At 68.0% G+C, this 115,343-nt stretch carries 93 protein-coding genes (2 of these 93 cut by a window edge); 56 read left to right on the top strand and 37 right to left on the bottom strand.

The genetic code is table 11. The features are described 5' to 3' along the window. The 5 genes from ugpB to ACRARE_RS11960 form a co-directional block, all read left to right on the top strand. Positions 1-106: the end of a sn-glycerol-3-phosphate ABC transporter substrate-binding protein UgpB gene (gene ugpB / locus ACRARE_RS11940; RefSeq protein WP_432656667.1), read on the top strand. The gene continues 1,217 nt to the left of window position 1, outside the view; only the last 106 of its 1,323 coding nucleotides appear in the window; its start codon lies off the left edge, out of view; the stop codon is at positions 104-106. A 72-nt stretch (positions 107-178) separates the two neighbouring features. Further along, positions 179-1,063 carry a sn-glycerol-3-phosphate ABC transporter permease UgpA gene (ugpA, locus tag ACRARE_RS11945; RefSeq protein WP_432656668.1) on the top strand — a complete coding sequence of 295 codons (885 nt, stop codon included), beginning with the start codon at positions 179-181 and terminating at the stop codon, positions 1,061-1,063. Between the two features lie 12 nt (positions 1,064-1,075). Then, positions 1,076-1,924 carry a sn-glycerol-3-phosphate ABC transporter permease UgpE gene (ugpE, locus tag ACRARE_RS11950; protein WP_432656669.1) on the top strand — a complete coding sequence of 283 codons (849 nt, stop codon included), beginning with the start codon at positions 1,076-1,078 and terminating at the stop codon, positions 1,922-1,924. 2 nt (positions 1,925-1,926) lie between these two features. Further along, positions 1,927-3,000 carry a sn-glycerol-3-phosphate ABC transporter ATP-binding protein UgpC gene (gene ugpC / locus ACRARE_RS11955; RefSeq protein WP_432656670.1) on the top strand — a complete coding sequence of 358 codons (1,074 nt, stop codon included), beginning with the start codon at positions 1,927-1,929 and terminating at the stop codon, positions 2,998-3,000. Between the two features lie 354 nt (positions 3,001-3,354). Next, complete coding sequence (locus ACRARE_RS11960) at positions 3,355-4,950, top strand: hypothetical protein (RefSeq protein ID WP_432656671.1); 1,596 nt, start codon at positions 3,355-3,357, stop codon at positions 4,948-4,950. A gap of 91 nt (positions 4,951-5,041) precedes the next feature. Here the strand turns inward: ACRARE_RS11960 and ACRARE_RS11965 are convergent, their stop codons facing one another. From ACRARE_RS11965 to ACRARE_RS11975, 3 genes are read right to left on the bottom strand one after another with little or no spacing between them, the layout of a single operon-like run. Further along, entirely contained in the window at positions 5,042-5,404 is a 363-nt protein-coding gene (locus ACRARE_RS11965) for a hypothetical protein (RefSeq protein WP_432656672.1), read from the bottom strand. A 38-nt stretch (positions 5,405-5,442) separates the two neighbouring features. Then, positions 5,443-7,677 carry a xanthine dehydrogenase family protein molybdopterin-binding subunit gene (locus ACRARE_RS11970; RefSeq protein ID WP_432656673.1) on the bottom strand — a complete coding sequence of 745 codons (2,235 nt, stop codon included), beginning with the start codon at positions 7,675-7,677 and terminating at the stop codon, positions 5,443-5,445. A 3-nt stretch (positions 7,678-7,680) separates the two neighbouring features. Further along, positions 7,681-8,145 (bottom strand): (2Fe-2S)-binding protein, encoded by a 465-nt coding sequence (locus ACRARE_RS11975; RefSeq protein ID WP_432656674.1) that lies wholly within the window; start codon positions 8,143-8,145, stop codon positions 7,681-7,683. A 253-nt stretch (positions 8,146-8,398) separates the two neighbouring features. On the opposite strand from ACRARE_RS11975, the gene ACRARE_RS11980 reads away from it, so the two are divergent. The 7 genes from ACRARE_RS11980 (at position 8,399) to ACRARE_RS12010 (ending at position 16,330) form a co-directional block, all read left to right on the top strand. Further along, on the top strand, positions 8,399-9,409 hold the full coding sequence (locus tag ACRARE_RS11980) for a helix-turn-helix domain-containing protein (protein WP_432656675.1): 1,011 nt from the start codon (positions 8,399-8,401) through the stop codon (positions 9,407-9,409). A gap of 170 nt (positions 9,410-9,579) precedes the next feature. Continuing rightward, positions 9,580-10,293 (top strand): Crp/Fnr family transcriptional regulator, encoded by a 714-nt coding sequence (locus tag ACRARE_RS11985; RefSeq protein WP_432656676.1) that lies wholly within the window; start codon positions 9,580-9,582, stop codon positions 10,291-10,293. A 326-nt stretch (positions 10,294-10,619) separates the two neighbouring features. Beyond that, on the top strand, positions 10,620-11,051 hold the full coding sequence (locus tag ACRARE_RS11990) for a YeeE/YedE family protein (RefSeq protein WP_432656677.1): 432 nt from the start codon (positions 10,620-10,622) through the stop codon (positions 11,049-11,051). A gap of 4 nt (positions 11,052-11,055) precedes the next feature. Next, positions 11,056-11,499: a DUF6691 family protein gene (locus tag ACRARE_RS11995; RefSeq protein ID WP_432656678.1), complete on the top strand. Its 444-nt coding sequence runs from the start codon at positions 11,056-11,058 to the stop codon at positions 11,497-11,499. 82 nt (positions 11,500-11,581) lie between these two features. Continuing rightward, a complete protein-coding gene (locus ACRARE_RS12000) occupies positions 11,582-12,466 on the top strand; it encodes an MBL fold metallo-hydrolase (RefSeq protein ID WP_432656679.1) in 885 nt (294 codons plus the stop codon). A 212-nt stretch (positions 12,467-12,678) separates the two neighbouring features. Continuing rightward, positions 12,679-14,364: a bifunctional protein tyrosine phosphatase family protein/NAD(P)/FAD-dependent oxidoreductase gene (locus ACRARE_RS12005; protein ID WP_432656680.1), complete on the top strand. Its 1,686-nt coding sequence runs from the start codon at positions 12,679-12,681 to the stop codon at positions 14,362-14,364. A gap of 217 nt (positions 14,365-14,581) precedes the next feature. Then, positions 14,582-16,330, top strand: coding sequence for a SulP family inorganic anion transporter (locus ACRARE_RS12010; RefSeq protein ID WP_432656681.1), 1,749 nt, complete (start codon positions 14,582-14,584; stop codon positions 16,328-16,330). A gap of 75 nt (positions 16,331-16,405) precedes the next feature. Here ACRARE_RS12010 and ACRARE_RS12015 read toward each other — a convergent pair whose 3' ends face one another. The 5 genes from ACRARE_RS12015 to ACRARE_RS12035 form a co-directional block, all read right to left on the bottom strand. After that, on the bottom strand, positions 16,406-18,619 hold the full coding sequence (locus ACRARE_RS12015) for a hybrid sensor histidine kinase/response regulator (RefSeq protein ID WP_432656682.1): 2,214 nt from the start codon (positions 18,617-18,619) through the stop codon (positions 16,406-16,408). A gap of 123 nt (positions 18,620-18,742) precedes the next feature. Then, positions 18,743-19,552, bottom strand: a complete 810-nt coding sequence (locus tag ACRARE_RS12020; RefSeq protein WP_432656770.1) for a heme ABC transporter ATP-binding protein — start codon at positions 19,550-19,552, stop codon at positions 18,743-18,745. Between the two features lie 62 nt (positions 19,553-19,614). Then, entirely contained in the window at positions 19,615-20,733 is a 1,119-nt protein-coding gene (locus ACRARE_RS12025; RefSeq protein ID WP_432656683.1) for a FecCD family ABC transporter permease, read from the bottom strand. 4 nt (positions 20,734-20,737) lie between these two features. Then, on the bottom strand, positions 20,738-21,649 hold the full coding sequence (locus ACRARE_RS12030) for a heme/hemin ABC transporter substrate-binding protein (RefSeq protein ID WP_432656684.1): 912 nt from the start codon (positions 21,647-21,649) through the stop codon (positions 20,738-20,740). Next, positions 21,646-22,743, bottom strand: coding sequence for a hemin-degrading factor (locus ACRARE_RS12035; protein WP_432656685.1), 1,098 nt, complete (start codon positions 22,741-22,743; stop codon positions 21,646-21,648). Before ACRARE_RS12035 ends, ACRARE_RS12030 begins: the two co-directional genes overlap by 4 nt. A gap of 218 nt (positions 22,744-22,961) precedes the next feature. On the opposite strand from ACRARE_RS12035, the gene ACRARE_RS12040 reads away from it, so the two are divergent. The 10 genes from ACRARE_RS12040 to ACRARE_RS12085 all read left to right on the top strand — a co-directional run bounded on the left by ACRARE_RS12040 (position 22,962) and on the right by ACRARE_RS12085 (position 38,030). Further along, positions 22,962-24,965, top strand: coding sequence for a TonB-dependent receptor plug domain-containing protein (locus ACRARE_RS12040; protein WP_432656686.1), 2,004 nt, complete (start codon positions 22,962-22,964; stop codon positions 24,963-24,965). A gap of 335 nt (positions 24,966-25,300) precedes the next feature. Beyond that, positions 25,301-26,398: an efflux RND transporter periplasmic adaptor subunit gene (locus ACRARE_RS12045; RefSeq protein WP_432656687.1), complete on the top strand. Its 1,098-nt coding sequence runs from the start codon at positions 25,301-25,303 to the stop codon at positions 26,396-26,398. A gap of 2 nt (positions 26,399-26,400) precedes the next feature. After that, positions 26,401-27,540 (top strand): efflux RND transporter periplasmic adaptor subunit, encoded by a 1,140-nt coding sequence (locus ACRARE_RS12050; RefSeq protein WP_432656688.1) that lies wholly within the window; start codon positions 26,401-26,403, stop codon positions 27,538-27,540. Beyond that, complete coding sequence (locus tag ACRARE_RS12055) at positions 27,537-30,608, top strand: efflux RND transporter permease subunit (RefSeq protein ID WP_432656689.1); 3,072 nt, start codon at positions 27,537-27,539, stop codon at positions 30,606-30,608. Before ACRARE_RS12050 ends, ACRARE_RS12055 begins: the two co-directional genes overlap by 4 nt. Then, positions 30,605-31,288, top strand: a complete 684-nt coding sequence (locus ACRARE_RS12060) for a TetR/AcrR family transcriptional regulator (protein ID WP_432656690.1) — start codon at positions 30,605-30,607, stop codon at positions 31,286-31,288. The genes ACRARE_RS12055 and ACRARE_RS12060 overlap by 4 nt, the downstream gene beginning before the upstream one ends. Positions 31,289-31,398: 110 nt before the next feature. Further along, positions 31,399-31,887: a GbsR/MarR family transcriptional regulator gene (locus ACRARE_RS12065; protein WP_432656691.1), complete on the top strand. Its 489-nt coding sequence runs from the start codon at positions 31,399-31,401 to the stop codon at positions 31,885-31,887. Then, entirely contained in the window at positions 31,877-33,169 is a 1,293-nt protein-coding gene (locus ACRARE_RS12070; RefSeq protein ID WP_432656692.1) for an efflux RND transporter periplasmic adaptor subunit, read from the top strand. The genes ACRARE_RS12065 and ACRARE_RS12070 overlap by 11 nt, the downstream gene beginning before the upstream one ends. Next, positions 33,166-36,267 carry an efflux RND transporter permease subunit gene (locus ACRARE_RS12075; protein ID WP_432656693.1) on the top strand — a complete coding sequence of 1,034 codons (3,102 nt, stop codon included), beginning with the start codon at positions 33,166-33,168 and terminating at the stop codon, positions 36,265-36,267. Before ACRARE_RS12070 ends, ACRARE_RS12075 begins: the two co-directional genes overlap by 4 nt. Before the next feature lie 68 nt (positions 36,268-36,335). Next, positions 36,336-36,599: a hypothetical protein gene (locus ACRARE_RS12080; RefSeq protein WP_432656694.1), complete on the top strand. Its 264-nt coding sequence runs from the start codon at positions 36,336-36,338 to the stop codon at positions 36,597-36,599. 156 nt (positions 36,600-36,755) lie between these two features. Continuing rightward, complete coding sequence (locus ACRARE_RS12085; RefSeq protein ID WP_432656695.1) at positions 36,756-38,030, top strand: TetR/AcrR family transcriptional regulator; 1,275 nt, start codon at positions 36,756-36,758, stop codon at positions 38,028-38,030. On the opposite strand, the gene ACRARE_RS12090 is transcribed toward ACRARE_RS12085, so the two are convergent. Next, positions 38,031-40,409: a Tex family protein gene (locus tag ACRARE_RS12090; protein ID WP_432656696.1), complete on the bottom strand. Its 2,379-nt coding sequence runs from the start codon at positions 40,407-40,409 to the stop codon at positions 38,031-38,033. It abuts the gene before it with no gap. Between the two features lie 227 nt (positions 40,410-40,636). Between ACRARE_RS12090 and ACRARE_RS12095 the strand changes: the two genes are divergently transcribed. The 3 genes from ACRARE_RS12095 (at position 40,637) to ACRARE_RS12105 (ending at position 47,662) form a co-directional block, all read left to right on the top strand. Beyond that, the gene (locus ACRARE_RS12095; RefSeq protein WP_432656697.1) at positions 40,637-44,101 is read left to right on the top strand and encodes a transglutaminase family protein; all 3,465 of its coding nucleotides are present in this window, start codon (positions 40,637-40,639) and stop codon (positions 44,099-44,101) included. Between the two features lie 226 nt (positions 44,102-44,327). Further along, positions 44,328-46,784, top strand: a complete 2,457-nt coding sequence (locus tag ACRARE_RS12100; RefSeq protein WP_432656698.1) for a circularly permuted type 2 ATP-grasp protein — start codon at positions 44,328-44,330, stop codon at positions 46,782-46,784. Between the two features lie 2 nt (positions 46,785-46,786). Beyond that, the gene (locus ACRARE_RS12105) at positions 46,787-47,662 is read left to right on the top strand and encodes a transglutaminase family protein (protein WP_432656699.1); all 876 of its coding nucleotides are present in this window, start codon (positions 46,787-46,789) and stop codon (positions 47,660-47,662) included. Between the two features lie 10 nt (positions 47,663-47,672). Here the strand turns inward: ACRARE_RS12105 and ACRARE_RS12110 are convergent, their stop codons facing one another. Next, positions 47,673-48,245, bottom strand: a complete 573-nt coding sequence (locus ACRARE_RS12110) for a TlpA disulfide reductase family protein (RefSeq protein WP_432656700.1) — start codon at positions 48,243-48,245, stop codon at positions 47,673-47,675. 19 nt (positions 48,246-48,264) lie between these two features. On the opposite strand from ACRARE_RS12110, the gene argH reads away from it, so the two are divergent. The 5 genes from argH to ACRARE_RS12135 all read left to right on the top strand — a co-directional run bounded on the left by argH (position 48,265) and on the right by ACRARE_RS12135 (position 54,180). Next, the gene (argH, locus tag ACRARE_RS12115) at positions 48,265-49,656 is read left to right on the top strand and encodes an argininosuccinate lyase (protein ID WP_432656701.1); all 1,392 of its coding nucleotides are present in this window, start codon (positions 48,265-48,267) and stop codon (positions 49,654-49,656) included. Further along, positions 49,635-49,832 (top strand): argininosuccinate lyase, encoded by a 198-nt coding sequence (locus tag ACRARE_RS12120; protein WP_432656702.1) that lies wholly within the window; start codon positions 49,635-49,637, stop codon positions 49,830-49,832. The genes argH and ACRARE_RS12120 overlap by 22 nt, the downstream gene beginning before the upstream one ends. A 5-nt stretch (positions 49,833-49,837) precedes the next feature. Next, positions 49,838-50,152 carry a DUF2834 domain-containing protein gene (locus tag ACRARE_RS12125; protein ID WP_432656703.1) on the top strand — a complete coding sequence of 105 codons (315 nt, stop codon included), beginning with the start codon at positions 49,838-49,840 and terminating at the stop codon, positions 50,150-50,152. 98 nt (positions 50,153-50,250) lie between these two features. Further along, on the top strand, positions 50,251-51,516 hold the full coding sequence (gene lysA / locus ACRARE_RS12130; protein WP_432656704.1) for a diaminopimelate decarboxylase: 1,266 nt from the start codon (positions 50,251-50,253) through the stop codon (positions 51,514-51,516). Positions 51,517-51,549: 33 nt separating this feature from the next. Further along, entirely contained in the window at positions 51,550-54,180 is a 2,631-nt protein-coding gene (locus ACRARE_RS12135; protein ID WP_432656705.1) for a TIGR02302 family protein, read from the top strand. A 390-nt stretch (positions 54,181-54,570) separates the two neighbouring features. On the opposite strand, the gene ACRARE_RS12140 is transcribed toward ACRARE_RS12135, so the two are convergent. Then, positions 54,571-55,713, bottom strand: coding sequence for a zinc-ribbon domain-containing protein (locus tag ACRARE_RS12140; RefSeq protein WP_432656706.1), 1,143 nt, complete (start codon positions 55,711-55,713; stop codon positions 54,571-54,573). Positions 55,714-55,883: 170 nt separating this feature from the next. Here ACRARE_RS12140 and ACRARE_RS12145 point away from each other — a divergent pair, with 170 nt between their 5' ends. Genes ACRARE_RS12145 through ACRARE_RS12160 form a run of 4 tightly spaced genes read left to right on the top strand, consistent with a single transcriptional unit; the run spans position 55,884 to position 58,816 of the window. Next, entirely contained in the window at positions 55,884-56,561 is a 678-nt protein-coding gene (locus ACRARE_RS12145; RefSeq protein ID WP_432656707.1) for a cell division ATP-binding protein FtsE, read from the top strand. Next, on the top strand, positions 56,558-57,484 hold the full coding sequence (locus tag ACRARE_RS12150) for a cell division protein FtsX (protein ID WP_432656708.1): 927 nt from the start codon (positions 56,558-56,560) through the stop codon (positions 57,482-57,484). The genes ACRARE_RS12145 and ACRARE_RS12150 overlap by 4 nt, the downstream gene beginning before the upstream one ends. Next, positions 57,481-58,230, top strand: a complete 750-nt coding sequence (locus ACRARE_RS12155) for a lysophospholipid acyltransferase family protein (RefSeq protein ID WP_432656709.1) — start codon at positions 57,481-57,483, stop codon at positions 58,228-58,230. The genes ACRARE_RS12150 and ACRARE_RS12155 overlap by 4 nt, the downstream gene beginning before the upstream one ends. Continuing rightward, on the top strand, positions 58,208-58,816 hold the full coding sequence (locus tag ACRARE_RS12160; protein WP_432656710.1) for a pyridoxamine 5'-phosphate oxidase family protein: 609 nt from the start codon (positions 58,208-58,210) through the stop codon (positions 58,814-58,816). The genes ACRARE_RS12155 and ACRARE_RS12160 overlap by 23 nt, the downstream gene beginning before the upstream one ends. A gap of 19 nt (positions 58,817-58,835) precedes the next feature. Here ACRARE_RS12160 and ACRARE_RS12165 read toward each other — a convergent pair whose 3' ends face one another. The 13 genes from ACRARE_RS12165 to ACRARE_RS12225 form a co-directional block, all read right to left on the bottom strand. Continuing rightward, on the bottom strand, positions 58,836-59,666 hold the full coding sequence (locus ACRARE_RS12165) for a glycosyltransferase family 2 protein (protein ID WP_432656711.1): 831 nt from the start codon (positions 59,664-59,666) through the stop codon (positions 58,836-58,838). Between the two features lie 217 nt (positions 59,667-59,883). Next, positions 59,884-61,278, bottom strand: coding sequence for a dihydrolipoyl dehydrogenase (gene lpdA, locus ACRARE_RS12170; protein WP_432656712.1), 1,395 nt, complete (start codon positions 61,276-61,278; stop codon positions 59,884-59,886). Between the two features lie 126 nt (positions 61,279-61,404). Continuing rightward, on the bottom strand, positions 61,405-61,827 hold the full coding sequence (locus ACRARE_RS12175) for an MAPEG family protein (protein WP_432656713.1): 423 nt from the start codon (positions 61,825-61,827) through the stop codon (positions 61,405-61,407). Positions 61,828-61,837: 10 nt separating this feature from the next. Beyond that, positions 61,838-62,227 carry an MAPEG family protein gene (locus tag ACRARE_RS12180; RefSeq protein ID WP_432656714.1) on the bottom strand — a complete coding sequence of 130 codons (390 nt, stop codon included), beginning with the start codon at positions 62,225-62,227 and terminating at the stop codon, positions 61,838-61,840. Further along, positions 62,224-62,577: a hypothetical protein gene (locus ACRARE_RS12185; protein ID WP_432656715.1), complete on the bottom strand. Its 354-nt coding sequence runs from the start codon at positions 62,575-62,577 to the stop codon at positions 62,224-62,226. The genes ACRARE_RS12180 and ACRARE_RS12185 overlap by 4 nt, the downstream gene beginning before the upstream one ends. 85 nt (positions 62,578-62,662) lie before the next feature. After that, complete coding sequence (gene odhB, locus ACRARE_RS12190; protein ID WP_432656716.1) at positions 62,663-64,186, bottom strand: 2-oxoglutarate dehydrogenase complex dihydrolipoyllysine-residue succinyltransferase; 1,524 nt, start codon at positions 64,184-64,186, stop codon at positions 62,663-62,665. A gap of 5 nt (positions 64,187-64,191) precedes the next feature. Beyond that, the gene (locus ACRARE_RS12195) at positions 64,192-67,152 is read right to left on the bottom strand and encodes a 2-oxoglutarate dehydrogenase E1 component (RefSeq protein WP_432656717.1); all 2,961 of its coding nucleotides are present in this window, start codon (positions 67,150-67,152) and stop codon (positions 64,192-64,194) included. A gap of 104 nt (positions 67,153-67,256) precedes the next feature. Further along, positions 67,257-67,829 (bottom strand): DUF805 domain-containing protein, encoded by a 573-nt coding sequence (locus ACRARE_RS12200; protein WP_432656718.1) that lies wholly within the window; start codon positions 67,827-67,829, stop codon positions 67,257-67,259. Positions 67,830-68,007: 178 nt separating this feature from the next. After that, positions 68,008-68,892, bottom strand: a complete 885-nt coding sequence (gene sucD, locus ACRARE_RS12205) for a succinate--CoA ligase subunit alpha (RefSeq protein WP_432656719.1) — start codon at positions 68,890-68,892, stop codon at positions 68,008-68,010. A gap of 60 nt (positions 68,893-68,952) precedes the next feature. Then, entirely contained in the window at positions 68,953-69,633 is a 681-nt protein-coding gene (locus tag ACRARE_RS12210; protein WP_432656720.1) for a sulfotransferase family 2 domain-containing protein, read from the bottom strand. Between the two features lie 39 nt (positions 69,634-69,672). Continuing rightward, on the bottom strand, positions 69,673-70,866 hold the full coding sequence (sucC, locus tag ACRARE_RS12215; RefSeq protein WP_432656721.1) for an ADP-forming succinate--CoA ligase subunit beta: 1,194 nt from the start codon (positions 70,864-70,866) through the stop codon (positions 69,673-69,675). 354 nt (positions 70,867-71,220) lie between these two features. Beyond that, positions 71,221-72,183: a malate dehydrogenase gene (gene mdh, locus ACRARE_RS12220; RefSeq protein WP_432656722.1), complete on the bottom strand. Its 963-nt coding sequence runs from the start codon at positions 72,181-72,183 to the stop codon at positions 71,221-71,223. Between the two features lie 360 nt (positions 72,184-72,543). Next, the gene (locus tag ACRARE_RS12225; protein ID WP_432656723.1) at positions 72,544-72,969 is read right to left on the bottom strand and encodes a hypothetical protein; all 426 of its coding nucleotides are present in this window, start codon (positions 72,967-72,969) and stop codon (positions 72,544-72,546) included. 330 nt (positions 72,970-73,299) lie between these two features. Here ACRARE_RS12225 and ACRARE_RS12230 point away from each other — a divergent pair, with 330 nt between their 5' ends. The 15 genes from ACRARE_RS12230 (at position 73,300) to ACRARE_RS12300 (ending at position 86,736) form a co-directional block, all read left to right on the top strand. Further along, complete coding sequence (locus ACRARE_RS12230; protein WP_432656724.1) at positions 73,300-74,148, top strand: HpcH/HpaI aldolase/citrate lyase family protein; 849 nt, start codon at positions 73,300-73,302, stop codon at positions 74,146-74,148. Positions 74,149-74,193: 45 nt separating this feature from the next. Continuing rightward, on the top strand, positions 74,194-74,742 hold the full coding sequence (locus ACRARE_RS12235) for an NnrU family protein (protein WP_432656725.1): 549 nt from the start codon (positions 74,194-74,196) through the stop codon (positions 74,740-74,742). Between the two features lie 8 nt (positions 74,743-74,750). Further along, the gene (locus ACRARE_RS12240; RefSeq protein WP_222479793.1) at positions 74,751-74,954 is read left to right on the top strand and encodes a DUF1737 domain-containing protein; all 204 of its coding nucleotides are present in this window, start codon (positions 74,751-74,753) and stop codon (positions 74,952-74,954) included. A 1-nt stretch (position 74,955) separates the two neighbouring features. Beyond that, complete coding sequence (locus tag ACRARE_RS12245) at positions 74,956-75,984, top strand: MaoC family dehydratase (RefSeq protein WP_432656726.1); 1,029 nt, start codon at positions 74,956-74,958, stop codon at positions 75,982-75,984. A 425-nt stretch (positions 75,985-76,409) separates the two neighbouring features. Continuing rightward, the gene (sdhC, locus tag ACRARE_RS12250; RefSeq protein ID WP_432656727.1) at positions 76,410-76,799 is read left to right on the top strand and encodes a succinate dehydrogenase, cytochrome b556 subunit; all 390 of its coding nucleotides are present in this window, start codon (positions 76,410-76,412) and stop codon (positions 76,797-76,799) included. Between the two features lie 14 nt (positions 76,800-76,813). Then, entirely contained in the window at positions 76,814-77,218 is a 405-nt protein-coding gene (gene sdhD / locus ACRARE_RS12255; RefSeq protein WP_432656728.1) for a succinate dehydrogenase, hydrophobic membrane anchor protein, read from the top strand. 15 nt (positions 77,219-77,233) lie between these two features. Further along, positions 77,234-79,039 (top strand): succinate dehydrogenase flavoprotein subunit, encoded by a 1,806-nt coding sequence (sdhA, locus tag ACRARE_RS12260; RefSeq protein WP_432656729.1) that lies wholly within the window; start codon positions 77,234-77,236, stop codon positions 79,037-79,039. Positions 79,040-79,224: 185 nt separating this feature from the next. Continuing rightward, a complete protein-coding gene (locus ACRARE_RS12265) occupies positions 79,225-80,262 on the top strand; it encodes a polysaccharide pyruvyl transferase family protein (RefSeq protein ID WP_432656730.1) in 1,038 nt (345 codons plus the stop codon). Positions 80,263-80,344: 82 nt separating this feature from the next. Further along, complete coding sequence (locus tag ACRARE_RS12270; RefSeq protein WP_432656731.1) at positions 80,345-81,124, top strand: succinate dehydrogenase iron-sulfur subunit; 780 nt, start codon at positions 80,345-80,347, stop codon at positions 81,122-81,124. Between the two features lie 298 nt (positions 81,125-81,422). Next, complete coding sequence (locus ACRARE_RS12275) at positions 81,423-82,535, top strand: hypothetical protein (protein ID WP_432656732.1); 1,113 nt, start codon at positions 81,423-81,425, stop codon at positions 82,533-82,535. 118 nt (positions 82,536-82,653) lie between these two features. Continuing rightward, positions 82,654-83,457 (top strand): lysozyme family protein, encoded by an 804-nt coding sequence (locus tag ACRARE_RS12280; RefSeq protein ID WP_432656733.1) that lies wholly within the window; start codon positions 82,654-82,656, stop codon positions 83,455-83,457. 155 nt (positions 83,458-83,612) lie between these two features. Next, positions 83,613-83,771: a hypothetical protein gene (locus ACRARE_RS12285; RefSeq protein WP_432656734.1), complete on the top strand. Its 159-nt coding sequence runs from the start codon at positions 83,613-83,615 to the stop codon at positions 83,769-83,771. Between the two features lie 94 nt (positions 83,772-83,865). Continuing rightward, positions 83,866-84,084, top strand: coding sequence for a hypothetical protein (locus tag ACRARE_RS12290; RefSeq protein WP_432656735.1), 219 nt, complete (start codon positions 83,866-83,868; stop codon positions 84,082-84,084). Between the two features lie 302 nt (positions 84,085-84,386). Next, the gene (locus tag ACRARE_RS12295) at positions 84,387-85,565 is read left to right on the top strand and encodes a type III PLP-dependent enzyme (RefSeq protein ID WP_432656736.1); all 1,179 of its coding nucleotides are present in this window, start codon (positions 84,387-84,389) and stop codon (positions 85,563-85,565) included. 328 nt (positions 85,566-85,893) lie between these two features. Then, positions 85,894-86,736, top strand: a complete 843-nt coding sequence (locus ACRARE_RS12300; RefSeq protein WP_432656737.1) for an urea carboxylase-associated family protein — start codon at positions 85,894-85,896, stop codon at positions 86,734-86,736. A gap of 44 nt (positions 86,737-86,780) precedes the next feature. Here ACRARE_RS12300 and ACRARE_RS12305 read toward each other — a convergent pair whose 3' ends face one another. The 3 genes from ACRARE_RS12305 to ACRARE_RS12315 form a co-directional block, all read right to left on the bottom strand. Further along, positions 86,781-87,773 carry an aldo/keto reductase gene (locus ACRARE_RS12305; protein ID WP_432656738.1) on the bottom strand — a complete coding sequence of 331 codons (993 nt, stop codon included), beginning with the start codon at positions 87,771-87,773 and terminating at the stop codon, positions 86,781-86,783. Next, complete coding sequence (deoD, locus tag ACRARE_RS12310; protein WP_432656739.1) at positions 87,770-88,474, bottom strand: purine-nucleoside phosphorylase; 705 nt, start codon at positions 88,472-88,474, stop codon at positions 87,770-87,772. The genes ACRARE_RS12305 and deoD overlap by 4 nt, the downstream gene beginning before the upstream one ends. Positions 88,475-88,636: 162 nt before the next feature. Next, entirely contained in the window at positions 88,637-90,622 is a 1,986-nt protein-coding gene (locus ACRARE_RS12315) for a methylmalonyl-CoA mutase family protein (protein WP_432656740.1), read from the bottom strand. A 398-nt stretch (positions 90,623-91,020) separates the two neighbouring features. Here ACRARE_RS12315 and ccrA point away from each other — a divergent pair, with 398 nt between their 5' ends. The 4 genes from ccrA to ACRARE_RS12335 all read left to right on the top strand — a co-directional run bounded on the left by ccrA (position 91,021) and on the right by ACRARE_RS12335 (position 95,757). Next, positions 91,021-92,310: a crotonyl-CoA carboxylase/reductase gene (gene ccrA, locus ACRARE_RS12320; RefSeq protein ID WP_432656741.1), complete on the top strand. Its 1,290-nt coding sequence runs from the start codon at positions 91,021-91,023 to the stop codon at positions 92,308-92,310. Positions 92,311-92,458: 148 nt separating this feature from the next. Next, positions 92,459-92,743: a hypothetical protein gene (locus tag ACRARE_RS12325; protein ID WP_432656742.1), complete on the top strand. Its 285-nt coding sequence runs from the start codon at positions 92,459-92,461 to the stop codon at positions 92,741-92,743. A gap of 539 nt (positions 92,744-93,282) precedes the next feature. Beyond that, positions 93,283-94,830, top strand: a complete 1,548-nt coding sequence (locus ACRARE_RS12330) for an ATP-dependent DNA helicase (RefSeq protein WP_432656743.1) — start codon at positions 93,283-93,285, stop codon at positions 94,828-94,830. A gap of 87 nt (positions 94,831-94,917) precedes the next feature. Beyond that, positions 94,918-95,757 (top strand): C2 domain-containing protein, encoded by an 840-nt coding sequence (locus ACRARE_RS12335; RefSeq protein WP_432656744.1) that lies wholly within the window; start codon positions 94,918-94,920, stop codon positions 95,755-95,757. A gap of 98 nt (positions 95,758-95,855) precedes the next feature. Here ACRARE_RS12335 and ACRARE_RS12340 read toward each other — a convergent pair whose 3' ends face one another. Continuing rightward, on the bottom strand, positions 95,856-96,734 hold the full coding sequence (locus ACRARE_RS12340) for a 3-hydroxybutyryl-CoA dehydrogenase (protein WP_432656745.1): 879 nt from the start codon (positions 96,732-96,734) through the stop codon (positions 95,856-95,858). Positions 96,735-96,865: 131 nt separating this feature from the next. Here ACRARE_RS12340 and ACRARE_RS12345 point away from each other — a divergent pair, with 131 nt between their 5' ends. Beyond that, on the top strand, positions 96,866-97,705 hold the full coding sequence (locus ACRARE_RS12345; RefSeq protein ID WP_432656746.1) for a DUF6473 family protein: 840 nt from the start codon (positions 96,866-96,868) through the stop codon (positions 97,703-97,705). Positions 97,706-98,136: 431 nt separating this feature from the next. Here the strand turns inward: ACRARE_RS12345 and ACRARE_RS12350 are convergent, their stop codons facing one another. Further along, positions 98,137-99,063, bottom strand: a complete 927-nt coding sequence (locus ACRARE_RS12350) for an electron transfer flavoprotein subunit alpha/FixB family protein (RefSeq protein WP_432656747.1) — start codon at positions 99,061-99,063, stop codon at positions 98,137-98,139. Then, on the bottom strand, positions 99,063-99,821 hold the full coding sequence (locus ACRARE_RS12355; protein ID WP_432656748.1) for an electron transfer flavoprotein subunit beta/FixA family protein: 759 nt from the start codon (positions 99,819-99,821) through the stop codon (positions 99,063-99,065). Before ACRARE_RS12355 ends, ACRARE_RS12350 begins: the two co-directional genes overlap by 1 nt. A 392-nt stretch (positions 99,822-100,213) precedes the next feature. Between ACRARE_RS12355 and ACRARE_RS12360 the strand changes: the two genes are divergently transcribed. Further along, on the top strand, positions 100,214-102,709 hold the full coding sequence (locus ACRARE_RS12360) for a GcvT family protein (protein ID WP_432656749.1): 2,496 nt from the start codon (positions 100,214-100,216) through the stop codon (positions 102,707-102,709). 191 nt (positions 102,710-102,900) lie between these two features. Here ACRARE_RS12360 and ACRARE_RS12365 read toward each other — a convergent pair whose 3' ends face one another. The 7 genes from ACRARE_RS12365 to xdhA all read right to left on the bottom strand — a co-directional run bounded on the left by ACRARE_RS12365 (position 102,901) and on the right by xdhA (position 112,316). Next, positions 102,901-103,944: a BMP family ABC transporter substrate-binding protein gene (locus ACRARE_RS12365; protein ID WP_432656771.1), complete on the bottom strand. Its 1,044-nt coding sequence runs from the start codon at positions 103,942-103,944 to the stop codon at positions 102,901-102,903. A gap of 109 nt (positions 103,945-104,053) precedes the next feature. Continuing rightward, positions 104,054-104,974 (bottom strand): ABC transporter permease, encoded by a 921-nt coding sequence (locus ACRARE_RS12370; RefSeq protein WP_432656750.1) that lies wholly within the window; start codon positions 104,972-104,974, stop codon positions 104,054-104,056. Further along, complete coding sequence (locus tag ACRARE_RS12375; RefSeq protein WP_432656751.1) at positions 104,974-106,056, bottom strand: ABC transporter permease; 1,083 nt, start codon at positions 106,054-106,056, stop codon at positions 104,974-104,976. The genes ACRARE_RS12370 and ACRARE_RS12375 overlap by 1 nt, the downstream gene beginning before the upstream one ends. A 105-nt stretch (positions 106,057-106,161) precedes the next feature. Next, positions 106,162-107,679 carry an ABC transporter ATP-binding protein gene (locus ACRARE_RS12380; RefSeq protein WP_432656752.1) on the bottom strand — a complete coding sequence of 506 codons (1,518 nt, stop codon included), beginning with the start codon at positions 107,677-107,679 and terminating at the stop codon, positions 106,162-106,164. After that, positions 107,676-108,632 carry a xanthine dehydrogenase accessory protein XdhC gene (gene xdhC, locus ACRARE_RS12385; RefSeq protein WP_432656753.1) on the bottom strand — a complete coding sequence of 319 codons (957 nt, stop codon included), beginning with the start codon at positions 108,630-108,632 and terminating at the stop codon, positions 107,676-107,678. The genes ACRARE_RS12380 and xdhC overlap by 4 nt, the downstream gene beginning before the upstream one ends. Then, complete coding sequence (xdhB, locus tag ACRARE_RS12390) at positions 108,625-110,952, bottom strand: xanthine dehydrogenase molybdopterin binding subunit (RefSeq protein ID WP_432656754.1); 2,328 nt, start codon at positions 110,950-110,952, stop codon at positions 108,625-108,627. Before xdhB ends, xdhC begins: the two co-directional genes overlap by 8 nt. Further along, on the bottom strand, positions 110,949-112,316 hold the full coding sequence (gene xdhA, locus ACRARE_RS12395; protein ID WP_432656772.1) for a xanthine dehydrogenase small subunit: 1,368 nt from the start codon (positions 112,314-112,316) through the stop codon (positions 110,949-110,951). The genes xdhB and xdhA overlap by 4 nt, the downstream gene beginning before the upstream one ends. A gap of 272 nt (positions 112,317-112,588) precedes the next feature. On the opposite strand from xdhA, the gene dnaE reads away from it, so the two are divergent. Continuing rightward, positions 112,589-115,343, top strand: the 5' portion of a protein-coding gene (gene dnaE / locus ACRARE_RS12400) for a DNA polymerase III subunit alpha (protein ID WP_432656755.1). It continues 755 nt past the right edge of the window; 2,755 of the gene's 3,510 nt are visible here — the first part of the coding sequence; the start codon lies at positions 112,589-112,591; the stop codon falls past the right edge of the window.

A 115,343-nucleotide genomic window follows, 5' to 3' on the forward strand; every position in this document is an offset into this window, starting at 1 on the left:
GTTCGAAAACCTGCTGGCCGGCAACAAGACCGCCGAAGAAGCCCTGAACGATCTGGTCGAGCGCGGCAACGCCCTGATCCAGGACTTCGTCGAAGCCAACGGCTAAGACCGATCCGATCCCGACAGGCCCGTGCATCCGCGCGGGCCTGTTCCCTTTTTCCGGCACCCCGGGTTCCCCATGCAGACCAAACGCACAACCTTCCGCAGCTGGTGGCTGCCCTACCTTCTGGTAGCGCCACAGCTGGTGATCACCCTTGTCTTCTTCATCTGGCCCGCGGGCCAGGCCGTCTATCAAAGCTTCCTGCGCGAAGATCCCTTCGGCCTGTCGACCACCTGGGTCGGTCTGCGCAACTATGTCCGCCTGTTCGACAGTGCCGAATACCTTGCGTCCTTCGAGACCACGGTGATCTTCACCGTCTGCACCGCCACCCTGTCGATGGGCCTGTCGCTGCTGCTGGCCGTGGCCGTCGACCGGATGATCCGCACCGCCAACCTCTATACCACCCTGGTGGTCTGGCCCTATGCGGTGGCCCCTGCCATCGCCGGTATCCTGTGGTGGTTCATGTTCAACCCCTCCTTCGGCATCCTGACCTATGTGCTGGAGATGCTGGGCTATGACTGGAACCACCGCCTGAGCGGCACCGACGCCATGACCCTGGTGGTGCTCGCCTCGGCCTGGAAGCAGATCAGCTACAACTTCCTGTTCTTCGTCGCCGGGCTGCAATCCATCCCGATGTCGCTGCGCGAGGCGGCAGCGATCGACGGGGCGGGGCCGGTGAAACGCTTCTTCACCGTGGTCTTCCCGCTGCTGTCGCCCACCACGTTCTTCCTGCTGGTCGTCAACATCAACTACACGATGTTCGACACCTTCTCGACCATCGACGCCTCGACCGCGGGCGGCCCGGGTCAGGCCACCACGATCCTGGTCTACAAGGTCTTCGAGGACGGGGTGAAAGGCCTCAACCTCGGCTCTTCCGCGGCGCAATCGGTGGTGCTGATGTCCATCGTGATTGCCCTGACCTTCATCCAGTTCCGCTTCATCGAGCGGCGCGTGCAGTATTGAGGAGGCCGAGCCATGGTTGAAAACCGTCCCTTCCTGACCTTCCTGGCGCATCTGGTGCTGATCCTCGGGGTGGCCTTCGTGGCGCTGCCCGTGTGGATCGCCTTTGTCGCCTCGACCCATGAACAGTCGACCTTCCTGTCGGGCTCTATGCCCATGTGGCCGGGGGGCAATCTGTGGGAAACCTACAGCACCATCCTGGGCGGGGAGACGCCGGTGCCCGGCGCGCCGCCCATGGGTCTGATGCTGAAGAACTCGCTGCTGATGGCGCTGATCATCACCGTGGGCAAGATCGCCATCTCGATCCTGTCGGCCTTCGCCATCGTCTATTTCCGCTTCCCCTTCCGGGTGCCGATCTTCGCGCTGATCTTCGTCACCCTGATGCTGCCGGTCGAGGTGCGCATCATGCCCACCTTCAAGGTGGTCGCGGATCTGGGGATGCTGAACAGCTACGCGGGCCTGTCGATCCCGCTGATCGCCAGCGCCACCGCCACCTTCCTGTTCCGCCAGTTCTTCCTGACCATCCCCGAGGAGCTGGTCGAGGCGGCGCGGATCGACGGGGCGGGGCCGATGAAGTTCTTCCGCGACATGGTCCTGCCGCTAAGCCAGACCAATATCGCCGCGCTTTTCGTCATCCTCTTCATCTACGGCTGGAACCAGTACCTCTGGCCGATGCTGATCACCACCGACGAGAAATTCTACACCGTCGTCATGGGGATCAAGCGGATGTCGGACGTGGCCGACAGCGACCCCCAATGGAACTTCGTCATGGGTTCGGCCATGCTGGCCATGCTGCCGCCCGTGCTCGTCGTCATCTTCATGCAAAGGCTCTTCGTGAAGGGCCTCGTGGAACAGGAGAAGTAATCATGGCCGGTATCACACTTTCCGCCGTGAAGAAGATCTACCCCGGCAGCGCCGAACCGGCGGTCAAGGGCGTGGATCTGGAGATCCAGGACGGCGAGTTCGTCGTCCTGGTCGGCCCCTCGGGCTGCGGCAAGTCGACCCTGCTGCGGATGATCGCGGGGCTGGAGACCGTCTCGGAGGGCGAGATCGCGATCGGTGACAAGGTCGTCAACCAGATGGAACCGGCCGAGCGCGACATCGCCATGGTGTTCCAGAACTATGCGCTCTACCCGCATATGTCGGTGCGCCAGAACATGGCCTACGGGCTGAAGAACCGGAAGATGCCCAAGGCCGAGATCGCCCGGCGCATCGAAGAGACGGCGGCGATCCTTCAGATCACCGACTACCTGGACCGCAAGCCGCGCGCCCTGTCGGGCGGCCAGCGCCAGCGGGTGGCCATGGGCCGCGCCATCGTGCGCGACCCCGCCGCCTTCCTCTTTGACGAGCCGCTGTCGAACCTGGATGCGAAACTGCGCCTGCACATGCGCGGCGAGATCAAGCAGCTGCACCAGCGGCTGAAGACCACCAGCGTCTACGTGACCCATGACCAGCTGGAGGCCATGACCCTGGCCGACCGTCTGGTGGTGCTGAACCATGGGCGCATCGAACAGGTGGGCCGCCCGCTGGATCTGTATCGTCAGCCTGCCTCGACCTTCGTCGCGGGCTTCCTGGGCGCACCTGCGATGAACCTGATGCAGGCCGAGATCACGGGCGGCGCCCTGATGCTGGCGGGCGCGGCACTGGCCCGGGGTCTGGCCGCGCCCGCGGGCCAGGTCACCGCCGGGATCCGCCCCGAGGCGCTGCGCCTGCGGCCTGCGGCGGGGGGCAACTTCCGCCTCGACTATGTCGAGGAACTGGGCGGCTCGCGCATCCTGCACGGCCATATCGCGGGCACCCGGATCATCGCCCAGACCGACCTGACGCAAGAGCTGTCGGACGAGATGGCGGCCGAATTGCCGCTGGAAGACCTGCACCTCTTCCACCCCAGCGAAGGGCACCGGCTGCCCTCTGCCCTGGGCCATTCTTCGGCCGCGTGACTTTCGCCCGGCCCGCCACGCGCGGGCCGGGCAAACTCAATCTAAAAGCGAATCGCTTTTTTCGAAAATTTTGTTGGTGGACAAGTTAATCAGGCCCCCCGAAGGGGCAGTTCGCCTCAAAATTGTGTGCACCCGGCATTTTTGCATAGCCGGTCTTGCCCGGCAAAACCCCCCAAATCACGCTGAATCAGCGATCTGTCCCGGCACGTATGCTTTGCAGCTCGGGATCCGCTTGCTACGCTTTACGTGACGAAAGTCAGTGTGTGTCGAAAACTTTTTTAAGTGGGGTGCTCCATGGAGCTGGTGTGTATTCTTGCCGTGTGTGTGTGTCTGTCTCTTGCCGCGATGGGACAGATGTCTGGAAATGGGTGGGCCCTGGCAGGCCTGGGTCGCGGTGTTCAGGACAGACGAAATGCGGCGCGCAAGCGGGCCTGGGAGGCGGCAACGGCCCGCCCCGATGCCCCGGCGCAATCGCTGGCCCGCCTGGCCGGTGACGAGGGGCTGCGCGCCTGTGTGGCCGAGACCGGGCAAGAGGGCGTCGTGATGAAAGCGACGGCCAAACCCTCTGGTCCCGAGATGAAGCTGATCGTCGACGGCCTGTGCCTCGATACGCTGCGCTTCCCCGCCCATCTGGGCGATGGCGCGTCCGAGGACGAGAGCCGGTCCTGGCTCGACATCACCCGACTGCGTCGCGCCGATGACGGGGTCCCGCGCCTGCGAGATGCGCTTCTCGTGGCGCTTGACTGGGCGCGCGACCCCGAAGGCAACGGCCGCCCCGAGGCGCGCCAGCGGCTGACCCTGGTCATCCCGACCCTGCATTTGCCGCTGGAACACTACCGCGCCTATGCCCGCGAGCTGGAGCTGTTCACCGCCCTGGTGCTGCGCCGCTACCGCGATGTGGTGGCCGCCTTCGAGATCGGCAACGAAGAGTTCGATCTGATCGAGCCCGAGGAATATGCCGCCAAGGCGCGGATGGCGATCCGGGCGCTGGAAACCGGGATGGAGGCGCTGAACCTGCGTGCGGGCGAACGCCCCGACATCCTGTTGCAGATGCCCCTGCCGCCGAAGCCGCCGGCAGGCCGCGATGATCGTCTGGGCAGCCCGCGCGCCGCCGAGCGCGCCATGCAGGCCGCCCTGGCCGCGCGCATGGGCGGCAACCTGGCTGGCACCCGCGCCGTGGCCACCCGCTTTACCGCCGAAGAGGGCGCGGTCGAGATCTCGGCCCATGAGGAGGCCGGGCGCCTGGTGGCCTATGTCCGCTCTCGCCTGGATCACCCGGTGCAGATCGACGTCGATTTCGCGGCCCTCCTGCCCGGCGCGCCGCTGTCGGTCGAAGCCCTGCGCATCGGCGCCGCCACCGAGGCGGCCCGTCCCGCCGCGCCGCGCGCCCAGCGGGTCGGCAATACCCTGCGTCTGGCGCGGCCCCAGGCCGAGGCCCAGCCCTGGGCGCTGGAGACGGTCGAGATGGACGGCACCCTGCTGGATGTGGAACTGGCCCCTTACGAGGCGGTCGAGGTCACCTTCCTGCTGGGCGACGGTAGCACCGCCGCCGCCGGTCGCCCGCCCATGCGCCTGCTGGCCGGCGGCCAGTCCGGCCAGGGGCCGCGCGCGCCTCGCAACAGCGATCAGACCAGCACCGCCCGCGCCGCGTCGCAGGGTCTGGTGGGGGCGCCGCAGCCCGACGAGATGATCGGCTGGGTCGGCGCGGACAAGTTCGTTTTCGGCAAAGCCGCAGCCGGGGCCCAGGCGTCCGGGCCGGTGGTCCGGAACTTCCATCCGGGCAAGGACGTGATCGAACTCGTCCTGCCTGGTCTCTCCGTGGGTGACATCGCCCTGACCGACCATGCAGACGGGGTCATGGTCCAGGCGGGTGATCACGCACGGTTCCTGCTGGATGGTGTCCCTTCCGTTCGGCAGATCGACGTGCAGCGGGATTTTCGGGTTCTCTGACCCCGTTCCGCTTGCCAGTGCAGTGGGCCCCGTGGCGACACGGGGCCCTTTTCCGTTTCGGGCGCGGCTGGCGGCCCTCCGGGGCTACGCTTCAGACTTGGCGGATCGCGCCGCGATAGCGCCACAGATGCGCCGCCAGGGCCAGCGCCCCCAGCCACAGCACGCCTGCGATCATCACAAAGACCGCCGCATCCAGGCTGCGCGTCGGTACGCCGTGGCCCAGGGCCGCCAGCCCGGCGCCCAGGGCGGCGAAGAAGCCGATCCAGGCCAGCGTCCGCAGGTGCCGCAGCAGCGCCGTGGCCAGCACGCCCCAGAACAGCGCGGCCAGCAGCATGGACCACAGGTAGTCGGCCAGGCTCAGCCCGATCACCGCCAGATGCAGCAGGGCGGCGACGTAGAAACACATGGCGGCCAGGAAATAGCCGTCGCTGGCATTGCTTGCGCGTGTCGTCATGGGCGGTCTCCTTGCAGCGGGGACGGCGGCAGGCGCCGTCAGGCGAAGTCGATGAAATTGGCGAAGGGCATCTCGCGCAGGCGCTGGCCGGTAGCGGCGAAGATCGCATTGGCAAGCGCGGGCGCGGCGGGGGGCACCGGTGGCTCGCCAATGCCGCGCACCTCTGGCCCGGTCTCCAATCCGCGCACCATGATCTCGGGCGCCTGGGGCATCCGCAGCCCGGCATGGGCGTAGTAATTCGTCGGCTCGGCGATGCCATCGGCATAGGTCACCTCGCAGTTCACCGCATGGCCCAGCCCCCAGATCACGCCGCCCTGCACCAGGTTCTCGAAGTTCACCGGATCCAGCACCCGGCCCACATCGGCGGCCACCCAGACCTTGGCGATGCGCAGCCCGGCCTCGGTCTGGCGCACCTCGACCACCTCGGCCACCGGCGTGCCGAAGGACATCACCATGGCCACCCCGCGCCCCGTGCCCTCGGGCAGGGGGGCGCCCCAGTCCGACATCTCGCCCACGGCCTCCAGGCAGGCGCGGGCGGGGGCGTAGTTGCACAGGCGCAGACGTTCTTCCAGCGGGTCGGCGCCCGCCTCATGGATCAGCTCGTCCAGGGCGCTTTCGGCGAAGAACCCCGCGTGCGAGGCCCCCACAGACCGCCAGGAGCTGACCGGCGCCAGCCCCGTTGCGGTATGGCCCGCGACCCGCAGCGCGGGCAGGGCATAGGGCATCGACCAGGCCCCGGCCACGGTCTGGCTGTCGGGGCCGACGGCGGCCAGGCCGATCCGGCCCATCTGCGAGGCGGTGACCGAAGGCGCGGCGATCGCCAGGTTCAGCGCCGTGACCTGGCCGTTCTCGACCTGACCGCTGGCCCGGGCCATGGCGATCTGGCGGGGGAAGTCCTGGGCCATGTCCTCTTCGCGGGAATAGGTCAGCTTGACCGGCGTGCCGCGCAAGGCGGCCCCGATCTCGGCGGCGCGAATGATGTTCTCGAATTCCAGCCGGTGGCCGAAGGATCCGCCGCTGTACTGGTTGTGCAGATGTACCGCCCGGCGCGGCAGGCCGGTGATCGCGGCGACCTTCTGTTCTGCCAGGCCGGGGAACTGGCTGGCCACCCAGATGTCGCAGCGCGTCTCGGTCACATGGATCAGCGCCGACAGGGGCTCCAGCGGCGCATGGGCCAGGTAGGGCGCGCGATACTCGCGCGGCGCCTCGGCCGGGCGCGCGGGCTGGGGGCCCTCGTCGCGCCAGACCTTCTCGGGCGGGCCCTCCAGCGCGGTGGCCAGGGCGGCCCAGTGATCGGCCTGTTCGGGCGCGAAGGGGGCTGGCCCCCAGTCGCAGTCCAGCGCCGCGGCGCCCTGGAAGGCGGCCCAGGTGCTGTCGGCCACCACCGCCAGCCCGTTGGAGACCGGCAGCACCCGTGACACCCCCGGCACCGTCCGCGCGGCGCTGTCGTCATAAGACAGCAGATCGCCCCCGGGGCGCGGGTTCAGCGCCACGGTGGCATGGACCATGCCCTCGACCGCCAGGTCGATGCCGTAGTCGAGCGTGCCGGTGGATTTCGCCGCGATGTCGATCCGCTGCATCGGGCGGCCCAGCAGGCGCCATTGCGCGGGATCGCGCAACGCGATGTCACGTGGCGCCAGTTCCTTTGCCGCGTCCGTGGCCAGATCGGCGTAGGGCAGGGCGCGGCCATCGGGCAGGATCACCGCGCCAGCTTCGGTGCGCAGCGCTTGCAACGGCACCCGCTCGCGATAGGCGGCGGCGGCCTTCAGCATCTCGCGCGCCATGGCCCCGGCCTCGCGCAGCTTCACATAGCTGTCGGGGGTCGAGCTGGAGCCGCCAGTGCCCTGAAGGCCAAGCGCCCCCATCAGTTTCTCCGAGGCGGCCCGGGCGATGGTGGCCACGGTGCCCCGGTCCTGGCTCATGAAGGGCAGCCCCTCGGCCGCCAGGGCGCGGTTGGCATAGGCGGGCGCGGCGGGGCCGGTTGCCACGGTGACCTCGGGCTGATCCAGATCCACGTCCAGCTCTTCGGCGATCAGCGCCGCCTGTAGGTGGCGGATGCCCTGGCCCAGATCCGTATGGGGCGCCATCAGGGTTATCCCCCGGGGCCCGATCAGGATCCAGGGGTTGAAGGTCACCGCCCCCTCGGGCAGCCCCTCTTCCAGCGGGTTGGGCCAGTCGCGGTTCAGCGCGTAGATCCCCACGGCCAGGCCGCCGGTCACGGCGAGAGAGCCGACGATCACCGCGCGGCGGGTCAGGCGGGTGGCTTTCGACATGGCTCAGCCCCCCAGCTTGGCGGCGGCCGCGTGGATCGCGGCGCGGATGCGGGGATAGGTGCCGCAGCGGCACAGGTTGCCCTCCATCGCGGCGTCGATGTCGGCATCGCTGGGGGCGGGGGTCTGGGCCAGCAGGGCGGCGGCCTGCATGATCTGGCCCGACTGGCAGTAGCCGCATTGCGCCACCTGCTGTTCGATCCAGGCCTCTTGCACCGCGTGCAGGGCCTCGGGGCGGCCCAGCCCCTCGATCGTGCGCACGGCGCGGCCCGCCACATCCTCGGCCCAGACCTGGCAGGCACGCACCGCCTCGCCGTCCAGATGCACGGTGCAGGCGCCGCAAAGCGAGGCGCCGCAGCCGTATTTCGTGCCGGTCAGCCCCAGCACGTCACGCAGCACCCACAACAGCGGCATGTCCGGCGCCACGTCGACCTGTCGCGGGCTGTCGTTCACCGTGAATTCGATCTTCATCCTCGCCCCTCGCTGATCTCTCTGGCGGGTCTGGCCGCATCTGCTCTGGCGCAGCCTAGCCGGTTTCGGGCCGCCTTTGTGGGTTTTTTGACCCGCAGATCGCGCCAAAGCGCTATCCGGTCGCGCCAGGGGGCACGCGGCCTCTGGCCGGGGGCGCGCGGGCAGGGCAGGATGGCCAGGCTGCGGTACCGCATGGTGCCGCCGGATCGCGACAACATGCCCGGAAAGGGCAGGAGAAGGGGGGAGCCAGTCCATGAGTTACGGCCGCAAATATCCGATGCGCGCAACCCTGCGGCAGGCCGCCGCCATGCTGAACCTGTCGCTGCCGCGCATCCTGGCCCGGGCCGGGCTGGAGCCGGAATTCTTCGACGGCCCCGAAGAGCGGCTGGTCGATGCCGCCACCTTCTTCCGCCTGTGGCGCGCGCTGGAGGCCGAGGTGCCCAGCACCGAGATCCTGCTGATCGCCGCGCGCGAGGCGGCCAAGGGGCCGTTCACCCCCTCGCTTTTCGCCTTTTCCTGCTCGCCCGACATCGCGACGGGGGTCGAACGGGTGGCGGTGTTCAAACCCCTGATGGGCCCCTTCCGGCTGGAGGCGCGCCGTGCCTCGGGGCGCTATGTCATCACCTGCGAGGCTGCCGATGCCCGCGTGCCCATGCCGCCCGTCCTGGCAGCGGTCGAGGCGGTCTTCCTGCTGGCCTGCGCGCGCAGCTTCTCGGGCCATCCGGTGCGGCCGCTGGACCTGCGCCTGCCCGATCCCGATCTGATCACCCCGACGCTGGCCGCCGATCTGGGCTGCGTGCCGCGCCCCGGCCCGGTGATGACCCTGGTGCTCTCGGACGAGGACGCAAGGCGCCCGCTGATCTCCGAGGACACGGCCTTTGCCGCCGTGGTCGAGCAAGAGTTGCACAGCCGCCTGGCCGCCAGCGACGCGGCGGCGCGCGGCGCCACGGCCAGCGAACGCCTGGCCCGGGTGCTGGAAGACCTGCTGCCCGCCGGTCAGGTCTCTGTCGCCGCGGCGGCGGCGCGCATGGGCCTGTCGGACCGGTCGTTGCAGCGCCGTCTGCAAGGCGAGGGCACCTCTTTCCAGGCCGAGCTGGACCGGGTGCGCGCCCGGCTGGCGCGCCTCTACCTGGCGCGCGGCGACCTGAGCACCGAGGAAATCTCGCATCTGCTGGCCTATCGCGATCCGAATTCCTTTTATCGCGCCTTCCACGCCTGGACCGGCATGACCCCCTCTCAGGCCCGGGTGGCGCAGGGCGCCTGATCGCGGCGCCCGGGCCGCTGCCGCCCTCTGCGGCAGATCCGGCCCCGCAGCGGCATTATCGCGCAGGGACCTCTGGCGGACGGGGGTATAGGCGCTGGAAAAATCGGCCCGCAAATGTCACTTTGCGGACAAGCCCGATTGGAAGGCCGATTGTCACGGGAATTGCGCGCATGTCCTCTGCCACCGCCAGCACCGCCGCCGCCACGCCCGGCGCCACGACGAACTGGATCGAGAATTTCGAAGGTCTGAACCGCCTGCCGCCCGAGCTGAAGGCCGAGCTGGTCGGCGGCAGCAAGATCGTCGAGATGCCCGCCGGGGCCCAGGTCTTTGCGCCCGGGCAATCGGCGGACAACCTGCTGCTGCTGCTCAAGGGCACGGTGCGGGTGCAGCAGAAATCGGAAACCGGGCGCGAGGTCTTCCTCTACCGGGTTCACGCGGGCGACAGCTGCGTGCTGACCACGGCCTGTATGCTGGCCTTCGAGGATTACGCCGCCGATGGCATCGCCGAGACCGACATCCGCGCCGTGGCCATTCCGCGCCGCACCTTCGACGACCTGGTGGCGCGTTCGCCCATCTTCCGGTCCTTCGTGTTCAAGGCCTATTCGCGGCGGCTGACCGATCTCTTCACCTTGATCGACGACATCGTCTTCCAGCGGATGGATGTGCGCCTGGCCGCCCGCCTGCTGGAACTGGCCGATGCCGAGGGCGTGGTCCATGCCACCCACCAGATGCTGGGCAACGAGCTGGGCACGGCACGCGAGGTGATCTCGCGCACCCTGGCCGAGTTCCAGCGCCGCGGCTGGGTGGAACTGGCGCGCGGCGAGGTGCGCCTGACGGGCCGCGCGGGTCTGGAACGCCTGGCGCGCTCTTCCGCGCTGAGCTGACCCCCCTGCCTTTCGGCCCCCGCCTGGGGCGACTCAGATCCCCCTCTGCGGCGGGCGATCGGCCCTGCCGTGCCCTGCATCAGGCCCCCCGGCCGCCCTGCCTGGCGCGGCGGGCGGGAAAATTTGCGCGGAAAAAATGATTTATATCAAAGTCCTGTATGCCTTTGTGTGCGGTTCTGGCCCGGTCTGTGACCTAGTCACGGAAGCGGCGGCCCCGGGTGTGACATAAACTGTCAGGTCCACCCCGGACGCCCTCATCGACTTCTTCCCCAGGAGGCACACATGACCCGTACTTCCGCTTCTCTCCCTGCCCGGGAGATCCGCGCATGATTACCGAATTTACCCCGCTCACCTCGCTTTTCGGCGGCATGATGGTTGGCCTGGCGGCGGTGCTGCTGATGGCCCTGCATGGCCGTATCCTGGGCGCCACCGGTATTGTCGGCGGCCTGCTGCGGTTCGACAACGCCTCTGACTGGGTGTTCCGCGCTGCGCTGCTGCTGGGGATGCTGGCCGCACCCTCGGCCCTGCTGCTGCTGACGGGCAGCGTGCCTGCCATCGACATCCCCGTCTCGACCCCGATGATCGTCCTCAGCGGCGTGGTGGTGGGCCTGGGCACCTTCTTTGGCGGTGGCTGCACCTCGGGCCACGGGATCTGCGGCAACGCCCGCTTCTCGCGCCGCTCGATCACCGCCACGATCACCTTCATGATCGGCGCCTTCGTCAGCGTCTTTGTCATTCGCCACCTGATCGGAGCCTGAGACCATGAAACTGCTGACCGCCTTCCTCATCGGCCTGCTCTTCGGTGTGGGCATCCTGATCGCCGGCATGGGCAACCCTGCCAAGGTGCTGAACTTCTTCGATATCGCGGGCACCTGGGATCCCTCGCTGATCTTCGTCATGGGCGGTGCCCTGGCGGTGACCATCCCCGGTTACCTGCTGGTGCTGGGCCGTCCGAAGCCGCTGTTCGACAAGGGCTTCCAACTGCCCGCGACGAAACTGATCGACAAGCGCCTGGTGCTGGGCTCGCTGGTCTTCGGCCTGGGCTGGGGCATCGCGGGCTTCTGCCCCGGCGGTGCGCTGCCCGCCCTGGGCACCGGCAAGACCGAGGTGCTGATCTTCGGCGCCGCCTTCGTCGCCGGGCTGCTGCTGGCGCGGCTGCTGAACCGGGTGCTGACCCGTCCCGCAGGCGCGGCCCGCACCGCCTGACGCCTACCTGACCCCTGGCCGGGGCGCGATCCCCGATCCGCCCCGGCCCGCCGACCCTTCGACCGGAAGAAAGGAGACTTCCATGTCCTATACGACCCATCCCGACGTCATCCCCCAGGTCACTGGGTTCTTCGACGAAGACACCAACACCATTTCCTACGTGGTGAAGGACCCGGCCTCCAACGCCTGCGCCATCGTCGATTCCGTGATGGACATCGACTATGCCGCCGGGCGGATTTCCTACCATGCCGCGGACGAGCTGATCGGCTTCGTCAAGGGCAACGGTCTGAAGCTGGAATGGCTGATCGAAACCCATGTCCACGCCGACCACCTGTCGGCGGCCCCCTACATCCAGTCGAAACTGGGCGGCAAGCTGGGCATCGGGCGCAATATCACCGTGGTGCAGGACACCTTCGGCAAGATCTTCAACGAAGGCACCGAGTTCCAGCGCGACGGCAGCCAGTTCGACCGGCTGTTCGATGACGGCGACACCTACATGGTGGGCGAGATGGAATGCCTGGCAATTCACACCCCCGGCCACACCCCCGCCTGCATGACCCATGTGATGGGCGACGCGGGCTTCGTCGGCGACACGCTCTTCATGCCCGACGGCGGCTCGGCCCGGGCCGACTTCCCCGGCGGCGACGCGGGCGTGCTCTACGACAGCATCCAGAAGGTGCTGGCCCTGCCCGATGAGACCCGTCTCTTCATGTGCCACGACTACGGCCCCAATGGTCGCGACATCAAGTGGGAGACCACGGTGGCCGAAGAGAAGGCGCACAACATCCACGTCGGCGCGGGCAAGACGAAAGAGGAATTCGTCAAGTTCCGCACCGAGCGCGATGCCCAGCTCGACATGCCGCGGCTGATCATCCCCTCGCTGCAGGTCAACATGCGCGCGGGCGAACTGCCGCCGAAGGACGAGGACGGCAAGACCTTCCTCAAGGTGCCGATCAACGCCCTTTGACCAGGCCCGGGCGCGCGGCCACCCCGCCGCGCGCCGCCCGTTTCATCCGTCGGACGCCTCCGGCGGGAGTATTTCTAGCCGTCGAATAGACAGGGGCACCCATGCTCCATTCGATGGCCGGAAATACTCCGGGGGAGTCGCGGCCTGCCGCGACGGGGGCAGCGCCCCCCCGATCACTTCACCAGTCTGCCCAGCCCTCAGGAGGAGACAAAATGGACATTCGCAAGATCAATGACGGGCTCTCCGTCAGCCCGCAGATCCAGCCAGACGAGCTTGCCGCAGCCAAGGCCGCCGGGTTCAAGTCCATCATCTGCAACCGCCCCGACGGCGAGGCCGCCGACCAGCCCAGCCAGGAGGAGATGGCCCGGGTTGCCGCCGAGCAGGGGCTGGCCTTCCGCTATCTGCCCGTCACCCCGGGCGTGGTCACCGAAGAGACCGCCCAGGGCTTTGGCGCCGCGCTGACCGAATTGCCCGGCCCGGTGCTGGCCTATTGCCGCTCGGGCACCCGCAGCTCGACCCTCTGGGCCCTGGCCGAGGCCAAGCGGCGCCCGGTCTCCGAGATCCTCGGCATGGCCAAGGCGGCGGGCTATGACCTGAACGGTGTCGCCCGGCGCATCGCCAATGGCGGCAAGACCCCCACCGATCAGGCCGACGCCAGCTATCAGGTGGTGATCGTGGGCGCGGGCGCAGGGGGCATCTCTGTCGCCGCCTCGCTGAAGTCGCGCGAGCCGGATCTGGAGATCGCGATCATCGACCCGGCCGATATCCATTACTACCAGCCCGGCTGGACCATGGTCGGCGGCGGCATCTTCGAGCCGCAGAAGACCGCCCGCACCATGGGCAGCGTGATCCCGCGCGGGGTCACCTGGATCAAGGCCGCTGTCGCGGCGTTTGAACCGGACGCGAATGCCGTCATTCTGGATGGCTGCCGGGTGGTGAAATACGACCGCCTGGTGGTCTGCCCGGGGCTGAAGCTGGACTGGGAGGCGATCCCGGGCCTGGAAGAGACCCTGGGCCGCAACGGCGTCACCTCGAACTACCGCTACGACCTGGCGCCCTATACCTGGGAGTTGGTGCAGGGGCTGAAGGCGGGCCGGGCCCTCTTTACCCAGCCGCCGATGCCGATCAAATGCGCCGGGGCCCCGCAAAAGGCGATGTATCTGTCGGGCGACCACTGGTTCCGCAATGGCGCGCTGCAAGACGTCGATATTCAGTTCATGAATGCGGGCGGCGTCCTTTTCGGGGTGAAGGACTACGTCCCCGCGCTGGAGCAATACGTGAAGAAATACGGCGCCACGCTGAACTTCTTCCACAACCTGGTTGCGATCGACGGCCCGGCCAAGACAGCCACCTTCAAGGTGGCCAAGCCCGACAGCGACCCCGAGACCGTCACCGTCGATTTCGACATGATCCACGTCGTGCCGCCCCAGGTGGCGCCCGATTTCATCCGCGTCTCGCCCCTGGCCGATGCGGCGGGCTGGGTCGATGTCGACCCCGCCACCCTGCGCCACAAGAGCTATGACAACATCTGGTCGCTGGGCGACGTGATGAACGCCCCCAATGCCAAGACGGCGGCGGCGGCGCGGATGCAGGCCCCCGTGGTGGCCGAGAACATCGCCGCCGACCTGCGCGGGCGCGGGCCCAAGGCCGCCTACGACGGCTACGGCTCCTGCCCGCTGACGGTGGAGCGGGGCAAGATCGTGCTGGCCGAGTTCGGCTACGGCGGGGTGCTGAAACCCTCTTTCCCGAAGATCCTTCTGGACGGCACCAAGCCCACGCGCGCCGCCTGGTGGCTGAAGGAACGGATGCTGCCGCCGATCTACTGGAAAGGGATGCTGCGCGGCCATGAATGGCTGGCCAAGCCCGCCGATGTCACCGTCAAGGCCGACCAGGCCTGACGTATCCGGGGCAGGCGCCCACCCCCGCGCCAGCGCCTGCCCCGGGGCCCGGACCCGATTGTCCCTTTTGACGGTCCGGGCCAGACCTCCCCGTTCCGGCCCGCGTTCCGGCCGGAGCCACCTTGCGGGTCGGGCCCCCTGACGGGCCTGCCCGCCTTTTCGATTTCGCGCGTCCGGGGGGAAGCGGCCCCGCGACGCATAGCCAGGACCAAGAGCCATGTTGCAAGCCCTCCGCCACTACCTGCCCATTCTCGACTGGGGTCGCAGCTACACGCGCAGCGCGCTGTCCAACGACCTTGTCGCGGCGGTGATCGTGACGATCATGCTGATCCCGCAGTCGCTGGCCTATGCGCTGCTGGCGGGGTTGCCGGCCGAGGCGGGGATCTATGCCTCGATCGTGCCGATCCTGCTCTACACGGTCTTCGGCACCTCGCGCGCCCTGGCTGTGGGGCCGGTGGCGGTGGTCTCTCTGCTGACCGCGGCGGCGATCTCGGAAGTGGCGGAACAGGGCACCATGGGCTATGCCACCGCCGCGCTGACCCTGGCGTTTCTGTCAGGGGCCATGCTGTTCCTGATGGGCATCCTGCGCCTTGGTTTCCTCGCCAACTTCCTGTCGCATCCGGTGATCGCGGGCTTCATCACCGCCTCGGGCATCCTGATTGCCGCCTCGCAGCTGCGCCATATCTTCGGCATCTCGGCGGGCGGGGATACGCTGGTGGAACTGATCGAGTCGCTGCTGGCCACTCTGTCGCAGACCAACCTGGCGACCCTGGTCATCGGTGTGGCCGCCACCGCCTTCCTCTTCTGGGTCCGCAAGGGGCTGAAGCCGCTGCTGCGCCGCTTGGGCCTCTCGCCCATGGCCGCCGATTTCGCCGCCAAGGCTGGCCCCGTCGCCGCAGTGGTCGTGACCACCGTCGCCACCTGGGGCCTGGGCCTGGCGGAGCGCGGCGTGAAGATCGTCGGCGAGGTGCCGCAATCCCTGCCGCCCTTCACCCTGCCGGATTTCTCGCCCGCGCTGATCGGCCAGCTGGCGGTGCCCGCCCTGCTGATCTCGATCATCGGTTTCGTCGAATCCATCTCCGTGGCGCAGACCCTTGCCGCCAAGAAGGGCCAGCGCATCGACCCCGACCAGGAACTGATCGGCCTGGGCGCCGCCAACCTGGGCGCCGCCTTTACCGGCGGCTATCCGGTCACCGGGGGCTTCTCGCGTTCGGTCGTGAACTATGACGCGGGCGCCGAGACCCCGGCGGCGGGCGCCTTCACCGCCCTGGGCCTGGCCATCGCCGCGGCCTTCCTGACGCCGCTGGTGCATTTCCTGCCCAAGGCCACGCTGGCCGCGACGATCATCGTCGCCGTGCTGGGCCTGGTCGATTTCAAGATCCTGAAAAAGACCTGGGCCTATTCGCGCGCCGACTTCTGGGCCGTGGCCGCCACCATCCTGCTGACCCTCGCCTTCGGGGTGGAAACCGGCGTCTCGGCCGGGGTGCTGATCTCGATCGTGCTGCACCTGCTGAAGACCTCGCGCCCGCATGTGGCCGAGGTGGGGCTGGTCCCCGGCACGCATCACTTCCGCAACGTGAACCGCCACCAGGTGGCCACCGATCCGGCGCTTCTGTCGCTGCGCGTCGATGAAAGCCTCTACTTCGTCAACGCCCGCTTCCTGGAGGATTGCGTGCAGGACCGCATCGCCGAGGACAGCCCGGTGAAGAACGTCGTGCTGATGTGCTCGGCGGTCAACGAGATCGACTTCTCGGCGCTGGAAAGCCTGGAGGCGCTGAACGAGGTGCTGACCTCGCGCGGGATCGGCCTGCATCTGTCCGAGGTGAAGGGGCCGGTGATGGACCGGCTGAAGACCTCTCATTTCCTGGATGAGATGAACGGCGAGGTCTTCCTGTCGCAATATGACGCCTGGCGGAAGCTGGCGCCTTGCGCGGTGGCCGAGGCCGAGGCCCGCGCCGCCGAGTAAGCACCGCCCCGGCCCGGGGTACACCGGGTCGGGTTTCGCGCCACCCGCAGCGCGGGCGTCGTGGCGCCGGCAGGGTCAGTGGGGAAGGCGCGGGGCGTTCATCGTCTCGCTCAGCGTCTGCAACAGCCGGTCGGGCGGGCAGGGCTTGCGCAGCACCGGGCCGGCCACCGGCGGGCGCGGGGCGGTTTCCGGGTCGTCGCCGACAAAGCCGGTCAGATAGACCACCGGCAGGTCGGGGAAAAGATCCCGCGCCGCCCGGGCCAGGCCGAAGCCGTCCAGTTCCGGCATCATCACATCGGTCAGCAGCAGATCCACCGAGGCCGCGTCGCCTTCGCGCAGCCGGTTCAGCGCCACGGCGCCGTTTTCCGCCGCCATCACCTCGAACCCGGCGGCGCGCAAGGTTTCGCACAACAGCAGGCGCAGGCCGGTCTCATCCTCGGCCAGCAGGACCCGGGGGGCGCCCGCCCTGGGCCGGGGCGTGGCCTTTTCGGCGGCGGCGGGGCTTTCCGAGGCCTTCGGGGCTGCCGCGCCTTGGGGGCTGGCCTCGGGCAGGGTGATCGGGCGGGGCACCTGCGGCAGGACGCGGGTCTGGCTCGAGGCCATGACCGGCGGCGCCTTGGCGCCCGACAGGTTGTCGGCAGCCGCGCCGCTGCGTGGCGGTTTCATCGCTCCGCCCGAGATCCGCGCCGTCCCCACCGGGGCCCTGCGCAGTGCAGCGGTCGTTGCGGGGGCCGTCGGGGCAGGGGCGGCGGGCGCCGCCTGCGCCTGCGCCTGGGCGTCGGGCCCGGCGGCCTCGGCCGGGGAACCCTGGTCAGTGGCCGTTTCGGCCTCGGCGGCGGGGTCGCGGGGCAGAAGGATCTGCACCACCGTCCCGGCCCCGGCAGAGGAATCCAGCCGCAGATCGCCCTCGGCGCCGCGGGCAAAGGAAAAGGCCGTGGACAGGCCCAGCCCGACGCCGGTCCCGTCCTGGCTGGTGGTGTAGAAGGGTTCAAGCGCGCGGGCGCGGACCTCTTCGGTCATTCCGGGGCCGTCGTCACTGACCGAGATTTGCAGATAGCGCCGCGCCGGGTCCAGCGGCACCCCGCTGTCCGAGTTGGCCGCCAGGGTCATCTCCGGCGCTCGCTGGGCGCTGCGGCGCACTGTCTGGGCGGCGGCGCTTTGCGCCTCGACATGGATCATGCCGCCCCGACCCGAGTGCTGGATCGCATTGCGGGCGTTCAGGATCAGGTTCAGCAGGCTGTCGATCAGCAGGCCCGGGTCGCAATGGACCATCAACCCCGGCTCGGCGGCGGTGAACCGCAGCGTGATGCCGCTGTTTTCCAGCTGCGGCAGGGCCAGGGCCTCGACCTCCATGAACAGGCCGGCGACGGCGCGGGTTTCGGGATGGCCCTTGACCGGCCGGGCGATGGTCAGCAGGCGCCCGGTCAGTTCCTTGCCGCGGGCCACGGCGCGCGAGGCGCTTTGCATGTAGCGGCGCGCGGCGGGGGGCAGATCCTCGTCCTGGCTCAGCTCCAGCGCATAGTAGATCGTGGCCAGCAGGTTGTTGACGTCATGGGCCAGCCCCGAGGTCACCTGCCCCAGGGCCGCCAGCCGGTCGTTCAGCTCTTGCGCGCGGCGTTCGCGGTCGCGCTGCGCGGCAGAGCCGGTCAGCAGCATCGCCCCGGCGCTGAGCGCCAGCAGCAACAGCAGCCCGCTGAGGACCAGCCGTTCCTGGCGCGCGGTCAGACGTTCGCGGTTTGACCAGGTGGCGATGGCCTCGGCGATGCTGTTTTCTAGCGCCAGCAGGTCCAGCGTTGCATCGGTGTCCGAGATCCGCACCAGCGCGTCGACCTCGGAGATGCTGCGGCCCTCGGCGGCGGCGGCGCGGGCCTGGCTCATGCGGCTGTGGTATTCCGCCAGCGTGGCGTGCAGGGCGGACATGGGCAGGTCGGTGCCGATGGCGATCCCCAACTGATGGATCTCGCGCAGCGCGGCGGTGGCAGCCTGGTAGCTCTCTTCGGCCATTTCGTAATACCCCGTCTCTTCGGGGCGCAGCACGGCATTCTTGAAATGGTGGATGAACCCGGCATAGCCGATGGCGCGTTCCAGCTGGTGCAGCGCCACGGGCAGGGCCAGGGCGGCGCGCCGTTCGGCGTTGTCCCGTTCCAGGGTCAGCACGTAAAGGGCGGGCACCGCCAGCAGAGAGATCCCCATCACCCCCGCCAGGCCGACGCGCAGGGCCGGGCGCCGCAGGGCGGCCACCAGCCGTCCGCGCCATCCGCCTGCGCCTCGCAGTTCACGTGTCGGCATCGGGTTCCCTCTTCACCCGGGGATCGTCGTCACAGGATCGACCCGTGGGTCGACTGTCTTTCTGTCGATACCATGTGTGGCGCGAAAGGGAAGCCGAAACGCACAACCTGAAGGCAAGTTGATCTAACTGCGTATGTCTAGGGCACTGGGAACATGGGTAATTTGTGCGGACTGGGGCAAGAGGAACAGCCCCGTGCCCGGCGCGACCCCCATGCGCAGGGGGCAGCCGTAGGCGCGGCTGAGCAGATCGTCGGTCAGCACCGCCTCGGCCGGACCGGCCCCCAGGCAGCGGCCCTGCTGCAACAGAACCACCTTCTGGGCATACATCGCCGTCAGGTTCAGATCGTGCATCACCGCGATCACCCCGCCGCCCGCGCGGGCGAAATCGGCGGCGATCTGCATCACCTGCAACTGGTGCGCGATGTCCAGCGCCGAGACCGGCTCGTCCAGGAAAAGCCAGCGCGGACCATGGGCGCCCACGGGCTCTTCCAGCTGGGCCAGCACCCGGGCCAGCTGCACCCGCTGCTGTTCGCCGCCCGACAGTTCCTGATAGTAGCGCCCGCCATAGTGGGCCAGGTCGACGCGCGCCAGCGCATCCAGGGCGCGGGCCTCGCCGCCCGGACCCTCGGCGCCCAGGCGGACGACCTCCAGCACGGTGAAGGGAAAGCTCAGCGCGGTCTGCTGGGCCAGCACGGCGCGGCGCCGGGCCAGCACGGCGGGATGGGCGCGGGTGACGTCGACGCCGCCCATGGTGACGCTGCCGCCGGGGTCGATCTGGCCCGCGATCTCGCCGGTCAGGACGCGCAGCAGGGTGGTCTTGCCCGACCCGTTGGGCCCGACGATGGCGGTCACCTGGCCCGCGCGGGCGCTGAAGTCGACCTGATCCAGGATCACCTTGCGACGCATACGCAGGGTGAGGTCGCGGGCGGCCAGGGTGGCGGTGTCGGCCCCCGGGGCGGGCGCATGGGCGGGGGCGTGCAGGGGGTCATGACGGCTCACAGGTCCAGAACTCCTCTCTGGCGCAGCAGGATCCACAGGAAGAACGGGCCGCCCAGAACGGCGGTGACAATCCCGATGGGCAGTTCCGAGGGGGCGATGATGACCCGGCTGATGATATCGGCCAGCAGCAGCAGCGAGGCCCCCAGCAGGGCGGCATTGGGCAGCAGTTCGCGGTGATCGGGGCCCGAGGCCAGGCGCAGCAGATGCGGCACCACGATGCCAATGAAGCCGATGCCGCCCGACATGGCCACGGCGGCGCCGGTGGCGGCAGCCACGGCCAGGATCGCCAGGTTCTTCACCCGCTGGATACGGATGCCCAGATGATAGGCCGCAGCCTCGCCCAGGGCCAGGGCGTTGAGGCCGCGCGCCAGGGCGGGGGCGGCCAGCAGGGCCGGTACGATCACCGCCAGCCCGGTGGCCACCTTGGTCCAGGTGGCCCCGGCCAGCGAGCCCATGCCCCAGAAGGTCAGGTCGCGCAGCTGGTTGTCATCGGCCATGTAGATCAGCACGCCCGAGACCGCCCCGGTCAGCGCGCCCAGGGCGATCCCCGCCAGCAGCATCACCGCGACCGAGGTGCGCCCGGCGCGGGTGGCCACGCGGTAAAGCAGCATGGTGTTGATCCAGCTGCCGACAAAGGCGGCGATCGGCACGGTGTAGATCCCCATGGCGGCGGCCAGCCCGGCGGGCAGCAGGCCCGACAGCAGGATGGCGGCGATGGCGCCCAGGCTGGCGCCCGCGCCCACGCCGACGATGCCCGGATCGGCCAGCGGGTTGCGGAACAGCCCCTGCATCAGCGCCCCCGACACCGCCAGCGCGGCGCCCACGCCCATGCCCATCAGGGTGCGCGGCAGGCGGATCTGCCAGAGCACGATCCGGTCGGCCAGGGCCACCTCCTGCCCGCGCAGCCCGTCCCAGAGGGCGGCCCAGAGGCTGGTGCCCGCGGCGCCGATGGCCAGGCTGGCGGCGACGCAGACCGCCAGCACCGCGATCAGCACCAGCCGCAGTCGCCGCGCCCGCTGGCGGCGGTCGCCCTGGTGCAGCACCGCGCCGATCTCGGAGCGATCAGGGGCGCCGGGACGCTGGCCCGCCGTGTCGGTTGCCGTCATCGCCGCCATGGCCTCAGCCCTCCTCGGCGGGGGTCTGGGCGGGGGCCGACGTCTTCGACGCGGCCTCGCGCAGGGCGGTGGCCAGGTCGTGCATCGCCTCGGGGGTGCGGATCGAGAATCCCAGCATGTACATGCCGTCCATGGTGACGAAGGCATCGGCCTGCCCGGCCGGTGTGGCCGCCACGGCGGGGTTGTCCAACAGGGTGTTCGGCCCGGTGGTGTGATCGGCGCCGCCGCCCGACATGCGCAGGATCACGTCCGGCGCGGCGCGGGTGATCGCCTCGTCGGTCAGGGGCTTGTAGCCCTCAAACCCACTGACGGCATTCTCGGCGCCGACCAGGCCGATCATCGCATCCGCCGCCGTGCCCTGGCCCGAGGCCATGACGCGCCCACCCTGGGCCGACAGCACGAAGAGAACGCGGATCCCCTCGGCGCCCGCCTCGGCCTGGGCTTCAGCCATGCGGCGGCCCAGATCGGCGGCCAGTACCTCGGCCTCGGCCTCGACCCCCAAGGCGGCGCCCACGGTGCGCACCTTGGTCTGAAGCGCCTCGGTGTCGAAGCCGTTCGGCACCACGGCGAAGGGCAGGCCCGCGTGTTCCAGCAGGGCCACCGCCTCGGGCGGGCCCGCGCCCTCCTCGGTCAGGATCATGTCGGGGCCGACCGACAGCACGCCCTCGGGGCTGAGCTGACGGATATAGCCCACGTCGGGCAGCAGCTCCGTCTCGGCCGGGTAGACCGAGGTGGTGTCGCGGGCCACCAGACGGTGTTCCTGGCCCAGGGCAAAGACGATCTCGGTCACCGCGCCGCCGATCGAGACGATGCGCTGCGCGGGCTGGGCCTGGGCGGCCAGGGGCAGGGCTGCGGCCAGCGCGGTGGCCAGCAGGGTGCGGCGGGTCAGGCCGGGAAGGCTCCGGGGCGCGCTCATGCCGGTTCCTCCGTCCGGGTCTCGGCCAGGCGCGCCACTTCTTCCTCGACCAGGGCGATCCAGGCGGCGTTGTGGTCGATCTCCGCGGTGCGGTGGCCGAAGATCTGCGCGATCAGCCCGCCGCGGGCGTCGAAGAAGTCGACCGACACGGCGGGGCCGCGGCGCGTCGGTTTCTCGGCCACCCAGACCTCGGCGATGTGATCGCCGCGCAGGTGCAGGTTGAAATCGTCATCCAGCACGTTCAGCCAGGGGCCCATTTCCTTGATCGGCCCGATGGGGCCAGAGACGATCTGGATGAAACCCGCGTTGCCGACGAAGATCATCGAGGGCGTGCCGGTGTCGGCCAGCCGGTGCAGCAGCCGCCCGACCGAGGCCGGTTCCAGCTTGCGCGCCATGGGGGCGCCGGCGGTGCGATAGGCGCCCAGGCGGTTGACGCCGAAGGTCTTGCACATGGCGCCGAACTTGTGGGTGTCGCCCAGCTCGGCCCAGGCGGCGCGCAGCGCTTCGGCCTGCTCGGGGGCCTCGCGGGCAGGCTCGACCGCCTCGCGCGGGGCCAGCTCCAGCACCTGGCCCTGATCGGCCAGCCGCAGCCGGTCGCGCAGCGCCGCCCAGGGGGCGGGATCGGCGCCCTTGGCCAGATAGACCTTGTGCACCGCGTCACCGGCGGCATCGAAGACCTGGAAACTGTGGCGCGGCCCGGCCTTGGTCTGGGCGATCACCGCGAAGGCATGGATCCAGCGGGAAGGGAAGAAGCGCATGTCGATGCGCCCGTTCAGCACCAGACCGGCGTGTTCGGACCGGCGGTAGCCGCCGTAGATGCCGTTGATCTCGCTGACGACCGATTCGTTGCGCGTCAGGCCCATGACCTCGCCCAGCTCGGGGATCGCGGCCAGCAGCTGATCGGGGTCGGCCTCGATCCGGGTGACGGTCTCGCCGTCGACCTGGGCGGCCAGCAAGCTGGCCTCGCCCACGCCCAGGCTTTCGGCCAGATCGCGCGGGCGTTGCGTGCTGTCGGCCAGGGCCTGGCGGATGGTTTCGGGGCTGGGCGCGGGCCCGGTTACGGCGCGCGCGGGCGCGGCGGCGATCTCTGTCATGCGGTATCCTCTCAGGTCCCGGATGGGGGGAAGCGGAGGGCTGGCGCATTGGCAACAGGGCCGGCTGGCGTCTCTCGGGTTAGTTGACAGGATTAGTAAAGTATCCTAGGCGGCGCAAGAGCCCGTCGGTGGGGAGACCGGCACAGGGCCCAAAATTTCGTGATTAGCCAGCCTCTTGGCCAGCCTCCCTATCCACTCGCTCAACCAAGGGGACCCCCATGTCCGCACGACCCTCCGTGCGTGCGCTGCTGATGTGCAGTGCCGCGACCACCCTTATTGCCACCCCGCTTGCCGCCCAGGACAGCGCCGATGCCGCCGCCATCGAGCTGGCGCCGATCACCGTGCAGTCCAAGCGCGAGGTGCAGACCGATACCGCCAATTCCGTCACCGTCGTCGACCTGGAAGAGATCCGCGACCGCCAGGCCTCGACCGTGGCCGAACTGGTGGAATCGGCGCCGGGCGTCAGCGTCTACGGCGCGCGCACCCCGCTCAGCTCGGGGATCAACATCCGGGGCTACGGGCCCAACGGATCCTACGGCGGTTCCAGCCACATCGGCGTCACCATCGGCGGTGCGACCAAGGGCGCGGATGAACTGTACCGGATGAGCACCCAGATGTTCACCGATCCCGCCCTCTTCCGCGAAGTGGCGGTGACCCGTGGCCTGGCCGGCACGCTAAGCTTCGGGTCCGGCCTCTTCGGTGGTCTGCTGGAGATGGAGCCTATCCAGGCCTCTGACATGACCGGCGGCGAACCGGGCTTCAAGGTGCGTCAGCTGCTGGAGTTCTCGGACAACGACTATTGGGCCTCTTCCACCACCCTGGCCTGGCAGCCGACCGAGAATATCGAGATCCTGGGCAACTACACTTACCGCGAGGTCGACATCATCGAGGATGGTGCGGGCAATCCGATCAACGAGGAAGGCTATGACGAGCCGTCCTGGCTGATCAACGGCCGCCTGACCTTCGGCGACAGCAACGAACACAAGGTCGGCGTGCTGTTGCAGCATACCGAGGCCGCCGAGCGGAACGTGCCCTTCAACCAGGTCGGCAATGCCATGTTCGACTTCATCTTCGGCTATGTCGACCGCGACACCGAAGACGACACCTTCGTCCTGTCCTACGAATACGACAGCCCGACCTCGGATCTGATCCATATCGAGGCCGACCTGTCCTATTCCGAGCTTTACGTCGACAACTACGCCCTGGCGCGTCCGGTGCCCGCCAACCTGGCCTTCACCGACACGGGCTATCGCACCCGCACCACCAAGCTGGTGGTGAAGAACACCGCCGATTTCGTCACCGGTCGGGTGGGCCACAGCCTGCAAGCCGGGGTGGAATTCGCCCGCTCGCACCGGACCACCGATGACGTGGTGGAATCGGCCCCCGAGGGCAAGGAAACCACTGCGGCGCTGTTCCTGTCGGACGAGATGGAGATCGGCCGCCTGACCCTGACGCCCGAGTTCCGGGTCGAGACCCAGACCATCGACGGCAGCGAGGATCGCTTTAGCGCCGGGGGGTACGGCGAATACGACAACGTCGCCTATAGTGCCGGGATCGGCGCGCTCTACCGCTTCGACAACGGCGTGTCCCTCTTCGGGTCGGCCTATTACGGCGAGGCCCTGCCGATCATCGACGACCTGGATGATGCCGACTACGTCGTGCAGGAAGAGAAGGCGACCGAGATCCAGATGGGCATCAGCTATGACGGCTTCGACGTCTTCGCCTCGGGCGATGCGCTGGCGCTGAAGGCCACCGCCTACAACCAGCACTTCTGGGACATGACCTCTTTCCTGGCCAACAAGATTGGTGGCGATACCTGGGGTCTGGAGCTGGAGGCGGCCTATTCGATGGCCAGCGGCTTCTACATCGACGCCAACGCCAACGTGATGCGCTCGCGCACGCAGTTCGACAACGGCACGCGCGCCTGGTCGGACATGGCTCCGGCGGACGAGCTGCGCCTGACCCTGGGCCAGAAGTTCGGCGAGACGCTGGACCTGTCGCTGGAAACCGTCTTTGTCGACGAGATCGACCGGGGCACCCAGGCGGATGGCTATACGCTCTATAACCTGCGGGCCACCTACAAGCCGCAGATGGGCGCCTTCGACGGCACCGAGGTGCGCTTCGGCGTCGAGAACCTGTCCGATGAGACCTACCAGCCGCGTCTGTCGGCCCGCACCGCGCCGGGCCGGACCTTCAAGGTGTCTCTGGCCAAGACCTTCTGATCCGAGGATCGCAAGGGCGCCCGAGCTGTTCGGGCCTCGGGGGCTCCGCCAGTGGCGGGGCCCTTTGCGTTTCGCAGGCTGCGGGCGGGGCAGGGGGCGCTGCCCCCCTTGCGTCTGCGCCGCAATTCCCCCCGGAGTATTTTCAGCCTTCAGGATGGGAAAGGGGCGCATGACCCCGGCGGCGCGCCCGGTCGGGCGGGGGCGGTGCCTCTGGCTTGGGCACCTGCGCGCGGGACGGGGGTGCTCTCTCGAAATGACAGAACCGTCATCTTGACATTTGTGTCACTTTGGGCGATCTGGCCGAAGTGACCCGGCGTGTCCTTGGAGCCTCCCCCATGACCCGAATACTGACCCGACGTTTGGCCCTGCTGGCCCTGCCCGCCGTCCTGGCCCTGAGCCCCGTGGCAAGTCCCGTGGCGCGCGCGGCCGAGGGTGACCCCGGCGCTGCCGCCCTGCCGGTGACCGTGGTCACCGCCCGGATGACCGCGCCCGAGCGCAGTATCCGCCTGACCGGCACGATCGAGGCGCTGGACAGCTATCCGGCGGGGTTCCGCGATGGCGGGCGGGTGATCTCTGTCGCCGTGGACGTGGGCGATGTGGTCGCCAAGGGCGATGAGATCGCCCGGGTCGATCCCACGCGCACCGAGGCCGCGTTGCGCGCCGCGCGGGCCTCTGTCGATGCCACCCAGGCGGCGCTGGACCAGGCCGAACAGGCGCGCGCCCGGGCCGCCAGCCTGCTGGAGCGCGGTTCCGGCACCCAGGCGGATCTGGACAGCGCGACCGAGGCCTATCTGACCGCCCGCGCTGCCCGCGATCAGGCCGAGGCGCAGCTGGCCACGGCGCGCCGCGCCTTCGAGGATACCGTGCTGACCGCCGTCGACGATGCCATCGTCACCGACCGCTCTGCCGAGCCGGGCCAGGTGGTGGGGCAGGGCCAGCCCATCGTCACCCTGGCCGCCCGCGAAGGCCGCGAGGCGGTCTTCCTGACCCCCGACGACCCGCGCCTGGCCGACATGCTGGGCCAGGAGGTGGCGATCCGTCCGCTGGAGGGCGAGGTGCATCTGCGGGTGCCGGTGACCGAGGTGTCGCCCGTGGTGGCGCAGACCGGCACGGTGACTGCCAAGGCGCGGATCACCGGCGACGCGGCGGGCGATTTCACCATCGGCCAGGCGGTGATCGGCGAATTGCGCCTGACCGACCGCCCGGTGATCGCCATCCCCTGGACGGCGCTGACCGCCGGGCAGGGTGGGCCCGCCGTGTGGCGTCTGCCCGAGGGCAGCGACCGGGTGGAACTGACCCGGATCGAGATCGACGGGTTCACCCGCGATCATGTCGAGGTGGCCTCGGGGCTGACCGGGGGCGACCGGGTGGTGGCCGAGGGCTCGCACGCGCTGTTTCCCGGGCGCCAGGTGATCGTGCTGGAGGAGAAATGACCATGGTTTCGCATCTTTTCCCGCGCCGCCGGACCCTTGGGGCCGGGGTGGTGCTGTGCCTGGCTCTGGTGCTGGGCGCCGCCCTGCCCGGGGGCGTCCTGGCCTCTGACGGTGCCGGTGCCGAGGACAGCGCGGCCCCCGCCGCGCCGCGCCCTGTGGTGACCGAGATCGTCTCGGCCGACCCGACGCGGCAACGCGCCTTCCCGGGCACGATCGAGGCCAAGCACGAGGCCGACCTGGCCTTCCAGACCATCGGGCGGATTGCCCGGCTGGACGTGGCCCCGGGCGATGTGGTGGCCGCGGGCGACGTGCTGGCGGTGCTGGACCGGGTCAGCCTTCAGGAAGACGTGAGCGCCGCCGAGGCGGCCCTGTCCTCGGCCCGGGCCGAGGCGGACTTCGCGGAACAAAGCTATGCCCGGGTGCGCACCCTGGCCGATCGCGACATCGCTGCCCAGGCGCAGGTGGAACAGGCCCTGGCACGGCGCGACGCCACCGCCGCCCAGGTGGCCGCCGCCGAGGCCGACCTGGCCTCGGCGCGCGAGGCGCTGACCTATGGCAGCCTGACCGCGCCGATGGACGGGGTGGTGCTGGCCGCGCCGGTCGAGGCGGGCACCGTGGTCTCGGCGGGGACCACCGTGGTGACCCTGGCCGGGCTCAGCGACCGCGAGGCGGTGATCGACGTGCCCGGCGACTTTCTGGCCCTGCTGCCCGAGGAGGCGCAGTTCGAACTGCGCCGTCACGAGGGGGGTGAACGGGCCGTGGCGGCGCGTCTGCGCCTGGTCGAGCCGGTGGCCGACGAGGCGCTGCGCGCCCGCCGCCTGCGCCTGTCGATCACCGGCGACGAAAGCCTGTTCCGCATCGGCAGCCTGATCTCGGCCACCTATCTGGCCGAGGCCCAGGCGGTGACCACGCTGCCCTTGTCGGCCCTGACCGGCAGCGAAGAGGCCCCGGCGGTCTGGCGCGTGGGCCCCGGCGCCCGGCGCGTGCACCTGGTGCCGGTGACCCTGGGCGCCGTCCTGGACGGGCGCGTCGAGGTGCGCAGCGGCATTGCCGTGGGCGACGAAATCATCGTGCGGGGCGCCCGGTCCCTGCAAGACGGCCAGACGGTCGGCCAACGTGAACTCAGCGAGCGTGCGCAATGAAAAAAGGCTTCAACCTCTCCGACTGGGCGCTGAACCACCGCTCTTTCGTCTGGTTCCTGATGATCATCAGCCTGGCTGCGGGCGCCTTCGCCTATACCTCGATGGGCCGCGAAGAGGATCCGACCTTCGCCATCAAGACCATGGTGGTCTCGGCGGCGCTGCCCGGCGCCACCGCCGAAGAGACGGTGACCCAGGTCACCGACCGGATCGAGAAGAAATTGCAGGAGCTGGACAATCTCGACACCACCCGCTCGGTCACCTACCCGGGCCAGACCATGGTCTATGTCGACCTGCTGGCCGAGGTGCGCGGCGACGCCGTGGATGACACCTGGCTGAAGGTGCGCAACATGATGTCCGACATTCGCGGCCAGATGCCCGACGAATTCGGCGGCTTCTACTTCAACGACGATTTCGGCGATGTCTACGGCTCGATCTACGCCTTCACCGCCGACGGGTTCAGCCCGCGCGAGCTGGAACAGCGGGTCGAAGAGGTACGTTCGGCGGTGCTGCAACTGGATGCGGCGGGGAAGGTCGAACTGCTGGGGGTGCGCGAGCCGGTGGTGCATGTGGAGTTTTCCACCGCCCGGCTGGCGGCGCTTGGCCTCGACAAGCAGACGGTGATCAACACCCTGGCCGCCCAGAACGCCATCGTGCCCTCGGGCTTCATCCATACCGGGGCGGAAACCATCCTGGTGCGGGTCTCGGGCCAGTTCGAGACCGCCCAGGACCTGGCCTATGCGCCGCTGCGCGCGGGCGAGACCTTCTTCACCCTGGCCGATGTGGCCGAGGTCACCTCGGGCTATGAGGATCCGCCGTCGGAGCTGTACCGGTTCAACGGCGAAGAGGGGATCGCGCTGATCATCGGGATGCGCGAGGGCGAGAACATCCTGGAATTTGGCGAAGAGCTGCACGCGCTGATGGACCGGATCGCGGCCGAGCTGCCGATCGGCATCGAGATGCACAAGGTGGCCGACCAGCCCGAGGTGGTGGAACATTCGATCAACCACTTCGTCCAGGCCCTGGTCGAGGCGGTGGTGATCGTTCTTGCGGTGTCCTTCGTGTCGCTGGGCCTGCGCGCGGGCCTGGTGGTGTCGCTGTCGATCCCGCTGGTGCTGGCAATCACCTTTGTCATCCTGGATGCCATGGGGATCACCCTGCAACGGATCTCTCTGGGGGCGCTGATCATCGCCCTGGGCCTGCTGGTCGATGACGCGATGATCGCCATCGAGACGATGATTTCCCGTCTGGAACTGGGCGAAAGCCTGGGCAAGGCGGCCAGCTATGCCTGGACCTCGATCGCCTTCCCGATGCTGTCGGGCACGCTGGTCACCGTGGCGGGGTTCATCCCCATCGGGTTGAACGCCAGCCAGGCGGGGGAATATACCCGCTCGCTGTTCTACGTGATCGCCATTTCGCTGGTCATCTCCTGGGTGGTGGCGGTGCTGTTTGCCCCGGTGCTGGGGGCCACCTTCCTGCCCAAGAAGATGAAGCATCACGCGCAGAAGGCCGGGCGGATCCGGCGCATCTTCCACGTGGTGTTGCGCGGCGCGATGCGGTTCAAATGGCTGACCATCGTGCTGACCATCGCGGTCTTCGGCGTCTCTATCGTCGGGCTGCAAAAGGTCGAGCAGCAGTTCTTCCCGACCTCGGACCGCAACGAGATCATGGTCGACGTGACCCTGCGCCAGAACGCCGATTTCGCCGCCACCGATGCCGAGATCAAGGTCTTCGAGGCCTGGCTGGCCGAGCAACCCGAGGCGCAATACTGGTCCACCTATGTGGGTCGCGGCGCGCCGCGCTTCCTGCTGACGCTGGATGCGCTGACCGCCACGCCGAACATCGGCCAGGTGGTGCTGATGACCGCCTCGAACGAGGAACGCGACAGCCTGCGCGACAAGATCGCGGCCTTCGACAAGACGCGCCCGGCGGCAGAGTATTTCCCCAAGTTCGTCGAAATGGGCCCGCCCGTGGGCAAGCCGGTGCAATACCGGGTCGCGGGGCCGGACTACGAGACGCTGCGCGATCACGCCCGGGATCTGGCCGCGACCCTTGCGGAGGAACCGCGCCTGGCGGCGATCTCGCTGGACTGGAACGAACCGGCGCGGGTGGTGCGCGTGGTTCTGGATCAGGCGCGGCTGCGCCAGCTGGGCCTCAGCCAGCAGGATGTGGGCCAGGCCCTCTACTCGCTGTTCGAAGGGGCGCCGGTGACCGATCTGCGCGACGGGACCAAGCTGGTCTCGGTGCTGGCGCGCGGCGTCGAGGCCGACCGCACGACGCTGGACTCGCTGGAGAACCTGCAATTCGGCAATGCCAATGGCACACCCATTCCCCTGTCGGCCTTCGCACGGCTGGAATGGACCACCGAACAGCCTGTCATCCACCAGGAAGACCGGGTGCCGACGATCACCGTCAAGGCGGCGATCACCAATGGCGACCAGCCTGACACGGTGGTCAATGACCTGGCTCCGGCGATCGAGGCCTTCGCCGCCCAATTGCCCGCCGCCTACAGCGTCGAGGTGGGCGGGTCCGTCGAAAGCTCGGCCGAAAGCCAGGCGCCGATTGCCGCCGTTGTGCCGATCATGGTGCTGATCATGCTGACCCTGGTGATGGTGCAGATGCAAAGCTTCCGCCTGATGTTCGTGGTGCTGGCCGTGGCGCCCCTGGGAATGATCGGTGTGGTGGCGGCCCTGCTGCCCGCAGGCGCGCCCCTAGGTTTTGTCGCCATCCTGGGCGTGCTGGCCCTGATCGGCATCCTGATCCGTAACTCGATCATCCTGTTCCAGGAGGTGAAGGACCTGCTGGATCGCGGCCGCACCCGCTGGGAAGCGGTGTTCGAGGCCTCGGACAGCCGCGCCCGGCCGATCCTGCTGACGGCGGCGGCGGCCTCGCTGGCGCTGATCCCGATCTCGCGCCAGGTGTTCTGGGGGCCCATGGCCTTTGCCATGATGGGCGGCATCATCGCGGGCACGCTGATCACGCTGCTGTTCGCCCCGGCCCTTTACTGCGCGGTCTTCGGGGTGAAACGCCCCAAGCCGGGCGATGACACGACGAAGGCGCGCGCGACGTGACCGAGGACCACCGCAAGATCGTCGCCGCCGCGCGCCGCGAGAAGATGCGCCACCGCCTGATCGAGGCGGCGGTGCTGGTCTTCGCCGCCAAGCCCCATGGTGACGTGGTGATCGAGGACATCGTGGCCGAGGCGGGCGTGGCGCGCGGCACCTTCTACAAGTATTTCGATACGCTGGAGGCCCTCTTCGAGGCCGCGAAGGTCACCATGGGCCATGAAATCCTCGAGATGGTGCTGCAAGAGCCGCGCGTCTCGGAAGATCCGGCGCGGGCCCTGGCCCATGACATCAAACGCTTCATCCAGACCTGCCGTCGCTACCGGATCATCGGCTGTTTCTCCACCCGCACGGGCCTTGGCCCGGTGGACCTGCTGGAAGAGCCGCTGCCCGCCTATCTGGCGGAGGGTGCGGTCTCGGGCCGGTTCTGCGCGCTGCCCGACTGGCTGGTGAAGAACGTCCTGAAGACTGCCGTGCTGTCGGTGCTGATCCGCGAGGAAAACGGGGTCGCCCAACCGGGGGACGCTTGCCTGTCCGTCGCCGCCGTGCTGCGGAGTTTCGGCGTGCCGCGCGACGAGGCAGAGGCGCTGTCGCAGGTGGACGGGGCGGCGCTGGCCGCCGCGCCCGACACCCTGATCGCCCGGGCCGAGATGATCCGCGCCGCCAGCGGAGACGCACACCCCTAGGCTCTCGCGCACCGGATCGCCGGGCGGGGCGCCCAGCCCGCAGCTCACGATTTGGCTATTGCGTTCATTCTGTATTGAACGGACTGCACGCTCGTGGCAGGACGGGCGACATGAGCGACGCGGCGATCAATGATTTCATCCAGACCATGGGTCTTTTGTGGCAGTCCGAGGGCGGCCCGCGCATTGCCGGGCAGGTCCTGGCCTATCTGATCGTTGCGGGCGAACCGCGCAGCCTGCAACAGATGTGCGAGGCCTTGCACATCTCCAAGGCCTCGGCCTCGACCAATGCGCGGCTTCTGGAGGGCAAGGGCTGTCTGCGCCGGGTGCGCCCCCTGGGCGCGCGCCAGGATGCCTGGCTGGCGGTGCCCAACCCCAGCCTGTCGCTGCTGCGCAGTGTCGCGCAGCGCTTCCGCAACAATGCCGAAACGGTGGGCCATCTGGCGGCGGGCTTCCCGCCCGAGATGGCGGCGGCCCGGGGCCGGGTCGAGGACTTCGCCGATTTCTACCGCAAATCCGCAGATTTCATGGACGAATGGACGGCGCGCCTGGGCCAGGACGGCCCGCCCGTGCCGGGAGGAGCCGACCGAGATGAGCACTGAGACCACTCCCGCCGAAAAGGGCAATCCGGCGAAGCCCGACTGGGCGCTGACCCGGCGCGAGAAGCGCGCGAAAGAGCGCGCCGACGCGGGTCTGCCGCCCCGGCAGCGGCGCGGCTGGATCCTCTGGCTGGTGCTGGCGCTGGCCGTGGCGGGCGCGGTGGTCTGGTATCAGCAGGGCGGCGCGGCGCAGCTGGCCGCCCTGCGCGGTGCCCCCGAAGAGGCCCCGGCAGGGGCCGGGGAGGGCGCCCCCGAGGCCCAGACCGAAGAAACCGTCGAGCAGGTGATGCAACTGCTGCCCTCGGAACTGACCGAGGTGCAGCCCGCCCGCCTGCGCGAGACGGTGAAGGCCACCGGCGCCCTGTCGCCGGTGCGCCAGCTGGCGATCCCGGCCGAGGTCTCGGCCCGGGTGACCGAGGTACTGGTGCGCGAAGGCGAGGCGGTCGAGGCGGGCCAGCTTCTGGTGCAACTGGACGTCGAAACCCTGCGCAACCAGCTGGACCAGCAACGCGCCACCGCCGCCGCCACCCGCGCGCAGCTGCGCCTGGCACGCACCCAGCTCGAGCGCACCCAGTCGCTGGTCGCCCGGGGCCTGGCCCCCGAAAGCCAGCTGGAGGCGGGCCGGGCCGAGGTCGACCAGATCGCCGCCTCGCTGGCCGCGCAGGAAAAATCCGTCGCCAATGCCGAGGAGAACCTGAAACACGCCCATGTCACCGCGCCCTTCTCGGGCGTGATCTCGGACCGCACGGTCGATCCCGGCGCCTATGTCTCCACCGGCAGTCCGCTGGTCTCGCTGGTCGATCTGTCCAGCCTGGAATTCGAGGCCGCCGTGCCGGTGCGCTACACCCCGCTCTTGGCGCCCGGTCAGCGTGTGGAACTCTCGGTCGAAGGGGTCACCGCCCGCGACTTCAGCGGCACCGTCGACCGTATCAGCCCGGTGGCGATCGAAGGCACCCGGATGCTGCCGGTCTACGTGACCCTGGCCAACCCCGAGGGCCTGTTGCGCGGCGGCATGTTCGCCGCCGGGCGCATCGTGCTGGAGCAGCTCGAGGGCGCCCTGGGCATCCCCGCCGACGCCCTGCGCGAAGACAGCGAGGGGACCTTCGTGCTGAAGCGCGAGGGTGATCGGGTGATCCGCCAGCCCGTCACCCTGGCCCGCACCTGGGAGGCCGGGGCTCTGGCCGAGATCACCCAGGGCCTGGCGCCCGGCGACGTGATCGTGGCGCAACCGCTGGACCAGCTGCGCCCGGGCAGCCGCATCCTGGTGGTGGGAGAGGATCAATGATCCTCACCCGCATTTCCGTCAGCCAGCCGGTCTTTGCCACCATGGTGATGGTGGCCATGCTGGTGATCGGCCTCTTTTCCTACCAGCGCCTGCCGGTGGAACAGCTGCCCGATGTGGATTTCCCGGTGGTCGCCGTGGTCACCGCCTATCCCGGCGCCACGCCCGAGGCGGTCGAGGCCGACATCATCGAGCCGATCGAGGATGCGGTGTCCACCATCTCGGGCCTCGACAGCATCCAGTCGACCGCCCAGACCAGCGCCTCTTTCGTGCTGATGATGTTCGACCTGGAGGTCGACAGCGCCAGCGCCGCGCAAGAGGTGCGCGACAAGCTGGCCCAGATCGAGGCCGAGCTGCCCGATGCCGCAGAGGAGCCGCAGATCCTGCGCTTCGACCCGAACGAACTGCCGGTACTCTCCATCGGCATCTCGTCCGAGGGGATGGACCAGGGGGCCATGACCCGCCTGGCCGAGGATGTCATCGCCACCCGCCTGGCCAATATCTCGGGCGTGGGGCGCGCCTCGGTCGTCGGTGGCCTGCCGCGCGAGGTGCAGGTTCAGATCGACCCCGACCGCCAGGCCTCGCTGGGGCTGGGCGTGTCCGAGGTGATCGCCGCCCTGCGCGCCGACAACACCGACCTGCCCGCGGGCGAGGTGACCGGCGGCGCCAGCGCGCAATCGGTGCAGGTGCAGGGCCGTCTGCCCGACCTGCGCGATTTCCGCGACGTGATCATCGCCCGGCGCGGCGGCCAGCCGGTGCGCCTGGGCGATGTGGCCGAGATCGGCCTGGACCTGGCGGATGAGGAAAGCCTGGCCATGCTGGACGGCCGCCGCGCCCTGGCCGTGGACGTGGTGAAGACCCAAGGGGCCAATACCGTGGCCGTGGCCGAGGACGTGCGCGCCGAACTGGCGAAGATGGCCCGCGAAAGCCAGTTCGAGGGGGTCACGCTGGAGGTGATCCGCGACAATGCCAAGCCGGTCGAGGAAAGCTTCCACTCGGTGCAGTCGATGCTGATCGAGGGGGCGTTGCTGGCCACCGCCATTGTGTTCCTCTTCCTGAACTCCTGGCGGTCTACCGTGATCACCGGGCTGACCCTGCCGATCTCGATCATCGGCACCATGGCGGTGATCTATTTCCTGGGCTTCACCCTGAACATGATGTCGATGATGGCCCTGTCGCTGGCCGTGGGGATCCTGATCGACGACGCCATCGTGGTGCGGGAAAACATCATGCGCCACCTGCACATGGGCAAGACCCACCATGACGCGGCGCTGGACGGCACCAACGAGATCGGCCTGGCGGTGCTGGCCACCACCCTGTCGATCGTCGCCGTCTTCTTGCCCGTGGCCTTCATGGAAGGCATCCTGGGCCGGTTCTTCCTGCAATTCGGGGTCACGGTCTCGGTCGCCGTGCTGATCTCGCTTTTCGTGTCCTTCACGCTCGACCCGATGCTGTCCTCGGTCTGGTACGATCCCTCGGCGGCGCCGGATGCCAAGCGCGGGATCATCGGCCGCGCGGTGGCGCAGTTCGACCGGCTGTTCGAATGGATCGGGCGGCGCTATGTGGCGCTGCTGCGGATCTGCCTGCGCTGGCGCAAGATGACCCTGCTGGCGGCGGTGCTGGCCTTTGTCGCCGGTCTGGCAACCTTCCCGCTGGTCGGCGCCGAGTTCGTGCCGCCCGCCGACAATTCCGAGATCCAGGTCGAGCTGACCACCCCCGTGGGATCCACCATCGAGCGCACCGCCGAGAAGATCGCCCAGGTCGACGCGGTGCTGCGCGCGGGCTTCCCCGAGATCACCGGCACCTATGCCACGGTCAATTCCGGCACCTCCTCGGGCAGCAACGTGGCCACGCTCTACGCCCAGATGTCGCCACCGCAAGAGCGAGAGCGGACGCCGTCGGACCTGGCCGGGCTGGTGCGCGAGGCGCTGCATTCCGTGCCCGGCGCCGAATACATCGTGTCCGCCGACAGCGGGCTGGGCGGGGTCGAGGCGCCGATCCAGGTGAAGATCTTCGGCGACAACCTGGATGTGCTGGAACGGCTGGCCGCCCAGCTGGCCCGCGATATGCGCCAGGTCGAGGGGCTGGTGGATGTGCGCACCTCGCTGGACGACCCGCAGCCCACCGTGGGCATCCGCATCGACCGCGACGCGGCGTCGGACCTCGGCGTGTCGCTGCGCCAGGTGGGGGATGCGCTGAACCCGATGCTCAGCGGCTCGACCGTGTCCGACTGGACCGACCCGCAGGGCAATTCGCTGGACGTGACGATCCGCCTGCCGCAGGCCTTCCGCGATGACGTCTCGGCCCTGGGCGCCCTGCCGATCGCCGCCGCGCCCGATGGCAGCGGGGTGATCCGCCTGGACCAGCTGGCCCGGGTCGAACGCACCGAAGGCCCGGGCGAGATCAACCGCGAGGGCCGCCAACGCTCGGTCCAGGTCACCGCCAACCTCGACGGGCTGACCACCGGCGAGGTGACCCCCGCCGTTCAGGCAAAGATCGACGCCCTGGCCACCCCGCCGGGCTACCGCGCCACCATGGGCGGCGATGCCGAGGATATCGCCGAAACCACCGCCTCGGCGGGGGCGGCGCTCCTCTTGGCGGTGATCTTCATCTACCTGGTGCTGGCCTCGCAGTTCGGGTCCTTCCTGCAACCCTTCGCCATCATGTCGTCGCTGCCGCTGGCGCTGGTCGGGGTGATGCTGGGGCTTCTGGTGGGGGGCTCGACCCTGAACATGTTCTCGGCCATCGGGTTCATCATGCTGATGGGTCTGGTGGTGAAGAACGCCATCCTGCTGGTGGACAACGCCAACCAGCACGTGCGCGAGGGCTGGCACCTCTTCGATGCGCTGGTCGAGGCGGGCGCCACGCGGTTCCGGCCCATCGTGATGACCACCCTGGCGATGATCTTCGGCATGATGCCCCTGGCGCTGAACCTGCATGGCGGCTCGGGGCAGAACGCGCCGATGGCTCATGCGGTGATCGGCGGGCTGATCTCCTCCTCGGTGCTGACCCTGGTGGTGGTGCCGGTGATCCTGACCTACATGGACGCCCTGGGCCGCCGGGTTTCGGGCCTGTTTCCCCAGGCCCCCGATCACGCCTGAGGGCGGGTTACCGGGCCTTAAGACCTTTGCCCCATCCTGCGCCCCGTGTGGCAGAAGATGAGGGTGTGATGAGTGACGCGTGTGACGCCGACAAGGGCGGTTTGCCCGACGGCGCGGGGCTTGTGCTGACATTTCTGGGCGGCGGTGCCGCCCTGGGCCTGGCCGGAGGGGCGCTGACGCTGGGCCTGCCGGTCGGGCTGGCGGTGCTGCTGTGGCTGATCGGGGCGCCGGTGCTGGCGCTTGGCGGCGCGGCGGGCTGGCTGCGCTGGCGCGGCCGCCGCAGCCGGGAGGCGGATCCCGCGGGGGCCGAGATCGCCTCGGACCGGGCCTAGGGACCGGCCCCGGGGCAGAGGGGCGGCGGGGCCGCCCGCGCGCCCGAGGACGGGCGCTCGCCCGAAGGAAGGCCCGCCGCCCGGAGGGCACAGGGTGGGGCGAAGGCCACCGGTGCGCCCGGATGACACAAGCACGGGCGGCTGCTATTCAGGGCCATGGATGCCTCAGACCTTTCCGCCGCCACGGCCCCCGACAGCCCCGGCGAAACCGACCGCTACCGGCTGAAACGCGAGGCTATCGTGGCCGCCGCGGCCCGGCAGATCGCCGGGCGCGGGCTGAAGGGGCTGACCCTGGTGGGCGTGGCCGGGATGGTCGGGCTGAACACCAATTCCGTCACCTACTATTTCCGCAAGAAAGAGCTGCTGGCCGAGGCCGCGGTCGAGGATGCGCTAAGCCGTTTCGCCCGTGTCCTCGACCCCGAGGCGGCCCCCGAGCAGGGACCGCGCGCCTATCTGCACGCGGTGCTGGCGCGCAATTTCGCCCAGGCCACGGCGATCCGGCGCGGCGACGAGGCGCCGCTGACCGTGCTGTCGGACATGCGCGCGCTGGAAGAGCCCGCCCGGGGGCGGCTGATCTCGCGCTACTTCGGGCTGGTCGCCCGGGTGGCATCGCGCCTGGGGCCGCGCGAGGGCGCCACAGAGGGCGGCGGTGGGCCGGGCAAGGGCCAGGCCCTGGCCCGGGCGCAGCTGCTCTGCGACGTGCTGCACTGGTCGCGCACCTGGCAGCGGCTTTATGCGCTGGAGGATTTCCCCCGGGTCGAGGCGCGGCTGGCCGATCTGCTGGACCGGGGCTTGGCGCCGCAGGGACAGGGCTGGCAGGGCAGCCCCTTGCCCGCCGAAGGGCAGGCGGCGGCGCCGCCCGGCACCTCGCCCGAGGCCTATCTGCGTGTCGCCACCCGGCTGATCAACGACCGCGGCTATCGCGGCGCCTCGGTGGAACGGATCGCCGGAGAGCTGCAACTGTCGAAGGGCAGTTTCTATCACCACCTCAGCGGCAAGGACGATCTGGTGCGCGCCTGTTTCGACCGTTCTTTCGGGCGGGTCACGGCGACCCAGCACCGCGCCGCCGCCCTGCCCGAAACCCAGTGGCAAAAGCTGGGCGCGGCGGTGGCCACCCTGCTGGAGGCGCAGCTGGCGGGGGAGGAGCCGCTTTTGCGCGACACCGCGCTGCTGGCCCTGCCCGAAGAGATGCGCCCCGAGGCCATCGCCCGCTCGGACCGGCTGGCGCGGCGTTTTGCGGGGATGATCTCGGACGGGATCGCCGAGGGCACGATCCGCGCCGTCGATCCCGCCATCGCCTCGCAATGCGTGATGGGGCTGATCAATTCGGCGGTGGACATGGCGGCGCGCGCCGGGCGTTGGCCCTCGCGCGCGGCCCTGATGCACGACTATGCCGATCCGCTGATGACCGGCTTTTTCCCCGACGGCTGATCAGCGCTTTTTCATCGCATCCAGCAATGCCGCGCCCAGGGCACTGGGCGCCTCGTTCCGGGGGGCGCTCTTCGGCCCTTTCGGCCCGCCTCGCGGGGCGCCGCCGCCACGGGGCCCGCCCTTGCCGCCGCCACCCGCGCCGCCACGGGGGCCCGAGGGGCCCGCGTCACGCTCGCGCTTGGCATCGCGGGCAGAGGCGCCGCCGTCCTTCTTCATCGACAGGCCGATGCGTTTGCGCGGTGCGTCCACCTCGGTGACCGTGACCTTCACCACGTCACCGGCCTTCACCACCTCATGGGGATCCTTGACGAAGCGGTCGGCCAGCTGGCTGACGTGGACCAGCCCGTCCTGGTGCACGCCGATGTCGACGAAGGCGCCGAAGGCCGCGACATTGGTCACCGTCCCTTCCAGCACCATGCCCGGGCGCAGGTCCGAGATTTCCTCGATCCCATCGGCAAAGCTGGCGGTCTTGAAGCTGGGGCGCGGGTCGCGGCCCGGTTTCTCCAGCTCGGCCAGGATGTCGCGCACCGTGGGCAGGCCGAAGCGGTCATCGACGAACTGTTCGGCGCGCAGCCCCTTCAGGGCCTGTTCGTTGCCCATGATCTGGCGCAGGTCGCGACCGCAGGCCGAGACGATCTTGCGCGCCACGTCATAGGCTTCGGGGTGGACGGCCGAGGCATCCAGCGGCTCGGCCCCGTCGCGGATGCGCAGAAAGCCCGCGCATTGCTCAAACGCGCGCGGACCCAGGCGGGCGACCTTCAGCAGATCCTTGCGCGAGCGGAAGGCGCCCTCCATCTCGCGGTGCGCCACGATGGCCTCGGCCAGCCCAGGGCCCAGGCCCGAGACGTGGGACAAAAGCGCCGCCGAGGCGGTGTTCAGATCGACGCCCACGGCGTTCACCGCATCCTCGACCACCGCTTCCAGCGACTTGGCCAGGCGGTGCTGGTCGACATCGTGCTGGTACTGGCCGACGCCGATGCTTTTGGGTTCGATCTTCACCAGTTCGGCCAGCGGATCCTGCAAGCGCCGCGCGATCGAGACCGCGCCGCGCAAGGAGACGTCGAGATCGGGGAATTCCCGCGCCGCCAGTTCCGAGGCCGAGTAGACCGAGGCCCCGGCCTCGCTGACCACCACCTTGGTAGGTTTCGCCACGCTGTCGGGCAGGCGTTTCAGGGTATCGGCCACCAACCGTTCGGTTTCGCGGCTGGCGGTGCCGTTGCCGATGGCGATCAGGCCGACGTTGTGTTTCGCGACCATGGCCAGGATGGCGCGGCTTGCCCCCTCGACATCCTTCTTGGGCTGGAAGGGGTAAAGCGTATCGGTGGCCAGAAGTTTTCCGGTTTCATCCACCACGGCGGCCTTCACCCCCGTCCGGATCCCCGGGTCAAGGCCCAGGGTCGCCTTGGCGCCCGCGGGGGCGGCCAGCAGCAGATCCTTGAGGTTGCGGGCAAAGACGCCGATGGCCTCGTCATGGGCGCGGGTGCGCATGTCCGACAAAAGGTCCAGCGTCATGGACAGCGACAGTTTCACCCGCCAGGTCCAGCCCGCCACCTTGCGCAGCCAGGCATCCCCCGGCCCGGTGCCCGAGGCGCCCAGCTTGGCGGCGATCATGTCGACGGGGCGGTCGGCCTGGTCTTCGGCGGGGGTGATCTCGACCGTCACGACACCCTCGTTCGAGGCGCGCAGCATGGCCAGCGCCCGGTGCGAGGGCACCTTGGCCCAGCTTTCGCTATGGTCGAAATAATCCGAGAACTTTGCACCTTCCTGTTCCTTGCCGGGCACCACGCGGGCGGTGATGACGGCGGCGCGTTGCATGAAATCGCGCAGGGCGCCGACCAGCTCGGCATCCTCGGCCAGCCGCTCGGTCAGGATGTCGCGGGCGCCGTTCAGCGCCGCCTTGGTGTCCTCGACCGCCTCGGTGACGTAACCGGCGGCCAGGGCCTCGGGGTCGGCGGCATGATCGGCCAGGATCGCCTCGGCCAGCGGCTCCAGCCCGTTCTCCTTGGCGATCATCGCCTTGGTGCGGCGCTTGGGCTTGTAGGGCAGGTAGATGTCTTCCAACTGCGCCTTGGTCTCGGCCCGGGCGATGGACAGGGCCAGTTCATCCGTCAGTTTGTCCTGCGAAGAGATGGACTTGAGGATGGCGCCGCGCCGGTCTTCCAGCTCACGCAGATAGGCCAGGCGATCGGCGAGGGTGCGCAGTTGGGTGTCGTCGAGGCCCCCGGTCACTTCCTTCCGGTAGCGCGCGACGAAGGGCACCGTTGCGCCTTCGTCCAGCAGGGTGACCGCGGCGCTGACCTGCTCGGGGCGGGCGCTGATCTCGGTCGCGATCAGGCGGGCGATGCGGGGGGCGGCGTCGGTGGGGGCGGGGGTCGTCACGTCGGGAACCTCGTCTGATGGGACCGTCTTTCTAGCCGCGCGCCCGGGCACCGCCAAGCGGATTTGCCGAAGCGGGCGGTGCCCTGCCACAGCTGCCCGGCACACGGGCAGATCGGCCACGGTTCCCGCCCGTGGCGGCTCTGCCGGGGACTATCCGTTGCAAGCACACGGCAAAGCATGGAACGCTGGGCGGCGACTACGAATGATCATTGCCAGAAGGCGGACCCATGTCGATCAAGGCGGCCATCCATCACCTGACCCATTACAAGTATGACCGACCGGTCACCCTGGGGCCACAGATCATCCGCCTCCGGCCCGCGCCGCATTCGCGCACCCGGGTCATCTCGCATTCGCTGAAGGTCACGCCCGAAAAGCACTTCGTGAACCTGCAACAGGATGTCTACGGCAACTGGATGGCGCGCTATGTCTTCCCCGAGCCGGTGCGCGAGTTCAAGATCGAGGTCGACCTGGTGGCCGACATGTCGGTCTACAACCCCTTCGATTTCTTCGTCGAAGAGGTGGCCGAGGTCTGGCCGTTCGAGTACCCCGACGACATCAAGGGCGACCTGAAGGTCTATCGCAAGCCGCTGCGCCCGGGAAAGCGGATGAAGGCCCTGCTGGCCAGCATCGACCGCAGCGAACAGCGCACCGTCGACATGCTGGTCGGGCTGAATGCCCATCTGTCGAACCTGATCGGCTATGTCATCCGCATGGAGCCGGGGGTGCAGACCCCCGAAGAGACGCTGAAGATCGGCAAGGGGTCGTGTCGCGATACCTCCTGGCTGCTGATCGACATCCTGCGGCACCTCGGCTTCGCCGCGCGCTTCGTCTCGGGCTATCTGATCCAGCTGAAGCCGGATCTTGAGGCGCTGGATGGCCCCTCGGGCACCGATCACGACTTCACCGACCTGCACGCCTGGGCCGAGGTCTATCTGCCCGGCGCGGGCTGGATCGGGCTGGATCCGACCAGCGGCCTCTTGACCGGGGAAAGCCACATCCCGCTCGCCGCCACGCCGCATTATTCCAACGCCGCCCCGATTGCCGGGGGCTTTTCCTCGGACGGCGCGCCCGAGGTCGCGTTCGACTTTGACATGACCGTCACCCGGGTGGCGGAACATCCGCGCATCTCGAAACCCTTCTCGGACGAGGCCTGGGACGCGCTGAACGATCTGGGCGCCAAGGTGGACGAGGCGATCTCGGCCGCCGACATGCGCCTGACCATGGGCGGCGAGCCGACCTTCGTATCCATCGACGATTTCGAAAGCGACGAATGGAACACCGCCGCCGTGGGCCCGATGAAACGTGGGCTGGCCGATGGGTTGATCCGGCGGCTGCGTGACCGTTTCGCGCCCGGCGGCTTTTTGCACTACGGCCAGGGCAAGTGGTATCCGGGCGAGACCCTGCCGCGCTGGACCTTCTCCCTTTACTGGCGCCAGGATGGCAGGCCGGTCTGGAAGAACGCCGATCTGATCGCCAAGGAGAAGGACGCCCAGGAGCTGCCGCCGGAAAAGGGCGCGGCCTTCCTGACCGAGATGGCCAAGGCCCTTGGCGTCGGCGAGGACTGCGTGTTGCCCGCCTATGAGGATCCGGCCCAGTGGATCCTGAAAGAGGCGCAGCTGCCCAACAACGTGACCCCCGAAAACTCGAAGCTGAAGGACGCAGAAGAGCGCAACCGCATCGCCCGGGTGTTCGAGCGCGGGCTGACCAAGCCCTCGGGCCATGTGCTGCCGATCCAGCGCTGGCAGGGGCGGTCGTCCTCGGGGCGCTGGCAGACCGAGCTGTGGCAGTTTCGGCGCGGCCATCTGTTCCTGATCCCCGGCGACAGCCCGGTGGGATACCGGATGCCGCTGGATTCGCTGCCCCATGTGCCGCCGGCGCAATATCCCTATATCAATCCCGCCGATCCCACGGTGGATCGCGGCGACCTGCCCGATTTCGACACGGGCGCCCTGGCCGAGGAAGAGCTGGACGCGCGCGAAGACGGCCATCCCACGGGTGCCGAGGCCCGGGCCGAGGCCCGGGCGGCGATCCAGGCCCGGCTTGAGGGGCGCGAGGGGGCCAAGGATCAGGCCAGAGATCAGGCCAAGGATCAGGCACGGGCCAGCTTCCGCCCCGATGCCGATCACCAGTCGCGCAGCGAGCAGCAGTTCGTGGGTGAGTCGGTGGCCGGTTCGGTGCGTACCGCCCTGGCGGTGGAACCGCGCGACGGGCGGCTGTGCGTCTTCATGCCCCCGGTCACCAATGTCGAGGACTACCTGGAGCTGCTGACCGCCGCCGAGGCCGCCGCCGAGGCGCTGGACCTGCCGGTGCATATCGAGGGCTACGCGCCGCCCCACGATCCGCGCCTGAACGTGATCCGCGTGGCCCCCGACCCGGGCGTGATCGAGGTGAACGTGCACCCGGCGGCCAACTGGGACGAATGCCGCGCGATCACCGAAGCCGTCTATGAAGAGGCCCGCCAGACCCGGCTGGGGGCCGACAAGTTCATGATCGACGGCAAGCATACCGGCACGGGCGGCGGCAACCACGTTGTCGTCGGCGGCGCCACCACCAACGACAGCCCCTTCTTGCGCCGCCCCGACCTCTTGCGCTCGCTCGTGCTGCACTGGCAGCGGCATCCGGCGATGTCCTATCTGTTCTCGGGCCTCTTCATCGGCCCGACCAGCCAGGCGCCGCGTGTCGACGAGGGCCGCGCCGACAACCTCTATGAGCTGGAGATCGCCCTGAGCCAGATCCCGGCCCCGGGGCAGGGGATGCAACCGCTGCCCTGGCTGACCGACCGGCTGCTGCGCAACCTGCTGACCGATGTCACCGGCAACACCCACCGGGCCGAGATCTGCATCGACAAGCTGTTCTCGCCCGATGGGCCCACGGGGCGCCTGGGTCTGGTCGAGTTCCGCGGCTTCGAGATGCCGCCCGATCCGCGCATGTCCCTGGCCCAGCAACTGCTGATCCGCGCCCTTCTGGTGCGCTATTGGAACGCGCCCATGGGGGGCGAGTTCACCCGCTGGGGCACCACGCTGCACGATCGCTTCATGCTGCCGCATTTCGTCTGGGAAGATTTCATGGACGTGCTGGGCGACCTGCGCCGCCACGGCTTCGACTTCCGCCCCGACTGGTATGTGGCCCAGCAGGAATTCCGCTTCCCCTTCTGCGGCGAGGTCGAATACGAGGGCGCCCATCTGGAGCTGCGCCAGGCGCTGGAACCCTGGCATGTGCTGGGCGAGACCGGCGCCATCGGCGGCACGGTGCGCTATACCGACAGCTCGACCGAGCGGTTGCAGGTGAAGCTGTCGGGCGCCGACCCCGATCGCTACGCCGTGACCTGCAACGGCCGCCGCCTGCCGCTGACCAAGACCGGCGAGGCGGGCGTCTCGGTGGCCGGGCTGCGCTACAAGGCCTGGCAGCCGCCCGAGGCGATGCATCCGGTGATCCCGGTCCATGCGCCGCTGACCCTGGACATCTTCGACACCTGGTCGGGCCGCGCCATCGGCGGCTGTACCTATCACGTCGCCCACCCGGGCGGGCGCAACTATGATACCTTCCCGGTGAACGCCAACGAGGCCGAGGCCCGCCGTCTGGCCCGGTTCCAGCCCTTCGGCCACAACCCGGGGGCCTATCTGCCGCCGCAGGAAATTTATCATCGCGAATTCCCGATGACCCTTGATCTGCGGCGCGGTCCGGGCATTTAGAAGGGCCTGACCCGGGCGATGCCCGTTCGGGCAGGCCCGTTTCGGGAGGAAAGCGCATGACCTGCCAGCCGCTGACCGGCGCGGGACGGCCAGAAGAGGCCGCCCGATGACCCCGCCCGCCTCCGGGCCGGGCGGCGGCGGCGCGTCCGGACCTTCGCATGGTCAGAGCCAGAGTCAGGGCCAGGGCCAAAGTCAGACGCAGGGGCCGGGCAATGGACCCGCGCCGATGCAGACCCAGACGCCGACGGGGCCGGGGGCACCCGCGCCCGAAGCTGCCGCCGCAGCGCCCGCCGCCCCTGCCGATCCGCTGGCCGCGCTGCTGGCCGATTACACGCCGCTGAAGGGCGTGCCGGATGAGCTTCTGGACCGAAACGGCGCCGTGCGCCCGGTCTGGAAGGGCTTTCTGGATCAGCTGGCCGCCCTGCCGCGCGAAGAGCTGGACCTGGCCTGCCTGCGCGGCAGCCAATACCTGAGCGACGCGGGCGTCTTCTTTCGCCACTATGGCCCCGACAGCCAGGAAGAGCGCGAATGGCCCCTGGCCCATCTGCCGCTGCTGATCGCGCAGCAGGAATGGGACGGCATCGCCGCCGGGCTGGTGGAGCGGGCCGATCTGCTGGAACGGATCATGGCCGACCTTTACGGCGCCAACCAGCTGGTGGCGGATGGCTTGCTGCCGGCCGAGCTGCTGGCCTCCAGCCCCGAATGGCTGCGCCCGCTGGTCGGCGTGACCCCGCGCGACGGTCATTACCTGCATATGCTGGCCTTCGACATCGGGCGCGGCCCCGAGGGGCAGTGGTGGGTACTGGGCGACCGCGCCCAGGCACCCTCGGGCGCGGGTTTCGCGCTGGAAACCCGCATGGCCACCGCGCGCAGCTTTCCGGGGCTGATGAGCCAGGCCAACGTGGCCCGCCTGGCCGGGTTCTTTCGCGGCTTCCGCGATGCCCTGCTGGCCCTGCGCGCCGAAGAGGACAGCCGGGTGGCGATCCTGACCCCGGGGCCGCTGACCGATACCTATTTCGAACATGCCTATATCGCCCGCTACCTGGGCTTCCTGCTGGTGCAGGGCGAAGACCTGGTGGTGCGCGACGGGCGGCTGATGGTGCATACGGTGGGCGGGCTGCGGCCGATCTCGGTGCTGTGGCGGCGGCTGGACAGCGCCTGGCTGGACCCGTTGGAGCTGAACGAGGACAGCCAGATCGGCACGCCCGGCATCCTGTCGGCCCTGCGCGCGGGCCAGCTGAGCATGGTCAATGCGCCGGGCTCGGGCGTGCTGGAGGCGCGGGCGCTGATGGCCTTTATCCCCGCCATTGCCCGGCGCCTTCTGGGGCGCGAGCTGAAGCTGCCCAATATCGCCACCTGGTGGTGCGGCTCGGCGGCGGCGCGCGACTATGTCACCGCCAATGCGGCGCGGATGACCATCGACCGCGCCCTGTCGACCAGCCTGCCCTTTGACCATTCCCCGGATGTTGTGATCGGCGGCAAGCGCGCCGATGGCCAGCCTTTCGATCCGGCGATGATTCAGCACCAGGCGGGGGCGCTGGCGGCGCAGCAGATCGTGTCGCTGTCCACCGCGCCCGCGCTGGACGAGGGGCGGCTGGTGGCGCGGCCCTTCTCGATGCGGGTGATCCTGGCGCGCACCGCCCAAGGGTGGCAGGTGATGCCCGGTGGCTTCGCCCGCATCGGCCATTCCGATGTCTCGGCCGATATCTCGGTGCAGCGTGGCGGCTCGGTCTGCGATGTCTGGGTGGTGGGCCCAGAGGCGCGCCCCGATGACACCTTGCTGGCGGGTACCACCGGCGCGCGCCCCTCGCTGCCGCAGCTGGCGGCGCTGCCGACGCGGGCGGCTGACAACCTCTTCTGGCTGGGCCGTTATTCGGAACGGGTGGAACAGAAGATCCGCCTGCAACGGGCCTATCACCTGCGCCTGGCCGAAAGCGGCCGCGATGACCTGCCGCTGGTGCAATACCTGGCGCAATACCTGGCCGGGCAGGGGGTGGACGCCAGCCAGCCCTTCCCACCGGGGCTGATGGCGGATCTGGACGCGGCCATGGGCTCGGCCGGGCGGATCCGCGACCGCTTTTCCACCGATGGCTGGAACGCCCTGACCGACCTGCGCCGCACCGCCGGGCGCCTGGCGCCCCGGCTGAAGCCCGGCGATGACGCTGCGCGCGCCCTGTCGGTGCTGCTGCGCAAGATCTCGGGCTTCTCGGGGCTGGTGCACGAGAACATGTATCACGCCACCGGCTGGCGCTTCCTGTCGCTGGGCCGCGCGATCGAACGCGCCTGGTCCACCGCCGCCATGCTGGTGGGATTCGCCCAGCCCGACACGCCGCACGGCACCTATGAGATCGCGATCGAGGCGGGCGACGCGGTGATGACCCACCGGATGCGCTTTTCCGCCGCCTTCACCCGCGAGACGGTGCTGGATCTGCTGCTGCTGGACGAGGCCTATCCGCGCTCGGTCCTGGCACAGCTGGATGACATCCTGGGCCATCTCGACTGGCTGGAAAAGCTGACCCATGACCTGTCGGGCAAGCCCACGCCGATCCGCGCCGAGGTGATGAAGCTGCGCACCGAACTGGCCACCTCTCCGGCCGAGGCGATCACCAGCGCCCGGCTGATCGAGATTTCCAACGCCACGGCGGCCTTCTCGGGTCTGCTGGCCGACACCTACCTGAGGTAGCGATGCTCTATTCGGTCCGCCTGCGCATCCACTATCAATACGACAGCCCCGCCGATGTGGGCCGCCACCTGCTGCGCCTGACGCCGCCCTCGATCCCCGGCGTGCAGCAGGTGCAAGAGGCCCGGCTGACCTGCCGACCGCTGGCGGCCGAACAGCTGACCCGGCGGGATTTCTTCGGCAATATCTGCACCGAGGTCGCCTATCGCGACCCGCTGCCCGAGACCGAGTTCCTGATGGAGGCAAGGGTCGAGCGGCTGGAGGTGGAACCGGGTCTTGATGTCTCGCCCGACCGGGGCCAGTTCCTGCGCGAGATCGCGGCCCAGCCCTCGGTTCTGGGCGAGGCGCCGCAGACCTATCTGCCCGCCTCGCCCCGGGTGCCCGCCAATGCCCAGATCGCCGCCTGGGCCGAGGCCGCCGCGCGCGCCGCCGACACCGCCTTTGGCGCCGCCATGGCGGTGACCCGGGCGCTGCACCGCGACATGACCTTCGACCCCACGGCGACCATGGTCGACACGCCCCTGGATCAGGCCTTCGCGCAGCGGCGCGGGGTCTGTCAGGACTACACCCATATCCAGATCTGCGCCCTGCGGTCGCTGGGCATTCCGGCGGGCTATGTCTCGGGCTTTCTGCGCACCCTGCCGCCCGAGGGCCAACCGCGCCTGGAAGGGGCCGATGCGATGCACGCCTGGGTGCGGGCCTGGTGCGGCCAGGATATGGGCTGGGTCGAGTTCGACCCCACCAACGACATGCTGGCGGGCCGCGATCATATCGTCATCGCGCGTGGACGGGATTACTTCGACGTGGCGCCGGTGAAGGGCTCCATGCGGCTGGCAGGCGGGCAGCGGACCAGCCAGGGCGTGGACGTGGTGGCGATCTAGGCCGGGCGGCCTAGTTGCCGCCTTCGGCCATGAAGGCGTCATAGACCGCCTGGGCTTCGGGGGCGTTCCAGTCGGCGCCGCCCACCAGGCGGGCCACCTCGCGCCCCTCGGGGTCCACCAGCAGCGTCACCGGCAGGCCGAAGACGGCGGCGGCGCGGGCCTGGGCGCTGCGCGGGTCGCGGTACTGGGGCAGGGTGGCGGCCTCGGCCTCGGTCAGGAACTGCGCCACCTTTTCGGGGGCGTTCGGCCCCGAGGCCAGGGTGACCACGGCGAAATCCGCGCCGTCGCGGGCCTGCTGCAAGGCGGCCAGGGTGGGCATCTCTTCGCGGCAGGGGGCGCACCAGACGGCCCAGAAGTTCAGCACCACCCATTTGCCCGCGTAATCCGCCAGGCTGACCGCGCTGCCGTCGACATCGAGCCATTGCAGGCTGCTGTCCAACGCCTTGGGCGCCTCCAGCACCTGAAGCTTGCGCATCTCGCCGGTCAGCAGCTCTTCGATGCCTTCCGGGGCAGCCAGGGCCGGGCGGGCGATTGCGCCCAGCATCAGCGACGTATAAACCAGCGCGGACAGCAGTTTTCTCATTCTTCCTCCGAGGGTCCCGATGACCGATAGCCAAGCGAACCAGATGTGGGGCGGCCGTTTCGCCGAAGGCCCCGATGCGATCATGGAGGCAATCAACGCCTCGATCGGTTTCGACCAACGTCTCGCCCGTCAGGATATCGAGGGCTCGCGCGCCCATGCGGCCATGCTGGCCGCCCAGGGCATCATTACGGATAAAGACGCCGAGGCGATCCGTGAAGGCCTGCTCACGGTCTTGTCAGAGATCGAAGGCGGCACCTTCCAGTTCTCGACCGCGCTGGAAGACATCCACATGAACGTCGAGGCCCGCCTGAAAGAGGTGATCGGCGAGCCTGCGGGCCGTTTGCACACCGGGCGCAGCCGAAATGACCAGGTTGCGACCGATTTCCGTCTCTGGGTCCGGGATCAGGCCGATGCGGCCATCGGTGGCCTTCAGGCGCTGATCCGCGCGCTTCTGACGCAGGCCGAAGAGGGCGCCGATTGGGTCATGCCCGGCTTCACCCACCTGCAAACGGCGCAGCCCGTCACCTGGGGCCACCACATGATGGCCTATGTCGAGATGTTCTCGCGCGACCTGGGCCGCTTCACCGATGCCCGCGCGCGGATGAACGAATCCCCCCTGGGCGCCGCCGCGCTGGCCGGCACCTCCTTCCCGCTGGACCGGCAGATGACGGCAGAGGCCCTGGGCTTTGACCGGCCCTGCGCCAACTCGCTGGACGCCGTCAGCGACCGCGATTTCGCGCTGGAGTTCCTGGGCGCCGCCTCGATCTGCGCCATGCATCTGTCGCGCTTCGCCGAAGAGCTGGTGATCTGGTCCTCGGCCCAGTTCCGCTTCGTCGCGCTGTCCGATCGCTTCTCGACCGGCTCGTCGATCATGCCGCAGAAGAAGAACCCCGATGCGGCGGAGCTGATCCGCGCCAAGATCGGCCGGATCTTCGGTGCCAACGTGGCGCTGATGACGGTGATGAAGGGGCTGCCGCTGGCCTATTCCAAGGACATGCAGGAAGACAAGGAACAGGTCTTCGACGCCGCCGACAACCTGATGCTGGCCCTGGCCGCCATGACCGGCATGGTCGCCGACATGAAGGCCAATGTCCCCGCGCTGGAGGCCGCCGCGGGCGCGGGCTTCTCGACCGCAACCGACCTGGCCGACTGGCTGGTGCGGGTGCTGGGGATGCCCTTCCGCGATGCGCACCATGTGACCGGCTCGCTGGTGGCCATGGCAGAGGGCAAGGGCTGTGACCTGCCCGACCTGACCCTGGCGCAGATGCAAGAGGTCGAGCCGCGCATCACCGAAGAGGTCTTTGGCGTTCTGGGGGTGCACAATTCCGTGGCCTCTCGTATGTCTTACGGGGGCACGGCGCCCCAACGGGTTCGCGAACAGGTGGCGGCATGGAAAGCAAAGCTGGGTTGAAACGGATCGCGGCCGTCGCGCTGGTGGCATTGCTGGCGGGCTGCGGCGTGGATGGCGCGCCGGTGGCCCCCGGCGGGGCCGAGCGCGCGCCCTCTGGGGTCGATCGCAGCGATATGGGCATCAACGGCATCGGCGGCTCTGGCGAGACGCTGTATGGTTCGGAAACCGAGGTCTGAGGCCCGTGTCGCCCCTGCGTCTTGCCTTCCTGGCCCTGGCCGTTTGGGGCACGCTGCACCCGCTGGGGCTGATCTTCGCCTGGTTCGCCGAGAATGGCGTCAGCCTGACCGGGCTGGTCGCCGCCTGGCGGGCCGGATGGGCGCCCGCCGCGCTGTTCTGGGATCTGGTGATCTCTGCCCTGGCGCTGAGCCTGTGGATCGTCACCGACTGCCGGGCCCGCGGCGACCGTCTGGGCCTTGTGGCGATCCCGGCCACCTTCTGCATCGGGGTCAGCTGCGGCCTGCCTCTCTATCTTTTCCTGCGTGCGCGCAACGTGTAAGGCGGGCAACGACGCGCCGCCCGGCGGGCGCTCCTCTGCCCTGACGGGCGTCCTCGCAACCGTGCCCCTTCGGCGGACAGGCTTTCAGGAGACAGGCCATGGATCATTTTCTTTACCGTGACGGCGCCCTCTACGCCGAGGATGTCCCCGTGGCCGAGATCGCGGCCCAGGTGGGCACGCCCTGCTACATCTATTCCACCGCGACGCTGGAACGGCATTTCCGCCTGTTCGACGAGGCCCTGACGGGGATGGACCACCTGGTCTGCTACGCGATGAAGGCCGCCTCGAACCAGGCGATCCTGCGTATCATGGCCGATCTGGGCGCCGGGATGGACGTGGTCTCGGGCGGCGAATACGCCCGTGCCAAGGCGGCGGGCGTGCCGGGCGACAAGATCGTCTTTTCCGGCGTCGGCAAGACCCGGGACGAGATGCGCGCGGCCCTGACCGGCGGGGTGCGGCAGTTCAACCTGGAATCAGAGCCCGAGATGGAGGTGCTGAACGAGGTTGCCCTGTCCCTGGGCGTCGTGGCCCCCGTCACCGTGCGGGTGAACCCCGACGTGGACGCCAAGACCCACGCCAAGATCGCCACCGGCAAATCCGAGAACAAGTTCGGCATCCCGATCACCCGCGCCCGCGAAGTCTATGCGCGCATCGCGCAGCTGCCCGGCCTGAAGGCCGTTGGCATCGACGTGCATATCGGCAGCCAGCTGACTGATCTGGAGCCCTACCGCGCCGCCTTCACCAAGGTGAAGGAACTGACCGAGGCCCTGCGCGCCGATGGCCACGACATCGTCCGCCTCGACCTGGGCGGCGGCCTGGGCATTCCCTACGAGCGCGGCAATACCGCCCCGCCGCTGCCCGTCGAATACGGCGCCCTGGTGCGCGAGGTGCTGGGCGACACCGGCTGCGAGATCGAGATCGAGCCGGGCCGGCTGATCGCGGGCAACGCAGGCATCATGCTGTCCGAAGTGATCTACGTGAAACACGGCGAGGGCCGGGATTTCCTGATCATCGACGGTGCCATGAACGACCTGATCCGCCCCGCCATGTACGAGGCGCATCATGACATCGTGCCGGTGATCGAACCGGCGCCCGGCGCCGAACAGACCCCCTATGACATCGTCGGCCCGGTCTGCGAATCCGGCGACACCTTCGCCAAGGGCCGCAACATGCCCAAGCTGGCGGCGGGCGATCTGGTGGCCTTCCGCTCTGCGGGCGCCTATGGCGCGGTTATGTCGAGCGAGTACAACACCCGTCCCCTGATCCCCGAAGTGCTGGTCAAGGGGGATCAATTCGCCGTCATCCGCAAAAGACCCTCCTTTGAGGAGATCATTAACCGCGATACGCTACCCGAGTGGATGTAGCGCGATCCCCGCGCTGCCCCCTCGGGACGGAGCATGGTTGAGCCGACGCGATACACCCGATTGATGCGCCAATTGCGCTGGCCGCTGGCTCTGACACGGGCGGGCCTGCTGGCAGAGATCGTGGTGCGCGCCCTCTGGCCGCTGTGGACCCTGCTGCTGACCGGGCTGGCGCTGGTCATGGTGGGCCTCGTGGCCGCCCTGCCGGTGGAACTGGCCTGGGCCCTGGGCGGCCTGGCGGCGCTGGCCGCTTTGGCGCTGCTGATCCTGGGCCTGCGCCGGATTCGCATTCCCAGCCGGGACGAGGCCTTTCGCCGCCTGGATGCGACGCTGAAAGGCCAGCCTTTGCAGGCCCTGCGCGATGCCCCCGCCCTGGGCGAGGGTGACCCCGGCACCCGTGCCCTGTGGGAGGCGCATCAGGCCCGCATGGCCGTCCGCGCCCGCGAGGCCCGACCGGTGGAACCCGACCTGCGCCTGTCCTCTCGCGATCCTTTCGGCCTGCGCTACATCGCCCTTCTGGGGCTGGTGGTGGCCCTGGCCTTCGGCTCTGTCTGGCGTCTGGGGGATCTGGGCGACATGGCCCCGGGCAGCGCCCAGGCCGCGGTCGGCCCCTCCTGGGAAGGCTGGGTGGCGCCGCCGCCCTACACCGGGCTGCCGACGCTCTATCTGGGCGACATCACCGGCGAGGTGCTGACGGCGCCGCGCGGATCCGAGGTGACGCTGCGATTCTATGGCCCCGAGGGGCGGCTGGAACTGGCGGAAACCGTCTCGGGCCGGGTGGGGGACCTGCCGCCCGCCTCTGCCGCTGCCCAGGATTTCATCATCGCCCAAGAGGGGCGGCTGGCGGTCGAAGGGCCGGGGGGCCGGGAATGGCGCGTGGCCATGCTGCCCGACCGGGCGCCCGTGGTCACCGTGGATGGCCCCGGCGAGGCGGATGTCGAGGGGCAGATGACCCTGCCGTTCTCGGCCACGGATGACTATGGCGTGGTCTCGGGCGAGGCGGTGATCACCCTGGATCTGGCCGCCGTCGATCGCCGCTATGGCCTGGCCTTGGCGCCCGAGCCGCGCGAGGTGATCCGGGTGCCTCTGCCGATGCCGATCTCGGGCTCGCGCGCCGAATTTTCCGAGGCCCTGGTCGAGAACTTCTCGCAGCACCCCTGGGCCAACATGCCGGTTACGGTGTCCCTGACGGTCGAGGATGCGGCGGCCCAGTCGGGGCACAGTGATGGCTACGCCATGCTGTTGGATGCGCGCCGCTTCTTCGACCCGCTGGCCGCTGCCCTGATCGAGATGCGCCGCGACCTGCTGTGGAACCGCGACAACGCGGCCCGGGTGGCCCAGGTGCTGCGCGCCGTCCGCTGGCAGGGCGACAGCCTGTTCCCCTCGGAAACGCTGGAGCTGCGGCTGATGCGGCTGGTGCGCAAGGTCGAGACCATTGCCCGTTTCCGCCCGATGACAGACGCGCAGCTGGCCGATGTGACGGCGGCGCTTTGGGACATGGCGGTCGAGATCGAAGAGGGCGATCTGGAGGATGCCCGCGCCCGGATGGAGCGCGCCCGCGACCGGCTGGAAGAGGCGATGCGCAACGGTGCCTCGGACGAGGAAATCGCCCGCCTGATGCAGGAACTGCGCGACGCCACCCAGGACTACATGCGCCAGCTGGCGCAGCAGCAGGCGCGCGAACGTGCCAATGACCCGAACCAGCCGCCCATGGACATGGAAAATGCCATGCGGATGACCCAGGACGACATCCAGCGCATGATGGACCGTATCCAGGAGCTGATGGAAGAAGGCCGCATGGCCGAGGCCCAGCAGGCCCTGGAAGAGCTTCAGCAGATGCTGGAGAACATGCAGATGACCCAGGGTGAGAGCGGCGGCGAAGGCCAGCAAAGCCCGGGCGAACAGGCGATGGAAGGGCTGGGCGAGACCCTGCGCGATCAGCAGGAACTGTCGGACGAGGCCTTCCGCGACCTTCAGGACCAGTTCAACCCCGATGGTAACTCGGGCCAGCGCGGCCAGCAGGGCCAGCAGGACGGCCAACAGCAGGGGCAGCAGCAACAGGGCGGCCAGGGGCAACAGCAGGGCCAGCAGCCGGGGCAAAGCCAGGGAGGCGGCGGGGGCCAGACCGAGGGCCAGCAACAGGGCCAGGCGGGCCAGCAGGGCAACCCCGATGCGGGCGAGCTGAGTGAGCGCCAGCGCCAGCTCCGTCAGGAGCTGGAGCGCCAGCGCGGCAACCTGCCCGGCGCGGGCACCGAGGCGGGCCGCGCGGCGCGCGACGCGCTGGATCGGGCGGGCGAGGCGATGCGCGGCGCCGAAGAGGCGCTTGGTGCGGGCGATCTGGCCGAGGCCATCGACCAGCAGTCGCAGGCCATGGACGCGCTGCGCGAGGGGATGCGCAACCTGGGCGAGGCCATGTCACAGCAACAGCGCGAACAGGCGGGCCAGCAGGGCGAGGCCGAGGGCGACAACCCCGGCCAGCGCAACGATCCACTGGGCCGCAACGCGGGCACCAATGGGGCGCTCGGAAATGATCGCGAGATGTTGCAGGACCCCGATGTGCAGCGCCGCGCCCGCGACCTGCTGGACGAGATCCGCCGCCGCCAGGGCGAGGCCGAACGCAGCGACGAGGAACGCGACTACCTGCGCCGGTTGCTCGACCGGTTCTGAGCCGGGGGCTATGGGGCGCCCAGCCAGAAGATCGCGGCGCGGTCAGGCTGCGCGCTCGGCGGTGCTGTGCCGCACCCTGGCCACGCGCCGTGCCCTGTTGCCGATCCTGCCCTGCCTTCTCCGCGTGCGGCACACCGCCAGAAGCCCCCACGCCAAGGTGGGCCGGTCGGGTCGCCGCACGCGGCAGGTGTCATTTCCTGTGAGAGGCGCAGCGCTGCGCGGGTCAATGCCTGGCGCAGCAGCGGCGGGGCCTTTGGGATGCGCCGAGCGGTGCCGGGCGGAGCGCCGCACGAGGAGCAGGTCATTTCCTGAGAGAAAGCCCGGTTCTGCGCGAGGCATCGGCAGGCGCAGCGGCGGCGGGCGGTGCCCGCAGGCCGCGCGTCCCGAGGCTCAGCCTTCGCCGCCGGTCTTGTCTTCGATCCAGGCGATCAGCTCGCGGACATTGGCGTCCAGCCAGACCCGGCCCTGATCCACCGCGCCCACATAGCCGCGCAGCGCCGGGGCGGTCTGGGGCAGCTGTGCCGCGATGCGCGGCGCGTTGATGTAAAGCAGCACACCAAAGGCGGCAAAGAAGATCGGCAGGGTGAAACCGCGGCGGAAATTGCGTCGCACCGCCGGATCCTCGGCCTCGTATTCGGCCTCCATCTCGACCCGCTGGCTGCGGCTGCGCAGGGACGAGTTGATCTCTTCGATATCCGGCAGCAGGTCGCGGCGCGACGCGGCGTGAGGTTCCTCGGCCTGGGCATCGTCGCCGGAGTCCTGGGCGCTGTCGCGAGTGGGCTTGCCGCGCAGACGGGCCATGCGGGCGCGGGCCTCGCGCTCGCGCCGGTCCGTACTGCTTTCGGGGTCGGCCAGGCCCAGCTCGGGCTGGCTTTCCAGCCCGCCGCCTTGCTGGGCGCGCACCTTGGCCTCATGCTCGGCCTCTTCGCGCAACACGTCGCGCACCGCCGGGTCCAGCTCGCGCCGCCGGGCATTGGCGAAAAGCGGGGCAGGGGTGCTTTCTTCGTCCTCCTCCTCCTCCGCGTCGTCCTCGGGGGCAGCCGCGGGGGCGGGTTCGGCTGCCGCCTCGGTCCAGCTTTCGAGCGTCTCTTCGGGGGTGACTTCGGCTTCCGACGCCGCGGCGATCTCCTCGGGCGCGGGCTCGACCTCGGGCTCTGCCTGGGGCTCGACTTCGGGCCAGGTCATCGGCTCCGATCCGGGCTCGCCCTCGGGTTCGGGGGCGGGCGGCGTCTCGGCGCCATAGGGATCCGTGCCTTCGAAGCCCGCGCCATCCCCGGTCAGGCCGGGGGCGGCAGCCTCGTCAGGGCGCGGTGCGCTGTCGGCCTGGCTGCGCGGACGGCGCGGCGAGACGCGCGGGGCAGGGGCGATGCCGGGGGTCAGCGCGGGCGCCTCGACCGGGCCCGAAGCCCCGTCGGGCGGAGCCTGAAACCAGGTGTCGCCGCAGTTGGAACATTGCACATCACGCCCTGCCGCAGGGATCACCGCGTCAGGCACTTCGTACTGCGCACCGCAATTCGGGCAGGTTAACCGCATGAGGCCCCATCTCGACAGTCGGGCCAGAGGGGCGCATGGGCCACGCCTCCGGCTCTGGGGCTACCATATGTGGTTCGGCAATGGCGGAAAAGTGCTATTTCCGCCGGGGGGCACGATTGCAACAGGCCGTGCGATCCTGCAAAAGGAACCGGCACACGCGGGGGCTTTTCGTGATCGAACTGGACAATCTCGCCTATTCCTATGGCGGCGGAGAGTTGCTGAGCGACATCTCCCTCCGGCTGACGCCCGGCTCGTTCCACTTTCTGACCGGCCCCTCTGGAGCGGGCAAGACCACCTTCCTGAAACTGTGTTACGGCGCGCTGATCCCCACGGCGGGGCAGGCGGTGCTGTTCGGCAAGGACGTGCGCGAGATGACCCGCGACGAGGTGGCGACGATCCGCCGCCGGATCGGCGTGGTGCATCAGGATTGCCAGTTCCTGGACCACCTGACCGTGGCCGAAAACATCGCCCTGCCGCTGATGGTCTCGGGGCGCGACGTCACGGCGGAAGAGCAGAACCTGAAGGAGCTGATCGCCTGGTGCGGCCTGACCCAGCGGGCCGGGGCCCGCCCGCCCGAGCTGTCGGGGGGCGAGCGGCAGCGCGCCGCCCTGGCGCGGGCGGTGATCATGAGCCCAGAGGTGATCCTGGCGGACGAGCCCACGGGCAACGTCGACTGGGAAATGTCCGAACGCCTGCTGGCGCTGCTGGTCGAGCTGAACCGCATGGGCAAAACGGTGATGATCGCCACCCACGACCTGGGCCTGATCCGCGCCGCCAAAAGCCGGGTGCAGGCCCGTGTCCTGCGCATCGCCAAGCGGCGGCTGCAACTGGCGGGGGCGGACCTGTGAGCGTCCGGTTGTCGCCCCGGGCCCTGGCCGCGATCTCTCCGCTGGCGCTGCTGAAGGGCGAGCCGCAGGCGGACCGCGTGGTGCCGCCGACCGGCTTCACCGCCCGGCTGACCCTCTTTGCCGCCGCCGCCATGACCTTTCTTGCGGTTTTTGCCCTGGCCCTGTCGCTGGCCACGGGGCGCATGGCCGCCAGCTGGTCGCAGGAACTGGCGCGCAGTTCGACCCTGCGCATTTCGGCCCCCGCCGATCAGATCGCGGCCCAGACCGAGGCCGCGCTTCAGGTACTGGCAACCACGCGCGGCGTGGCCCGGGCGCGGGCCCTGGGCGAGGAGGAACAGCAGGCCCTGCTGGAGCCCTGGTTCGGCCCCGACCTGCCCGTGGGCAGCCTGCCCATTCCGCAGCTGATCGAGATCGTCGAGGCGGGCGAGGGCTATGACCCCGCGGGCCTGCGCCTGCGGCTGGCCGCCGAGGTGCCCGGCGCGGTGCTGGATGACCACGCGCGCTGGCGCCGCCCGCTGGTGCGCGCCGCCGAGCGGATCCGCGCCCTGGGCCTCTTGTCTCTGCTGCTGATCGGCGCGGTGATGGCGGCGATGATCACCCTGGCGGCCAATTCGGCCCTGGCGGCCAATGCCCAGGTGATCGCCGTGCTGCGCCTGGTGGGCGCGCGCGACGACTATATCGCCCGCGCCTTCGTGCGCCGCTTCACCTTCCGCGCCTTCTGGGGCGCGGCCCTGGGCATGGCGCTTGGCCTGGCGGCGCTGATGGCGCTGCCCTCGGCCCAGCCCGAGGGCGGGTTCCTGACCGGGCTTGGCCTGCGTGGCTGGCACTGGGTCTGGCCGCTGGTGCTGCCGCCGGTGGCGGCGGCCGTGTCCTTTGTCGCCACGCGCGCCGCCGCGCGCCGCATCCTGGGGAGGCTCGCATGATCCTGGCCTGGCGCTATCTCCGTTCCCTGATCTTCGTGGTGCAGATGTTCACGGTGATGACCCTGATGGGCATCGCCTTTCTGCCCTGGGCGGCGCTGGACCGCCGAGGCGCCTATACCGGGGCGCGCCTCTTCTGCCACTACGTGCGCTGGTCGGTGCGGCTGATCTGCGGGCTGCGCACCGAGATCCGGGGCCCGGTGCCCCGGGGCCAGGTGCTGATCGCGGCCAAGCATCAAAGCTTTCTCGACGTGATGCTGATCGTCTCGGCGGTGCCGCGGCCGAAATTCATCATGAAGGACATCCTGCGCTTTACACCCATCGTCGGCTTTTACGCCGCGCGGATCGGCTGCGTGGCGGTGAAACGCGGCCGCCGGGCCGAGGCGATCCGCGATATGATGGCCGGGGTGACCTCGGGCGATGCGCCGGCGGGGCAGCTGATCATCTATCCCCAGGGCACCCGCGTGGCGCCGGGGGTGCGGGCCGATTACAAGGTGGGCGTCGCCGCGATCTATGAGCAGACGCAGCAGCCCTGCGTGCCCGCCGCCACCAATGTGGGCCTTTTCTGGCCGCGCTCGGGCCTGCTGCGCAAGCCCGGCCTGGCGGTGGTGGAATTCTTGCCGCCGCTGCCTGCGGGCCTGCCGCGCGAGACCTTCCGCGCGACGCTGGAACAGCAGATCGAAGGCGCCTCGGACGCGCTGATGAGAGAGGGAGGGTTCGACCCCGATGGAGTATCTCGACCGGATTGAGGATCTCGAAGAGATCTACGGCACCAGCCCCGCCGCCGCCGCGCTGCGCAAGGTGGCGACCCGCATGACGCCCGAGTACCGCCGTTGGATCGCCACGTCGCGGTTCTGCGTCGTCTCGACCGTCGGCCCCGAGGGGGTGGACGGCAGCCCGCGCGGCGATGACGGCCCGGTGGTGCGAGAGCTGGACGAGGGCCACCTGGCGCTGCCCGACTGGCACGGCAACAACCGCATCGACACCCTGCGCAACATCCTGCGCGACCCGCGTATGGCGCTGATGTTTATGGTGCCCGGGTCCAACAACGTGGTGCGGGTCAATGGCCGGGGCCGGGTGACGGCGGATGCCGCGCTGCGTGCCAGCTTCGCGCACAAGGGAAAAGAGCCGCGCACGGTGGTGGTGATGCAGATCGACGAGATCTATTTCCAATGCGCCCGGGCGGTGATGCGCGCGGGCCTGTGGTCAGGGCGCGACGACAGCGCCGCCCTGCCGACCCCGGGCGAGATCCTGGCGGCGATGACCGATGGCGAAGTGGGCGGTGCCGACTACGACCGCGCCTGGCCCGAACGCGCCGCGCAGACGCTGTGGTAACCTCGGTGCCCGGGCGCCTCTAAGACCCTTCGTGGGCGGCCAGCCGTGCGGCGATGAAGCGGTAAAAGCTCTGCCCCGGGGCGGCGTCGCGGCTGTAGGCCGCGTTCAGCCGCGCCTTGTCGCGGAACACCTCGATCAACCGGGCACGCAGGGCCGGAGACAGGCCCGCGCTACCGGGGCTGCCCGCCTCGATCTCGGCGATATGGGCGTCATAGGCGCGCCCGACCCGGGCCGAGAAATCCGTCTCGGCGGTGGTCGAGCCGCCCCTGAGATGCAGCCGATAGGCCGCCCGGCCCAGAGGGGCGCTGCCGCCCAGACGGGCCAGCAGCTCGGCCGCGTGGCGCACGTCCTGGCTGAGGTGGGTGGTGAAGGCCCGCGCCAGGCGCCGGGCCAGAACCGGGTGATAAGAGGCGCCGGTGCGCCCCAGATCTTCAAGCCGCAGCACGTCGGCGGGGCCGGGGGGCAGGCGCAGGATCTCGGCCCCGTCCTCGATCACCGCCGTGCGCCCGAAGGCGGCGCCGTGGCGCTGTGCCAGGGGCAACAGGAAGGTCAGGTAGTCGGGTTCCCAGCTGTCATCGGCGTCGAGGAAGGCGATGTACTGGCCGCGCGCCTGGGCCAGGGCGCGGTTGCGCGCCGGCCCCGCGCCGCTTTGCACCGGGCCAAGGGGCGCGAAGGCATAGCGCGGGCCGCGGGGCAGAAGGGGCCGGTAGTCCTGGCCGTCATCCGAGGCCACCACGATCTCGACGGCATCCTCGGGCAGCCCGCAAGCCGCGACCGAGGCTACGGCGCCGGGCAGGCTGGCCTCAGCCCGGTAGGCGGGGATGATGACAGAGACGGTCGGGCGGCGCATCGAGCGGCCTTTTCGCGGTTGGGATGAGGAGGAGTGTAGGGCGCCGGGCGGCGATGAACAGGGGGCTGTGGCAATCTGTCGGATGCGCGCGCGGCCTCCTCCGCCCTGGCGGGCATCCTCGGCCGAGGGGCGCCTGGGCCATGAGAAAGCCCGCCGCGCGGGGGCGCGGCGGGCTCTGTTCGTTCAGCTGAAGGCGCGCGCGGCGCGCCCCGGGCGATCACATGTGGATCGGGCCGTCGCCACAGGCGAGCGCCGCTTCGCGCACCGCTTCCGAGAAGGTCGGGTGGGCATGGCAGGTCAGGGCCAGATCCTCGGCGGAGCCGCCGTATTCCATGGTCACGCAGACCTCGTGGATCAGGTCGCCCGCCGCCGGGCCGATGATCGAGCAGCCCAGGATCCGGTCGGTTTCTTTGTCCGCGATGATCTTGACGAAGCCCTCGGCGGCGAAGACGGCCTTGGCGCGGGCGTTGCCCATGAAGGAGAACTTGCCGACCTTGTAGGCGCGGCCCTCTTTCTTCAGCTCTTCCTCGGTCTTGCCGACGGCGGCGACCTCGGGGTGGGTGTAGATGACGGAGGGGATCACGTCATAGTTCACGTGACCGGCCTTGCCCGCCAGCACCTCGGCCACGGCCATGCCCTCGTCCTCGGCCTTGTGGGCCAGCATCGGGCCTGCCACGGCGTCGCCGATGGCATAGATGCCCTTCACGTTGGTCGCCCAATGGGCATCGGTCTTGACCACGCCGCGCTCGGTCAGCTCGACCCCCAGCTCGGCCAGGCCCAGCCCGTCAGTATAGGCGCGGCGGCCGGTGGCGACCAGCACCACATCGGCGTCCAGCGTGTGCTCGCTGTCGTCGGACTTCAGCTTGTAGCTCAGCTTGGCCTTGGTCTTGGTGGTCTCGGCGCCCTGCACGGCGGCGCCCAGGATGAAGGACATGCCCTGCTTTTTGAGGATCTTTTGCAGGTTCTTCTGCACTTCACCGTCCATGGTCGGGGTGATCGTGTCGAGGTATTCGACCACCGTCACCTCGGCGCCCAGGCGCGCGTAGACCGAGCCCATCTCCAGGCCGATGACACCGGCGCCGACGACGACCATCTTCTTGGGCACCTTGGGCAGGTTCAGCGCGCCGGTGCTGTCGACGATGATCCCCTTGTCGTTGTCGATCTCCAGACCCGGCAGCGAGGCGGGGACGGAACCGGTGGCGACGACGATGTTCTTCGCCTCGTGCACCTCGTCGCCGACCTTGACCTTGCCGACCTCGGGGATCGTGGCCCAGCCTTTCAGCCAGTCGATCTTGTTCTTCTTGAACAGGAACTCGATGCCGCCGGTGTTGGAGTTCACCACGTCCTGCTTGTAGGCCTTCATCTGGTCCCAGTCGACGGACGGCGATTTGCCCTTGAGGCCCATGGTGGCGAAGTTGTGCTCTGCCTCGTGCAGCTGGTGCGTGGCGTGCAGCAGCGCCTTGGAGGGGATGCAGCCCACGTTCAGGCAGGTGCCGCCCAGGGTCTCGCGGCCCTCGACACAGGCGGTCTTCAGACCGAGCTGGGCGCAGCGGATGGCGGACACGTAGCCGCCGGGGCCGGCACCGATGATGATGACGTCATATTGGGCCATGGGGTGGTCTCCTTTGTTCGTGGGGCGCGCGGGGGCGCGCCGGGAGTGCTTCGTTGCGGATCGGGGTGGGGGCGCTGCCCCCGCCGCTGGCGCGGCGCCCCCGGAGTATTTGGGGCCATCGAATGATCAGAAGAGCGCGGCGCAGATCATGATCACGGTGGCAAGGAGGCCAAGCGCCCAGAGATAGGATCTCCAGGGCGCCCAGCCGAAGGCATAGGCCGGAACGTAGAGGACGCGGGCGGCCAGGTAGGTCCAGGCGCAGGCCGCGGTCACGGCTGAAGAGGCCCCGGCCCAGGTCACCAGGGCCACGGCGATGGTGAAGAGGATCAGCGCCTCGAAATGGTTGTTCATTGCCCGGTGCAGCCGTCCGGTGCGGCGCGACATCAGCAGATAGGGGTTGCCCCCCTCGACATCCTGCGGATCCCGCGTGCCCATGGTCAGGCGGGGACCCAGTTCCAGGTTGGCGGGCACGGCCATCAGGGCGATCTGGATCACCTGCAAGAGGGCGGCGAGGCCGAGGATCTTTGCTTCGATGGGCAGGGGGGTCATGGGGCGGCCCTCAGAAGACAGCGGCGATATACATCACCGCGGTTGCCAGGAAGCCGGTCATGTAGAAGACCGAGCGCCAGGGGGTCCAGCCGAAGGCATAGGCCGGGATATAGAGGGCGCGGGCGGCGGCATAGATCAGCGCGCAGGTGGCGGTGACGCCGCTGGCGCTGTCCGACAAGAGCACGACGGCCACGGCGCCGATGAAGAAGGGGAAGTTCTCGGTATGGTTGGCAAGCGCCCGGCGCAGGCGGCCGGTGTCGCGCGAGAACTCGGGCAGGTTGTCGCGGGGCCCTGCGTTGCCTTCGGGGCCCACGTCGCGGGTCAGCAGCATCTGCGACCAGCCGACGAGGATGACGTGTTCCAGGGCCACGAGGGCGAGGGCGATCAGTTCGGGGGTCATGCGGTCACCTTCGGTTGCGAGGTTCGGCGCGGGCCCTTCAGCACGTCCGCTGCGGCAACGCAGGCCAGGGTGCCGATCAGCAGCTGGCCGATATTGGACAGCAGCAGCCCGCCGGAGATGGCATAGAGGTAGAGCGCGGCGCAAAGGATCAAGGTAGCGATCCGGGTGCCGCGACGATCCGGCGCCACATAGAGCGCCTGAAGCAGCCCGCCGCAGAGCGCCATTTCCAAAAGCAGCCGCCCCATGTCGCCGAAATCCGACCGGCCCGAGGCGATGCGGGCGCCGGTCAGCACGAAATGCACGGCGCCGGTGGTCAGGATCAGCCAGAAGGAAGTACGGGCAAGCGTCATCGCGAAAGTCCCAGGGCGGGGAGACCCCGCCCATCGGGGCGGGCGGGGTCGATAGCGTAGGGCGGGGTTTGCCCCGCCTTTCGGATCACAGATCCATCAGCAGGCGGCGGGGATCTTCCAGCGCTTCCTTGACGCGCACCAGGAAGGTCACGGCACCCTTGCCGTCGACGATGCGGTGGTCGTAGCTCAGCGCCAGGTACATCATCGGGCGGATTTCGACCTTGCCGTTGATCGCCATCGGGCGGTCCTGGATTTTGTGCATCCCCAGGATCCCCGACTGCGGGGGGTTCAGGATCGGCGAGGACATCAGCGAGCCGTAGACACCACCGTTCGAGATGGTGAAGGTGCCGCCCTGCATTTCCGCCATCGACAGCTTGCCGTCACGGGCGCGGGCGCCCTTCTCGGCGATGGCCTTTTCGATGTCGGCAAAGGACATGGCATCGGCGTCACGGATGACCGGAACCACCAGGCCCGTGGGCGTGCCGGCAGCAATGCCCATGTGGACGAAGTTCTTGTAGACGATGTCGGTGCCGTCGATCTCGGCGTTGACCTCGGGCACCTCTTTCAGGGCGTGGCAGCAGGCCTTGGTGAAGAAGGACATGAAGCCAAGCTTCACGCCGTGTTTCTTCAGGAACAGGTCCTTGTACTCGTTCCGCAGGGCCATCACCTCGGTCATGTCCACCTCGTTGTAGGTGGTCAGCATGGCGGCGGTGTTCTGGCTGTCCTTCAGGCGGCGCGCGATGGTCTGGCGCAGGCGCGTCATCTTCACGCGCTCTTCGCGGGCCGCGTCATCGGCCGAGCTGGGGGCGCGCGGTGCGGCGGCAGGGGCGGCGGGCGCGGACTTGGCGGCGGCCAGGGCCTTGGCCACGTCGTCCTTCATGATGCGACCGTCCTTGCCGGTGCCGGTGACGGCATCCGCCGACAGACCGGCCTCTGCCATGGCCTTCTTGGCCGAGGGGGCATCCTCGACGTCCTTGCCACCCTTCAGCTCGGAGACATATTCGGCGTCCGAGGCGGTCTTGGCGGCATCCGCCGAGGCGGGCTTGGCCGCGCCACCGGCGCCGGTGGTCATCTCGGCCAGCTGGCCGCCGGCCTCGACGGTTTCGCCTTCCTTGGCCAGGATCTTGGTCAGGGTGCCAGCGGCGGGCGCGGGCACTTCGACCGAGACCTTGTCGGTTTCCAGCTCGCACAGCATCTCGTCCGCGGCAAAGCTTTCGCCCTCTTTCTTGAACCAGGTGGCCACGGTGGCCTCGGTCACGGATTCACCCAGGGTGGGCACCATGATGGGCAGGCTCTCGCCACCGGCGGCGGCGGGTTCCTCGGCGGGGGCATCGGTGTGGCGCGGCGCGGGCTCTTCGGCGCCGGCGTTGCCTTCCTCGGCGATCATGCCCAGCAGGGCGTCGACGCCCACGGTCTCGCCTTCCTTGGCCACGATGTCGGCCAGCACGCCCGCGGCGGGGGCGGGCACTTCGACGGTGACCTTGTCGGTTTCCAGCTCACAGAGCATCTCGTCGACGGCAACGGTATCGCCGGGTTTCTTGAACCAGGTAGCGACGGTGGCTTCGGTAACGGATTCGCCCAAGGTGGGGACGCGGATCTCGGTGCTCATGGTCCTTACTTTCCTTCGATGGACAGCGCTTCGTCGACGATCGACTCCTGCTGCGCTTTATGCTGTTTGGCCAGGCCCGTGGCGGGCGAAGCGGAGGCGAGACGGCCCACGTAGCGCGGGCGCTGATGGGTGGCGCCGATGCGTTGCAGGCACCACTCGATATTGGGTTCGATGAAGGACCAGGCGCCCTGGTTCTTGGGCTCTTCCTGGCACCAGATCATCTCGGCGCCCTTGAAGCGTTCCAGTTCCTTGACCAGCGAGATCGCCGGGAAGGGATAGAACTGTTCGATCCGCATCAGGTAGACGTCGTCGATGCCGCGGGCGTCGCGCTCTTCCAGCAGGTCGTAATAGACCTTGCCCGAGCACATCACCACGCGCTTGATCTTGTCGTCCGCCGCCAGCTTGGTGTCGGAATGGCCGCGCTCGGCGTCATCCCACAGCACCCGGTGGAAGCTGGAGCCGGTGGTGAAATCCTCGGCCTTGCTGACCGCCAGCTTGTGGCGCAGCAGCGACTTCGGCGTCATCAGCACCAGCGGCTTGCGGAAGCTGCGGTGCAGCTGACGGCGCAGGATGTGGAAGTAGTTGGCGGGCGTCGAGCAGTTGGCCACGATCCAGTTGTCGCCACCGCACATTTGCAGGAAGCGCTCCAGACGGGCGGAAGAGTGCTCGGGGCCCTGGCCCTCGTAGCCATGGGGCAGCAGCATCACCAGGCCCGACATCCGCAGCCATTTGGATTCGCCCGAGCTGATGAACTGGTCGAACATGATCTGCGCGCCGTTGGCGAAGTCGCCGAACTGGGCTTCCCACATCACCAGGGCGTTCGGCTCGGCGAGGCTGTAGCCGTATTCGAAGCCCAGAACCGCGTATTCCGACAGCATCGAGTCGATGACCTCGTAACGGGCCTGACCGGGCTTGATGTTGTTCAGCGGATAGTAACGCTCTTCGGTCTCCTGGTTGATCAGGGCCGAGTGACGCTGGCTGAAGGTGCCGCGGGTCGAATCCTGACCCGCGAGGCGGACCGGGTAGCCCTCGGTCAGCAGCGAGCCGAAGGCCAGCGCCTCACCGGTGGCCCAGTCGAAGCCTTCGCCGGTTTCGAACATCTTGGACTTGGTTTCCAGCAGGCGGCCGACGGTCTTGTGCATCGGGTAGCCGTCGGGCGCGGTGGTCAGCGACTTGCCGACCTCTGCCATCAGCTCGGGCGAGATCGCGGTTTCACCGCGCTGGTAGTCTTCCTTCTCGCGCTCAAGGCCCGACCATTTGCCGTCCAGCCAGTCGGCCTTGTTGGGCTTGTATTCCTTCCCGGCCTCGAACTCTTCGTTCAGGTGGGATTGGAAGGCGGCCTTCATGTCCTCGATCTCGCCCTCGGGGATCAGGCCGTCCTTGACCAGGCGATCCGTGTACAGGCTCAGGGTCGTTTTATGGCCCTTGATGTTTTTGTACATGATCGGGTTGGTGAACATCGGCTCGTCGCCTTCGTTGTGACCAAACCGGCGGTAGCAGAAGATGTCGATCACCACGTCGCGGTGGAACTTCTGGCGGAACTCGGTCGCGACCTTGGCGGCATGAACCACGGCCTCGGGGTCATCGCCGTTGACGTGGAAGATCGGCGCCTCGACCATCAGGGCGATGTCGGTCGGGTAGGGGCTGGACCGCGAGAAATGCGGCGCGGTGGTGAAGCCGATCTGGTTGTTCACGACGATATGGATCGTGCCGCCGGTGCGGTGGCCCACCAGGCCCGACAGGCCGAAGCATTCCGCGACGACACCCTGGCCGGCAAAGGCCGCGTCACCGTGCAGCAGCACGGGGATGGTCGAGGTACGTTCCGCATCGTTCAGTTGCGCCTGTTTGGCGCGGGCCTTGCCCAGCACCACCGGGTTGACGGCTTCGAGGTGCGAGGGGTTGGCGGTCAGCGACAGGTGCACGGTGTTGCCGTCGAACTCACGGTCGGACGAGGCGCCGAGGTGGTATTTCACGTCGCCCGAGCCGTCCACATCCTCGGGCTTGAAGGAACCGCCCTGGAATTCGTTGAAGATGGCGCGATAGGGCTTGCCCATCACATTGGCCAGCACCGACAGGCGGCCCCGGTGGGGCATCCCGATCACGATCTCCTTGGCGCCCAGGTTGCCGCCCCGCTTGATGATCTGTTCCATGGCGGGGATCAGCGCCTCGCCACCGTCCAGGCCGAAGCGCTTGGTGCCCATGTACTTGACGTGCAGGAACTTCTCGAAGCCCTCGGCCTCGACCAGCTTGTTCAGGATGGCGCGGCGGCCTTCGCGGGTAAAGGTGATCTCCTTGCCGAAGCCCTCGATCCGTTCCTTCAGCCAGGCGGATTGCTCGGGGTCGGAGATGTGCATGTATTGCAGCGCGAAGGTGCCGCAATAGGTGCGCTTCACGATGTCCAGGATCTGGCGCATCGAGGCGACCTGAAGACCCAGCACGTTGTCGATGAAGATCGGGCGATCCATGTCCGCATCGCTGAAGCCGTAGGATTTCGGGTCCAGCTCGGGGTGGGCGACCTTTTCCTGCATTCCCAGGGGATCCAGGTCGGCGGCCAGGTGGCCACGGATCCGGTAGGCGCGGATCAGCATGATGGCGCGGATGCTGTCCAGCACGGCGCGTTTCACGGCGTCGTCAGAGACCTCGACGCCCTTCTGGGCCGCCTTCTCCTTGATCTTGCGGCCGGCGTCCTTGCCCTCGGCGGGGGCGGGCCACATGCCGTCCAGGGCCGCGGTCAGGTCGTCGTTGGGGGTCGGCGGCCAGTCGCTGCGCGCCCAGGAGGGGCCTTCGGCCTCGGCCACGGCATCGGCGTTGCTGTCGCCCAGGGACGAGAAGAACTCGGCCCAGGCGGCATCGACGGCGGCGGGGTCATTGGCCCAGCGGGCGTAAAGCTGCTCAAGATAGGCGGCGTTATGCCCCTGCATGAAGCTGGAGGCGTGGAAAAGGTCGTTGGGGCTCTGGTCGTTCATCTATGTCACCTGCGGGACGAAACGGAGGGTCATCTGGAATGCGGCGGGGGCCTGGGGCCCGGCGGGCGGCGCGGCGGCGGGGGGGCTGTGGCAGTCGAGGTTTCTCATCCGGTCCCTCCGGTCCAGGGGGCAGAGGGCGCGGCAGGGGCGGTGCCGGGGACGGGGCCCCAGCGGTTCGCGGCGGGCTCGGTCCTGCGGGTCAGCCACCAGATCACGATCAGCGGCGACAGCACGCAGACGATCAGCGCGATCACCAGCACGATCCCGGCCAGCCCTTCCAGCTGCTCGGCGGCGATGCCCGCGCCGAAGGGATCGGCGAAATCGAAGGCGCCGATGAAGCCCGCATAGGTCAGGGTGCCGATGACGGCGATGAAGGGGTAAAGCAGGAAGATCCCGCTGCGGCCGCTGTCATGCATCCGCCGCCAGCCCGCGGCGATCATCGGCAACAGCATGGCCAGGCTGAACAGCGAGGACAGCGGGCCATCGGACGAGGCGCTGACGCTGCCCGGGCCGGTCTCGATCTCGGCGGCGCCGAAGACGATCCCGTCGACGATGCCCAGCACGATCGAGCCCAGGATGTTGAACAGCACGAAATACCAGTATTCCGGGCGCGTGGCCCGGCCCGAGAAGGTCACGTATTTGCGCAGACAGGTACGGACGGCCTCGGCGAAGCTCATGACAGAAGCTCCTGGGGCAGGCACGGATCCGGTTCTGCTTGGTCTCGTGACATCGGTTTTCTCGTTTCCCCCGTACCACTTGGGGGCTCAGACTAAGGTGGCAAGGGCCGCATCACGCGATCGCGATGCGGCCCACGCCTTTACGTGGCGTGAGGCAGGCGTGGCCCGCGCCCGCGCATCAGCCCTTGATGGCCTTCAGCACGGCTTCGCCGAGGCCCGCGGGGCTGTCGGCGACGACGATCCCGGCCGACTTCATGGCCTCGATCTTGTCTTCGGCACCGCCCTTGCCACCGGCGACGATGGCGCCTGCGTGGCCCATGCGGCGGCCCGGAGGGGCGGTACGGCCGGCGATGAACCCGGCGGTCGGTTTCCAGCGGCCCTTCTTCTTCTCGGAGGCCAGGAATTCGGCGGCTTCCTCTTCGGCCGAGCCACCGATCTCACCGATCATGATGATCGACTCGGTTTCCGGGTCCTTCAGGAACATTTCCAGCACTTCCAGGTGCTCGGTGCCCTTGATCGGGTCGCCACCGATGCCGACGGCGGAGGACTGGCCGAGGCCCGCATCCGAGGTCTGCTTCACGGCTTCATAGGTCAGGGTGCCGGAACGGGACACGACGCCGACCGAGCCACGCTTGTGGATATGGCCGGGCATGATGCCGATCTTGCAGGCGCCGGGGGTGATGACACCGGGGCAGTTCGGGCCGATCAGGCGGGACTGGCTGTTTTTCAGCGCGGCCTTCACCTTCATCATGTCCAGAACCGGGATGCCTTCGGTGATGCAGACGATCAGCGGGATCTCGGCGTCGATGGCTTCCAGGATCGAGTCGGCCGCGAAGGGCGGCGGCACATAGATCACCGATGCATTGGCGCCGGTCTTTTCGACCGCCTCGGCCACGCCGTCGAAGACGGGCAGGCCCAGGTGCTCGGTGCCGCCCTTACCGGGGGTGACGCCGCCAACCATCTTGGTGCCATAGGCAATTGCTTGTTCAGAGTGGAAGGTGCCCTGCGAGCCGGTGAAGCCCTGACAGATCACCTTGGTATTTTCGTCTACGAGTACGGCCATTTTATTGACACTCCTGAAGCTTCGGAAGTCGGGGCCGGCGCCGCCGCGCCGACCGCTTCCTCAAACTAAGTCGAATGAGAACCCGTGGTCCTCGATTTCCTTTGCGTAGCGGTCTTGGATGATGGCGCGCGAGCGGTCGTCGTAGACCTCTCGCAGGTCGGTGTTGTCGCCGGTGTGCAGCATCTTCGGCAGCTCGATCTTGTCGAGGCCGAGGTCCTGCGCCACCTTGGCCAGGCCACCGCTTAGGTCCGAGAAGTACACGATGCGGTCCATGCGGACCTTGCCGTCGAAATTGGCCAGCCAGTAGTCGGCGGGGGCCAGACGGGTCCGGCCCGCGAACTTCTCGACGAAGTCCTGGAAATCGCGGATCGGTCCCCGGCGCCGCGTGTGATGCGCGTCGCGGATCACGTTGCGATAGCCGGAGTAGACGCGCGACCAGGGGTCGCGCAGGATCGTGAACTTGTAATACTCGCGAAACTGTCGCGCATTGACCCGGTACTTGTTGCGCGGGTTGCGCTGCGAACGGACGGCCCGCGCCAGGCGGCGCAGGATCAGCTTGCGGTTTTCGCGATCGGACAGGGCGGTCAGCCCACGGTACAGGGGTTCGATCTCACGCATCGTGCGGTGATCCTGCTTGAACCGGCCGTCGTAATCGGCGTGGTGGCCAAAGAAGGCCTCCACGCTCGTGCCGGCACATTTGGGAATGTGCACGAAGATCAGCTTGTGATCGTGAGAGATCATGATCCTGTTCCGTTGCCCCTTGCCATCATGCCTCGAAGATCAGCCTTTGACGGCCTTGACGATCTTCTCGGCGCCGTCGGACAGATCGTCCGCCGCAATGACGTTCAGACCGGAGTTCGCGATGATCTCCTTGCCCTGCTCGACATTGGTGCCTTCCAGACGCACGACCAGCGGAACCGCCAGGCCCACTTCCTTCACCGCGGCGATGACGCCCTCGGCGATGATGTCGCAGCGCATGATGCCGCCGAAGATGTTCACCAGGATGCCCTTCACGTTGGGATCCGAGGTGATGATCTTGAACGCTTCGGTCACCTTCTCCTTGGTGGCGCCGCCACCGACGTCCAGGAAGTTGGCCGGTTCCGCACCGTACAGCTTGATGATGTCCATCGTTGCCATGGCCAGGCCTGCGCCGTTCACCATGCAGCCGATCTCACCGTCCAGCGCGATGTAGTTCAGGTCGTATTTGGAGGCCGCCAGTTCCTTGGCGTCTTCCTCGGTCTCGTCGCGCAGGGCGGCGATGTCGGCGTGGCGGTAGACCGCGTTGCCGTCGAAGCCGACCTTGGCGTCCAGCACCTTCAGGTTGCCATCGGGCATGACGATCAGCGGGTTGATCTCCAGCTGTTCCATGTCCTTGTCCATGAAGGCACGGTACAGGTCGCCGATCAGCTTGACGCACTGCTTCATCGCCGCGCCCTTCAGGCCCAGGGCGAAGGCCACCTTGCGGCCGTGGAACGGCGCATAGCCGGTGGCCGGGTCGATGGAGAAGCTGAGGATCTTTTCGGGGGTGGCCGCGGCCACTTCCTCGATGTCCATGCCGCCTTCGGTCGAGCAGACGACCGAGACCGACGAGGTCTGACGGTCGACCAGCAGAGCCAGGTACAGCTCGCGCTCGATGTCCGAACCGGCTTCGATGTAGATGCGGTTCACCTGCTTGCCGGCGGGGCCGGTCTGGTGGGTGACCAGGGTCTTGCCCAGCATCTTCTTGGCTTCGGCTTCGGCCTCTTCAACCGATTTCGCCAGGCGGACACCGCCCTTTTCGCCAGCGCTCTCTTCGACGAAATGACCCTTGCCGCGACCGCCGGCATGGATCTGCGCCTTCACGACCCACAGCGGCCCGTCCAGCTCGCCCGCGGCGGTCTTGGCTTCGTCAGCCTTCAGAACCGCGCGGCCGTCCGAAACCGGGGCGCCATATTCGCGAAGGATCGCCTTCGCCTGATATTCATGGATATTCATGAACTCCGTCCCTCGTTAGCTACGATTGCCATCGGTAGTGGCACAGTCTTACCTGCCGATGAACCGATTTTTCAGGGGAATGGAGAAATTTTGCCGATTTTCTTGATTTTGTGATCACGCGTGGAAAAGCTGTGATCACAAGGCGTCGGGCCCGAGGGAAAAGCCAGCATGTCCGCGGCATCGCAAGGGATTCGCGGGCTGTGGCGCGCCATGTTTTCCGGGCGATCCTAGCAGGCCTGGCGCGGAACGGGTAGGGCGCAGCGCCCGGGGCGCCGCAGGCGGCGGGGGCCGAAACGCGAAACGGGCCGCGCGATCCCGCGCGGCCCGTTCGAAATCTCAGTCAGGCGCGGGCGCTCAGGCCAGCGAGCTGTCGATGCCCTTGCAGGCCTCAACCAGGCCTTTGACCGCGTCGACGGACTTGTCGAACATCTCTTGCTCTTCCTTGTTGAGCTTGATGTTCACGATCCGCTCGATGCCACCGGCGCCGATCACGGTCGGCACGCCGACATACATGTCCTTCACGCCCAGGTCGCCATCGCAATAGGCGGCGCAGGGCAGGACGCGCTTCTGGTCTTTCAGATAGGCTTCGGCCATTTCGATGGCCGAAGTGGCGGGCGCGTAGAAGGCCGAACCGGTCTTCAGCAGGCCGACGATCTCGGCGCCGCCGTCACGGGTGCGTTGCAGGATCGCGTCCAGCTTCTCTTGCGTGGTCCAGCCCATCTCGACCAGGTCGGGCAGCGGGATGCCGGCCACGGTGGAATAGCGCACCGACGGCACCATGGTGTCGCCATGGCCGCCCAGCACGAAGGCGGTCACGTCCTTCATGGACACGTCGAATTCCACCGACAGGAAGTGGCGGAAACGGGCGCTGTCCAGAACGCCGGCCATGCCGCAGACCTTCTCGGCCGGCAGGCCCGAGAATTTCTGCAGGGCCCAGACCATCGCGTCCAGCGGGTTGGTGATGCAGATCACGAAGGCATTCGGGGCATTTTCCTTGATGCCTTCGCCGACGGATTTCATGACCTTCAGGTTGATGCCCAGCAGGTCGTCGCGGGACATGCCCGGCTTGCGCGGCACGCCGGCGGTCACGATGCAGACATCCGCGCCCGCGATATCGGCGTAGGACTGGGTGCCCTTCAGCTTGGCGTCAAAGCCTTCCGAGGGGCCGGATTCGGCGATGTCGAGCGCCTTGCCCTCGGGGGTGCCTTCCGCGATGTCGAAAAGGACAACGTCACCCAGTTCTTTCAGGGCTGCGAGGTGAGCAAGGGTGCCACCGATCTGCCCTGCGCCGATGAGGGCAATCTTGGGTCTGGCCATTGTTTCTGTCTCCGGTCCGGTTGAAACGTCGAGGATGGCCTAGGCCCTTTGCGGTCCCGACGCAAGGGTGCAGAGGGTGGGGCAGGGGCGAAGATCCGTCACGGAATGGTGAAAGTTTGTGTCTTATCAAGCCTCTGTGCCGGGCTCCGCCGCCGGGCGGCGGGCCGCCCGGGCCCCCTGGCTGCCGGTTGCGCAGGCAGTTTTCGGGCCCTGTCCCCTGCGGGGGGCGGGCGCGGGTCGGGCCCTGCGCGATTCTGCGGCGCGTCGCGGGACGGGGGTCTGCGACGCCGGGCCGGCCCTGCGTGGCGGGCCTGTGCCTCGCGACGGCACGACAGTCCGCGCCCGCTATTGCGAGCCGCGTCACGCGTCCTGATCGTCGCCCGGCAGGGTCTCGTTCAGCCGTTCATAGGCCTGGCCGCTGGCGATCAGGCAGGTGATGCCCTGGGGTGAGGTGACGGTGATCGTCCAGGTGCCGCTATCGTCCGACGCGAAGACCTCGATCATGGCATTGTCGGAGCCCAGGCCGATGGATTTCCGCGTCTCGCCATAGCCTTCCGCAAGCCGGTCCAGCACCACGTCGCGCGGCGCGCAGGCGCGGGCGCCGCTGGTCAGGGTCTGGAACTGGCTCTGGGCAGGTGGAGGGCCGGGCAGGCCAACGCCCGCGCAGAACAGCGCGGCCAGGGCCAGGGCTCGGCGGATCCAGGACAGGCGGGGCGGAGAGGGATGCCGCAGGGCAAGGCGCAGGGCGGCCAGGATCGGCGGGGCGGGGGGCAGGGAATAGGTCATCGGGGCCCTTTCAAGCGAAGGCCGACCCCCGGCGTCAGGGCGCGGCGGCGGCAGGCAGGTGGCACGTCGGGGCGGGGGCCGCCCGGCGGGGTCATCCTCTGTCCGCGCGGCCCCGTTCCGGTCCGTCGCGGGATCAGCCTGCGGGCGAAAGTGCTGAAATCTGGTTAACAGCCCGGCCAAAGCCGCTATCCTTTGCCCGTGACCCGCCCGCCGCGGCGCCCGAATGCGGCGGCGCGGCGAAAAATCACCGGGGGATGCGGATTGGGCTTGAACTAATCGGTCCGATTGTGTCACCTCGGCGCAAGAAAATTACTCACCCGAGGTTCTCCCATGGATGCTGCCCTGCGCCCCTACCGCTCTTTGCTCTATATCCCCGGCTCGAAAGAGCGCGCCTTGGAGAAGGCCCGCAGCCTGGCCGTGGACGCGATCCTGTTCGATCTGGAAGACGCGGTGATGCCCGAGGCCAAAGAGGCGGCGCGGGACACCCTGGCCGCCGCCTTGGCCGAAGGCGGCTATGGCCCGCGGGCCAAGATCGTGCGGGTCAACGGGCTGGACACGGAATGGGGGCGCGGCGACGTGGCGGCGCTGGCGGGCGCCGATATCGACGCGATCCTGCTGCCCAAGGTCAATTCCGCCGCCGATATCGACGCGCTGGCGGCCCTGTGCGATGTGCCGATCTGGGCGATGATGGAAACGCCGCTGGCGATCTTCAACGCGCTGGAAATTGCCGCCCACCCCCGGGTGCAGGGCTTCGTTGCGGGCACCAACGACCTGGCGAAAGAGCTGAACTGCCGCACCCGCGCCGACCGGTTGCCCATGCAGATGGCCTTGCAGACCATCCTGATGGCTGCCCGCGCCCATGACGTGATCGCCGCCGATGGCGTCTACAACCAGTTCAAGGACGAGGCCGGGCTGGAGGCGGAATGCGAACAGGGTCGCGATCTGGGCTTTGACGGCAAGACGCTGATCCACCCCGCCCAGGTCGAGACCGCCAACCGCGTCTTCGCCCCGTCGGAGGCCGAGGTCGATCTGGCCCGGCGGCAGATCGCCGCCTACGAAGAGGTGCTGGCCACCGGCCAGGGCGTGGCCGTGGTGGATGGCAAGATCGTCGAGAACCTGCATGTGGACACGGCGCGCAAGACCCTGGCCAAGGCGGAGGCCATTGCACAGGCGGGCTGAGCGGACCAGTGTGGGGCCCGAAGACACCTGAAAGAGGCACCTCTCATGGCACTCATCCTGCTTGGCCTGGTCCTGTGGACCTGGCCCCATGTAATGAAGGAATACACCCCCGGCCTGCGGGCCGGGCTGTCCGATGGCACCGCCAAGGGGCTGGTGGCGGTCACCGCCGTGGTGGCTATCGTGTTGATGGTATTGGGCTATCGCTCGGCCGATGTCATCTTCGTCTATGCGCCGCCCGCCTGGGGGCAGCACCTGAACAACCTGCTGATGCTGTTTTCGGTGGCGCTCTTTGGCGCGGCCAAGGGCACCAGCCACCTGCGCGCCTGGGTGCGCCATCCGATGTTCGCGGGCACCATCCTGTGGGGCCTCTCGCACCTGCTGGTGCGCGGCGATGTGGCCTCGATCCTGCTGTTCGGCGGCATGATCCTGTGGGCTGTCGCGGGCTGGGTGATGACCAACCGCCGCCAGGCCGCGCCTGCGCCGATCGTGCCCTCGGCGAAGAAGGACGCGATCCTGATCGTCGCCACCCTGGTGGCCTATGCGCTGATCGTGCTGATCCACGGCCTTGTCGGCCCGAACCCCCTGCCGATGTGAGGCCCGCGATGAAGCTGTACCGTTTCCTGTCCGAAGACGACACCTCTGCCTTCTGCCACAAGGTGACCGCCGCGCTGAACGCCGGTTGGGAGCTGCATGGCGACCCGACCTATGCCTATGACGCCGCCAACGGCACCATGCGCTGCGGTCAGGCGGTGGTGAAAGAGGTCGACGGCACCTATTCCCCCGACATCAAGCTTGGAGCCTACTGACATGAAGACCAACCCGGGCCGTTTCTTCGAGGACTACACCCTGGGCGAGACCATCGTCCACGCGGTGCCCCGCACCGTCACCCCGGGCGAGCGCGTGCTCTATCACGCGCTCTACCCGGCGCGCGGCGCGCTTTACTCCTCGGATGAATTCGCCCGGGCCTGCGGATTGCCGGGGGCGCCGATCGACGATCTGGCGGCCTTTCACCTGGTCTTCGGCAAGACGGTGCCGGACATCTCGCTGAACGCGGTCGCCAACCTAGGCTATGCCGAGGGGCGCTGGCTGGCGCCGGTCTATCCGGGCGACACGCTGACCGCGCGCTCGACCGTGATCGGGCTGAAGCAGAACTCGAACGGCAAGACCGGGGTGGTCTGGGTGCGTACCGAGGGGCTGAACCAGCGCGGCGCCGTGGTGCTGAGTTATGTTCGCTGGGTCATGGTGCGCAAGGGCAACCTGGACGCGCCCGCCCCCGAAACCCATGTGCCCGCGCTGGCCGATGCCGTAGCCGCGTCGGATCTGCTGGTGCCCGCGGGGCTGGATTTCACCGGCTACGACTTCGCTCTGGCGGGGGAAGCCCACGCCTGGGGCGACTACGAGGTGGGAGAGCGGATCGACCATGTGGACGGCTCGACCGTGGAAGAGGCCGAACACATGCTGGCCACGCGCCTGTGGCAGAACACCGCCAAGGTCCATTTCGACGCCACCTTCCGCCCCGATGGTCAGCGGCTGATCTACGGCGGCCACGTGATCTCCATGGCCCGCGCCCTGTCCTTCAACGGGCTGGCCAATGCCCAGATGATCGTGGCGCTGAACGGCGGCGCGCACGCCAACCCCTGTTTCGCAGGCACCACGATCAAGGCCTGGTCCGAGGTGCTGGACCGCGCCGAGACCGGCGCGCCGGGCGTCGGTGCCCTGCGTCTGCGGCTGGTGGCGACCTCGGGGGGCGAGCCCTTCACCCTGCGTGGCGAGGACGGGAAATACCTGCCGCATGTGCTGCTGGATCTGGACTACTGGGCCCTGGTGCCGCGCTGAAAACTGGCCCGGACGCGGTCCGGGCCAGGCCTCTGGCGGGGATATTTCCGGCCAACAAATATCAGCAGGGCGGGCGCGGATCCGCGTGGGCGGGCAGGGGCCCGGCGGGCGCGCCAGCGGGGCGCTGCGGTGGCCCTTGCGCGCCCCGGTCCTGGCGATTTTCTGGCGTCAAATATCCCTGCCAGAGGCCCGGCCTTTTCGCCCGCAGGGGGAAAAGGGCGCAGAATCAAGTCGCAAAACCTAGCAAATCAGTCGGAATTTCGCGCTGCCCAATACGTGATCACAGCCTCATTTTCCGTGATCACAAGACGGGAAAGATATGGTTGCTTTGGTCAAATTCTCGGGACCATGCGCCCCGGAGAGGATGACAAGCGCACGCGATCTGCGTAAACCGGGGGCCAAGGGAAATCCGGAAAGGACATGCCATGGCCGATGTGAACCGGGGCAACCGCCCGCTCTCTCCATTCATGCTCGGGAAGCACTACAGGTTCCAGCTCAACTCCGTCACCTCCATTCTGACCCGGATCACCGGGAACGCGATGGTCGTCTCGGCGCTGCTGGTGGCCTGGTGGCTGCTGGCCGCCTCTTCGGGGCCCGAGTATTTCGCCGTGGCCGACTATGTGCTGACCTCGTTCATCGGTGACATCATCATGACCCTGTCGGCGCTTGGCCTGTGGTATCACAGCCTGGCCGGTGTGCGTCACCTGCTGTGGGACAACGGCTATTGCCTGGATGTCGAAACCGCCGACAAGCTCGGCTGGGGCATCATCGGCGGCTCGGTCGTCCTGACCCTGCTGACCATCATCATCGTCTGAGAGGAAAGCCAGCCATGCGTTATCTGACCGACCGCAAGCGCGCCGTGGGCATGGGCGCCTCGAAGACCGGCACCGAACATCACTGGTTCATGCAGGTCACCTCCTTCGCCCTGATCCCGCTTGTCGTTCTCTTCGTCTTCACCTTCGGCTGCGCCCTGGGCGGCAGCTATGAAGAGGTGGTGAGCTATTATTCCCGTCCCTTCCCGGCGCTGGTCGCCCTGCTTACCCTCTGGGTCGGGATGCTGCACTTCAAGTCGGGCGCGCAGATGGCGATCGAGGATTACATCCACGGTGCCAAGGGCCGCCTGACCATCATCGCCGTGACCTGCCTGGCCTATGCCATCGCCGCCACCGGCACCTATGCCCTGATCAAGCTCGCGTTCGCCGCTTCCGGCGTGACGATCGAGATCGACGTCTAAGACCCGAGGTTTCCAATGGCTGCTTACGAATACGAAACGCACGAATATGACGTGGTCGTGGTCGGCGCCGGTGGCGCGGGTCTGCGCGCCACCCTGGGCATGGCCGAACAGGGGCTGCGCACCGCCTGCGTGACCAAGGTTTTCCCGACCCGCTCGCACACCGTGGCGGCACAGGGCGGCATCGCCGCCTCGCTGTCCAACATGGGCCCGGATAACTGGCAGTGGCACATGTACGACACCGTCAAGGGCTCGGACTGGCTGGGTGACACCGACGCCATGGAATACTTGGCGCGTTCGGCCCCCAAGGCCGTCTACGAGCTGGAGCACTACGGCGTGCCCTTCTCGCGCACCGAGGAAGGCAAGATCTACCAGCGGCCCTTCGGTGGTCACACCACCGAGTTTGGCGAAGGCCCCGCCGTGCAGCGGACCTGTGCCGCCGCCGACCGGACCGGCCACGCCATCCTGCACACGCTCTATGGTCAGTCGCTGAAGAACAACGCCGAGTTCTACATCGAGTATTTCGCCATCGACCTGCTGATGTCCGATGACGGTGTCTGCACCGGCGTCGTCTGCTGGAAGCTGGATGACGGCACCATGCATGTCTTCAACGCCAAGATGGTCGTGCTGGCCACCGGCGGCTACGGGCGTGCCTATTTCTCGGCCACCTCGGCCCATACCTGCACCGGCGACGGTGGCGGCATGGTGGCCCGTGCGGGCCTGCCCCTTCAGGACATGGAATTCGTGCAGTTCCACCCGACCGGCATCTACGGTTCGGGCTGCCTGATCACCGAAGGCGCGCGCGGCGAGGGCGGCTATCTGACCAACTCCGAAGGCGAACGGTTCATGGAGCGTTATGCGCCCCAGTACAAGGACCTGGCGCCCCGCGACTATGTCTCGCGCTCCATGACCATGGAGATCCGCGAAGGCCGCGGCGTCGGCGAACATGGCGACCACATCCACCTGAACCTGTCGCACCTGCCCGCCGAAGCGCTGGCGGAACGCCTGCCGGGGATTTCGGAATCGGCCAAGATCTTTGCCGGTGTGGACGTGACCAAGGAACCGATCCCGGTTCTGCCGACCGTGCACTACAACATGGGCGGTATCCCCACCAACTATCATGGTGAGGTGCTGAACCCGACGGCAGAGAACCCGACCGCCGTCGTCCCGGGCCTGATGGCCGTGGGCGAAGCGGGCTGTGCCTCGGTCCATGGGGCCAACCGCCTGGGCTCGAACTCGCTGATCGACCTGGTCGTCTTTGGCCGTGCCGCCGCCCTGCGCGCCGGTGAGGTGGTGGACCGCGAAAGCGCCATTCCCGCCACCAACAAGGCCGGTGTCGAGAAGGCCTTCGAGCGCTTCGACTACTACCGCAACGCCAAGGGTGGCATCCCGACCGCGGAACTGCGTCTGGAAATGCAGCGCACCATGCAGGCCGACGCCGCCGTGTTCCGCGCCAGCGACACCCTGAAGGACGGCGTCGAGAAGATGGAAGCGATCGCGGCCAAGCTGCCCGACGTGCATGTGACCGACCGCTCGCTGGTCTGGAACAGCGACCTGATGGAAACGCTGGAACTGACCAACCTGATGCCCAATGCCATGGCCACCATCGTTGGCGCCGAAGCGCGCCACGAAAGCCGCGGCGCCCATGCGCATGAGGACTATGCCGAGCGGGACGACGAGAACTGGCGCGTGCACACCATCGCCCGCGTCGAAGGCCCCAAGGTCGAGCTGTCCTACCGTCCGATCGTCCACGATCCGCTGACGACCGAGGACGAGGGCGGCATCTCGCTCAAGAAGATCGCGCCCAAGGCGCGGACCTTCTGATGATGCGGCGGTCGGCCGCTGCACCGGGCCGTGTCGTCCCCTTTCGGGGCGCGACCGGGTCCGCGCAGCGGCCGACGGCCACCTCCGCGACAGGGGGCCGCGGCGCTGCCGCTACCCGGTCCCTTCGCCGCACCGCCTCTGCCGGACCGCGTCCGGCGGCGGCAGCCCCCGGAACCCGTGACGCCATGACGATGACCCAGCCCGCGCAGAGCCCGACCAAAGCCCCCGATGCCCGTTCCGGCACCGGCGCCGGTCCGCTGCATCTGCATCTGCTGGATACCTCGGTGGCCAGCGACAACATCGGCGACGAGATCATCGCCCGCCACCTGCGCGCCCAGATCGAGGCCGCCTTTCCCGAGGCCTATGTGACCACCTCGGCCTCCCATGACGGGCTGGGCCGCTTTGGCCGCCGCCAGGTCGAGGCCGCCGACAGCGTCTTTCTGCTGGGCACCAACGCGCTTTCCGCGAAGTGGAGTTCGCGCGGCGGGCTGCTGCCGATGTCGCGCGCCGATGTGCGGGCCCTGGAAGGCAAGCTGGTGCTCTTCGGGGTGGGGGCCAACCGCGCCTGGACCGGCCGCGCCGACCGCCGCCAGATCCGCCGCCTGGCGCGGATCCTGTCGCCGCGCTTTACCCATTCCGTCCGCGATGGCTCTGCCGAGAAGATCGTCGAGGCCGCTGGGCGCCGCGCCCTGAACGGCTCTTGCCCGACGATCTGGACCCTGCCGCGCCAGCAGGCCTTCGCGCCCACGCGGCCCGATCACGTGATCTTCTCGCTGACCGCCTATCGCGCCGACCGCGCCGCCGATGCGCGCTTCCTCGACTGGCTGCAAGGCCGCTACACGCGGTTCAGCTTCTGGGCGCAGCAGATCGAGGACATCGCCTATCTCGACAGTTTCACCAACCGGCCGGCCGCGCAGCGCATCGCGCCGAACCTGGCCGCCTATGACCGTGCCCTGGCCGATCCGGCGCCGCTCGACGTGATCGGCTCGCGCCTGCATGGCGGTATCCAGGGGCTGCACGCCGGACGGCGCAGCGTCATCCTGGCGGTCGACAACCGGGCCCGCGAGATCGGCGCCCTGACCCAGATTCCCGTGGTCGACCGGGCCGAGGCGCCCGACCGGCTCGACGCGCTGCTAGACGCGCCGATCGAGATCGACCTGACCGCGTCCCATGACCTTGTGCCGCGCTTCTTCTCGCAATTCGAGGAGCTGCGCGCCGCATGACACCCGCGTTCCGCATCACCCAGCAGACCGCATTCCCGATGGAATGCCGTGCCGCCAGAGACACCAAACCGGAGGCCTGAACATGGTTCAACTGACCCTTCCCAAGAACTCCCGTATGACCACGGGCAAGACCTGGCCCAAGCCGGAGGGCGCCACGAACGTCCGCAAGTTCAAGATCTACCGCTGGTCGCCCGAAGAGGGCGGCAACCCCCGTGTCGATACCTACTTCCTCGACATGGACAAATGCGGGCCGATGGTTCTGGACGCGCTGATCAAGATCAAGAACGAGATCGACCCCACGCTGACCTTCCGCCGCTCCTGCCGCGAAGGCATCTGTGGCTCTTGCGCGATGAACATCGACGGCCACAACACCCTGGCCTGTATCTTCGGCCTGGACGAGATCAAGGGCGACGTCACCATCTACCCGCTGCCGCATATGCCGGTGGTGAAGGACCTGATCCCGGACCTGACCCATTTCTACGCCCAGCACGCCTCGATCATGCCCTGGCTGGAAACCAAGACCAACCGCCCGGCCAAGGAATGGCGCCAGTCCATCGAGGACCGCAAGAAGCTGGACGGCCTCTATGAATGCGTCATGTGCGCCTCCTGCTCCACCTCCTGCCCCAGCTACTGGTGGAACGGCGACCGCTACCTGGGCCCGGCCGCCCTGCTGCACGCCTACCGCTGGCTGATCGACAGCCGCGACGAGGCCACCGGCGAGCGTCTGGACAACCTGGAAGACCCGTTCAAGCTGTATCGCTGCCACACCATCATGAACTGCGCCAAGACCTGCCCCAAGGGTCTGAACCCGGCGGCGGCCATCGCCTCGATCAAGCAGATGATGGTCGAACGCGCCGTCTGATCGACGCCGTACCGACAGATCCTGGAAAGCCCCGGTCGAAAGGCCGGGGCTTTTTGCGTTGCGGGCGGAGCGGGGCGCGCGCGCTCCTCGGCTTTGGCGCGAGTCGGACGGCCCGCGGTCGTTCAATGCCCAATAATCCGGCGGCGCCCCGTCATATCGGCGCAATCAAACGGCGCGATCGGCAAGAAACCGACCATGCACCGGAGTTTGACCGCAGAGGTTCTGCGGCGGCGCAGGCCGATCTGCTACTCTTGTGAGGAGAAATGAATTTTTCCTCTCCCCTATTGGTATAGTTGCAATGCAGAAAAACCTCGTTGGACTTGTGCGAAACGACCCTCGATTCAAACGGATCTATGACCGCGCCCGCGCCTCGCGCAGCCGGGTGACCTCGGTTTACGACATCTCTTCACGCTGTAACCTGTTCTGCGAAGGCTGCCTGTTCTTCAACCGCGATGGCACCTTCGAAGGGGACACCTCGGGCCTGACCGCGGCCAAGTACGATCAGATGTTCGCGGGCGAGAAACAGCGGGGCGTCACCTATCCGCTGCTGGCCGGGGCCGAACCCTCGCTGGAGCAGAAGACCCTGCGGATCGCCAGCACCTACTGGCAGAATGGCATGGTCCACACCAACGGGATCAAGCCCATAGACCCGGCCTTGCCCTTTCGCCTTTACGTCTCGGTCTGGGGCGCGCGCGAGCTGACGGCGAAATGGCGCGGGGCCGATTGCTATGAAAAGACGTTGAAAAGCGCCGCCGCCGACCCGCGGGCCATCATGAACTACACGATCAACAGCAAGAACATCGACGATATCTACACGGTCGTTTCGGATTGCGCGCGCCTGGGCCTTCAGATCACCTTTCAGGTCTACAGCCCGACCGCTGACTATTCGGACTATCTATCGGCCGAGGCCCCGGCGGAAGAGCATCTGTATATCCAGGGCGAGGACAGCAGCGACAACCTGATCCTGACCGAAGCCGACGACCTGCGCGCCCATCAGGCGATCTGTACGGTGATCGACGATTTCCCCGAGACGGTGGTCTTCACCAAGGCCCTGTCGCGCTGGATCTTTGCCAGCCCGGTCACCTTCGCCGATGTGCCCGAAGATGGCACCGCTCCGGCTGGCTGCTTTGCCGGGCGCGACCCGCAGCACCAGCATCGCCAGCTGGGGGGCAAGGTGGAAGATGGCAAAAGCTGTGGCCACCCGTCGATCAACTGCCGCACCTGCCGGGCCTATACGATGATCTTCCCGACCTTCTTCGCCGAGAAGCTGGCGAAGCCGATGAGCCGCGAAGAGGCGATGGATTTCCTCGATGCCCATCACGTCTTCGACGTGGTCTACGAGGGGCACCGGGGCGAGGTCACCTGGCACCCCCGTGTGACCCAGGCGGCGTGTCTTGAACTGACGGCCTGAGGCCCTGGCCTGGCGCAGCTGCCGTCGCCCCGGGGCGGCGGCGAAGACTGCATTGCACGACACTCGATCTTAACTCGGTTCTGCAAGTTTCTGCCCGTTCCAAGGCGAGACGATCTGCATGACCCGATGGCATAAGCCCCCTCTCTTTGTCCTGGCCCTTCTGATGCTCCTGCCGGGGCAGGGGGCAGAGGCCTATTCCCTGATGCCCGGCACCGAGGAATCGCGGCCCCTGCTGGTGGCCGCCGCCCGCCCGCTGGCCCCGGCCGCCGCAGCGGCGCCCCTTGCGGCATCCCCGGCGCGCCCGTTGGTGCCGCCCCCCGGCGCCGTGCCCGCCGCGGCCCGGCCCAGCCTCTTCCGCGACCGCGCCGGGGCCTCGTTCTTTGCGCCGCTGCCCGAACGCGCCCGGCTGTCGCCGCAGCGCCCCATGCCGCAGCGCCCGGGCACAGCCACGGCGCAGCTGCTGCACCTGATCGCCTCGGTCGAGGCGGATCCGTCGAAGGGCTATGATTCCGTACAGTTTCAGGCCCGGGTGAAACCGCCCAAGCCGCCGACCGCCATGACCCTGGACGAGATCCACGCCTGGATCCGGGCCACCCCGGGCCAGCAGCACGCCATTGGCCGCTATCAGATCGTGCCGCAGACCCTGCGCGGGCTGCAAAAGCAGCTGGATCTGCCCGGCCACCTGGTGTTCGACGCAGCACTTCAGGACCGGATGGCCGACGCGCTGCTGCGCTTTGCGGGCTATGACCGTTTCCTGGCCGGAAAGCTGTCGCGGCGCGGCTTCATGAACAACCTCGCCCGGGTCTGGGCGGCGCTGCCCAATTCCTCGGGGCGGTCCCATTACCACGGGCTTGCAGGCAACCGCGCCGCCTTCACCTGGGCCCATTTCACCGACCGGATGCAGGCAATCTTTCCCCGCTAGGGGGGGGGATCGGGGCAGGCGGGGCACCCGCCTGCCGCAAAGGCACCTTTGCACGTGCAGCATAGCGCCTCTTCCCACTTGCCAGACCTGCCCGTGTACGTGCCGTGGCATAAGCGGGTCAGGGAGGGGAGCCGCAGCAGACAAGAGGCAACCCGATGAATACCAACGCCCCCACTCGTGAAGAGCTGCGCCGCGCACAGGCTGCGCTGGACGCGCTGAACGTGGCTTACGAATATTTCACCCCCGCCCCGCGCCTGGTCGTTTCGACCGCTGCCGAGGCGAAGGATTACGAACCCTACACCGCCGCTGCCTGAGCCCTTCGGGGCCTCGCGGGGATGTGACAGCGCGCGGCGCCTCCCTCGGGGCCGCGCGCTTGTCTTTTCCGGGCCCCGGGTTCAGACCCGACCCATGGTCATTCTCATTCCCATCGGCTTTGCCCTGTTCCTTCTGTACATGTGGATCTGGGGCCCCTCGCCGACGAAATCCTGCCGCTGGCGGATGGACCGGTCGCGCGACCGCGACGGCGAAAGCTTCTACATCTGTCCGCTGTGCGGCGCCGAGCGGTTCACCGCTGATGGCAAACCGCCCCGCATCTGCGCCCGGACAGAGCCGCGCGACGGCCCTTGAAGGCAAAAAATCGGCCTGCGTCAGACTCTTGCAAATTTGCTCAAATTTACAGGGGGTTGCGGCGGCGGTGCGATGCCGAAAATTTCTTGGATCGCGCGAAAAATACCTCTTGAACGAATCTTCGATTGGCCCGATATGCGCGCTCAAGACGCCAACGCACGCGCCTCTGTCGAAAGGGCAGCCTCTGGGTCGCTGGGCCAACCGGTCCCGAACCTAGGCGAAACCTCTAAGGTTATGTAGCGACGGTAACGTCTCCCTTGGAACTGAGCGGTCATATATGGCCGGGTCTATTGGAGATGACCATGAACGCTTTTGCAGCCGAATTCTCGGCCAGCGCCGCTGTGCGCCCCACCAACCGTGTCGAGACCTTCATCCGCCAGAACGAATTCGAGCGCCCGACGCTGGTCCTCGATATCGCCCGCGTGGAAACCCAGTATCGCGCTCTGGCTGAAGGCCTGGGTCGCGCCCGCATCCACTATGCCGTGAAAGCCAACCCGCAGCGCGAGATCATCGAGCGCCTGGTGGCCCTGGGCTCGGGCTTCGACGCCGCCTCGCGCGCCGAGATCGAACTGTGCCTCAGCCAGGGTGCGGAACCCTCGCACATCTCCTTCGGCAACACCGTGAAGAAGCCGCGCGATATCGCCTTCGCCTTCCACGCCGGTGTCACCCTCTTTGCCGCCGATGCGCCGGAAGAGCTGGAAAAGATTGCGGAATTCGCCCCCGGTGCTTCCGTCTACATCCGTCTGATCGTCGATGCCTCCGAAGCCGACTGGCCGCTGTCGCGCAAATTCGGCATTGCCCGTGAAGGCGCCATCGGCCTGATGGACCGCGCGGTCGAGCTGGGTCTGACCCCGGTCGGTATCTCGTTCCACGTGGGCTCGCAAACCCGCCGCGCCGAGATGTGGACCGCGACGCTGGATCAAGTGGCCGCCGTCTGGCACGCCGCGATCGAGGCCGGTCACGCCCTGACCCTGCTGAACATCGGTGGCGGCTTCCCCGCCTTCTACGGTGAGGAAATCCAGGGGCCGACCCCCTATGCCGCCCGGGTGATGGAGCTGATCACCGAGCGCTTCGGGGACGTGGCCGAAGTGATGGCAGAGCCGGGCCGCGGCCTGGTGGCCGAGGCTGGCGCCATTGCCGCCGAGGTGCTGCTGGTGTCGCGCAAGTCCGAGAACGACCTGCACCGCTGGGTCTACCTGGACATCGGCAAGTTCTCGGGCCTGGCCGAAACCATGGACGAGGCGATCCGCTATCAGTTCCTGACCGAGCGCGACCACGAGGGCCACGGCCCCTGCATCCTGGCTGGCCCGTCCTGCGACAGCGCCGACGTGCTTTACGAAAAGCGCCCGGTGGATCTGCCCCTGGGCCTGCGCTCGGGCGACCGGTTCATCATCCGCAACTGCGGCGCCTATACCTCGACCTATGCCTCGATCGGCTTCAACGGCTTCCCGCCGCTGGACGTGGTGGTCCTGCAAGACTGATCCGGCAAATACCGTCATCTCCAGGGAAGGGGGTCGCCATTGGCGGCCCCTTTTCCTTTGGTTGGGTCTGTCGGGCGGGGTGGGGGCGTAGAAGGGGGGGCTCTGCCCCCCTTTCGCCTGCGGCTCAATTCCCACCGGGATATTTTGGGCAATGAGAAGAGGGGGCGGGACACCTGGGACGGGGGAGGGCGGTCTGGGGCGGCCTGCGTGGCAGGGGCGGGGGCCGGGGCGCTCGGAAGGGTGGGGCGGTTGGGCAGCGATCCTGGGGTAGGTCGGGGCTTGCCCTCTGGGCGCGGCTGCGGCTTCCTGTCGGGCAAAGGAGAGACCCATGACCCAGCCTGCCGACGCGGCCCGGCGCCGCGCCATTCCCCCCGTGATCTGCTATCCCACCGAGACCCTGCCGCAGCCCGATCTGGCGCTCTATCAGGCTGCCCTGGCCGGGGCGGAGGTGACCGAAACCCGGGTGGCGCCGCCGCGCGAGGCGACCATCTTCGAGGTGCCCGCCGGGGCGTTTTTCCGCATCCGCTCGGTCGAGGGGCCGCAGGTGGGGGATCTGAACCTGTGGAACGCCCGCGACCTGACGGAGCGGTTCTATTCCGGCAAGACCCGCGCCCTGCATGGCACCCATGTCACCACCGGCGACCGGCTGTGGTCCTCTTTCCCCGGGTTCCGGCCCCTGGCGACGGTGATCGAGGACAGTCTGGGCTGGTACGGGATGGATGAGCATGGCGGCTCGGTCCATGACGTGATCGGCACGCGCTGCGATCCCTACACCCACAACCTGCTGTCCGGCGGGCAGTATCACCATTGCTGCCATTCCAACCTGACCCGGGCGCTGGCGGGGCATCTGGGCGTCGGCGCGGCCGAGGCCGAGCCTCATGTGCATGACGTGCTGAACGTCTTCATGTGCACCGGGTTCACTCGCGACACGGGGCAGTATTTCATGAAGGCCAGCCCGGTGCGGCCCGGCGACCACCTGACCTTTTTCAGCGAGATCGACCTGTTGGGGGCGCTGTCGGCCTGTCCGGGTGGGGATTGTTCGGCCGAGCACAGCTCGGATGCCGCCGCCTGCTATCCGCTGGAGATCGACATCCTGACCCCGGTGGCGGGGGCGCTGGCGGGATGGAAAAGCCCGGCACCCTCGGGCTATGATCGCAGCCACGGCCTGTGATCCGGGACGTGCCCGGGGCGCGCCTGGGCGCCCCGGGGACAGGCCTAGCAGTAGCGTTCGATGGAATGCAGCTGATGATCGCCGTAGCGGTCGCCCCAGGCCCAGCCGACGGGCAGGATCTCGGCGATCTCTGCCAGTTCCTGAGGCCCCAGGCGGATGTGGCCCGCGTCCAGCCATTCGCCCAGATGGGCGCCGGTGCGGGTGCCGGGGATCGGGATCACGTGGCGGCCCTGCGCCATGACCCAGGCCAGCGCCGTGCCCGCCACGGTCCAGCCCTTGCCCTGGCACCAGGCGCGGAAGGCCGCGACCCGGGACAGGTTCCGGGCGAAGTTCGGTTCCATGAAGCGGGGGTTGTTCAGGCGGAAGTCACCGGGGCGCATGTCTTCGCGGCGCACCGAGGTCTCGCCCAGCATCCCGCGCGCCAGGGGCGAGAAGGCGACAAAGCTGACGCCCAGTTCGGCGCAGGTCTGGATCAGCCCCAGCTCGGGCTGGCGGGTCCAGAGGGAATATTCGTTCTGCACCGCCGTCACCGGGCGCACCGGATGGGCGCGGCGCACCGTCGAAGGGGCTACCTCGGACAGGCCGTAGCTGCGGGTCAACCCTTCGTCGATCAGCCGCCCCATGGTCTCGGCCACCTCTTCGATGGGCGTCTCCTGGTCGTGACGGTGGGCGTAGAAAAGATCGACGCTGTCCAGCCCCAGCCGGTCGAGCGAGGCTTCCAGCTCGGCCCGGAGGTAGGTGTAGGAATTGTCCACCCGCCGTTCGGGGCCGCCGATGATCGAGGCCTTGGTGGCGATGCGGATCCCCTGCGGTTTGCGCGCCGCCAGGTAGCGGCCGATCACCGTTTCACTGACGCCCATGCCGTAGATATTGGCGGTGTCCCAGAAGGTGATGCCCCCGGCGATGGCGGCATCGAGACAGGCGTGAGAGGTCTCTTCGTCGGTGGGCCCGAACATGCCGCCAAAGGACATGGCGCCAAAGGCCAGCTGCGGCACCATGATCCCGGTGCGGCCCAGTTCAACCTGTTGGAATGTCATGCGAAGGCGGCCTCCAGCGCGATTTCCACCATGTCGCCAAAGCTGCGTTCGCGGTCTTCCGAGGGCAGGGCCTCATGGGTCAGCAGGTGGTCCGAGACGGTCAGCACCGCTAGGGCGCGCACCCCGTAGCGGGCGGCCAGGGTGTACAGCTCGGCCGCCTCCATCTCGACCCCCAGGATGCCGTGGCGCTGCATCTGTTCGTTCAGGTCGGGGCGTTCGTCATAGAAGACATCCGAGGAATAGATCCCCCCCGCATGGACGCCCACGCCCTTGGCGAGCGCCGCGTCATGGGCGGCGCGCAGCAGGTCGTAATCGGCGCAGGGGGCGTATTTCAGCTCTTTGAAGATCCCGGCAGAGGGGGTCGAAATCGTGCTGGTGGTCATTGCCAGGATGACGTCGCGGATCTTCACCTTGTCCTGCATGCCGCCGCAAGACCCGATGCGGATCAGGGTCTTGGCGCCGTAGTCGCGGATCAGCTCGTTGGCGTAGATCGACAGCGACGGCATCCCCATGCCCGAGCCGTGGATGGTCACCCGATGGCCGCGCCAGGTGCCGGTAAAGCCCAGCATCCCGCGCACCTCGTTGACCAGCTCGGCCTCCTCCAGGAAGGTTTCGGCGGCCCAGCGGGCGCGGTAGGGGTCGCCCGGCATCAGCACGGTTTCGGCGATCTGACCCGGTTGGGCCCCGATATGTACGGTCATGTCATGTCCTTGCGTGAAAGGCGCGCGGGCGCGCGCGCGTTTGCCGCCAGACTACGCGCTGAAACGGCGAGGGCAAGGCAAGGCGCCGCCCGTTGGGAGGAACGGACGGCGCGTCGGCCCCGAGGGGCCTGCAATCGGGCGCCGGGGCGCCCGGAGGAAGGATCAGGCGGCGGCCTCGTCCGGTGTGGCCAGGGTGATCACATCCGCCATGATGGTGTTCAGGGCGAAATCCTTGGGCGTGTAGATCCGCGCCACGCCCATTTCGCGCAGGCGGGCCGCGTCGGCCTCGGGGATGATGCCGCCCAGGACCAGGGGCACATGCGACAGGCCCTCGTCCTGCATCCGGCGCAGCACCTCTTCGACCAGGGGCATGTGGCTGCCCGAGAGGATCGACAGGCCCAGCACATGGACGTTTTCCTCGCGGGCGCGGGTGACGATCTCCTCGGGCGTCAGGCGGATGCCCTCGTAGTGAATCTCCATGCCGCAATCGCGGGCCCGACAGGCGATCTGTTCGGCGCCGTTGGAATGGCCGTCGAGGCCCGGCTTGCCGATCATGAAGTTCAGCCGGCGGCCCAGCTGGCGGCTGACCGCATCCACTTGATCTCGCAGGGTTTCCAGCCCCTGCGCCCGGTTCGACACGCCCGCCGCGACGCCCGTCGGGCCGCGATATTGCCCATGCACATCGCGCATCGCCTGGGCCCATTCGCCGGTGGTGACCCCGGCCCGGGCGGCGGTGATCGAGGCGGGCATGATGTTCTCCCCCGCCCGCGCCGCCGCGCGCAGCCCATCGAGGGCCGCGCGCACCGCGTCCGCGTCGCGCGCCGCTCGCCAGGCCTCGAGGCGGCTCACCTGATCCGCTTCCACGGCGGGGTCGACGGTCATGATGCCGCCGTCCTCGCCGACCAGCGGCGAAGGTTCCGCCTCGGTCCAGCGGTTCACGCCGACCACGACGGTCTCTTCCCGCTCGATCCGGCCCACCCGGTCGGCATTGCTTTCCACCAGGCGCGACTTCATGTAGTCGATCGAGCCGATCGCCCCGCCCATGCCGTCCAGCACCTTCAGCTCCGCCCGCGCGCCCTCTTTCAGCGCCTCGACCTTGGCGTCAATCGCCGGGTTGCCGTCGAACAGATCGCCGTATTCCAGCAGGTCGGTCTCATAGGCCAGGATCTGCTGCATCCGCAGGGACCATTGCTGATCCCAGGGGCGCGGCAGGCCGAGCGCCTCGTTCCAGGCGGGCAGCTGCACCGCCCGCGCCCGGGCCTTCTTCGACAGGGTCACCGCCAGCATCTCGATCAGGATGCGGTAGACGTTATTCTCCGGCTGCTGCTCGGTCAGCCCCAGCGAGTTCACCTGCACCCCATAGCGGAAGCGGCGGAACTTGGCGTCCTCCACCCCGTAGCGGGTGGCGCAGATCTCGTCCCAGAGATCGACGAAGGCGCGCATCTTGCACATCTCGGTGACAAAGCGGATGCCCGCGTTGACGAAGAAGCTGATGCGGCCGACCACGGTGGGGAAATCCTCCGCCGGCACCCGCGGGCGCAGGGCGTCCAGCACCGCGATGCCGGTGGCCAGCGCATAGGCCAGCTCCTGCTCCGGTGTCGCGCCCGCCTCCTGCAGATGGTAGGAGCAGACGTTCATCGGGTTCCACTTGGGAACCTCCCGGTAGCAATATTCGGCCACATCCGCGATCATCCGCAGGCTGGGTTCCGGCGGGCAGATATAGGTGCCCCGGCTCAGGTATTCCTTGATCAGGTCGTTCTGCACCGTGCCCTGCAGCACGTGGCGCTCGGCGCCCTGTTCCTCCGCCACGGCGATATAGAGCGACAGCAGCCAGGGCGCCGTGGCGTTGATCGTCATGGAGGTGTTCATCTCCGCCAGCGGGATCTGGTCGAACAGGGTGCGCATGTCGCCCAGATGGCAGATCGGCACGCCCACCTTGCCCACTTCGCCGCGCGCCAGCACATGGTCGCTGTCATAGCCGGTCTGGGTCGGCAGGTCGAAGGCCACCGACAGCCCGGTCTGGCCCTTTTTCAGGTTGGAGCGGTAGAGCGCGTTCGAGGCCTGGGCCGTGGAATGGCCGGAATAGGTGCGGAACAGCCAGGGGCGATCCTTGGCCGGTTGTGCAGCGGTCTGGGTCTGGTCGGTCATCGGGCCCTCCCTCTGGTGCGGGCCTGTCTTAGGGCGCGCATCCGTAGAGCAATTAAATTACGTCATGCGATAGATAGGCGAAAGAATGTGGCGATGTCAATTCGCCGCGACGCAGCGTTTCGGCCCAGGCCCGGACGCGGGCGGGCGGGCCCCTGCCGGTCCCTGGTCGGTAGGTGTTCGGGGCGGCCGGGGCGCCGGTATAGAGGGCGTGCCACCGAGACAGGCCTTTGTAAGGACAGGGGGGACGGGGCTTTGGTGGGCAGGATTGGAAATAATCTTGCGCGACAGAAAATTTCACGAATGGTACGTCAGGCATTGCAAAGTTGCGTGGCGATATGTATCCCTCCTCTACACCCCGCGATTCTGCATCGCGGCAAATTGCTTGTGAGGAGGCCCAGATGGCTTTGGATACGGAAACCGGCATCGCACCCTATGACGCGCCGGAGAAGGACCTCTACGAGATCGGCGAACTGCCGCCCCTGGGCTATGTGCCCAAGCAGATGTACGCTTGGGCGATCCGCCGCGAGCGGCACGGCGAGCCCGAGCAGAGCTTCCAGCAGGAGGTCGTCGACACCTGGGAGATCGACAGCCACGAGGTGCTGGTCCTGGTGATGGCGGCGGGCGTGAACTACAACGGCGTCTGGGCGGGTCTCGGCACCCCCATCTCGCCCTTCGACGGTCACAAGCAGCCCTATCACATCGCGGGCTCCGACGCGGCCGGTATCGTCTGGGCCGTGGGCGACAAGGTGAAGACCTGGAAGGTCGGCGACGAGGTTGTCATCCACTGCAACCAGGACGACGGCGACGACGAGGAATGCAACGGCGGCGACCCGATGTTCAGCCCCACCCAGCGGATCTGGGGCTATGAGACCAACGACGGGTCCTTCTCGCAGTTCACCCGCGTCCAGGCGCAGCAGCTGATGCCGCGTCCCAAGCATCTGACCTGGGAAGAATCGGCCTGCTACACCCTGACCCTGGCTACCGCCTACCGGATGCTGTTTGGCCATCACCCGCATGAGCTGAAGCCCGGGCAGAACGTCCTGGTCTGGGGCGCCTCGGGGGGCCTCGGCTCTTACGCGATCCAGCTGGCCAATACGGCGGGCGCCAATGCGATCGGCGTGATCTCGGACGAAAGCAAGCGCCAGTTCGTGCTGGATCAGGGCGCCAAGGGCGTGATCAACCGCAAGGAATTCAACTGCTGGGGGCAGCTGCCCACGGTGAACACGCCGGAATACAAGGAATGGTTCGCCGAGGCGCGCAAGTTCGGCAAGGCGATCTGGGACATCACCGGCAAGGGCGTCAACGTCGACATGGTCTTTGAACATCCGGGCGAGGCGACCTTCCCGGTCTCCACCCTGGTGGTGAAGAAGGGCGGCATGGTCGTCATCTGTGCGGGCACCTCGGGGTTCAACTGTACCTTCGACGTGCGCTATATGTGGATGCACCAGAAGCGCCTTCAGGGGTCGCATTTCGCCAACCTGAAACAGGCGGCCTCGGCCAACCGGCTGATGCTGGAACGGCGACTGGATCCCTGCATGTCCGAGGTCTTCCCTTGGGCGGATATCCCCAAGGCCCATACCAAGATGCTGCGCAATGAGCATAAGCCGGGCAATATGGCGGTGCTGGTGCAGGCGCCCCGGACCGGGCTGCGCACCGTCGAGGACGTGCTGGAAGCGGGGCGGTCTTAACACTTTCTTTGCGGATCGCGCGCAATATGGTCGGTGTGCCCCCGGGCCGCCGACCTTTTCGTGTCGGGGACGGGGGACCGGGCGGATCGGCCAGGGGCCGAGGGTCCGGTTGTCCGGGAGAGATCCCGGTCTGTCTGGGAGAGAGACGATGCCGACGAGCTATGACCGAAGCCTGGCGGGCGACTACGGCGCCAATCCGCGCGAGGCCGAATACCTTCTGTCGAAGATCAGCGCCGATCAGTGGATGATCGACGTGCTGGCCGATCTGCAAGAGGCCGCGCGCGAGCGGGCGCTTCACACCTCGGCCGAGAAACTGGCCCAGGTCGGCCGCGTCTTGCAGAACGAGATCACCCGCAAGCGGATCGACCGGATGCGCAGCGCCTTCCAAAGCGGAGAAGAGGCGGCGCGGATGCCCTCGATGCGACGGCACTAGGCCGGGAGACGTCGGGCCTTGCTGAGAGCGGCGGGATAGGCGGCGGAGGATTGCGGGGCAGGTCGTGCTACGTCAGGGCGAGCTTGCGCGAAACAGGGCAGACCTTGCGCGAAAGGTGACGGGGCAGGGGGCTCTGCCCCCTCTGGGGCCTGTGGCCCCATTCACCCCCGGGATATTTTTGGCAATGAGAAGCTGTAGGAGCGCCCGCCGCAGAGGTCGGGCTGCCGTTGGAACGGCGCGCGGGTTGAGAGGGGCGCGGTCTTTGGGGGGCTGTTCTAGCTGATGCAGGGGCTGATGGATGTCGGGTCTGGCTGGACGGGGGAAGCCTTGCGGACAGGCTCTTGCGCGGCGCCTGTGGGCGGGGGAGAGCTCTCGGCGAGAAGGCGAGAAGGCGAGAAGGCGAGAAGGCGAGAAGGCGAGAAGGCGAGAAGGCGAGAAGGCGTGTCGCTGGGCGCGGGCCGTCCGGGCGGCGCGCGGAAGGCGTCAAACCGGCGCGCTCTCTCTGGTGCTTCGCGCGGCGACAGGATAGCGTCGCGGCCATGAGCACCGTCCCCGCGCTGACCTTTTCTGACGACCAGGCCCAGGCCTGGGATCGCGTTGCCGAAACCCTGAAGGGCGCGGGCATCGACCTTGTCGATGGCACCACCCTGCCGCCGGTCGAGGGGCGCCAGCGCTCTCTGGCCGTGCTGGGCAAGGCGGGCTCGGGCAAGACCATGTTGCTGGCCCAGCTGTACAAGGCCTGCCAAGAGGCCGGGCTGTCCATCGTCTCGGGCGATTACGAACCCAAGCGCGACCGCGACGCCCGCACCCTGGCGATCCTGGCGCCCACCAACAAGGCCGCCGCGGTGCTGCGCCTGCGCGGCGTGCCCGCCACCACCATCCATCGCATCCTCTACAAGCCGGTCTATGACCCGGAGTACGAGAAGATCGCCGAATGGCTGGAAGGCCAGGGCGAGATGCCCGAGATCGAGGGCGTCACGCCCGAGATGATGGCCCGCGCCAAGGCCAGCTATGAGGTGAACAAGTCGATCCCCGCCGCCCTGGCCGTGGCGGGTCTGCGGGGCAGCGACTTCATCACCGGTTGGAAACGGCGCGACGATCCGCTGGACGTGGGGTTCATCGACGAGGCCTCGATGCTGGACGAACGCCAGTACGACGACCTGCGCGAGATCTTCCCCAACTTGGTCCTTTTCGGCGATCCGGCGCAGCTGGCGCCGGTGGGCCAGTCGGGCAAGATGGTTTTCGACAGCCTGCCCGAACCGGCCCTGCTGCACCTGGCGCGGATCCACCGGCAGGAGGCCGATAACCCGATCCTCGACCTGGCCCATGCCCTGGCCGATCCGATGGTCGATTTCTACGCCTTCGAACGCATGGTCGAAGAGAAGGCGCGCGCCGACGACCGCGTGGTCTTCGCCGGCCGGGTCGAGGCCGGGCTGATGGCCCGCTCGCCGGTGCTGGTCTGGCGCAACGCCACCCGCATCCGGTTGATCAACGCCTTTCGTCAGGTGCATGGCGCGCCTGAGGACGCCCTGCTGCCGGGCGAGCCGCTGATCTGCGATGGCCTCGAACTGCCGCTGAAGCACCGCAAGAAACGCCTCGACCTTGAGGCGCGCGGCCTGATCAAGGGCGCCCAGGTGATCTATCTGGGCCCCGGCAAGCGCGGCGGGTTTTCCCGGCTGCATGTGGTCGGCGCCGAGAACCCGCAGGTTTCCGCCGCCTCGATCGTCAAGATCGAGAAGCCGGATGAGGAAGAGCCCTTCATTCCCTATGCCGCGCGCATGGGCGCCACCTTCCTGCACGGGGCGGCGGTGACCATCCACAAGGCCCAGGGCAGCCAGTGGCGCGAGGTGCAGGTCTTTGCCCCCGACATCGAGGTCGCCTCGCGCATGGGCCGGGTCGAGGCGGGGCAGCCGCTTTGGAAGCGCCTGGCCTATGTGGCCATCACCCGTGCCGAGGAACGCCTGTACTGGGTGACCCGCAACCGCCTGTCGAAACCGACCGAGCCGCTGTCGGTGGACGACCTGCGCGCCGCCACCCCGGCCCCGGCGCTGGAGTTGCAGGCCCAGAGCGAGGCCGATTTCACCTGAGACCTGATCAGGGGGTCATGAATACCTGACTACCCTACGGCAGGGTTTCGGCGCTTTCTGATGGCATATTTCATCAGGAGTTTTCCAATGACGATCAAAGTCTTCACCGGCGCCCTGGCCGCCGGGCTCTTTTCCCTTGCCGGCCCTGCCCTTGCCGAAGGCCAGTGCGGCGTCGTGCAGATCAACCGGATCACCGCCATCAAGGTCAGCTCGGCCACCGACAGTTCTCTGAACACCGCCGTCTTCGACCTGATGGGCGCCATGGCCGAAGCCCAGGCCGCGGCCAACGCCGATCTGGCCGAGGGGATCCCCGCCTCGATGGGGCCCAAGGGCCAGGTCCTGAAGGCGATGCTGAAATCCTCGGCCGGGCTGAAGGTCGGCGCCGTCGCCTCGGACGGGATCCCGGGGCTGATCGAGTCGATCGCCGAGACCCGCAACGATGCGGACGACCTCTATCTGTCGCTGTCCGGCGAGCGCGGGGACGAGGCCGCCTTCTGGCCCGCGCCGAACGAAACCTTCTCGATCCAGCAGGAGCATTCCGAGGATATCATCGGGCAGAAATCCCTGGTGTCCGAGGTCATGGGGGTGTTCAACCAGACCGAACTGGCGATCAAGTTCTACGACTGGGACGGCGGGTCGCGCGATGATTACCTGGGCGAGGCGATCATTCCGCTGGATCAGGTCGGCAAGGGGCCGCAGACCACGCTGGCCATGACCGCCGACCATGGCGGGGTGATCTATGGGGTGCAGTACCAGGTGCTGCCAGTGGATTGCGACGGCGCCGCAGCGGGCATGTACAAGACGATCCGCCGGGCCAACAGCGGCGGCGGCCTGGAGGAACGGGAACGGATCAACATGCTTTGGGGGCCGGTGGCGCTGCAATTGCAGATCGAATGGATGACCCAGGGCGTCGAGGTGAAGCTCTGACAGCCAGGGGGGGCGCGCCCAAGCGGGCCGCGCCCGCAAAAGAAACGGGGCGGGATCTGCCGGATCCCGCCCCTTTGTCTTTGCTCGCCTGGCGCGCCTCAGCGCGTCGGCACCGGCGTTTCGCCGCGGTAGTCGTAGAAACCGCGCCCGGTCTTGCGGCCCAACCAGCCGGCCTCGACATATTTCGTCAGTAGGGGGCAGGGGCGGTACTTGGTATCCGCCAGCCCGTCGTGCAGCACGTTCATGATCGCCAGGCAGGTGTCCAGCCCGATGAAATCGGCCAGCTCCAGCGGGCCCATCGGGTGGTTGGCGCCCAGCTTCATCGCCTCGTCGATGGACCGTACGTTGCCGACGCCCTCATACAGCGTATAGACCGCCTCGTTGATCATCGGCATCAGGATGCGGTTGACGATGAAGGCTGGGAAATCCTCGGCGCTGGAGGCGGTCTTGCCCAGGGTTTCAACCACCTTCAGGCAAGCCTCGTAGGTTTCCTGGTCGGTGGCGATGCCGCGGATCAGCTCGACCAGCTGCATCACCGGCACCGGGTTCATGAAGTGGAACCCCATGAATTTTTCGGGCCGGTCGGTGCGCGAGGCCAGACGGGTGATCGAGATCGACGAGGTGTTCGAGGTCAGGATCGTCGAGGGTTTCAGATGCGGCAGAAGGTCGGCAAAGATCGCCTCCTTCACATGTTCCTTCTCGGTCGCCGCCTCGATCACCAGATCGGTGGGGCCCAGGTCGGTCAGCTTCAGCGTGGTCGAGATGCGCGCCAGCGCCGCCGCCTTCTCCTCCTCCGGGATCTTGCCGCGGCTGACCTGCCGTTCCAGGTTCTTGGTGATCGTCGCCAGACCGCGATCCAGCGCTTCCTGGCTGATGTCGTTCAGCAGCACATCATAGCCCGCCAAGGCGAAGACATGGGCAATACCGTTGCCCATCTGGCCCGCGCCCACCACGCCTACCGATTTGATCTCGACCACGTCAGCCTCCTTTGCGGTGTTCGCGCGCAATGTGGACCGGCAGCGCCCCCGCCGCAAGCCCCGGGCGCCCCTTAGGCCTTTGGCAAGCTTTGCCCGCCAGACTGGCGGATGGGTGACTATTGGTGGGTGTGATGAGCTTTGACAAACCGGGCCGGGCTGGCCTTGATTATCTTCCGTGCCGCTACGGGCGGTGCAAGACCCTGTTCCGGGGGCCGAAACGGCGGCTGGACGCGCCCTTTGTGGCCTATCTGGGCGGGGCGGAAACCTATGGACGATTCATCGCCCATCCCTATCCGGCGATCCTCGAGGAACGGCTGGGCCTGGGGGCGGTGAACCTCGGCTGGGCCAATGCCGGGGTGGATGCCTTCCTCGGCGATCCCGACCTTTTGCAGGTGGTGGGCCAGGCGCGGGTCGCGGTGATCCGCCTGCCGGGGGCGCAGAACATGTCCAATCGCTTCTATTCCGTGCATCCGCGCCGCAACGACCGCTTCGTCCAGGCCTCGACCCTGTTGCAGACGGTCTATCGCGAGGTGGATTTCACCGAATTCCACTTTACCCGCCACCTGCTGGGCGCTCTGCACGAGCGGGCCCCGGAACGTTTCGCCCTGCTGCGCGAAGAGTTGCAATCGGCCTGGGTGGCCCGGATGGGGCAGCTGCTGGACCGGATCCCGGTGCCAGTGGTGCTGCTGTGGTTCGCCGACCGTCCCCCACCCCGCGCGGAAGAGGCCGAGGGGCCGGATCTCGATCTGGACCCGCTTTTCGTCACCGACCAGATGATCGAGGCCCTGCGCCCCCGGGTCAACGCCCTGGTCCAAGTGGTGCCCTCCGAGGCCGCCCGGGCCGAGGGCACGCGCGGCATGGTCTTTGCCGCGATGGAGGCCCCGGCAGCAGCCGAACAGCTGTCCTCTGCCGCTCACGGTGAGGTGGCCGAGGCGCTGACCCCGGTGCTGAAGGCGATCCTCGAAAGCTGACCCCCCGGTGGTGCCGCTTCTGCGCCATCGAGGCGCCTCGGCGGCGGGGCGCGGTTGGCCCCGGTAGAGCTGTTCGGAGGGCGGGGTTTTGTCCGGGCCGTCGCGTTTGTTTTCGGCCCGTGCCGGGCCGAAGCCTCCGGCGGGGATATTTCTGGCAATGAGAAGCGTAAGGAGAGGGCGCCTGAAAGCCCCGATCGCCCCCCGGCTGAGATCTGGGCCAACGGCGGCGCTGGCACCCTTGTTGGCGGATTTGGCAGCCGGGGGCGGGCTGGGGCTTTGGCGTGCATCGCCCCCTCTCTTCTCATTGCCAAAAATATCCCGGGGGGAATTGAGCCGCAGGCTCAAGGGGGGCAGAGCCCCCTGCCGCCCGCTCAGACAGCAAAAGGCCCGCCGTGGGGCGGGCCTTTCGGGTGTCAAAGGGCGCTGACGCCTTACAGCTTCTCGACCAGCTCCGGCACGGCGTCGAAGAGGTCGGCGACCAGGCCGTAGTCGGCCACCTGGAAGATCGGCGCCTCTTCGTCCTTGTTGATCGCCACGATGACCTTGCTGTCCTTCATCCCCGCGAGGTGCTGGATCGCCCCCGAGATGCCGACGGCCACGTAGAGCTCGGGCGCCACGACCTTGCCGGTCTGACCCACCTGCCAGTCGTTCGGCGCAAAGCCCGAATCGACCGCGGCGCGAGACGCGCCCACGGCGGCGCCCAGCTTGTCGGCCAGTTTCTCGATCAGGGCGAAGTTCTCTTCGGACCCCACGCCACGGCCGCCGGAAACGACGATGCCGGCCGAGGTCAGCTCGGGGCGGTCCGAGGTCGCGACCTTGTCTTCGACCCAGCTCGACAGGGCCGGATCGGCGGCGGCGGCGACGCTTTCCACGGGTGCCGAACCACCGTCACCGGCGGCGTCGAAGGTCGAGGTGCGGAAGGTGATAACCTTCTTTTCATCCTTCGACTTTACCGTCTGAATCGCGTTGCCGGCATAGATGGGACGCTCGAAGGTATCGGCGTCGACCACGGCGGTGACGTCGGACAGGATCATCACGTCCAGCAGGGCGGCGACGCGGGGCAGGATGTTCTTCGCATCCGTCGTGGCGGGGGCCACGATGTGCGAATAGTCCGCGCCCAACGCGGCGACCAGGGCCGAGACGGGCTCGGCCAGGCGGTGGCCGTAAAGGGCGTCCTCGGCGACCAGCACCTTGGCGACACCGGCGATCTTGGCGGCCTCTTCGGCGGCGCCCTGGGCGCTTTCGCCGACGCAAAGCACGGTCACGTCGCCCAGTTTCGCGGCGGCCGAGACGGCCTTGGCGGTGGCATCCAGGCCCAGGGCCCCATCGGTGATTTCAGCAAGCAGAAGAACGGCCATTACACGATCCCCTTCTCTTTCAGTTTCGCCACCAGCTCGTCGACCGAGCCGACCATCTCACCGGCCTGACGGGCCTCGGGCTCGGCGGTCTTGATCACTTCGAGCCGCGGCGCCGGATCGACGCCCAGATCCGCGGGCGTCTTCTCGTCCAGCGGTTTCTTCTTGGCTTTCATGATGTTGGGCAGCGAGGCATAGCGCGGCTCGTTCAGGCGCAGGTCGGCGGTGACCACGGCGGGCAGTTTCACGCTGATGGTTTGCAGACCGCCGTCCACCTCGCGGGTGACCTTAGCCGCGTCGCCCTCGACGGTGACGGCGCCGGCGAAGGTCGCCTGGGACCAGCCCAGGAGCGCCGAGAGCATCTGGCCGGTGGCGTTCATGTCGTTGTCGATCGCCTGCTTGCCGGCGATGACCAGCTGCGGCTGTTCCTCATCGACGATGGCCTTCAGCATCTTGGCGACGGCCAGGGGTTCGATGTCGGTATGCACATCATCGGCGGCGACCACCAGGATGGCGCGGTCGGCGCCCATGGCCAGCGCGGTGCGCAGGGTTTCCTGCGCCTGTTTCACGCCGATCGACACCGCGACGACCTCGGTCGCCACACCCGCCTCTTTCAGACGGATCGCCTCTTCAACGGCAATCTCGTCGAACGGGTTCATCGACATCTTCACATTCGCAAGATCGACACCCGAACCGTCCGCCTTGACCCGGACCTTCACGTTGTAGTCGATCACGCGCTTGACAGGTACCAGTACCTTCATATGCGGTCACTCCCTTTGCATTTGGGCCCGGCTGGATTCGGCGCGGCCCTTCTTCTCCCCGGAGTTGATATAGGCTCCGTTCTCGCGTTGACAGGCCAAAAGGGACGCTCAGTGACACGGCAACGTCACGTTTTTTCCGCGATGCGGCGATTGTCCCGCTGCGCGGACAGGCTATGCGCGGCGCGCGACAGGTCATGCCGGGCGCTCATGATCCGGGCGACCCGGGGGCGTGTGACGGGGCCTTTGCGGCGGGGCAGAGGGCGAAAAGCGGCGCCGATCCGGGCCGAGGTCGCATTCGGGCGACTTTGCGTCGGCTGGACCCTTCGGAATCTGTCGGTCCTGCTAAAGCTGAGCCGGATAGCGTTCAGGCCGTGCTTCAGGGAAAGGTCATCATGAAAACCAATGTCAAAGCTCTTGTCGTCGGCGGTGGTGCCGTCGGCACCTCCATTGCCTACCATCTGGCCAAGGCCGGCTGGCAGGATGTGATGCTGCTGGAGCGGGACGAGCTGACCTCGGGCTCGACCTGGCACGCGGCCGGTCTGCTGCCGCTCTTCAACATGAGCTATGCCACCACCCACATTCACAAATACTCGGTCGATTTCTACAAGACCCTGGAAGAAGAGACCGGGCTGAATGCCGGTTTCTCGGTCGTGGGCAACCTGCGCATGGCGCAGACGCAAGAGCGCATGGACGAATACATGGTCTATGCCACTACCGCCGAAACCTGCGGTGTGCCCTATGAATGGATGAGCCCCGCCCAGATCAAGGAGCGGTGGCCTCTGGTCAATATCGAGGGGCTGAAGGGCGCGATTTATCACCCCACCGATGGCTACATCAACCCGGCCGACGTCACCATGGCCATGGCCAAGGGCGCCCGGCAGCGCGGCGTGACGATCGAGCGCAAGTGGCAGGTGGACGGCTATCATTGGACCGGCGAGGCCTGGGAGGTGACCTGCACCAAGATGGTGGAGAAGGGCGGCAACCTGGTGCCCTCGGACGAGCAGATCGTCATCACCGCCGAGCATGTGGTGACCGCCACCGGCAACCACGCACAGCGCACCGCGCGCCTGCTGGGCATCAAGATGCCCGCCATCCCGGTGGAGCACCAGTTCATCGTCACCGAACCCGACCCCGAACTGGTGGCCTATCGCAACGCGGGCGGCGAAGAGCACCCGGTGCTGCGCGATGCCGACGCCAAGTGGTACGTGCGCGAGGAACGCGGCGGCTGGATCCTGGGCCCCTATGAGCTGAACGCGCCCGCGCGCTTCCGTTTCGGCGTGCCCGACAGCTTCCGCGCCGACCTCTTCCCGCTGGATCTGGAGCGGATCGAGGAAGAGTATATGTCGATGATCCATCGTCTGCCCTCCTCGGAAACCGTGGGTCTGAAGGACGATTTCAACGGGCCCATCTGCTATACCCCCGACGGCAACCCGCTGGTCGGTCCGGCGCCGGGTCTGCGCAACATGTGGCTGGCCGAGGGCTTCTCCTTCGGGATCACCGCCGCCGGTGGCACCGGCTATTACCTGGCGCAGATGATGGTGGAAGGGGAGGCCGAGATCGACATGGCCTCGCTGGATCCCAAGCGCTACGGCAGCTGGCAGACCAACGACTGGGCCGTGGCCAAGAACGAAGAGGCCTACGAGCACGTCTTCATCCTGCACCACCCCGACGAGGAACGCGAAGCGGCCCGCCCGCTGCGCACCGCGCCCGCCTATGACCGCCAGAAGGCCGCAGGCGCGCAGTTCGGCCAGGTGAACGGCTGGGAACGCCCCAACTACTACGCCCCCGAAGGCTTTGACGATCACGCATCGCGCAGCTTCCGTCGCGGCGGCTGGTGGCAATATGCGGTGGAAGAGGCCAAGGCCGTGCGCGAGGGCGTGGGCCTGATCGACGCCACCGCCTTCACCAAGCACACGGTGACCGGCAATGGCGCGACCGAGTTCCTCGATCGCTTCACCTGCAACAAGTTGCCCAAGGTGGGCCGGATCAACCTGACCTACGCCCTGACCTCGGCAGGCACCACGCGCACCGAATATACCATCGTGCGCAATGGCGAGAATGCCTACTATCTGGTCTCGGCGGGCGCCTGGACGGCCTATGACCAGGACTACCTGGTGAAGGCCGCCGAGGACTTCATGGCCGAGACCGGCAAGCTGGTCATCGTGCAGGACGTGACCACCCAGTGGGGCGTCTTCGCCATTGCGGGCCCCAAATCCCGCGACGTGCTGAAGAAGCTGATCCGCGACGCCGAGCCCGAAACCGCGCTGTCCAACAAGCGGTTCCCCTGGCTGTCGGCGCGGCAGATCGAACTGGGCATGGTGCCGGTGAACGCCATCCGCGTGGCCTATACCGGCGAGCTGGGCTGGGAGCTGCATCACCCGATCGAGATGCAGAACCACCTCTGGGACCGCCTGGTCGAGGCCGGGGCCGAGTTCGACATGAAGCTGGTTGGCGCCCGCGCCCAGAACTGGCTGCGTCAGGAGAAATCCTACCGTGCCTTCGGCACCGAGCTGGGCCGCGACGCGACCCCGGCCGAGGCCGACCTGCCGCGCTTCATAGACCTGTCGAAAGAGTTCTTCGGCAAGGAGGCGATGGTGGCCAAGGGCATCCGCTCGAAATGCGTCACCCTGCTGATCGACGGGCCCGACGATGCCGATCCCTGGGGCCGCGAGGCGCTGTATCTCGATGGCACCAAGGTCGGGCGTCTGACCTCGGGCGGCTATTCGGTGGCCTTCGGCAAGTCCATCGGCATGGGCTATGTCGACCCGGCGCTGGCCACGGTGGGCCAGAAGCTGAAGGTGAAGATGTTCGACCAGCTGTGGGACGCCGAGATCGTCGAGGACAGCCCCTACGATCCGAAGAACGCCACCATCCGCCTGGACGGCTGACGCAGGCACTCGGGTATCGGCCCCCGGGCCGATGCCTCCGGCGGGAGTATTTTCGGCCATCGAATGGACAGGACGCGCGCGGGCAACCGGGCGCGTCTTTTCGTTTCGGGGCGCTGCCTCCGGGCGGCGGGCAGAAAAACGCCCCGGCGGAGGGATCCACCGGGGCGCTGCTGTCTGTCAGGCGGGGCCGCTTATTGCGGGACCGAACCTTCGATGCCTTCGACGTAGAACATCATGCCGCCCAGGGTGCCGTCATCGGCCACTTCACCCTCGGCCAGCCAGTCCGAGCCGTCCTGCTTTTTCAGCGGGCCGGTGAACGGGTGGTACTCGCCCGCGGCGATGGCGTCGCGCATGGCCTCGGCCTCGGCCTTGACCTCGGCGGGGACCGCCTCGGTGATCTCGCCGATGCCGACCATGCCGTCACCGATGCCTTCCCAGACCGAATGGCTTTCCCAGGTGCCGTCCATCACCGCTTCGACGCGGGAGATGTAGTAGGGCGCCCAGTTGTCGATGATCGAGCTGACGCGCGGGCTGGGGGCGTAGTCGGCCATGTCACCGGCCTGGCCGAAGCCGATCACGTTGCCCGCTTCCTGCGCGGCGGCCAGCGGCGCGGTGCTGTCGGTGTGTTGCAGGATCACGTCTGCGCCCTGTTCGATCAGGGTGCGCGCCGCGTCGGCCTCTTTCGCCGGGTCCATCCAGGTGTAGAGCCAGATGATCTTGAACTCGACGTCCGGGTTCACCTTCTTGGCGTGGATATAGGCCGAGTTGATGCCGCGCACGACCTCGGGGATCGGCACCGAGGCGATGTAGCCGATGACGTTCGACTGGGTCATGTGACCGGCAATGGTGCCCTGCACGGCGCGACCTTCGTAGAAGCGGGCCGAGTAGGCGGACATGTTGTCGGCGGTCTTGTAGCCGGTGGCATGTTCGAAGCGCACATCGGGGAACTTGCCCGCGACGTTCAGCGTCGGATCCATGTAGCCGAAGGAGGTCGAGAAGATGATGTCGGCGCCGTTCAGGGCCATCTGGGTCATCGCGCGTTCGGCATCGGGGCCTTCGGGCACGTTCTCCTGGTAGACCAGCTCGACCTTGTCCTCGCCGATGGCCTCGACCATTTGCAGGGCGGATTCATGGTGGTGCTGCGACCAGCCGCCATCGTTGATCGGGCCGACGTAGATGAAGCCCACCTTGGTCTTCTCTTGGGCGAAGGCGGCGCCGGTCGACAGCGCGGTCATCGCCGCGACAGTGGCGGCCCCGGCCAGGAAACTCCGTTTTTTCAGAAGCATAACAATCTCCCATTCTTGGTTTGTTTGGCGCCCTTGGGGCACGCGATTTTGCCAGGCCTCACTGCGAGGCGTGGAAGGTACGACCCAGAGAGGCAGGCGCCCCGCTGCGGTCGAAAGACATCAGGACCAGCACCACGATGGTGATCAGGTACGGGGACATGGAAAGGTATTCTGCGGGAATCGCAACCCCTGCCGCCTGAAGGTTCAGCTGCAACACCGTCACCCCGCCGAAGAGGTAGGCACCCAGCAGGACGCGCCAGGGCTTCCAGCTGGCGAAGACCACCAGGGCCAGGGCGATCCAGCCGACGCCGCCGGTCATCCCTTCGGTCCATTGCGGCACGCGGATCAGGCTGATGTAGGCGCCGCCCAGGCCTGCGCAGGCGCCACCGAAGAGGATCGCCAGGATGCGGATGCGGATCACCTTGTAGCCCAGGGCATGGGCCGCGTCGTGGTTCTCGCCCACGGCCTTCAGGATCAGCCCGGCGCGGGTGTATTTCAGAAAGGCCCAGGTCAGCGCCACCAGCACCAGCCCGGCATAGACCATCGGGTCATGGCTGAAGAGGATCGGGCCCAGCCCGGGCAGATCGCTGAGCGGGCCCAGATCCAGGCGCGGGCTGGCGGGCGGTTTGATCCCCACATAGCCCTGACCCATCAACGACGACAGGCCCAGCCCGAAGAGGGTCAGTGCCAGGCCAGAGGCCACCTGATTGGCCAGCGCGAACTGGGTCAGCATGGCAAAGAGGAAGGACAGCACCGCGCCGCCCGCGGCGGCGGCCACGAAGCCCAGCAGGGGCGAGCCGGTGCCCACGGCCACGGCAAAGCCGCAGATCGCGCCGGTGATCATCATCCCCTCGACCCCGAGGTTCAGCACACCGGCCTTTTCGACGATCAGCTCGCCAATGGCGGCAATCATCACGGCGGTCGCCGCCACCATCAGCGAGGCGATAAGCAGGGCGGGATTGATCGCAGAGAAATCCATCAGGCGGTCTCCCCCAAGGTAATGCGGATACGGAAGTTGGTCAGAACGTCGACGGCCAGCAGGAAGAACAGCAACATCCCCTGGAAGACCTGGATCGCCGCCGCGGGCAGCTGCATCGAGCTTTGCGCCGCTTCGCCGCCGATATAGGTCAGCGCCATCAGAAGGCCTGCCAGCACGATCCCCACCGGATGCAACCGGCCCAGGAAGGCCACGATGATGGCGGTGAAGCCGTAGCCGACGTTAAAGCCCGTGGTGATCTGCCCAGAGGGGCCAGCCACTTCGAACATCCCCGCCAGCCCGGCCAGGGCACCGGCGACGCCCATGCAGAACAGGATCAGCCGCGCCGGTTTCACGCCCGAGAACCGCGCGGCGCGCGGCGCCTCGCCGGTCAACCGGATCTGGAAGCCCAGAAGGTGCCGGTTCAGCAGCACATAGGCCAGGATCGCGGCGATGAAGGCCGCCGCCACGCCCCAGTGCATCCCCGATCCGGCGATGATCTCGGTATTATGGGCCGAGGGATATTGTTGCAGGTTGCGCGAGCCCGGAAAGCCGAATCCCTCGGGGTTCTTCATCGCGCCAATGGCCATGGAGGCCAGGAAGTTCTCGGCCACATAGACCAGCATCAGCGAGACCAGGATCTCGTTGGTGCCGAATTTCACCTTCAGGATGGCCGGGATCATCGCCCAGGCCCAGCCCCCCAGGGCGCCCGCCAGGATCATCAGCGGAAAGATCCACCAGGCCTCCAGCGGATAGAGGGCCAGGGCCACCCCGGCGCCCGCGATGGCGCCCATGATATATTGCCCCTCGGCGCCGATGTTCCAGATCCCCGCCTTGAAGCCAAGCGAGAGGCCAAGCGCGATCAGGATCAGTGGCCCCCCCTTCACCAGCAGTTGCGGGCGATAGTAGAAGGCGAACTCGCCAAACAGCGGATCCCAGAAGATGATGCGGATCGCCGCCACCGGATCCTTGCCCAGGATGGCGAACAGCAGCCCGCCCGCGACCATGGTGATCAGCACCGCCAGAACCGGCGTCACATAGGACAGCGTCTTTGACGGCTGCGGCCTCTTCTCCAGGAAAATCATGCGCGTCCCCCCCGGGTCGATGCGCCGACCCCCGTCTTCTCATTGCCAGAAATATCCCCGCCGGAGGCGCAGGTTGCCACGGGCGATACGGCCCGGATCCTCAGATCAGACATGGGCCACCTCCATCCCGTGGGCGCCGCCCATCATCAGGCCGATCTCTTCCATGCTCAGGCCCTTGGCGGGCTTGATCTCGGACAGGCGCCCCTCGTTCAGGGCGGCGAAATTGTCGGAGACCTCCATCAGCTCGTCCAGGTCCTGACTGATCACGATGACGGCCGCCCCGCCCGCGGCCAGATCCAGGATCGCCTGGCGGATGGTGGCGGCGGCAGCGGCATCCACGCCCCAGGTGGGCTGGTTCACCACCAGCACCTCGGGGCGCTGCATCACCTCGCGGCCGATGACGAATTTCTGCAAGTTGCCGCCCGACAGGGCGCGGGCCACCGTCTCGGTGCCCGGGGTGCGCACGTCGAAACGTTCGATGATCGCCTCGGCAAAGCTCTTGGCCTTGCCCCATTTGAGAAAGCCGTTGGACATCAGCCCTTCGCGTTCCGCCCCGGTCAGCAGGGCGTTTTCGGTCAGGCTCATGTTCGGCGCGGCGGCATGGCCCAGCCGTTCCTCGGGCCCGGTCAGCAGGCCCATGCGGCGGCGCGGCCCGGGGCCCTTGGCGCCGATCTGGGTGCCGTCCAGCACGACCATGCCGGGCGCAGAGGTGATCTCGCCCGAGAGCGCGGCCAGAAGTTCGTCCTGGCCGTTGCCTGCCACACCCGCGAGGCCCAGAACCTCGCCCGCGCGCACCTCCAGGGTGATGTTCTTCAACGAGGTGCCGAACTGGCTGGGCGAGGCGACCGACAGATCATTCAGCGCCAGGCGCACCTCACCGGGCGTCGTGGCTTCGCGTTCGGGGCGGTGCAGCTCGCTGCCCACCATCATTTCGGCCATCTGCGCCGCCGTCACTTCGCGCGGCGTGCAGGTGCCGACCTTCTTGCCCAGGCGCAGGATTGTCGCCTCGTCACACAGCGCGCGGATCTCTTCCAGCTTGTGCGAGATGTAAAGGATCGACGTGCCCTCGGACTTCAGCTTGCGCAGGGTGGCGAACAGGATCTCAACCTCCTGCGGCGTCAGCACCGAGGTCGGCTCGTCCATGATCAGCAGTTTGGGATCCTGCAACAGGCAGCGGATGATCTCGACCCGCTGGCGTTCGCCCGCGCTCAGGTCGCCCACCAGGCGCCAGGGATCCAGCGGCAGCCCGTATTGTTCCGAGACAGAACGGATACGCTCGGCCAGCTCGCTGGTCTTGGGCGGCTCGGCCATGCCAAGGGCCACGTTCTCGGCCACGTTCAGCGCGTCGAAGAGGCTGAAGTGCTGGAACACCATGGCGACGCCACGCGCCCGCGCTTCCTGCGGTTCCGAGGGCTCATAGGCGGTGCCCATGAAGGCCATGTCGCCGCTGTCGGGTTTGACCAGCCCGTAGATCATCTTGACCAGCGTGGACTTGCCCGCGCCGTTCTCGCCCAGCAGGGCGTGCACCTCGCCCTCCTGGATATTGAAGGAGACGTCGTCATTGGCGACCACCCCGGGATAGGCCTTTGTCAGGCCAACGATTTTCAGCAGCGTCCCCGTCACGCGGTTCTCCCCCTCTTGGCGTCTTGTTGCGCCCTGCGATCCAATATCTCGGCGGCGACGCCGACCGCAATCTCCTGCGGATGCTTCCCGAAGGACGGCTGACCGATCGGGCAGGAAATGCTCGCAATCCGGGCAGGCCTATGGCCAAGCGCGGCCAGGCGCTTGCGGAAGCGCGCCCATTTGCTGGCCGAACCGATCAGCCCGCAGGCGGCAAAGCCCCGGCGCAGCAGCGCGTCGCACAGCGCCAGGTCCAGTGCGTGCGAATAGGTCAGGATCAGGTGTTCGGCCTCGGCCGGTGCATGGGCGGCCAGCCGCGCCGGATCGGCGGCGGGCAGGATGGTCACGCCCTCGGGGATCTGATCGGGAAAGCGGTCGCGCGCGGTGTCGATCCAGGTCACCTCGACCCCCGGCAGGGGGGCCAGGGTGGCGACAATGGCGCGGCCCACGTGACCGGCGCCCCAGACCCACAGGGGCCGGGCCGTGCGGGCCTGGGGCTCGATCATCCAGCCGTCCAGCATCTGCGCCTCGGGCGGCAGGCCCTGGGCGCGGGCGGTGTTCAACAGACGGGTGACCACCAGGGGTTGCTCGGGCGGATGGCCGGGCAGGGGGCGGGCATGGGCCGCGCCCGCGCGCCCCTCTTGCGCCTCAAGCGCGGCCAGCTTTGCGGCGTCCCAGACCTCATAGAGCAGGGTCACCGCGCCGCCGCAGCACTGGCCCAGATCGGGGCCGAGCGCGCGCCGGTCCAGCAGGTCGGCGCCCAGGGTCCGGGCGCGGGTGATCGCCTCATGCTCCAGCGTGCCGCCGCCGATGGTGCCGTCCAGCAGACCGGCGGGGCCAACCAGCATGGCCGCGCCCACCTCGCGCGGGACCGATCCGCGGCCGTCCGCAACCACCACCCGCACCACGCGGGGGGCCTGCGCCAGGGCGCGCGCAAGGGCGGCGCGGTCAAGCATTCTTCACCCGGTCGATGGCGGCCAGAACCCGTTCCGGCGTGGCCGGCGCATCGAGGCAGGGATAGGTCGTGCCACAGGCCGCCACCGCATCCGACAGGGCCAGCAGGGCGGAAATGCCCAGCATAAAGGGCGGCTCGCCCACGGCCTTGGAGCGATAGATGGTGGCCGCCGGGTTCGGCTCGTCCCAAAGCGCCACGTTGAAGATGCGGGGCCGGTCGGAACAGGCGGGGATCTTGTAGGTGCTGGGGGCGTGGGTGCGCAGCCGCCCCTTGCCGTCCCAGACCAGTTCCTCGGTGGTCAGCCAGCCCGCGCCCTGCACGTAGCCGCCCTCGACCTGGCCCACGTCCAGCGCCGGGTTCAGCGAGGCGCCCGCGTCATGCAGGATGTCGGTGCGCAGGATGCGGTTCTCGCCGGTCAGCGTGTCGACGACCACTTCGGTCAGCGCCGCGCCATGGGCGAAGTAGTAGAAGGGCGTGCCAAAACCGGTTTCCCGGTTCCACTTCAGATCCGGCGTCTTGTAGAACCCGGTGGCCGACAGGCTGACCTGCGCCTTCCAGGCCAGCTCGGCCGCCTGGGCAAAGGTCATCTCGGTCTCGCCCAGGCGCACCATGCCCTCGGCAAAGATCACCTGGGCGGGGTCGCCCTTATCCCCTGCCACCACGCCCGCGATCCGGTCGCGGATCGTGTCGCAGGCAGCCTTGACCGCCATGCCGTTCAGGTCCGATCCCGACGAGGCCGCCGTGGCCGAGGTATTGGGCACCTTGGCGGTGTCCGTGGCGGTGATGCGCACGTCTTCCATCGCGATGCCAAAGCGCGAGGCGGCGACCTGCGCCACCTTCTGGAACAGGCCCTGGCCCATTTCCGTCCCGCCATGGTTCAGCTGTACCGAGCCGTCGTGATAGACATGCACCAGCGCCCCCGCCTGGTTCAGGTGGGTCAGGGTGAAGGAGATGCCGAATTTCACCGGGCTGAAGCCCAGCCCCTTTTTCAGCACCGGATTGGCCGCGTTCCAGGCCGCTACGGCGGCCTTGCGCGCCTGATAGTCGGCGCTGTCCAGCAGTTTCGCGGTCATCCGGTGCAGGGCGAAATCGGTGACCGGCATCCCGTAGGGCGTCGTCTGCACCGGGGCGGCGGCCTTGGCAGGCGTGTCGCCATCGGTCAGCGGCGCGCAATCGGCGTAGTAGTTCACTTGCCGCACCGCCACCGGATCCAGGCGCAGCTCGTGCGCGATATGGTCGAGGACGCGTTCGATCCCCACCACGCCCTGCGGCCCGCCGAAGCCACGATAGGCGGTGGCGGAACACATGTTGGTGCGCAGACGGTGGCTTTCGATCCGGGCGTTTTCCAGCAGATAGGCGTTGTCGGCGTGCAGCATGGCGCGGTCGGCCACCGCCAGGGTCAGGTCCTGGGACCAGCCCGCGCGGGTGTACTGGCGGAAGTCGACGCCCAGGATGCGGCCCCTGTCATCGACGCCGACGGTATAGTCGATGCGGAAATCATGGCGCTTGCCGGTGATCTGCATGTCGTCGTCGCGGTCATAGCGCATCTTGGCGGGCCGCCCGGTCAGCGTGGCCACCACGGCGCAAGAGATGGCCAGCGCATTGCCTTGGCTTTCCTTGCCGCCAAAGCCCCCGCCCATGCGGCGGCTTTCGACGCGCACGGCGTGCATGGGCCGCCCGATGGCCTCGGCCACCTTGTGCTGGATCTCGGTCGGGTGCTGGGTCGAGGAATTGACCAGCACGTCGCCGTTTTCCTGCGGCAGGGCCAGGGCCGCCTGGCCTTCGAGGTAGAAATGTTCCTGCCCGCCCATCTCGATCCGGCCCTCGATGATGCGCGGGGCGGATTTGATCGCCGCCTCGGCATCGCCCTTGGTCCAGACCAGGGCCGGGTATTCGATGTAGCTTTGCGCCTCTAGCGCCTCTTCCACGGTCAGGATCGGCGTCTCTTCGGCGATCTCGATCTTGGCCAGGGTCGCGGCCCGGCGCGCGGCGTGGTGCGAGGTGGCGGCGACCAGGAAGATGGGCTGGCCCACGTAGTTGACCGTGCCGGTGGACAGCAGCGGCTCGTCATGGACGGGGGCCGAGGCCACGTCATTGGCAAAGGGCAGATCGGCGGCCTCATAGACCGCGACGACACCGGGGGCGGCGCGCACCGGGCCCAGGTCAAGAGAGGTGATCTTGCCCCGGGCCACGGGCGAGGTGCCGAAGGCCAGGTGCAGCGTGTCGGCGGGCAGGGGGATGTCGTCGATATAGCGGGCGCGGCCCGTCACATGCAGCGGGCCGGAATCATGGGGCAGGGGCTTGCGGACTTGCTCGGTCATGCCTCGATCTCCAGCACGTCGACGGGCTGGCCCAGATCGGCCAGGAAATAGCGGCTCAGCATGTTGCGGGCGGCGGTCAGCCGGTAGGCGGCCGAGGCGCGCATGTCGGACATCGGCGTAAAGTCCTTCTCCCACTCGGGCCAGACGGCGCAAAGGGTGTCCTGGGTCCAGGGTTTGCCCAGCAGGGCGGCCTCGACATGGGCGGCGCGTTTGGGGATCCCGGCCATGCCGCCAAAGGCGATGCGGGCCTCGCTCACCCTGCCGTCCTCGACGGTGATATTGAAACAGCCACAGACGGCGCTGATGTCCTGGTCGAACCGTTTCGACAGCTTGTAACAGGCCAGCCGGTCGGGCTGGCGCGGAATGGTGACGGCCTCGACAAACTCGCCCGGCGCGCGGTCCTGGCGGCCGTAGTCGAGGAAGAAATCGGCCAGCGGCAGGGCGCGGCGGCTGTCGCCCTGGCGCAGGTGCAGCGTGGCATTCAGCGCGATCAGCGCGGGCGGCCCGTCCCCGATGGGCGAGCCATTGGCGATATTGCCGCCCACGGTGGCCGCATTGCGCACCTGGACAGAGGCGAAGCGGCGCAGCATGGCGGCCAGACCGGGATGATAGGGGGCGATCTGGGGCAGCAGCTCGGACCAGGTGGTCATGGCGCCGATGCGGATCGCGTCCTCGGTTACCGTCACGCCCTTCAGATCGGCGCAGCGGTTGAGGAAGGCGACCTCGCCCAGATCGCGCATCTGCTTTGTCACATGCAGGCCCAGGTCGGTGGCGCCGGCCACCAGCGTGGCCTCGGGATGGGCGGCATACCAGGCGGCCAGGTCGTCGGCGCTCTCGGGCTGGAAGGCGGGGCCGGGGGCGTCCACCGGCATCTTGAAACTGGTCGGCAGATGCGCGGGCGCGGGTTTCGTCGCCGCCTCTTCCGCGGCGCGGATGATCGGCGCATAGCCGGTGCAGCGGCAGAGGTTGCCCGCCAGGGTCAGATCGTGATCGGTCTCGCCGGTCAGCTGGGCGGTGGCCATCGACACGGTGAAACCCGGGGTGCAGAAACCGCATTGCGAGCCGTGGTGATCGACCATCGCCTGTTGCACCGGATGCAGCCCGCCCGAGGGCGGCGCCAGCCCCTCGACCGTGGTGACGGATTTGCCCTGCAACTGCGGCAGGAACAGGATGCAGGCGTTCAGCGCGCGCGGCCCGGCCTCGTCGGTGACCATCACCGTACAGGCGCCGCAATCGCCCTCGTTGCAGCCTTCCTTAGTGCCGGTCAGGCCCCGCTCGATCCGCAGCCAGTCAAGCAGCGTCATCGTGGGCTCGGCCCCGTGCAGGTCCACCCGGTCTCCGTTCAGGTGAAAGGAGAGTGTCATATCGGTCATCACCGCCGCGATACCCATTGCGCCTGTCGTGCCTCTCCGATGCGGCGTAGGAGTGGCGGCGTTCCCCGTAGTGTCGCCCAGAAAAGCGGCGCAGGGGCCGCTTGGCAAGCCTTTCCCGCCTGTATACTGCCGCTTTTTCGGGCGGCTGCCCACGGTTTGGCCTTTGTCCGGCGCCACGCGGCCGGGCCATGCGGCGGCGGGGCCCGGCCGCCGGGGCGGCGTGGCCCTTGTTGGCCCCCCGCGCCGCGCCTAGAACAGGAAGGATGAGCGAGCCCCGATTCATTCACCTCCGCGTCCATACCGAATACTCCCTCCTGGAAGGGGCCGTGCGGCTGAAGAAGCTGCCGGGCCTGTGCCAGAAGATGGACATGCCCGCGGTCGCCGTGACCGACACCAACAACTGCTTTGCGGCGCTGGAATTTTCCGTCACCGCCAGCGGGCAGGGCGTGCAGCCGATCATCGGCTGCCAGGTCTCGGTCGCCTGGCACGAGGCGCAGCCGGGCGAGAAGGTGCAGCCCCCCGGCCCGCTGGTCCTGCTGGCGCAGAACGAACGCGGCTACGAGAACATCATGAAGCTGAACTCGTGCCTCTACCTGGACAAGCACGGGGCCCTGCCCACCGTCACCCTGGCCGAGCTGGAGCAGTATTCCGAAGGGCTGATCTGCCTGACCGGCGGCCCTGACGGCCCGGTGGGCGCGCTGTTGCAGACCGGGCACCGCCCCGAGGCCCAGGCGATGCTGACCCGGCTGGCGCAGGCCTATCCCGACCGTCTGTATGTCGAGCTGCAACGCCACCCGGGCGAGGACGGCCTGCCGCAGGCCGAACAGCTGACCGAACGCGGTTTCGTGGAAATGGCCTATGCGATGGAGCTGCCTCTGGTGGCGACCAACGATGTCTATTTCCCCACCACCGACATGTACGAGGCCCATGACGCGCTGATCTGTATCGCCGAGGGCGCCTATGTCGACCAGGCCGAGCCGCGCCGCCGGTTGACGCCGCAGCACTATTTCAAGTCGCCGCAGGAAATGGCGACGCTCTTTGCCGATCTGCCCGAGGCGATCGAGAACACCGTCGAGATCGCCCGCCGCTGTGCCTTCATGGCCTATCGCCGCGACCCCATCCTGCCGAAATTCGCCGATGACGAGGTCGAGGAACTGCGCCGTCAGGCCAATGAGGGTCTGAAGAACCGGCTGGAGGTGATCCCCCATGCGGTCTCGGTCGAAGAATACCAGAAGCGGCTGGATTTCGAGCTGGGCATCATCGAGGGGATGGGGTTCCCGGGCTACTTCCTGATCGTTGCCGACTTCATCAAATGGGCCAAGGATCACGACATTCCGGTGGGGCCGGGGCGGGGCTCGGGGGCCGGTAGCCTGGTGGCCTATGCGCTGACCATCACCGACCTTGACCCGATGCGTTACTCGCTGCTCTTCGAACGCTTCCTGAACCCGGAACGGGTGTCGATGCCCGACTTCGACATCGACTTCTGCATGGATCGCCGCGAAGAGGTGATCCGCTACGTGCAAGAGAAGTACGGCCGCGACAAGGTGGGGCAGATCATCACCTTCGGTGCGCTGCTGTCCAAGGCCGCCGTGCGCGACATCGGGCGCGTCTTGCAGATGCCCTATGGCCAGGTCGACCGGCTGTCCAAGCTGATCCCGGTGGAGGGGGTGAAACCCGTTTCCATCGAACAGGCCCTGCGGGACGAGCCGCGCCTGGCGGAAGAGGCGCGCAACGAAGAGGTGGTGAACCGCCTGCTGACCTATGGCCAGCAGGTCGAGGGCCTGCTTCGGAACGCCTCGACCCACGCGGCGGGGGTGGTCATCGCCGACCGGCCTACCGACCAGCTGGTGCCGCTGTATCAGGATCCGCGGTCGGACATGCCCGCGACCCAGTTCAACATGAAATGGGTCGAACAGGCCGGTCTGGTGAAGTTCGACTTCCTGGGTCTGAAGACCCTGACCGTGATCCAGAACGCCATCCAGCAGATCCACCGCTCTGGCCGCGACCTGCATGTGGCCGCCGATGGCACCCAGCTCTATGAACCCACGCCCGGCGGCGAGAACCAGATCAACCTGATCCCGCTGGACGACGAGAAGACCTACAAGCTTTACGCCCGCGCCAAGACGGTGGCCGTGTTCCAGGTGGAATCCACCGGCATGATGGACGCGCTGAAGCAGATGAAGCCGACCTGTATCGAGGACATCGTGGCGCTTGTGGCGCTCTATCGTCCCGGTCCGATGGAGAACATCCCGGTCTACTGCGAGGTCAAGAACGGGCTGCGCGAGATCACCTCGGTTCACGAGAGTATCGACCACATCCTGGCCGAAACCCAGGGCATTATCGTCTACCAGGAACAGGTGATGCAGATCGCCCAGGTGATGGCGGGCTATTCGCTTGGCGGCGCCGACCTGCTGCGCCGCGCCATGGGTAAGAAGATCAAAGAGGCGATGGATGCCGAACGGCCCAAGTTCGAACAGGGCGCGGCCAAGAACGGCGTCGACAAGAAGAAGGCCTCCGAGGTTTTCGACCTGCTGGAGAAATTCGCCAACTACGGCTTCAACAAATCCCACGCCGCCGCCTATGCGGTGGTCAGCTATTACACCGCCTGGCTGAAGGCCAACCACCCGGTCGAGTTCATGGCGGGCGTTATGAACTGCGATATTCACCTGACGGACAAGCTGACCATCTATTTCCAGGAGGTGAAGAAGGGCCTGGATCTGCCCTATGTGCCGCCCTGCGTGAACCGCTCTGATGCGATGTTCAAGGTGGTGGACGGGGCGCTGGTCTATGGGCTGGGCGCGCTGAAAAACGTCGGTGTCGAGGCGATGCGCCTGATCGAGACGGGCCGCGTGGTGGACGGGGTCGAGAAGCCCTTCGCGACGATCTTCGACTTTGCCCGCCGGGTCGAGCTGAAGAAGGTCGGCAAGCGCCCGCTGGAGATGCTGGCCCGCGCCGGCGCCTTTGACGAGCTGGACCGCAACCGCCGCCGGATCTTCGAAAGCCTGGAGGGGCTGGTGT

The organism is Pseudooceanicola aquaeponti (assembly GCF_050897975.1).
Taxonomy (GTDB): domain Bacteria; phylum Pseudomonadota; class Alphaproteobacteria; order Rhodobacterales; family Rhodobacteraceae; genus Pseudooceanicola.

Coding starts and splice junctions, on each gene's coding strand:
- ACRARE_RS12225 (WP_432656723.1), bottom strand. CDS start 72,969: ATGACCTATTCCCTGCCCCCCGCCCCGCCGATCCTGGCCGCCCTGCGC.
- ACRARE_RS11985 (WP_432656676.1), top strand. CDS start 9,580: ATGTCCTCTGCCACCGCCAGCACCGCCGCCGCCACGCCCGGCGCCACG.
- ACRARE_RS12230 (WP_432656724.1), top strand. CDS start 73,300: ATGGATGCTGCCCTGCGCCCCTACCGCTCTTTGCTCTATATCCCCGGC.
- ACRARE_RS11990 (WP_432656677.1), top strand. CDS start 10,620: ATGATTACCGAATTTACCCCGCTCACCTCGCTTTTCGGCGGCATGATG.
- mdh (WP_432656722.1), bottom strand. CDS start 72,183: ATGGCCAGACCCAAGATTGCCCTCATCGGCGCAGGGCAGATCGGTGGC.
- lpdA (WP_432656712.1), bottom strand. CDS start 61,278: ATGGCCCAATATGACGTCATCATCATCGGTGCCGGCCCCGGCGGCTAC.
- ACRARE_RS12065 (WP_432656691.1), top strand. CDS start 31,399: ATGAGCGACGCGGCGATCAATGATTTCATCCAGACCATGGGTCTTTTG.
- odhB (WP_432656716.1), bottom strand. CDS start 64,186: ATGAGCACCGAGATCCGCGTCCCCACCTTGGGCGAATCCGTTACCGAA.
- ACRARE_RS12375 (WP_432656751.1), bottom strand. CDS start 106,056: ATGATTTTCCTGGAGAAGAGGCCGCAGCCGTCAAAGACGCTGTCCTAT.
- ACRARE_RS12105 (WP_432656699.1), top strand. CDS start 46,787: ATGCTCTATTCGGTCCGCCTGCGCATCCACTATCAATACGACAGCCCC.
- sucC (WP_432656721.1), bottom strand. CDS start 70,866: ATGAATATCCATGAATATCAGGCGAAGGCGATCCTTCGCGAATATGGC.
- xdhB (WP_432656754.1), bottom strand. CDS start 110,952: ATGACCGAGCAAGTCCGCAAGCCCCTGCCCCATGATTCCGGCCCGCTG.
- ACRARE_RS12085 (WP_432656695.1), top strand. CDS start 36,756: ATGGATGCCTCAGACCTTTCCGCCGCCACGGCCCCCGACAGCCCCGGC.
- ACRARE_RS12035 (WP_432656685.1), bottom strand. CDS start 22,743: ATGACAGAGATCGCCGCCGCGCCCGCGCGCGCCGTAACCGGGCCCGCG.
- ACRARE_RS12010 (WP_432656681.1), top strand. CDS start 14,582: ATGTTGCAAGCCCTCCGCCACTACCTGCCCATTCTCGACTGGGGTCGC.
- ACRARE_RS12345 (WP_432656746.1), top strand. CDS start 96,866: ATGAGCTTTGACAAACCGGGCCGGGCTGGCCTTGATTATCTTCCGTGC.
- ACRARE_RS12000 (WP_432656679.1), top strand. CDS start 11,582: ATGTCCTATACGACCCATCCCGACGTCATCCCCCAGGTCACTGGGTTC.
- ACRARE_RS12235 (WP_432656725.1), top strand. CDS start 74,194: ATGGCACTCATCCTGCTTGGCCTGGTCCTGTGGACCTGGCCCCATGTA.
- ACRARE_RS12370 (WP_432656750.1), bottom strand. CDS start 104,974: ATGGATTTCTCTGCGATCAATCCCGCCCTGCTTATCGCCTCGCTGATG.
- ACRARE_RS12315 (WP_432656740.1), bottom strand. CDS start 90,622: ATGACCGACCAGACCCAGACCGCTGCACAACCGGCCAAGGATCGCCCC.
- ACRARE_RS11970 (WP_432656673.1), bottom strand. CDS start 7,677: ATGTCGAAAGCCACCCGCCTGACCCGCCGCGCGGTGATCGTCGGCTCT.
- ACRARE_RS12330 (WP_432656743.1), top strand. CDS start 93,283: ATGAGCACCGTCCCCGCGCTGACCTTTTCTGACGACCAGGCCCAGGCC.
- ACRARE_RS12025 (WP_432656683.1), bottom strand. CDS start 20,733: ATGGCGGCGATGACGGCAACCGACACGGCGGGCCAGCGTCCCGGCGCC.
- ACRARE_RS11995 (WP_432656678.1), top strand. CDS start 11,056: ATGAAACTGCTGACCGCCTTCCTCATCGGCCTGCTCTTCGGTGTGGGC.
- sucD (WP_432656719.1), bottom strand. CDS start 68,892: ATGGCCGTACTCGTAGACGAAAATACCAAGGTGATCTGTCAGGGCTTC.
- ACRARE_RS11980 (WP_432656675.1), top strand. CDS start 8,399: ATGAGTTACGGCCGCAAATATCCGATGCGCGCAACCCTGCGGCAGGCC.
- ACRARE_RS12355 (WP_432656748.1), bottom strand. CDS start 99,821: ATGAAGGTACTGGTACCTGTCAAGCGCGTGATCGACTACAACGTGAAG.
- ACRARE_RS12070 (WP_432656692.1), top strand. CDS start 31,877: ATGAGCACTGAGACCACTCCCGCCGAAAAGGGCAATCCGGCGAAGCCC.
- ACRARE_RS12165 (WP_432656711.1), bottom strand. CDS start 59,666: ATGCGCCGCCCGACCGTCTCTGTCATCATCCCCGCCTACCGGGCTGAG.
- ACRARE_RS12175 (WP_432656713.1), bottom strand. CDS start 61,827: ATGACCCCCCTGCCCATCGAAGCAAAGATCCTCGGCCTCGCCGCCCTC.
- lysA (WP_432656704.1), top strand. CDS start 50,251: ATGGATCATTTTCTTTACCGTGACGGCGCCCTCTACGCCGAGGATGTC.
- ACRARE_RS12185 (WP_432656715.1), bottom strand. CDS start 62,577: ATGACGCTTGCCCGTACTTCCTTCTGGCTGATCCTGACCACCGGCGCC.
- sdhD (WP_432656728.1), top strand. CDS start 76,814: ATGCGTTATCTGACCGACCGCAAGCGCGCCGTGGGCATGGGCGCCTCG.
- ACRARE_RS11965 (WP_432656672.1), bottom strand. CDS start 5,404: ATGACGACACGCGCAAGCAATGCCAGCGACGGCTATTTCCTGGCCGCC.
- ACRARE_RS12005 (WP_432656680.1), top strand. CDS start 12,679: ATGGACATTCGCAAGATCAATGACGGGCTCTCCGTCAGCCCGCAGATC.
- ACRARE_RS12275 (WP_432656732.1), top strand. CDS start 81,423: ATGCAGAAAAACCTCGTTGGACTTGTGCGAAACGACCCTCGATTCAAA.
- ACRARE_RS12180 (WP_432656714.1), bottom strand. CDS start 62,227: ATGACCCCCGAACTGATCGCCCTCGCCCTCGTGGCCCTGGAACACGTC.
- ACRARE_RS12110 (WP_432656700.1), bottom strand. CDS start 48,245: ATGAGAAAACTGCTGTCCGCGCTGGTTTATACGTCGCTGATGCTGGGC.
- ACRARE_RS11960 (WP_432656671.1), top strand. CDS start 3,355: ATGTCTGGAAATGGGTGGGCCCTGGCAGGCCTGGGTCGCGGTGTTCAG.
- ACRARE_RS12285 (WP_432656734.1), top strand. CDS start 83,613: ATGAATACCAACGCCCCCACTCGTGAAGAGCTGCGCCGCGCACAGGCT.
- xdhA (WP_432656772.1), bottom strand. CDS start 112,316: ATGACACTCTCCTTTCACCTGAACGGAGACCGGGTGGACCTGCACGGG.
- ACRARE_RS12245 (WP_432656726.1), top strand. CDS start 74,956: ATGAAGACCAACCCGGGCCGTTTCTTCGAGGACTACACCCTGGGCGAG.
- ACRARE_RS12095 (WP_432656697.1), top strand. CDS start 40,637: ATGTCGATCAAGGCGGCCATCCATCACCTGACCCATTACAAGTATGAC.
- ACRARE_RS12140 (WP_432656706.1), bottom strand. CDS start 55,713: ATGCGGTTAACCTGCCCGAATTGCGGTGCGCAGTACGAAGTGCCTGAC.
- ACRARE_RS12365 (WP_432656771.1), bottom strand. CDS start 103,944: ATGACCGCGCTGTCGACCGGCGCCGCCTTCGCCCAAGAGAAGACCAAG.
- ACRARE_RS12240 (WP_222479793.1), top strand. CDS start 74,751: ATGAAGCTGTACCGTTTCCTGTCCGAAGACGACACCTCTGCCTTCTGC.
- ACRARE_RS12040 (WP_432656686.1), top strand. CDS start 22,962: ATGTCCGCACGACCCTCCGTGCGTGCGCTGCTGATGTGCAGTGCCGCG.
- ACRARE_RS12335 (WP_432656744.1), top strand. CDS start 94,918: ATGACGATCAAAGTCTTCACCGGCGCCCTGGCCGCCGGGCTCTTTTCC.
- ACRARE_RS12210 (WP_432656720.1), bottom strand. CDS start 69,633: ATGATCTCTCACGATCACAAGCTGATCTTCGTGCACATTCCCAAATGT.
- ACRARE_RS12160 (WP_432656710.1), top strand. CDS start 58,208: ATGGAGTATCTCGACCGGATTGAGGATCTCGAAGAGATCTACGGCACC.
- ACRARE_RS12305 (WP_432656738.1), bottom strand. CDS start 87,773: ATGACATTCCAACAGGTTGAACTGGGCCGCACCGGGATCATGGTGCCG.
- ACRARE_RS12300 (WP_432656737.1), top strand. CDS start 85,894: ATGACCCAGCCTGCCGACGCGGCCCGGCGCCGCGCCATTCCCCCCGTG.
- ugpE (WP_432656669.1), top strand. CDS start 1,076: ATGGTTGAAAACCGTCCCTTCCTGACCTTCCTGGCGCATCTGGTGCTG.
- sdhA (WP_432656729.1), top strand. CDS start 77,234: ATGGCTGCTTACGAATACGAAACGCACGAATATGACGTGGTCGTGGTC.
- ACRARE_RS12155 (WP_432656709.1), top strand. CDS start 57,481: ATGATCCTGGCCTGGCGCTATCTCCGTTCCCTGATCTTCGTGGTGCAG.
- ACRARE_RS12290 (WP_432656735.1), top strand. CDS start 83,866: ATGGTCATTCTCATTCCCATCGGCTTTGCCCTGTTCCTTCTGTACATG.
- xdhC (WP_432656753.1), bottom strand. CDS start 108,632: ATGCTTGACCGCGCCGCCCTTGCGCGCGCCCTGGCGCAGGCCCCCCGC.
- deoD (WP_432656739.1), bottom strand. CDS start 88,474: ATGACCGTACATATCGGGGCCCAACCGGGTCAGATCGCCGAAACCGTG.
- ACRARE_RS12195 (WP_432656717.1), bottom strand. CDS start 67,152: ATGAACGACCAGAGCCCCAACGACCTTTTCCACGCCTCCAGCTTCATG.
- ACRARE_RS12360 (WP_432656749.1), top strand. CDS start 100,214: ATGAAAACCAATGTCAAAGCTCTTGTCGTCGGCGGTGGTGCCGTCGGC.
- ACRARE_RS12030 (WP_432656684.1), bottom strand. CDS start 21,649: ATGAGCGCGCCCCGGAGCCTTCCCGGCCTGACCCGCCGCACCCTGCTG.
- ACRARE_RS12200 (WP_432656718.1), bottom strand. CDS start 67,829: ATGAGCTTCGCCGAGGCCGTCCGTACCTGTCTGCGCAAATACGTGACC.
- ACRARE_RS12015 (WP_432656682.1), bottom strand. CDS start 18,619: ATGCCGACACGTGAACTGCGAGGCGCAGGCGGATGGCGCGGACGGCTG.
- ACRARE_RS12295 (WP_432656736.1), top strand. CDS start 84,387: ATGAACGCTTTTGCAGCCGAATTCTCGGCCAGCGCCGCTGTGCGCCCC.
- ACRARE_RS12265 (WP_432656730.1), top strand. CDS start 79,225: ATGACGATGACCCAGCCCGCGCAGAGCCCGACCAAAGCCCCCGATGCC.
- ACRARE_RS12100 (WP_432656698.1), top strand. CDS start 44,328: ATGCAGACCCAGACGCCGACGGGGCCGGGGGCACCCGCGCCCGAAGCT.
- ACRARE_RS12080 (WP_432656694.1), top strand. CDS start 36,336: ATGAGTGACGCGTGTGACGCCGACAAGGGCGGTTTGCCCGACGGCGCG.
- ACRARE_RS12280 (WP_432656733.1), top strand. CDS start 82,654: ATGACCCGATGGCATAAGCCCCCTCTCTTTGTCCTGGCCCTTCTGATG.
- ACRARE_RS12325 (WP_432656742.1), top strand. CDS start 92,459: ATGCCGACGAGCTATGACCGAAGCCTGGCGGGCGACTACGGCGCCAAT.
- sdhC (WP_432656727.1), top strand. CDS start 76,410: ATGGCCGATGTGAACCGGGGCAACCGCCCGCTCTCTCCATTCATGCTC.
- ACRARE_RS12045 (WP_432656687.1), top strand. CDS start 25,301: ATGACCCGAATACTGACCCGACGTTTGGCCCTGCTGGCCCTGCCCGCC.
- ACRARE_RS12350 (WP_432656747.1), bottom strand. CDS start 99,063: ATGGCCGTTCTTCTGCTTGCTGAAATCACCGATGGGGCCCTGGGCCTG.
- argH (WP_432656701.1), top strand. CDS start 48,265: ATGACCGATAGCCAAGCGAACCAGATGTGGGGCGGCCGTTTCGCCGAA.
- ACRARE_RS11975 (WP_432656674.1), bottom strand. CDS start 8,145: ATGAAGATCGAATTCACGGTGAACGACAGCCCGCGACAGGTCGACGTG.
- ugpC (WP_432656670.1), top strand. CDS start 1,927: ATGGCCGGTATCACACTTTCCGCCGTGAAGAAGATCTACCCCGGCAGC.
- ACRARE_RS12135 (WP_432656705.1), top strand. CDS start 51,550: ATGGTTGAGCCGACGCGATACACCCGATTGATGCGCCAATTGCGCTGG.
- ccrA (WP_432656741.1), top strand. CDS start 91,021: ATGGCTTTGGATACGGAAACCGGCATCGCACCCTATGACGCGCCGGAG.
- ACRARE_RS12120 (WP_432656702.1), top strand. CDS start 49,635: ATGGAAAGCAAAGCTGGGTTGAAACGGATCGCGGCCGTCGCGCTGGTG.
- ACRARE_RS12050 (WP_432656688.1), top strand. CDS start 26,401: ATGGTTTCGCATCTTTTCCCGCGCCGCCGGACCCTTGGGGCCGGGGTG.
- ugpA (WP_432656668.1), top strand. CDS start 179: ATGCAGACCAAACGCACAACCTTCCGCAGCTGGTGGCTGCCCTACCTT.
- ACRARE_RS12270 (WP_432656731.1), top strand. CDS start 80,345: ATGGTTCAACTGACCCTTCCCAAGAACTCCCGTATGACCACGGGCAAG.
- ACRARE_RS12055 (WP_432656689.1), top strand. CDS start 27,537: ATGAAAAAAGGCTTCAACCTCTCCGACTGGGCGCTGAACCACCGCTCT.
- ACRARE_RS12075 (WP_432656693.1), top strand. CDS start 33,166: ATGATCCTCACCCGCATTTCCGTCAGCCAGCCGGTCTTTGCCACCATG.